This window comes from Roseivirga misakiensis (genome assembly GCF_001747105.1).
Classification (GTDB): Bacteria; Bacteroidota; Bacteroidia; order Cytophagales; family Cyclobacteriaceae; genus Roseivirga; species Roseivirga misakiensis.
The window spans coordinates 1038088-1153430 of the sequence record NZ_MDGQ01000003.1 but is presented as its reverse complement, the minus strand read 5'-3'; the positions used below and the strand labels follow the sequence as shown (position 1 = coordinate 1153430).

Sequence of the window (115343 nt, the reverse complement as noted above, 5' to 3'; positions counted from 1 at the left end):
CCCGTACCACAAAAAATAGGCATGGCCCAACCCTATCAACGCCAAGAAAATAAACCGACGGTTTTGAAGTTCAGTGGACCTCAAATTCTCTTTTCGCGCCTTTTGGGACAACATCATAATGCTAGCACCGAAAAGCATAGAGAATATGCTCATAAACTTTTGATCGGCGAATACGTGACTCAGTACCCAGACCCATAAATCATAACCTTTCAAGTTTTCAAAAGCAGTTGGGTTTGAATAAGCCGCACTCGGCATAGCAAAACTCTGGATATTCATGGCTAAGATGCCCAGAACGGCGACTCCGCGAAGAATATCCATTGGTACGATTCGTTCGGGCGAACCGACAGGTTTGAGAAGATTGGATGATACTGCCACGGAATGGAAATTTATTGATTCTTATGCAATATTAAAACTTAATAAAGTTTAACGAACACGCCTTCGTCGGTCACATCCAACGGATAAATGTCCAATGCTTCACAGCGCTGCGAAACTTCTTGGCCTGTGGTTAAGCTGAACCGATAGGAATGCAGAGGGCAGATGAGCTCGCCAAAGTCATTAAATTCAGCGGTAACCAAGGGGTGTCTTTGGTGCGGGCATAATGCCTCAAAAGCATGGAACCGGCCATTATTATTGGCGATACAAAGCTTTCTGTCTCCGATTTTAACACTTCGAATAGCGTTAGACTCAAAGACTTTTTCCAAGTCTGCCTTACTTTTAAAAATCTTAAAACGGCCTTGTTTCATAGTCTAATAAGCGATATTAGTGTCAAAATTTTAACAGCCAATTTAGTCAATGCGTCAATCAATAATCTGCCTAGTTCTTTTTCTTTGCTTTTCCGCTACCGCACTATTTTCTCAAGACTTAATTATTAAAGACGAGCTTCTGACTCCATTGAATGGCGCTACGGTTCTTTTACTCCCCGACTCCACGGTGCTGACGAGCAATAGCATGGGCGAAGTAATCGTAGAGAATGCCCAGGCCAGTGAAGCGGTCATATCATTTGTGGGATATCAATCTCAGAAAATCACATTGGCTAACGGTATTCGAAAGGTTGTCGTTTTAAAGCGATCGGCGCAGAACTTAAATGATGCCGTAGTGGAGGGTTTTTTGAGAAACGAATCCATCGAAAAGCAGGCAGGGTCTATTGCGAAGCTTTCTTCCAGAAATTTGAAAAGGTTTGATGAACAATCGCTCGTCAATGCGGTCAATACAATTCCAGGGGTCAGGTTTGAACAAAGGGCTTCGGCTAGTTACAGGGTGTCAATTAGGGGTAGTTCGATTCGCTCGCCTTTTGGCGTTCGTAATGTTAAAGTCTACTGGAACGGAATTCCATTTACCGAACCTGGTGGAAATACCTTTCTAAACCTCCTTGATTTAACGAATACATCAAGCCTAGAAATTATAAAAGGCCCAGCTGCGAGCATTTATGGAGCAGGAAATGGAGGTGTAATTAAAATTCAGAGCACCAATCTGGCCGATTTAGCCAATGCGACTACAATCAGTGCAACAGCAGGCTCATATGGACTATTGAGATTAAGTGGAGGGATGAATACTTTGAAAGAAAATAGTAGCCTAACTTTTAAATTTTCAAGGCAGAAAAGCGATGGTTACAGAGAGCATAATGCCATGGATCGGAAAACACTAGAGTTCGATGGCTTATTCTTTCCCGACAGGAAGCGTACAATATCTACCTCACTGTTGTATTCAGATCTTTTTTATGAAATTCCGGGTGGCTTAAATCCAGATCAGCGTGATGAAAACCCGAGACAATCACGGCCTAATAGCATCGAAAGAAACTCGTCAGTGGCCAATGAACTCTTTTTGTTCAAAGTAGGGCAAGAGTATGTGATAAGTAAGACTTGGCAAAACACAACGGACCTGAGTTTAAGCGCTAGTAAATTTGAAAACCCCTTTATTCTTGATTTCAAAAGGGACAATCAACAAGTTTTTTCGGGCAGAACACTTTTTGATAAGGACCTAATGATCGGCGGTAAACCCGCCAATTGGTCTACTGGTTTCGAATATCAGCGATCGTTTTTCGATGGGAAGAACTTTGGGAATGTAGCTGGTCAAGCAGATACCATTCGTTTTGCGGATGAAATAGAGTCAAAACAGAGTATTCTATTTACAAACCTGAGCTACAACGTAAGTGATGGGTTGAACCTAACAGTTGGGCTTAGCCGGAATTCACTTTCTTACGATATAGATCGGACAATAGACAAGATTAATAATAACCCACAAGGTCTGTTGAAAGAATTCGATGCAGTTTGGTCACCAAGATTAGCGATTTCGAAAAATTTGGGTAGTGATTTTTCGGCCCATTTCAGTGTTATGAGTGGATTTTCTCCACCTACAACTACCGAAGTTAGAACTAATGAGGGAAGCTTAAATAGCGCATTACAAGCCGAAAAAGGATTGAATTATGAATTCAATTTTCGCGGAGCCGCACTCAAAAATAAGTTATCATTCGATTTATCATTATTCTATTTTGAGCTACAAGACGCCATTACCACCTTCACTGATATGAATGGAGTTGTCCTCTTTAGAAATTCGGGGGAAACAAGGCAAACAGGGCTTGAGCTTGCCACCAAGATGGATTGGATAAAGGCGAGTAATTCAACTATTGCCGACCTGAATACGACGGTAGCGTACACTTATCATAATTTCGAGTTTGAGGATTATATAGATGATGGTGATGATTTTTCTGGAAATGCTTTGCCTGGAACTGCACCGCATGTCGTGAATATTCAAACAGATTTAAGTTTTAGTAATGGGCTCTATGCTAACCTCACCTATCACTATTCTGACCCAATTCCTTTAAACGATAGCAATACATTTTTTTCAAATGCTTACAATCTATTGAACTTGCGGATTGGATATGAAGGAGGATTCAAAGATGGGTCTCGTTATGAAATTTTTGCGGGAATCGATAACCTTTTAGACGTTTCCTATAGTTTAGGTAATGACCTGAATGCCTTCGGTAGAAGATACTTTCAACCCGCGGCTGATCAGAATTACTATTTTGGAATTAAGTTGAAGCTTAACAACTAATCAATGACACCACTAGACCCACAACAAGTTGCGGACCTTTTGCAGAACAGAAGGTCACTTTACCCTGCCCAGTATACTGGAGAGCCTGTAGCAGAGCATATTATTGAGGAAATGCTAGAAAGCGCCAATTGGGCACCAACACATCGGCTGACTGAGCCATGGAGGTTTGTCGTTTTTTCTGGTGATGGCATCAAGAAATTGGCTGAATTTCAGTCTGAGCTATATAAGAAAGTGAGTACAGCACAGGGTAACTTTGATGAGGCTAAATTTCAAAAACTGGCCACCAAGCCTTTCTTGTGTTCGCATATTATTGCGATCGGTATGGCAAGAGATGTAAAGGAATCGGTTCCCGAGGTTGAGGAAGTTGCATCCGTGGCCATGGCGGTGCAAAACATGTATTTAACGGCGAGCGCACACGAAATTGGCTGTTATTGGGGGTCGGGTGGAGTAACCTATTATGAGGAGGCCAAGCCCTTTTTCAATTTAAAACCAACCGATAAGTTGCTAGGGTTTCTATATATCGGAAATGTGAATATGGACAAGAAGCCTCAAGGCAGAAGGAAGCCTATGGCCGACAAAGTGACTTGGGTGAAAGCTTAAAAAATAAGCTGCCATCGAAAAGCCCACATCCATTTCAAAGAGAATTGGCTAACGCCGGCTTCCGACATAATCTTTTTCAGATCATTTCTTCTAAACGAACGCCGGACTGATAGCGGTGCATCGTATTTCACCATTGGCGATTTTGAAAATAGTTGTGTAAGCAACTTTATGGAGTGATATGCTAACCAATGCCGATGTAGATCGTTAATGACCACGCCTTTTTTGGCCTGTTCTTTAAACTGATGAAAGATTTTTATGAGCTGATTATCCGTAAAATGATGAGTAAAAAGTGTACACAGCACGATATCGTAAGTGTTTTGCTTAAAATCCTCACTAAAAATATCTTCTACGTGGAAGCTTATCTCAGGAAACTCAGCACAGTTCTCTTCTGCGTATTTAATGATGTTTGGGTTGGCATCATAACCATGAAGTTCTACTGGAACCTTGGCCTTTTTTGCCCAAGTGGCCACTAATTTCAAAATATCTCCACCACCACAGCCAAGGTCAGCTATTACTAGTGGTTTTTCAGGAGAATGGCCCTTGAGTAATTGCAAAATTCCGTTGATGGTTACATAATTTCCACCAAGCCATTTGTTAATGGTTTCTAGTTCACGAAGCGTTTGGTCTATGACCTCCCCTCCGGAATCAAGGTCATCCATTAGCTCCTCTTCATATACCCTGTGGTCAAACCGCATTGAAAATTGAATTAGTCTTAAACTTAATGATTAAATTAAGGGATAGTGAGACGATTACCCTTTATATCGATTCTTTTTGCCCTCTGGGTGTTACCAGCAATGGTAAATGCTCAAACCAAAAGTGCCAATGAATTGGCTCAAGATTTTATTCTTAAAGTCATGCGAGAATACAAGAATCCGATGGCCTATTTTCCATTGAGCAAGGATATCTTTTTGCCAACGGAAGAAGAGATTATGAGGGAGGAATTGAAGAATAGCTACCCCGATCGCGCTGTGGTAATGGGGAGTTTTATTTTTCTAAAAAAGGGCTCTAATTATAAAAGAGAGCCATTTGTAGATGCGCAAGGCAATCGCATGTTCGATAATTTTCTAGATCCAAACCGTAGAGGGCTTTCACTAAAAGCCAACCAAGCGTTTTTTCAGAAGAAACAACAGATGCTCAATGGAAACCCCAATGTGGGGAAATTCCTACTTTTCAATGAAGCCTTCAAAAGAGACTAAACCACTTCTAATAGCATAGATTCGACTGTGAGTCCTGGACCAAAAGCTAGAGATAATACTTTTTCACCGGCTTGTTTTTCGTCGAGGTTATCCAGAAGAGTTTTCAGCACGAAAAGAACTGTTGGAGAAGACATATTGCCATAGTTTTTCAGCACTTCTCTACCAGCCCAGCCGTCTGTTTTATCAAGTTGAAGCTCTTTTTCAATCACCTCTAGAATTCTTTTGCCACCGGGGTGAAAAGCATAGTGCTGAATCGTATCAACAGAAACCTTTGCTTTGAGTTTGCCTACAAGCTCAGCGATACCCTTCTCAATTAAGTCGGGAACATAAGCGCTGAGCTTCATTTCATATCCATGATTGCCAATTTCCCAAGCCATTTCAGTAGCACCTTCGGAAAACAATTCATTGTGAAAAGCAAGAGGTTTCAATTTTCTTGTCTTGTGATTATCACCACTGTTACCCACCAAAACAGCTGCCGATCCATCACCAAAAATGGCATTGGCAATTAAAGTCTCCTCATCTGTTTTATTCTGAAAGTGAAGCGTGCAAAGTTCAGTAGCCACTACAAGCACTTTGGCCGAAGGGTTAGCAGCACAAAAAGCATGAGCTGACTTAATGCCCACAAAAGCTGCATAGCAGCCCATAAAGTTGATACTCGTTCTTTCTACATCTTTATTTAACCCCAATTCATTGACTAAATCAATGTCCAAACCAGGTGCATACATTCCAGTACAACTGATGGTAATGAGGTGAGTAATTTCGCTTAGGCTAACCATGGTATTGGCAAGGCAATTTTTGGCACTCCGTACCGATAATTTGATCGCCTCTTGCTTATAAAAATCTGACCTTTCTTTTGTTGTTGGAAAAGGGTCAAGCCGATCGTTTTGGCTATAAAATGTCCTGTTTTCTGGGTTTTTGATGGCATAATCGGCAATAGCGGAATAACGTTGCTCAATTCCAGTGGCACGGTATAGTGCTTTCAGGCGGCTTAAGTCTTTGCCCGACATTCCGTGGGCTTTGGCCATAAATTCACATACGTCAGGCTGAGGTATTTTATGTTCTGGAACGGCGGTGCCGATGGCAATTATGGAAGAACTCACGTCCTATATTAGTGGTTTTTAAACTAAATTGTTTCCGGAAATCTGGTATTATGTTCAAAAAGTCTAATTGGTTACATCTAAGGATTCATTTCTCTTACTTTCTACTGCCTATTTATCTGTTCGCTCTGTCCATAAGCCCCAACTTGAGCGAAGAATCTTTGATTTGGACATTCTTGATATTGCATTTGTTTATTTACCCTGCGAGTAACGCTTTTAATAGTTATTTCGATAAGGACGAAAAGAGTATAGGTGGTTTGAAAAACCCTCCGCCAGTAGATAAGAACCTCTTTTATTTATCCCAGCTTTTTGACTTGCTTGGCTTAGCGCTTTGCCTCTACTTTTTTCCTGGTAATTATACTTTACTCATCATGCTGATCGCTTATATCTTAGCTTCACGTGCATATAGTCACCCTTGGGTAAGGCTCAAAAAGTACGCTGTGATCAGCTGGCTAATCGCTGGCTTTTTTCAGGGGGCGTGGGTGGTTTGGCTAGTTTTTATTGGCCTAAACGACTTTAGTTTTACGCAAATATTTAAACCACATGTAGTTATTCCAGGCCTGCTAGCGTCGGCTATACTTTGGGGCTCCTATCCTATGACGCAAATCTATCAGCACGAGGAAGATGCGAAAAGAGGAGATATTACTATGTCTATAAAATTGGGTCTCAAAGGTACTTTTATGTTTACGGGCGTATTTTTTGGTTTGGCCAGTCTGGGTTACTTTTTCTACTTCAAGTCTTATTTTGATATAAAGTACAGCATCATATTTATAGGGGCTATGTTGCCGGTGGTAACCTATTTTACTTGGTGGTTTTTAAAAACCTTAAAGGATGATAGTCAGGCTAATTACACCAACACGATGAGGCTAAATTGGATTTCGGCCTCCTGTTTAGGAGCCTTTTTCTTATACCTGTTTCTAGATTCTTCGCACGTTTTATCAGTGGCCGGGGTATACTAGAAAGGCTGGCCGTGCGTATTCTTCATGATTTGATAGGCAAAAGCTTTAGAGTTTTTCATTAACCAAACAGCTACTTCAGAGGTGATTGTTGAACCAAAAAGCTTCTGCGTATTACGACCTACCCTCAACCTTTTGCTAAAGGTACTTTGCCACTTTTGAGTGTATTCTTTTTCCAATAAAGCACGATTTAGGTTGTCTCCCTTGAAGTGCTTTTCGATAGCATCAGATAAAATTTTTGCTGAGTGAATGGCCATGGCCATACCATTTCCACAAAGCGGAGTAATTAAACCTGCTGTATCGCCGCTCATGAGTATGTGCTGCTCGACTGTTTTTTTGGGAGCGAAAGAAAAGGCGTTGATCACTTCTGGCTTTTCGAAGAGAAATTCAGAATTCTCATAAATATGCTTTAGGTAAGGGTTCTGTTTTACTAAACCTTCTTCCATCGCCTCGACAGAGCCATATTTTCGGAGCATTTCCCTGCTTCCTAGATAGCATAGATTGAATTTATCTTCTTCGATAGCGCTTATTCCACAGTAGCCGCTTTTGAAATTATGCAAAGCGATCCTGTCTGTTGGGAAGTCGGTTTTAATATGATATTTAACACCAATGAAAGGAGCATTTTTATGGGTAAAACCACGGCTGAGTTTTTTGTCCAGAACCCCTGATTTGCCATAGGCACCAATTACAACCCTGCTTTCAAAAGATTTTTGGCTTGTTTTCAAATGAAATGCATCACCTTCGAATGCTACCTCGTTTACACTAGATTTCGTGTAGACAGAAACACCTGATTCCAGCGCCTGCTGATATAAGAATAAGTCGAGATTGTATCTACTAATGCCAAAACCGCCGAGGTCTAGAGGAAGCTCAAAACTTTTACCTTTTACAGAGGTAAACTGAAAGGTTTTGAGTTGAGAAGGGTTAAATCTGTCGGGGAAAAGACTATTGGCTTCCAGAAAAGGCTTTACTTCGTTGGAAATGTATTCACCACAAACTTTATGATACGGATAAGCTCTTTTTTCAAAGAGGCTTACATCATAGCCTTTTCTAGCTAATAGAATGGAACTAATTAAGCCCGCTAAACCACCACCAATAATTGTAATTTGTTGCAAATCAGATGTTTATAAGGTTTATTTAACCATTTAAATAAAAGGCTAAATGGTGATAGAAAATTGAATTAAGTTTATAGGTCGATAACAACACAAATTTTCCAAAAATCTAACCAAATGAAAATTAGAAATTTAAGATCAACAGCATTTTTTGTCTGTTTATTTTCTGCTTTCATGTTGTTTGCTGCTAACCCAGCGGATGCTCAGAGTAGAAGAAAGAAAAGAGAGGCTGCTGAAAAAGCGGCTCAAGCAGCAAAGGCAGCTCAAGCTGCTAAGAAAAAGCCAGCCCCTAAAAAAGGAGGAATTCAGCCTTTTGACAAGGTAATTACAAAAGAGGCTAAAACGGATGAAGGTTTATTCAACGTTCATAAAATAGATAAGAAGTACTTCTTTGAAATTCCAAACGACATGCTCGGAAGAGATATGTTAATGGTAACGCGTATTGCAAAAACAGCCTCAGGCATCGGTTTCGGTGGAGGAAAAACGAATACGCAAATGTTGAGATGGGAAAGAGTACAAGATAAAATCTTATTAAAAATTATCTCGACTACCGTTACGGCGGCTGACTCTCTTCCAATAAGCGAAGCGGTAAGTAACTCTAACCTCGACCCAATTCTTGCAGCATATGACATTAAGGCTTTATCTAAGGATTCGTCAGGTGTAGTTATTGACGTTTCAACACTCTTAACAAATGACGTTAAGCCATTGGGTTTACCACAGCGAAACAGAACACAGTATAGAGTAACACGCCTTGACAACTCAAGATCATACGTGGTAAGAGCAAGTAGCTACCCTGAAAACATTGAATTAAGACATGTAAAAACATATTTTGCTTCTAATTCTCCTTCGAGCAGAGCAGATGGTTCTATTACTGTCGAAATGAGTAACTCTATGGTTCTTCTTCCTGAAGTGCCAATGCAAAGAAGACTGTTTGACGAAAGAGTTGGATGGTTTGCAAGAGGAACAACGGATTACGGACTAGACGTACAGCAATCAAAAACGATCAGATATCTTGACCGTTGGAGACTTGAAGTTAAAGAGGAAGACGAGGCGAAATTCCGTAGAGGAGAGTTAGTTGTACCGAAGAAACAAATTGTATACTACATCGATAGAGCAACACCTAAGAAATGGGTACAAGCGATCAAAGATGGTATAGAGGATTGGCAAGTGGCATTTGAAGCAGCAGGTTTCAAAGATGCGATTATCGCTAAAGAGGCACCAAGCCCAGAAGAAGATCCGGATTGGAGCCCAGAAGATGTAAGATACTCTACTGTTAGATACTTAGCTTCTCCAATTCCAAATGCTAACGGACCGCACGTAAGTGATCCACGTTCTGGTGAGATTTTGGAAAGTGATATCAACTGGTACCACAACGTAATGACTTTATTAAGAAGATGGTTCTTCGTTCAAACGGCAGCAATCAACCCTTCTGCTCAAAGCCCTGAGTTTGATGATGAAGTAATGTCAAGGTTGATTCGTTTCGTATCCTCTCATGAAGTAGGACACACGCTTGGTTTACCACACAACTTTGCTTCTAGTAATGCTTATCCAGTAGATTCATTAAGATCTGCAGAGTTTACAAAACGTATGGGAACAGCACCTTCAATTATGGATTATGCGCGTTTCAACTACATCGCACAACCTGAAGATGAGGGTGTAGCACTTATGCCAAACGTAGGTATTTATGATAAATATTCGATTGCATGGGGTTACCGACCAATTTTGGACGCTGATAGCCCTGAAGATGAGCTTCCTACTTTGAGAAGGTGGATAGAAGAGAAAAATGGTGATCCGTTATACAGATTTAACCAAGGCGACTATACTTCTCAGACGGAAGATTTAGGTGACGATGCTATGAAGGCAAGTGCTTATGGTATTGCCAACCTAAAGCGTATCGTAACGAACCTTCGGGACTGGACATATACACCGGGTTCTGATTATAGCGAGCTTAGAGAAATGTATGGTGAAGTAGGTTCTCAATTTAACCGATACATGGGCCATGTTGGTAGTTATTTAGGAGGTGTTAAAAAAGAAACTAAAACTGCCGATCAAGACGGTGTGATTTATACGCATGCCCCTAAAGCCAAACAAAAAGAAGCAGTAATGTTTATCGCTGACAACCTTTGGAATACACCTAAATGGATGTTGGACAAAGAGATTCTTGGTAGACTTCAAGAAGTTGGAGCTGTTGAATCTATGAGAGGTCGTCAGGTACGTGCTTTAAATTCAATGCTTGAATGGAGAAAGCTAGGTAGGCTTATCGAAAATGAAGCGTTAAACGGTAACGATGCTTATAAAATGACTGAGCTTTTCACAGATGTGAGAAATGCTATTTGGTCTGAATTAAGAAGAGGCAGTGCTATTGATAACTACAGAAGAAGCTTACAAAGAGCACACATTGAGCGTCTTGAGCTATTAATGACTGGCGAAATGCCACCAGTACCAGCTCAGTTCAGACAGTTCTTTGGCCCAGGTGTAGATGCAAGTCAGTCTGATATTAGACCTGTAGTAAGAGGAGAATTGAAGACCCTTCAATCAAGAGTAAGAGCGGCTATACCGAGAACTTCTGATAGAATGTCTAAGCTTCACTTACAAGATGCATTAGAGAGAATTAACAATATCCTTGACCCGAAATAATCGGTCATGGCATAAAAGAAAAAGGCCTTGCAACAATGCAAGGCCTTTTTTTATATCAGCTTTTTAAGGACCAGATCCTTTTTGTAGAGTTCTCCCTTTCGCTTAATAACGATAGAGAGTTTTGATCCTTCCTCACCCCTCAAAAACCCGTTGATATCAGGGAACGAATAGAAGAAAATGGGTTTTCCTTCAATAGATATTATTTCATCATCAGGTTGTATACCAGCGGCATCGGCAGGAGAATCTGGAATAATTCTGGAAACAAAAAACTGTTTCGACTCCTCACCTTTAGAGATAAACGTAAAACCTGCAGTGTTGAATTTGAAAGGGTTCCTGTACTCTTTTGTCTTCTTCAAGTAAACAACAGAGTTATGGTAATCGAAAATCACAGAGAATCTGGATAAGATATCTGACCCAATAGTACCTGATCTAGTCAATTCTCTTCCTTTCATGCCCACTACACTTTTAACCTGCCAATCGTCTGGGTACGAAGTCACTACGCGTTTAAAGTTAAAATTACGTCCAAATTTAAACCTCTTAATCCGTCCAACTTGCCCTTCCATGATTCCTGAAAGACTACTTCCTAAGGCATGCTCAACTGTTTTTTCAGGAAGGACTATATTCTCATTTCTTTGCTCATCTAGGAAAAGTGCGCTACTCGCACCAGTATCAATAAGTAAGTTGATGTCTAACTTCTTTTGCCCTTTTTGCTTTACGCTCGCGGCGATATAAGGCCTAAAATCTCTGACCTTAATGTCAACCTTTTGATAGCCCTTCGGTGCCTTGAATTTACTCGGTTCGTAGAGGCGTAACTTTTCATTTTTGTAATCGATTTCCACCACAAAACGATTGAAAAGTTCGGAGCCTAAGACACCATGTGCCTGTACCCCGAGGATGTTCTCTATGTTGATACTATTTTTTTCTAAAACCAACATCGACTGTTGTTCACCATTAATACCTTTCATTTGAATGTCGATGTTGTTGGCAACCAATAGGTCGGTTACTTTATTTCCATCTTGAGCGTAAATGGGTACAGTTCGAGCGTTTACCAAGTTATTTTCTGAAATAACAAATCGATCGAAGATCATGCCTGATTCCGAACCGGTATCTAGAATAAAATTGAAGGGGCCTTCGCCGTTAACAAGGATAGGTATGACGATGAGATTACTTTCATCTTTGAAGCTCATTTCGACATATTGCTTACCGTCTTCAAAAGAGAAACCCAGCGGGTTTTGAGCAAACGTTTGAATAGAAAATCCTAATGCGAAAAGAATAAGTAAGTTCCTCATATACCCAGTTTTGATTGACAAATGGCTCAAAGCCATATAATTAACACATACGAAAGCAGAAGACCCTTAGTTTTGCTTGAAAATCCTACGGTAAACAGGTTTTCGATATAAGAACTGCAATAGCAAAAGAGGGTACAATAGAAAACTGATCACTTTATTTCCAGCTTCGTACTCTATATCATCTATAATTTCACAACCTTTTCCTTTTGACACAAGCTTATGGTGATGTTTCCAACTAGAAAAAGGAAATGGAAGGACAACACCCTCGTCGATAAACTCAAAACGTTTGTCCGATTCGTGGTCAAAGGTAATTTCGCTAACCCACTGTTGCTTGGCTACTAGAAAGTTAAGTTCTAGTTCTACAAAATCACCCTTTTTACTGCCATCAAACCTAAGCAATCGGACCTTTGGGAAAGGTGGATTAAGTTGTAAGAACAGGTCTTCATTGAAACCAGCTTTTACATCCATTAAAGGTTTTTCGACTTTGGTGACTACTTGGACATGCATACAGTTTATAACTTCAAATTCATTTTATTGTTAGCCACAGAACGTAGTTTGTATGTTGGATGAATCGTTTGTAACTTCATTACAATTCACCTCTTCGATTAATTGTGCTTACTCATAACCCGTCGACCACACTATTGGTGGTTCTTTTTTTATTATTCTTTAGCCCAGGGAATGAATCCCAAGTACAAGAGCGCAGAATAAAGTCAAAATATGATTTCGGCACACCAGAACTGTCTGCCGCACAGAAACTCTATAGTGCAAAGCGTTATGAGGAGGCGCTCGATGCCTATCAATCCATTTTAGACAAAGCGCTGAAAAAGCCAAACTGGGAAGAAGTGGTTTACACCATGGAAAAAAAGGCCCTCACGTTAAGACGGCTTGGTCAAACAACTGAAATGATCCTTGTCATGGATCAGGCTATTAAACTAGCAATGAACCACCTTCCAAAAGGGCACTTTTTAATATCCAAAATGTATTATACACGGGGAGCCATGGACCATAGGTTGGGTAATTTTTATATTGCTCGATCCTACTTAGATACTGCGCTTACTTATTATAATTCATCCACTAGCTACGACTCTGCTGCATATGCTAAGTTGATTGAGTATAAGTTTTATGCTTACCAATATTCTGAGGGAAATCAAGATACTCTCCTCAAGGCCCTTGAAGAACTAGTACGATTAGAAGAGCTTGCACAAAAGAAAAATCCAGAACCAGATGAAATGTTAATTTGGCTTCAAAGCTACCCAGTTATTTACATTCAAAAGGGTGACTTTGAGCAAGCACTGGCCTATGCAATAAAAGGCTATAAGTACGCAAAGGAAAATAGGCGTTCAGTATCTCCAAGATACTATGCAGAGGCACAATATTATCTAGCACAAGTACTGTACTATAAAAAGGATTTTTTAAGAACAATCGAGATTGGTAATGAGGCAATGCCATTAGTAGAAAGTATCCCTCGTATTAACATGCCTGAATATTATTCATTCAACAACCTTATGGGAATAGCTTATATGGCGGTGGGTAATCCAAATGAAGCGCTTCCCTACCTTCAAAAGGCACTTGAAATACCTGCGAATGTAGGTTCAGCTTTTGAGAAACGGAATAAAAGAAGGTTTAAGGCACAAGTCAAAATTAATGTCGGTTTGTGTTATAAGAATTTGGGAGAACCAGCTAAAGGGAAAAAGTACTTGGATGAATCATTAAACGAGATGAAATCCTTAGTGAAGCTTCCGAGTGCTGAATTACATAGCAATTACCGTTATTTAGGAGACTTCTATTTTCTTAATGAAGACTGGTCAAAGGCCCTAATATCTTATGACTCCGCTCTGAGAAATGGTCTTGTTTCTTATACTACCAACCTATTGAGTTTCCCCAAAGGAGATAATATGGAATTCTCCTACCGAGACTTAGTCGTACTTACAAAGAAAGGAGCAAGCATCGAGAAAGTCGGTCTTTCGAAAAACCAACCGTTAAATCATCTTGACTCTGCTAAGAATTATGTAAAGAAGACAAGCGAACTTTTATTCGATAGACGAGATGACTTTCTTGCCTCAGAGGGAAAACTATTTCTAAGTCAAAATTTCAAAGAGTTGTATGAAATAGGAATCGATATTAGCTATGAGATGTATGCTCAAACTGGTGATAAACGTCATTTCGAAGATGCTTTAAACTTTTCTAAAGCCAGTAAGGCAATTCTATTTTTAGAGCAATCACAAGAATTTGATCTCGTTAATAACAACTTAGTTAGTCAAGAATTAAAGAATCTTTTCTTTCAGTCAAAATCGGATGTGGAAAGACTTCAGGCAAAATTCTATGAGTTAATTGATAACTCTGCAACAAGTGATTCGGTAATAATGGTTAACGAGCAGCTATTGCAAACGAGGGAAGAGAGAGAGGGCCTGAAAGATAGTATTGAGAACTTTTTATCTAGCTTTCAGGATGAGTCTTCGCTTGAAATGATAATAGATGGGAAAGGTGACCTCAGTGTGGATAAAGGAAAAGCATTTATCGAATTTTTCTATGGAGATGAGCATATTTACGTTCTCGGCAAAAGTAAGAGTGATGTATCTTTTGAGAGGGTCGAAATTTCAAATGAATTAACTGTAGCGCTGGAAGAAGTAGTAAGTGCCGCATCTTCACCACCGAATGTAGCCTTGCATGAAACACAATTGAATTTGTTTCAAGAGCAGTCGTTTTTAATATATCGAAAGCTTTTAAAAGCAACATTAGATAAGTTTAAACCTAATTTGAATCATCTAATTCTTGTCCCAGATGAGTTTTTATCACGTTTACCATTTGGACTATTGGTCGAGAAAAAGGAAAGTCAGATAGTTGGGTTTAACGAGTTGCACTATTTGATAAAGTCTTATAGCATCCAGTACCAACTTTCTTCGGAGCTTGTAAATAGTGATAGAGCTGTTTCTAGAGTCAATGATAAAATTTTAGGTATTGGTTATCTGGATGATGGAAATGTGTCGACACTTGGCTCTTTACCTGGGACAGAAATGGAAATTGAACGGCTGGAGGCTATGGTACCAGGTAAATATTTACTGGGTTCAGAGGCTGTTAAATCAGAATTTCTAAGGCAGGCTAGAGATTATGACGTTCTACACCTCGCTATTCATGGTAGGTCTGATAGTACTAATAACTATCAATCTACTTTGATTTTCAATGGTGACGAAACTGAAAATACAATGAATACCAATGATCTATACTTGGCTAGTTTGAAGGCAAGGCTTGCCGTATTAAGTGCTTGTGAGAGTGGTCTTGGCGTTATCAACAAGGGTGAAGGCACATTCAGTATTGCTCGAGGTTTTGCCTTGGTCGGTGTTCCTTCTGTAGTTATGAGCCTTTGGAAAGTTAATGACAGAATTACTTCAGACCAGATGGTCGAAATGTATCAAGGTTTTGTAGACGATGGACAAACAATTAATTCAGCGCTGAGACAGTCAAAATTGAACTATCTCGAAAAAAGCGATTCGTATAATGCGCACCCTTATTATTGGGCTGCGTTTTTGCAATTGGGAAAGGATATTAAGTTTAAGCAAACGGATAGAGGCCCTCTTCCTTGGATTTATATTGGGCTAGCTTTACTTACTTCAATACTTCTAGGCTCTGTTTTTGTAAAAAGAAAAAGGGCTAAATAGCCCTTCCTCTCGCGTGTATATGTGTGTAAAAAAAATTCAGATTACATTACTTTATCCAGAATAAAAGCCCAGCCTTTACCTGACTTCCCTTTAGCCTTTTTAATAACAATATAACTTACCATATCTCCTTCACTTAAACCTCTAATCGGAGATTCATTGTGAAAACGATATCGCAACTTGTCTGTGAGGCCAACTAATTCACCAAATTGGATTTGTCTTTTTCCCATTAGTGAAGTTACTCCATTCGGGCTATCCATTTCATCTTCGGGTCTCATAGTAACAACTACAGGAGTTCCTTCATCCGGGTTTTCAGCAGAGAATTCATAACCCAATGATTTTAAAACATTCTTACTCTTTATTTGATATGAGTTTTTGTTAAGTGCTAAAGATGCCAATGCTGAAACGGCCTCATGTTCCTTGTCGGCGCCCAATAAGGTCATTCCTATGAACCACTTTGCTTGTTCTTTATAAGTAGCAAAATTGTTGAGGGTTGAATTTAAATTCTCAAGAGCCGATTCGTAATTGCCAACTTCTATATTGGCTATACCTGCAAACAGATAGTTTTCTGCAGTTTTTTCAACTTCTAAAAGTGATTCGAATCTTTCAATAGCTAAGGCATAATTGCCCTGATCATAGGCGCTGTAAGCCTGAAAGTTTAGACTTTCCCTATCAACAGCTTCACCCCTCGTTTGGCCGTTCAGGTTAGTATATGGAACATAGTATTCGGTAAAAACATCTTTTGGACTCGGTTGCCCGCTTCCAATTAATAGGTAGCTCGCTGATATCAGTATTATCAAGCTAGCAGCCACGGTAAGCACTCTTTTCATAGCAGTCTGGTTATTAGTAGGTAACTCTTTAGTTAAGGAATCCTCTATGTCAGTAAATAGGGATTTTAATTCTTTTCGAGCCTCAATTTTCACAGCAAGCTTCACAGCTTTTACTTCTTGAAATTCCTGATTGAACTCAGGGTCGTTTGCCAAGCGATCGTTGAAATCCTTTAGCTCATTCTTGTCAAGTTCGTTAGAAAAATATCTGTCAATAAGATCGAAGTTGCTCATGAATATTTTACTCTATATCTGATTCTTAATTCTTTGAAGGCACTTGTACTTCAAATTTTTTACCGTGTTTCCGTTTTTGTATTTCATTACTTCCGCAATCTCATCGTTCGTAAGATTGTTGAAATAAAAAAGCTTTAATATTTCACTGCATGGAAAACCGAGTTCTGAAACGAGTTTCTTGATTTTGGCAACCCTAACCTCTTTGTCCTGACCTTCTTCTTCTTTTTCTATGAGCGACTCTTCTTCGAGTTGCTCTTGATAGGAGATTTTGGAATTTTTTCGACTATCGGCTAGTAGCTTGTTCTTCCCGATAGAATAGAGATAGGTTTTAATCCCTGCATCATTCATTTTTTCAAATGATTCCTCTATAACGTTCTCATAGAAGGACAATATCGAGTATTGATAAATGTCAATCGCCTCGTCTTCCGTGCACTTGTGCGTATAGGTAATCCACTTAATAAAGCTTACTCTATACTCTTTATAAATATCTTCAAGTGCTTTACGATCTCCTTTGCGAAGTCGTAGGACAAGCGAGTTCACACTCATACTGTCATTCTTTAGTGATTAGGTCTGTAAAAGGTCACCCAAAAGAGTGAGTTTTTTTTAAAAAAAAATCATCGCTCATGCCAAATCTCTTTATGTGAGAAGTATAAGATAAAAAAATCTGAGAATATGGACATTGTTAAAATAAAATAGGTTAGGCATGGAAATTTTTTCCAACAGATGGGTGACATTGTAGTTGTACAATCACTAACTATTTACAGAAGACTACAATCATGGGTGCGAAATCGTATTTTCTGGTAGACAACAAAATCCAACCGATGGACGAAGAGTTCACGGAGGAGGTGTCTAATGTGGAAACCATCGCCAACCAAGTGTTGGAGGGGGTAAGCATCCTTATTATTGATGATAACCCTATCAATCTAATTGTAGCCGAAAAAACACTCCGTAAGTTTGGTGCAAAGTCTATTAAAGCACTCTCGGCAAAAGAAGGCGTTCAAAAGTATATGGCTTCTAATCCAAGATTAATCCTCATGGATTTACATATGCCAGGAATTGACGGTTTTCAAGCGACAGCATTAGTCAGAGAAACAGAAAAATTCAAGGCCGCCCCTGTGCCAATCTTAGCCTACACTACATATGGCTATGATGAGGTAAAGGCGAAAATCGAAGAACATAACCTTGATGGGTACATTGGAAAACCGTTCACACAAGGTCAAGTCTTTGAGACAATTATGTCCGTTTTAAGTATCAAGTCTGATTCTAAACAGGCTTAATCAATTCTTTCCTCCAACAATCAAATCTTCGGGTCAAGAGTCATTGTTAATTAGTGGGTCAAAGCGTATTTTTGGCAAAACTTTAGCTAATGCATCAGGACAAAATCATCTACGACCTTATATCGAAAGAAGAAAAGAGACAAACAGAAGGAATCGAGCTAATTGCTTCTGAAAATTACGCTTCTTCCCAAGTCATTGGAGCCATGGGTTCTATTCTTACCAATAAGTATGCTGAAGGGCTTCCAGGTAAACGATATTATGGTGGTTGTGAAGTAGTAGATGAAATAGAAAACATAGCGATTGATCGCGTAAAGGAATTATTTGGTGCTACTTGGGCCAATGTTCAACCACACTCTGGTGCTCAAGCCAATGCCGCTGTTATGTTGGCTTGCTTAAACCCAGGTGATAAAATTTTAGGCTTTGACTTGTCTCATGGAGGCCATTTAACACATGGGTCACCTGTAAACTTCTCCGGTAAGATTTATCAGCCATTCTTTTATGGCGTAGAAAAAGAAACCGGCTTAATTGACTGGAATAAAGTTGCCGATATCGCCAGAAAAGAGAAGCCTCAAATGATCATTTGTGGAGCTTCAGCATACAGTAGAGATTGGGATTATGCAGCGTTGAAAGATGTTGCGGATGAGGTGGGTGCGATCCTACTTGCCGATATTTCTCACCCTTCTGGTTTAATTGCTAGAGGGCTTTTAAATGATCCGCTAGCTCACTGTGATATTGTAACCACTACAACCCACAAGACGCTAAGAGGTCCAAGAGGAGGCCTAATCATGATGGGCGAAGATTTCGAGAACCCTTGGGGTCACAAAACCATGAAAGGTCAAGTGAAAATGATGTCTCAACTATTAGATGGTGGTGTCTTCCCGGGTACTCAAGGAGGGCCATTAGAACATGTAATAGCCGCAAAAGCTGTTGCGTTTGGAGAGGCCTTGACCGATGACTACATGCAATATGTATTGCAAGTGAAGAAGAATGCTTCAGTAATGGCCGATGCTTTCGTGAATAAGGGTTATGATCTAATTTCTGGTGGAACTGATAACCACATGATGTTGATCGATCTAAGGTCTAAAGGGTTGACAGGAAAAATTGCTGAAAAGGCTTTAGGAATCGCAGATATTACTATCAATAAAAATATGGTTCCTTTCGATGATAAGTCACCATTTGTGACCTCTGGAATGAGGGTAGGAACTGCTGCTATTACAACTAGAGGCCTTGTGGAGAGCGATATGGAAAGAATAGTAGGTTTTATCGATAGTGCATTGATGAACCACGACAACGCCGACCATTTGGAAGGTGTGAAGAATGAGATTAACGAATGGATGAACCAATATCCTTTGTTTAAAGCTGAATAGTGGCATTAGATCAAATACCAGAATCGCCTGAAGAGGAAATGGGTTTCCTCGACCACCTGGAAGAACTCCGGTGGCACCTTGTGCGTGCGGTAGCTTCCGTATTGGTATTTACTATCGTTGCCTTTTTGTTTAAAGACTTCATTTTTGATGTCCTTATTTTAGGCCCTACAGAATCGGACTTCTGGACCTATAGAAAGCTATGTGAGTTATCAAGCCTTTTAGATACGCCAGCTTTGTGTTTAGAGCCTTTCGAAATGGATATTCAAAACAGGAATATCACTGGGCAATTCGTTTGGCATATTAAGTCTTCGCTAGTTGTTGGATTAGTAATAGCCTTTCCGTATGCTTTTTGGGAAATATGGCGCTTTGTGAAGCCTGGCTTAAGAAGTAATGAGAAAAAGGCATCACGCGGAGTAGTATTTGTTGTAACGATTCTCTTCCTATCGGGTGTAGTTTTCGGATATTTCATCGTGACCCCGCTAAGCTTTAATTTCTTACAAAATTATACCCTTAGCCCAAAAATTGACAATGATTATGATTTGTCAAATATCATCGGGATGGTCGCCACGTTGGCGTTGGCTTGTGGTGTAATGTTTCAATTGCCGGTGGTCACTTACATTCTGTCAAAAGCAGGAATAGTTACACCGAAGTTAATGCGCAGTTACAGACGTCATTCATTCGTGGTTATTTTGGTTATTTCTGCCATCATTACACCGCCAGATGTAATGAGTCAGGTTTTGATAGCCCTACCGCTGACTTTCCTTTATGAAGTCAGTATCTTAGTATCTAAGAGAATTGAACGGAAAAGAATAAAACGAGAACAAGAAGAAGCTTTATGAAAAAAGTTGGAATAGGTGGCGACCATGCCGGTTTTGAGTACAAAGAAAAGGTGATCGTTTTTCTAAAAGCGCAGGGTTTTGAAGTAACGGATTTTGGTCCAAATACGACTGATTCTGTTGATTATCCAGATTATATCCACCCTATGGCAACCGCCATTGAAGAGGGAGACCTTGATTGTGGCATAGCCATTTGCGGTAGTGGAAATGGTGTTTGTATGACGGCCAATAAACATCAAGATATTAGAGCCGCTTTGGTCTGGAATACCGAATTGGCGGCACTGGCAAGACAGCATAACAACGCGAACGTTGTTTGTATTCCTGCTCGTTTTGTGGATTACGATTTAGCAGAAGATATGGTTAAGACTTTTGTTTCTACCGACTTTGAAGGGGGTAGACATGAAAGGAGAGTGAATAAAATCAGCTGTCAATAAATCAAGAATAAGGTTGCGATAGCGCTTCCTAGAAGTGCTATAAATACTAGTTCGGTCAGTAATTTCTTGTTGATCGATATGAGCATTTTGGTAATAAAGTAGCTCATAGGGATTACTAGAATCATCAAACCGCTCAAATTTGCGTCACCAAAAATCGCAAATAGGACAACCCCAAAAAACCCAAGCCAACTCATAGCCTTTTGTACCATTATTTGGTGATTGGTCATGCCCAAACCAGAAAAACCTTGTATGGCAGCGATCAATGAAAGCGCCAAGCCAAAACCAAATACCATCAAACCGTTATTAAGCCCCTCTCCTAGTACTTGGGCGGAGACAATTTGTTGGAAAATACTAGTGCTAAATTCCGACCCTTGTTCTAGAAATAAATAAACCACCCAAGTCATGATGTAGGGTAACACAAACCCCCAAGTCAATAAGAAATATCGTCTTGTTAAGGTGCTAGAATAAAATATGTAGATGATTACAATCAGAGGGTAAAACCAGAAGTACGGATAGAAGAAAAGGCCCGCAATACCCACACTAAAGCCAGTCCCTAGAATGTTCTCTTCGGACCCTTTATATTTTACATGATAAAAGAGGTTGTTTAAGCTAAAAATGATAAAACTGCTACCGATAAGCGCTGGGCTCAAAAAGAAGAAATTTGGAGAAGCGCTCATTAGGATCGTCATGACGGCCGCAGGCAAAAAGGAAGACTCCTCGAAAGACGCATTCCTAATAAAAATACTGTTCAGTAAAATGCTATTAAATAGAATTAGAACAGTGGCTAAGACTAAGCTCAAGAGTGGTGAGCCTGTAGATTCTAATCCAACAAAAGTTAATTCAGATAGAGGCCCTGAATGAACGAAAAATGCATTTATCGATCCACTAGTACCAGCATTAAAAGCCAAGTAGTCTAGCCCTTCCAACATTGATTGACCCAAATCAGAGAAAACAAAATAACCGACCCTTATACTTATAAGGATAAGTACGAGGCCTATTATTCTGAGTGGATCGTTTTTCTTGAAATAACTAAACAAGGAACCTTATTTTACAGGCTACAAATAAGGTAAAAAATGCGCTGGAAGGAAAATCAATAATTATATCAGATATTTGCATCATGGCAGGTAGCAAAAGGCAACAGCAGTTTTCCAAACTCATTCAAAAAGAAGTAAGTCACATCTTTACACAAGAGTTTTCTGCGGAATTTTTAGGCAAGTTGGTCACAGTAACAGACGTTACCATGAGCCCTGATTTGGGGTTGGCTAGACTGTACATTAGCGTATTTCCAATTAACGCGGCACATAGTGTCATCGACTTCTTAAACAGTGTGAAACCGAGAATTAGAGGAAAACTTGGCCGTTCTATTGGCAAAGATGTAAGAGTAATTCCTGAACTGGCATTTTTCATGGATACTACAGCCGAAACAGGTTCACGAATGGACTCTTTAATCGATTCTCTTGATATTCCTGAAGAAACAGAACCTGAAGAGGATTGAACGTATCAACATTCATAGCGAAGCGATACTTCTCCTCTAAAAAGTCAAAGAACTTTATTCAAATCCTCTCGTGGGTTTCAATGATCGGTGTGGCCATCGGAACTATGGCGCTGATTATTGTACTCTCCGTATTTAACGGGCTTGAAGGTGTTTTGCGATCGGTTTACCAGACTTTTGATCCAGATCTTAAAATTGAATCTGTAAAAGGCAAATCATTTGAAGTTGATGCGGCGTTTTTAGCGAGTTTGGAAAAACTAGAGGGTGTAAAGTCTTTGGCCGAAGTTATTGAAGACAACGCTTTAGTCACCTACAGAGATCAGCAGGTGGTAGTAAGAATTAAAGGTATAGAAGATAGCTATCTGCAAGCCAATAAACTCGACACCTTCCTGATTGATGGAGAATTAAAGCTAACCGAAGGCACAGACAACTTTGCCATTTTAGGTGCGGGCGTTGCTTATGAACTAGGCGTACTGTTGGATAGCGATATGTATGATGTCCAAATTGTTTACCCCAAAAAAGTAAGGCCAGGAACGGTTACAACAGGTAGCCCCGTTCGTAGAGTGCGAGTAAAACCAGCCGCTGCTTTTAGTGTGGAAACTGCCTATGATGAAAGCCTGGTGCTAGTACCGTTACGAGTAGCTAAACGGGTGATGGATTATAAAAATCGAAGAACCTCAATAGAGTTATATTTAGAGGATGACGCGAGCCTTAGAAAAGTCAAATCCGCCTTAAAAGCCCTATTAGGAACTGAATTCAATGTTTTGGACAGTGACGAACAACATGCCGAACTCCTGAGGGCAGTGAAGCTAGAAAAGCTTTTCGTATATATTGGGCTAACATTTATCACGCTGATTGCCTCGTTCAATATCTTCTTTTCACTCTCCATGCTAGCCATAGAAAAACGCCGAGACATTGCTGTCCTTTTTGCAGCAGGCGCTACAAAGCAGATGGTTAAAGGAATCTTCTTAAAACAAGGAGTGATTATAGGTTTTGTGGGCTGCTTAGCTGGTCTATTTCTTGGTTTAACCTTCTGTATTTTGCAGCATGAGTATGGTATCATAGGTTTGGGTATGTCCTCTTCAGTGGTAAATTCATATCCGGTGAAAATTGTCTGGTTAGACTTTTTATGGGTAGGATTGAGCATATTTATCATTACCATTCTTACCGCATATAGACCGGCTGTTTTAGCGTCTAAAGTGAATCCTATAGCGCATCTGGATTAATCAAAATTTACTTGAGGAATAGTGTTTTCGGTTTAGCAGAAATCTTTAATTTGCGAATCGCCCAAGATTCAAATGAAGGTCTCAACAGCTCAACCGTTCCAACTTATCTACTCACTATTTCAGCATGAGTATCTCGGCTATTTGTTCGAGTCTTTTGTGATTCAGCTTGACGAAAAAGGACGGCTCACCTTACAACACCAAAACATTTCCTCTAAAAACGCCAAAGAGTTCGGTAAAGATCTAGACGATGCCGACTACGAGTTAATCAAACTCATGGATGAAATGCAGCAAGAATCCATCGTCTTAAAATTTTACAAACAGAAAGTGAAGCCGGCTGAGTTTTTCTTTAAAGTTTACGATAAAGAGAAAGGTGATAAGGCCCTTCAAGAAACTATCCATCAATACCTAGAGCACCGAAGAGCGAAGATTTTAGACCTACTCGATGGTAAGATGATTTTTGAAATGGGTAGAGATGGCGAGCCTACCTGGAAACAAATACAATGGGAAAAAGAAAAGGCGACAGTTCTATTTCATTTTAGGAGAAATGAAGAGAATACGCACTATTTCCCAACAATGAAGCATCAAGGCGAGAAATTGGAATGGCAATACAATGGGTCCTACCTTATTTGTCATGAACCAGCTTGGCTGATCGTCGGCAATAAGCTGCTGCGCTTTGCCAAAAATGTGGATGGAAAGAAATTGAAGCCATTTCTAAATAAGAAATTCATTGTAGTCCCTAGAAAAGTAGAAGAGACATATTATCAGAAATTCGTGACCCAATTGGTCGCTTCCTTCGATGTTTATGCCAAAGGCTTTGACATTAATACGGAGAGATATCCCGTTAAACCAGTTATTTCTTTTTCAGAACTTGTTCAAACAACTAATGGAGAATTGTTCGATAAAAAAGGACAGTCTAATGATCCGAACACGGATGAAAGTAAGATTCTTTTTAAGATCGGTTTTGACTATGGTCCCTACCAATTTGGGTATGAGCCAGCCCCTAATTCTTCAGTAAAACTCGAAAAACAGGGTGATAACTATGTTTTTCACAAAGTAAGGCGAGATGGTGATCATGAAATTGAAATCGTTAAAAAGCTTCAAGAATCAGGATTGAAGTTTCAGAATGGTAGAGTTTCCATGTCGAGAGGTAAAGCATTTACTTGGCTCAACGAAAACACAGAATTACTCGAAGCATACGATATCAGTGTGCGCCAAACTGATGACGAAAGAAAGAAGTACTTCATCGGAGAGTCCTCACTTGAAATAAAGGTAAATGAAAGTATCGACTGGTTCGATATCCATGCGATTGTCAGGTTCGGGGACTATGAAATTCCATTCAAGGAACTTAGAAAGCTGATTAACAAAAAGACAAAGGAAATCACCCTTCCCAATGGGCAAATTGCCGTAATTCCAGACGCTTGGTTGACTGATTATGCTGAACTATTCGCCTTTATGGAAGAGGATGATAGTAATCAGAACCTACGGCTTAAAAAACACCACCTTTCCTTAATTCAAGACCTCACCAATGGTAAACTGGCCCAGGTTACTATGGATCGAAAACTGCAAAAGCTACATGGTTTTGAAGAGATCGACGATTATGAATTACCTGCAGCTTTCAAAGGAGAACTAAGGCCTTATCAAAAGGCAGGCTATAATTGGATGCGTTTTCTGGCCGATTACAGCTTTGGAGGCTGCTTAGCTGACGACATGGGGCTTGGAAAAACGGTACAGACGCTTGCCCTGCTCCAGTCACAGAAAAAGGAAGGAGTAATTTCTCCATCATTGCTCATTATGCCGACATCCTTGATTTACAATTGGCAAATTGAGGCCTCTAAATTTACCCCAAACCTCAAGACACTCGTTTACACGGGCGTCAATAGAAACAAAGATCCTGAAACCTTTGCTGACTACGACTTGGTGATCACATCCTATGGAATCACAAGAATTGATATCGATATCTTGAATACATTTTACTTCAACTATATCATTTTGGATGAGTCTCAAGCGATTAAGAATCCAGACTCACGCATTGCAAAGTCTGTAGGAAAACTAAAATCAAGGCACCGATTAATTCTAACGGGTACACCTTTAGAAAATAGTACCATGGATTTATGGTCCCAGTTGAGTTTTATTAACCCAGGTCTTTTAGGAAATGAAAAGTACTTTAAAAACGAGTTCCAACTACCGATCGAGAAGAAGCAAGACGTAGAAAAAACTCGAAAACTCAATGTTATCATAAAACCATTCATTCTCCGGCGGCAAAAGTCTCAAGTGGCAAAAGATCTACCAGAGAAAATTGAGCATATAAAGTATAGCGAAATGTCTGCCGAACAAGCAGAAAAGTATGAGGAGGTAAAGTCGTTTTACAGAAACAAAATTCTAGAAACAATCGAGCAAAGTGGTATTAAGAAATCACAACTTCTGCTACTCCAAGGTTTGACCAAACTCAGACAAATAGCGAACCACCCCCAGATGGTGGAGCCCGAATATGAAGGCGAATCAGGTAAGCTTGAAGATATTCAGTATATGATTGAGTCTGCCTTGAGCGAAGGGCATAAAATCCTAATATTCAGTCAGTTTGTTAAGCACCTGAGCATTGTGAAATCCTATTTTGACGAGAAAGGTATGGCTTACGCTTACTTAGATGGAACGACAAAGGATAGGCAAGGGCAGGTAGATAAATTTCAGAATAATAAAGACATCAAGTTGTTCTTGATTTCCTTGAGAGCAGGAGGCTTGGGACTCAATTTAACAGAGGCAGATTACGTTTTTCTGTTAGACCCTTGGTGGAACCCGGCTATCGAAGAGCAGGCAGTTGATAGAGCCCATAGAATAGGGCAAAAGAATACTGTATTTACTTATAAGTTCATTACAAGAAATACGGTAGAAGAAAAGATTCTAGCCCTACAAAAGAACAAACTAAAGTTAGCTTCTGATCTAATTACTACAGAAGAGAGCTTTATTAAAAAACTTACTTCATCAGATATTTCGGAGTTATTAGCCTAGTGCACCAAGCCAATATCAGTTATATTCAAGAGAAATGGCCAAAGTAAAAAGTACATATATCTGCCAGAATTGTGGTGCAAACTCGGCCAAGTGGATTGGTAAATGCCCCTCTTGCAACGAATGGAATACATACGTGGAGGAGGTTATAGAGAAAACCGATCCTGCAAAGACCTCGTGGAGAGATGATGCGGCTCCTACAACGCGACAAAAACCAGTGAACGTCAAGGAAATCGAGAAGGGTTCCGAGCGTCGGTTGGTCACGAAAGACATTGAGTTAAATCGAGTTTTGGGCGGTGGAATTGTTGCAGGTTCACTGGTCCTAATTGGCGGAGAACCTGGCATAGGTAAATCTACGTTGATGCTCCAAGTGGCATTAAGCGCCTCTAATACGAAAGTCCTTTATGTTTCTGGAGAAGAAAGCCAGCAACAAATAAAAATGAGGGCAGAACGCATCGGAGTTGGTACCGACAATTGCTTTATTCTGTCGGAAACGAGCACGCAAAATATTTTCAGTCAGGTGAAGGAAATGTCGCCACAAGTATTGGTGATAGATTCCATCCAAACGCTACACACAAACCGCATAGAATCTGCCGCCGGCTCAGTTTCTCAGGTAAGGGAATGCACGGGTGAACTGATGAAATTTGCCAAAGAAACCAATACCCCGGTTTTTTTAGTGGGCCATATCACTAAGGATGGAAGTATTGCAGGCCCAAAAATCTTGGAGCATATGGTAGATACCGTCCTCCAATTTGAGGGAGATAGACATCTTACCTATCGAATACTTAGAACAATCAAGAATCGATTTGGCTCTACCTCTGAATTAGGGATATATGAGATGCAAGAAACGGGATTGAGACAAGTTTCAAACCCCTCGGAAATTTTAATATCTCAGCGTGCCGAAGATCTACCTGGGGTGGCGATCGGTGCCACTATTGAGGGTAATCGACCCTTAATGATAGAAATTCAGTCGCTGGTTAGTACGGCAGCATATGGAACACCACAGCGAAGTGCCACAGGCTTTGACGCTAAAAGATTGAATATGCTCTTGGCAGTCTTGGAAAAACGGGGAGGATTAAGGTTCAACGCCCAAGATGTCTTTTTAAATGTGGCTGGAGGCATTAGAATTGAGGAACCCGCATTAGACTTAGCCGTATGTGCCTCCTTAGTTAGCTCATATCACGATATACCCATTTCCGAGAAAGTGGCTTTTGCCGCAGAGGTTGGCTTAGGCGGAGAAATTCGTGCTGTCAACAGAATAGAGAGTCGAATTTCCGAGGCAGAAAAACTTGGATTTGAGATCATCTATATATCTAGATACAATACAAAAGGACTGGATCTGAAGAACACCAAAATCACTATAAAGCCCTTCGGAAAACTCAAGGATGTTTTTGAGGACCTAATGGGCTAGCCATTTCATTGGTTTTTACCCAAGGGAACATTAATGCACCCCCTATGTGTTATGGTCTAAATTTTTTAGTCATGAAGATCATTTCAACATTCATATTACTCGTTTCAATTTCTTTTCTGAATATCCAAGAAGTCAAATACCAGGGTGAATGGGATAATTACAGTCGATGGACGACTTTTGAAGGAAGCTGGAAAATCATCAAATCAGATAATGGGCATAAGTTAGTGTTGGGAGATGATTTTGAGGCGAAAAAAGCGCCAGACCTAAAAATATTTTTATCCAAAGCGAAGTTGGACGACATAGAAAGCAAAAATGCGTTGAAAATTGGTGAGCCCGTTTTAGTAGCCAAGCTTACCGCTTACAAGGGAAAAGCAACCTATGATATTCCTGCCTCGATTGATGTTTCGAAATATCAAACCATTATGGTGCACTGCGAAGAGTATAGTAAATTTTGGGGTGGATCGGCACTCAAATAATCAAATTCCAAAGCCAGACCTTCCTTGCAGTCCGCCAGTATGTATGAATAATATTCTGGTACCGCGTCCAAAATAGTCCTTGTTGATAAGTTGATAAAGCCCATAAAGAGATTTACCCGTATAAACTGGGTCTAGCAAAATGCCATGTTGATCCTCAAAGGACTTTATAAATGAAAGAAATTCAGGTTTTATCTTAGCATAGCCCCCAAAGTGAAAATCGTTGTTGATCTGCCAGTTCTTGTACTCACGCCCATTGTAATCGACCAATAGATTTTCGACTTCTTGGGTCAAAAAATCCCCTTTCAGCGACGAAAACCCAATAACTTGGTTTAGGCCTTTAAGTGATGCTATAAGCCCTGAAATAGTACCGCCTGTACCCACACCAAGTGTATAATAGTCATATGTTTCTGATAAGTCTTCAACAATCTCTTCGCATCCTTTGATAGCCAGAGCGTTGGTTCCACCTTCAGGGATAAGATAGAATTTACCGAATGCTGAAAGTAAATTATGCTTTACTTCTAAAGAGTTTTTCAACCGATAGGTAGCACGATCCATGTACCTTAATTCCATACCACAAGACTTAGCGTAGGTAAGCGTATGATTCAGGGGTAGTGTTTCTTCGCCACGAATTATGCCGATCGTTTTAAAGCCGAATGCCTTTCCAGCTCCGGCAACGGCATGAATATGATTAGAGTAAGCCCCGCCGAAAGTGAGAAGAGTATCATGTTGTTGTTCCTTAGCAGCCTGAAGGTTGTATTTAAGCTTTCGCCATTTGTTTCCCGATACCACAGGATGGGTTAAGTCTTCCCTCTTTATAAAGACTTGTACACCCTTTTGCTCAAAAAGTGGCTCATGAATTTGTTGAACAGGAGCAGGACTAATTTCCATGCCATGAAGTTAGTGATATCTTTGTTGGTGAAATAGGTGCGATATGAGCGAAGCGTTCGAGGAAGAAGAATTATTTGAACATCACAGAATTGTCTGCGATGCAGGTCAGGAGCCTTATCGGGTTGATAAGTTTTTGATGGACCGTTTACCGAATGTAACGCGGAATAAGGTTCAACAAGGCATTAAGGACGGTTTTGTAAAAGTCAACGGCAAGGAAATCAAACCAAATTATAAGGTGCACCCAAATGATGAGATTGTAGTTGCCTTGCCAGAGCCTCCTCGAGAAACGGAACTGATTCCAGAAGATATTCCACTAAATATCATTTATGAAGATGCTGATGTACTGATCGTAAATAAGGAGCCAGGCATGGTGGTACATCCTGCATATAATAATTGGTCTGGTACGTTGGTCAACGCATTGGTTCATCATTTTCAGCAATTGCCAACGATGAAGGATAATGAAGGCCGCCCGGGTCTTGTGCACCGAATTGATAAAGATACTTCTGGATTACTGGTGATTGCTAAAACCGAAAATGCGATGAGTTCTTTAGCCAAGCAGTTTTTCGATCATAGTATTGAACGAACCTATTATGCATTGGTGTGGGGTGTTCCAAAAGATGCAGAAGGCACCATTAATGTAAATCTTGGTCGTAGCGAAAAGGATAGAAGAGTTACGGTGGCCATAGAAGATGGGTCTAGAGGAAGAACAGCCATTACACATTATAAGGTTATTAAAGAATTGAGGTATGTGTCCCTGATTAAGTGTAATCTCGAAACGGGTAGAACTCATCAAATAAGAGCACATTTTAAATATTTGGGTCACCCGCTTTTCAATGATGCGACTTATGGTGGCAATGTTTTGCTAAAAGGGACACAGTTTTCAAAGTATAAAGCTTTCGTTGACAATGCTTTTAAACTTATGCCAAGGCAAGCACTTCATGCGAAATCGCTGGGTTTTGTGCATCCAAAAACTGGAAAACATGTACAATTTGAGTCAGATCTGCCAGATGATTTTGTCAGTGTTCTAAATAAATGGGAGCATTACGTTAAATACGAATAACGTGTTTTAAGATAGCCCAGGTGTGAAACCCTGTTCCACAAAGCACAAACAAGTGCCAGATGGCGTGATGATACTTGAGTTTCCTCATCAGATAGAAAATGATGCCAGAAGTATAAAAAATGCCTCCATAAAGCATTAAATCAACTACCTCTCTGCCCAGGTATTGGGTAATATCATCGAACATTAGAAAGCCTAACCAGCCCATTCCAACATAGGAGATTAGAGAAATTGCTTCAAATTTGCCCGTATAGAACACTTTAAAAAGGATCCCTGCCAAAGCGATCAGCCAAACAGCCATGATCATATTTTGGCCAGAAACATCGTTTCCAAGAATTCCCCAAGCAAAAGGCGTAAAGGTCCCCGCGATCAAAATATAGATACCGATATGATCTAGTTGCTTAAACAAGTACTTTATCTTCTTACCACTAACACTATGATAAATTGTGGATGCTGTATAGAGAAAAATAACACTCAAAAAGAAAATTACGCCACTCCAAGTAACATTTACTTCATTGGTACTTCTGTTTGATAAAGTAAGTATTAAGCCAATTAAACCACCTATTATGCCGAAAGCATGCGTGATAGCGTTGGCGAGTTCTTCTTGAGGTGAGTAAAGGTCTAACTTAATTTTCTTACTCATGAAGGAGCTTTTCACCACAAAATTTACAGTGGATGGCATCTTCGGCGTGGCCGGTTTCTTGGCAATTGGAACAAGCTAGTAATGCTTGTTTGTCTTTTTCCTTGCCCAGAGCTACGGTAACAATACCCGTTGGAACGGCAATGATGGCATAGCCAAGGATCATCACAAAAGAGGCAATGCTCTGGCCTAAAACGGTTTGAGGTGCTATATCTCCATACCCGACAGTTGTTAAGGTCACGATCGCCCAATAGATACTCTTAGGAATACTCGTAAAACCGTTTTCACCTCCTTCTACTAGGTACATTACGGTACCCATTATTACAACCAAGGTGATCACTGTACCCATAAAAACTGTGATTTTATGTCGGCTAGAGCGGAGGGCGCGCATCAATTGTTCCCCTTCTCCGACATAACGGCCCAGTTTTAAGATTCTGAATACACGAAGCAGGCGAAGCGCCCGAATAATGAGTAAGTATTGTGTTCCAGTGAAAATTAGACTCAAATAGGTTGGGAGTAAGGACAATAGATCAATCAGTCCGTAGAAACTGAAAATATATTGGCTTTTGCGATCGGTTACGTAAACCCGTGTCAGATATTCAAGGGTGAAAGCGCCAGTTAAAACCCACTCAACAATCCTAAAGATGTGCCCAAACTTTTCTTCTAGGGATTCGACACTTTCCAGCATTACAGCGAAAATGCTGATTAGTATTGCAATCAATAAAGCAATATCGAAGGCTCTACCGGCAGGTGTATCCGTACCGAAGATGATGATAAAAAGTCTTCTTTTAAGCGTATTGGCCATCAGTTAAAAGTAAGCATATTTCCTTGAGACTAGCCAAGAAAATGACCTCAGAAATCCTTTTTCACCCTAAACCATGGGGCTTGGTAATTCTCTGGAAGATGTTCTTGTGGAATTGTACTATGGTTTCCGTCACGTTGGGCACCATAATGAGGAGAAAGAATCTCAATGCCCGCCTCATTACATTTATCCTGGATGTTTTGATGAAGTTTCGAATAGATCAAAGCCATTTTATGGATTTCACGCGTTCGAGCATTGAGCTGATAGCTAACATAAAAATCATCTAGACTGGTTTGAAGAACATATGGCTTTGGTAGTTTTTTAACATGTTCTGTCGCCAACGCCGCTTCAATCAATACTTCGTGCACTGAGCGCCAAGGCACATCATAACCGAGTGTAATCGTAGTATGTAGTATAAGCCCTTCCTCGTCATTTGCCGTAGTATAGTTTATCGTATGGCTATTGAGCATATGAGAATTAGGAATCGTAATGATTTCGTTTTTGATGGTTTTGATTCTTGTGTTTAGCAGAGATTTTTCTTTCACATCACCCATGACTTCTCCAATTCTAACACGATCGCCTATTTTAAACGATCTCATATAGGTGATCACTAAGCCTGCAATAACATTTGAAATAGCACCTGCCCCACCTAAAGCCACCAATAAGCCAATGAAAGTAGAGACTCCTTTAAAAATATCGGAGTCAGACATTGGCAGCAATGGCCAAATAGCAATGAAACTCAAGGCAATCACCAATATCTTAATGATGTTATAGGTCGGTTTTGCCCACTCTTTATAGAACCCAGGAAGTTCAAGTTTTCCCTTGGCCACTTCGTCTTTAAAAAAGGCTAAAAGCTTCAAAACGTATTTTGTAACAAACCAGATAACTGTAATTGTTAGTAGGTCGGGAATAAAAAGTAAGAACTTGTTTCCAATGCTTTTTAGTGGATCTAGGATATACCCGAATAGCGTAGTCGCGATGCCTTGAGTCCATGGGAAAAGTGAAAAAAGGACTGGAAGTAATAGATAGATGATAAAAAGTAATACGGCTATACGCAATCCCTTAGCGATATAGGTGACAAATAGAATCTGCTTTTCTTCTGTTAGGACTTCGTAGGTTTTAACCTTGAAACCCTTGAGCATTTTTCCTTTTTGCCCACGGATTTTCATGTAAACAAGCCGGAATAGCCTATTGTAATAGCGTAAGCCGATAAGGAAGAGAATCACGATGACTACCGCTATTCCTATATTCAGGATTAGTGATTTTACCTCGACTTTGGGTATGTCTTCAGTCTCTCTTAATTGTTGAATTAGATCGGCATAATACTCCGTGGCGGCGTTTCTGCTAAGCCCAATGGCTTTGGCATCAGCGTCATACACAGTCATAATAAGCTTTTCACCACAGAAGATTTCATTGCCATCTTCTGATTTGACTATGATAGGTTTTTCAGACGTAAACCTGTCTTTGGATTGCCTAATGTTCTCTTTGACTTTTTCACCTCTTTCCTCTAAAGAATAAGGCCCAGCACCACGATAGATAAACATGGTGGAATCATTATCAATGGCATAGTTAAGCCTTTTTTGCTCAGCTTTTTGTTGCTCAATCTTAGGGGTGTCTTCATAAGAAACCGAGTCCGGATCTGATGGATTAACGTCTTGAAAAAATAGAAAGACAGATAGTATAAAATAAATCATGACGATAGATAAGTGGTTTACAGTAGGAAATAGTTGATGGTAAACCCCTTGGTTGAGTATTCTATATTAGTTATTCCTTCTGGCATATCAAAAAAAAGCCCATTTCCTTCCCGCGTTTGAACACCTTAGAAAATGGGCTTTCGTATATATACTAGATCGGCCTATAGGCTCATCATTTCTTTGAATCTGGCTGCTTGTCTACGGCTTACCTCTACTTTGTCGCCACCACGAAGTACAACCATTAATCCACCATTAAACCAAGATTCGATACTTTCTACCCAAGTCAGGTTAATGATGTGCTTTCTGCTGGCGCGGAAAAACGATCTATCATCTAGTTTTTCGTCCAAGGCGTTCAATGACTTATGAATCATCGGCTTGAAGTTGTCGAAGTAGATTTTAATGTAATTGCCATCTGATTCGAAGAGCCTAATGTTTTCTAACTTCACAAACCAACATTTATCCCCGTCTTTCACAAAAACACGATCCTGAGGACCTAATTTCTGGTCTGTTTGTGTAACGACCGCCTCTTCTTTTTTAGGTCTATTAATCAGCTTAGTGATCGTTTCTTTTAGTCTGTCTGGCTCGATCGGTTTAAGTAGGTAATCAAGCGCGTTGAAGTCAAAAGCTTGAAGTGCATATTCGTCATATGCTGTCGTAAAGACTACGTCTGGTACGGTATCTAATGTTTCTAAAAGCTCAAAACCTGTTTTTCCAGGCATCTGAATATCTAAGAATAGTAATTCGGGCTGAAGTGTTTTGATTTTTTCTTCGGCATCCTCAGCGTTCACAGCTTCTCCTATGATTTCTATCTCTGGATATTCCTGCAGTAAATTGGTCAATTCTTTTCTTGCCAATCGTTCGTCATCGATTATTAGTGCTCTCATTTATTTAGATTTTGCTTACATACGTTGAGGTATCTTCACTTCAGTCACTACAAACTTATCGTTTTCATTGTAAATTCTAAATGAAGCAGCCTCTCCATATATCAATTTAAGCCTTTCTTTAGTATTTATTAGGCCAACACCCTTTCGGCTACCCGGCCTTTTGGGGCTTAGGCTAATTTGGCCACTGTTTCTAATTTTTAAAATTAAGATCGAGTGTTCTACTAACGACTCAATCTCTATTACACCGCCTTCTATCAGGTTTGAAACCCCGTGTTTAATGGCATTTTCTACTAAGGTTTGAACCATCATTGGCGGTATCTCAAAACCATCAGATTTTGGATCGATTTGATACCTTACTTTTAGCCTTTCTTCAAACCTAATTCCTTCTAGGGCCAGGTAATCTCTGACCGTGTTTAATTCATTTCCAAAGCTAACGACCCGCTTTTTATCGGTAATCAAGGAGTTTCTGAGAATATTTGAAAGCTGAGTAATGGCTGTTTTCGCTTTACTAGGCTCTTCATCTACCAGGGCACGCATGCTGTTCAGGGCGTTGAAAATAAAGTGTGGGTTTAACTGAGACTTCAACTGGTTCAAATGCATTTCATTCATCGCTGCCTCGTACTTCAAAGATCGATTGTTGCTTTCTAAGAAGTGGTATAGGAAATAGATCGTTGACCAAATAATGAACATGATCAAGAAGTTCAGTAAGGCAAAAAGGATATCACTCAAGAGAATTGAAAGTTCATCATCGAGCGAAATAGTCCCAACCATCCAATAAAGTGTCAAGGAGACTATTTGAACCGATAAAGCTGCAATCAAGATTAGGCCTAAAATCCTTGGAATGACTCGGCCAATGTTTATTTGAAGCCAATTGCGTTGAATAATTACTTTACGGATTAGGTAATGGGAAAAGAACAGCATAATTGGTGTATGCAGTAATATCTCGATTCTTGAAATACGAATAATTTCAGGCTGTAAGGCTTGTGGGTTAAGACTTAGCGTAAAAATATTTAGAAGAACGTATGCGCCCCACCCTAATATTTGGAACGCCCAGTACAATCGTTTCTTTCTCATTTCCTTCGTGAAAATAAGGAAAGTTTAATCACACTTGCTTATGCTTTGCGATGAGAGGTAAAGAGCAGATTTTTTCGGGAGCTAGAGGCTATCTCCCGGTTTGTACTGCTTATTCCGAAGAAAAGTTCTAATAATCAGTCGTGTACCCCGATCGTAGGTCATATAATTCCAAACCCAGTTACTAAGAATCACCAATCGGTTTCTAAAACCAACAATAGACATCAAGTGAACAAACATCCAAACCATCCAAGCGAATAGACCACCAAAATGAAACCTTGGCATGTCAACCACCGCCTTATTTCTTCCTACCGTGGCCATTGATCCTTTATCTCTGTATTTAAAAGGAATTGGTTCTTTCTGTTTGAGTTGACGCTTCAAGTTTTTACCCAGATTTTGGGCCTGTTGCATGGCAACTGGAGCTACCATAGGGAATCCACGTGGATTTTCTTCAGAACACATAGCGGCAATATCACCGACAGCATAAACGTCTGGGTGGCCTTCAACTTGGTTATACTGGTCCACTAAAATTCTGCCCTTATCAACAACTGCTTCTGGCAAACCATCGATGGTATTTCCAGTGACACCCGCTGCCCAAATCACCGTTTTGGCAGGTATAACGGTGCCATCGGTAAGCGTGACATTATTTCCATCGTAATCTACTAGCCGAGTACCAAGCCTTACGTCCACCCCAAAGTCTTCTAGGTATTTTAAAGCCCTAGTACCTGCCTTTTCCGACATACCTGCGAGTAATCTCTCTCCGGCATCTACCAAATGAAGCTTCATAATGTCAAAATCGATATCCGGATAGTCTTTCGGCAAGACATGGTTTTTGAGTTCACCAAGTGCACCTGCTACTTCTACACCAGTCGGTCCACCCCCAACTACCACAAAGTTGGTCAGTCGATCTTGCTCCTCAATATCTGGCGACATCACGGTCTGCTCAAAATTCTGAAGCATATGACTTCGAAGGTTCAAAGCCTGCGGAATTTGTTTCATTGGAAACGTGCGTTCGTACATTTCCTGATTGCCAAAATAGTTTGTTTTAGATCCGTTGGCAATGACCAGCATGTCGTAGCTTAAGTCGCCAACTAAGGTCGATATCTTTTTCTCAGCTAGTTCAATTCCTGTCACACGCGCCATTCTAAAATAGAAATCTTTATGCTTCTCAAAAAGGTGCCTGAGTGCTCCTGCAATGGAGTCAGGCTCTAAGCCTGCGGTGGCTACCTGATATAGTAATGGCTGAAATGTGTGATAGTTGTGCCGATCGAGTAGCACGATTTGATATGGCGATTTTCGAAGGGATTTGATAAGCTGAATCCCGGCAAATCCACCGCCGATTATCACAATTCTTTTCTTATCAGATTTAGGAATTTCTAGGTGAAGATGATGCAGGTCTGACATACTTTCTTGGGTTACCTATATTACGATTTCTGATCCGTAAAGTTGGTCTAAAACGCTTTCATATGTTATGCTATCCTCAAAATCTTAATTAATGTTAAAAACAGAGAGATTTTAGCATAATCTATAATACCAACTTGTGTCTTCCGTTCTGAAAGTGAGTTTTAAAATTAGTATTAAAAAGAAATTAAAACCGTGGTTAGATGCTTGCCTAAGGTGAAATGGGCAAGCGCTGAGGAGATCGGTGTGTTGAGCGGTTTTAATGTTTTGGTTGAAGAAGGTGCTGTTCGCGCAAGCGGCAGCATCATTTTTTTTGCCTAGCTAGCCAATTCCTCTTTTAAGAATTTAGCGGTATACCCTTTCTTACTTTTAGACACCTTTTCAGGAGTTCCTTCCGCTACAATAGTACCACCGCCGTCGCCACCTTCAGGCCCTAGGTCGATAATGTGGTCCGAAACCTTTATCACATCCAAATTGTGCTCAATGACGAGCACTGAATTTCCTTTATCCACTAATCGATTGAGTACATCAAGCAGGTGCTGAATATCTTTGAAGTGAAGGCCAGTGGTAGGTTCATCAAGGATGTAAAGTGTTTTGCCCGTATCCTTTTTCGATAATTCGGTGGCTAATTTTACCCGTTGTGCTTCTCCACCAGATAAAGTGGTGGCATGCTGACCTAAAGAAATGTAACCAAGCCCTACGTCGTTTAAGGTCTTAATTTTTCGAAGAATTTTTGGTTGATGCTCAAAGAACTCAACAGCTTGCTCTACCGTCATGTCCAGCACATCGGAAATCGATTTTCCTTTAAAGCGCACCTCCAAGGTTTCTCGGTTATAGCGTTTTCCCTTACAGGTTTCACACGGTACATGGACGTTAGGTAAGAAGTCCATTTCTATCAATTTCATGCCTGCCCCTTCACAAGTCTCGCAGCGACCACCTTTGACATTGAAGGAAAATCTACCTGCTTTATAACCGCGAATTTTCGCCTCAGGTAGCTCTGTAAATAGTGTTCTTATATCGGAAAAGACACCTGTATAAGTTGCTGGGTTCGAACGCGGAGTTCGCCCAATAGGAGATTGATCTACTTCGATTACTTTATCAATATGTTTTAAGCCATCGATTGATTTGTAAGCCAATGGGTTTTTCCGTGCTCTAAAAAAGTGCTGGTTAAGTATTGGGAACAGGGTATCATGAATCAAAGTAGATTTTCCGCTACCAGAAACACCAGTTACACAAACCATTTTACCCAACGGTAATTTTAGCGTTACCTGCTGTAGATTATTCCCCTCAGCGCCTTTCAGTATAATACTATTTCCGTTTCCTTCGCGCCTTTTCTTCGGGACCTCAATATTGACATCTCCTTTGAGGTAATTTGCCGTAATACCACCTTCTTTTAAAAATTTAGAAGGGTCGCCAGCCGCTACAACCTGACCACCGTGTCTTCCTGCTCCTGGGCCAATGTCTATGATGTAATCAGAGGCTAACATCATATCCTTATCATGTTCAACCACAATGATGGTATTGCCGATATCTCGAAGGTTTTTTAGCGCATTGATTAGCTTGACATTATCTCTTTGATGAAGACCAATACTCGGTTCATCCATAATGTAGAGTACGCCTACAAGCTGTGTCCCAATTTGTGTGGCCAATCGAATCCTCTGGGCTTCTCCTCCAGAAAGTGTTCTTAAAGGGCGATTTAGCGTCAAGTAGTCAAGACCTACATCAAGCAAGAATCCAATTCGCTTTCTAATTTCTTTGAGAATTTCTGGAGCAATCAATCGCTGCTTCTCGGTCATTCTATCTTCAACGCCTACAAACCAATTGGAAAGTTGGTTGATGTCCATTCGGGCGAGCTGAGAAATATTCGTATCGGCAATTTTGAAATGGAGAGATTCCATTTTTAGCCTTGCACCATGACAAGTTGGACAAGTCTTTATGTGCATAAAGTCTTCAATCCACCGCTTAGTTTTTTCAGTGCCTTCTTGCTTCTGCTTCTCCAGAAATTTTATGATCCCTTCAAACTTCGTATTCCATTCTGTCCCAGGATATTTTTTGGAACCGACCGCCACAGGCACATCGTCACCAAAAAGGATTACCTCCATTACTTCCTTCGGGATATCTTTGATCGGGGTGGAAAGGTTGACTTTATACCGCTTGAGTATCGCGTCTATCTTTTTGAAGATCCAGATATCACGATAGTCTCCCAACGGTGCTATACCGCCACGACTTATGCTTAAAGAGTCGTCTGGGATGACACTTTCCTCGCTAATTTCTTCAATTTGACCAAGCCCGTTACAAGAAGGGCAAGCACCATAAGGGGAGTTAAATGAAAAGTTATTTGGAGCAGGTTCATCATAAGAGAGCCCTGTTTCAGGGTCCATTAAGTACTTAGAAAAGTGATGAACATTTGCTTCTTCGTCACGCACCATCATCACTCCTTTTCCGTGGGATAGGGCTGTTTTTACACTTTGGGCGATTCTATAGCGATCTTCGGCATCCGCGATAATTCTATCGACAACGATTTCGATATCGTGCGTTTTATACCGATCAACCTGCATTTTAGGGACCATGTCCATCACTACACCGTCTACTCGGACTTTGGTAAAGCCCATCTTTCTAATCTGCACAAAAAGCTCTCGGTAGTGTCCTTTTCGACCCTTTACCACAGGTGCCATCAGTATTAGTTTCTTTTTTTCGAAGTTCTGTACTAAGTGCTCCACAATTTGGTCTTCCGACTGGCGAATCATGGCTTTGCCCGTCAGATAAGAGTAGGCAATGCCCGTTCTGGCAAAAAGTAATCTTAAAAAGTCATAAATCTCAGTGAGTGTCCCCACGGTCGATCGGGGGTTACGTGAGGTAGTTTTTTGTTCTATTGAAATTACTGGGCTAAGGCCATTGATTTTATCAACATCCGGACGCTCCATATCTCCAATAAAAGAGCGTGCGTAAGCCGAAAAACTCTCCATGTATCGGCGTTGCCCTTCGGCATAGATTGTATCGAAAGCCAAGGAAGATTTTCCCGAGCCCGAAATACCAGTAATCACTACCAATTTGTTTCTTGGTATGACTGTATCGATGTTTTTTAGGTTGTGCTCCCTTGCCCCGAAAATTTCTATGTTTTCATGGCCTGAAAGGTCTATTGGGGCTTGGTCGATGGTGGCGTTTGCTTTGAGTTTTTCCATGAATTGGACTGCAAAATGCAGAATTCACAAAGGTCTTGATTTACAGGTGGAATTGCAACAGGCAATTAAAAGAAAGCCAAGCTTCCTAGCCCTGAAATATCAATGGCGGGGAGAAGCTTAGGAACCACTAGTGCATAGCCTATCAATAAAAGAACCAAGCAGTCGAAGAATCGACATAGGTAACGTAATGATTTAGATTTTTTCATGTATCAATTTTTAAGTCCTTTGGTTAAGTCTATCCATTGATAAGCATTTAGTTCAGCGGTGTCAGTCCTTAATGTTAACTGGAAAAACTTGTTAAGTGTTTTCAACTTGTAGGTTTGACCCTCCCGGTGGTGACCATCCCAGTAAGAGGTTCGGTAGACTATTCTGCTTCTTTCATCAAAACGATGTTTGAAAATTTCTCGTTCGCTTCCACGGCTCATATCTATCGAATTTGTAATGAGTATGACCAAGATGAGCGAGAATATTGAGAGCGGAATTCCCAAAATAAAGTTGATGAAGAAAATCCTTTGGGCTGGATTTCTCAGGTAGTCCAAGATCACGAGGAGAAAGACCAATAACGGTGTGGCGAGCATTAGCACCAGTTCATATTCAAACTTCAAATCCACATCCCGAAACTCAATCGGATTTACGTGAGCGATGAACGTGTTGGCTAAAATGAATATCAACAAGGCATAACTTATTTTAGTCATCCATTTTAATGTCTTTTCCCACCGGCTCATCGGTTGCTAATTAAAAAGGTTCCTAAAATGGCTTTATGATCAGAGGTGATCTTGATGGCATCCAGTCCATCACAGCCCAAACCTTCTGAATAGAAGATATAATCGATGGGAATTTGACCAAGAAAAGGGTTCCAAGTGGGATAAGTTGGCGTCAACTTTTTGCGGCTATCCTTCAACCGGGTAGATGCTTTAAAGTTGAGTAACCGCTGATCCCAAGGAACCGTATTAAAATCTCCTAAAACCAGAAACTCACCACCTTTTTCAGCAATGTGCTGTTTGGCCCTTTGTATGTGCTTATTTCTTCCTTCCCAACGGAGTTTTGTAGTAGGAGACATGGTATGCATTGCTAGAAAATTTACTTCTTCATCACCCAAAAGGACTTTTCCAGCAATGTTGGCCGTTCCATGCCATAACAGACGTTCGATTTCTATTAAGGGGTATTTACTAAATACAGCGATGCCTTGACTTTCCAACGGGTGGGTCATCACACGGTAGTAAGGGTAGTGCTCTTTGAGTCCATTTTCTAAATAATCAGCCCAAATTGGTCCCACTTCTTGAAAGGAGATGAAATCAGGGTTTAGTTGAATCACCTTTTCAATTGTATGCTCAAAAGTTCTGTTAATCGCGTGTACATTAAACTGCATTACTTTTAAGGATTCACTTCCTGCGTCTACACCTCGACTTGCGTCCATTGGTGTGTTTATTTTGAACAGCAACAGCAGGTAAATCATGAAATTGATGCCGGCTAATCGATAGTGATGCTTCACGATCCACCAAATACTCAGAATGCCATACACGAGCATGGCCTGAAACAAAAAAGACTGCAACAGAGTGAGCTCGAAAGTATAGGTCGGTACCAGCAGCACTACGGCTGGTATAAGTAGCATAGCGGCAATGAGCCTTTCCTTGTTCTGCTGCTGACGAAAGAAGCAGTAAACTCTGAGGAGGAAAAGCCCTCCTCGGAGTAGAAGTTTGAGTTTAAACCGTTGCATTTTCGACCTTTTGCTTGTTAGAAATATTGTACCAGTCTACTTTTCTCGAGAGGTACATGCAGATGCTTAGGACAAATAAGAGCCCAAAGCTGCCAACCAAAAGAGAGAAGTCTTCCATGCGCAGAATGACAAAAATGAAGGTGTAAATGAGTGTAAAAAAGAAGAGCATAAAGCCCGCTAACTTTTTACTCTTGAGCATGGAAAGTGAGTAAAGCGTAAGCATAGTTATGATGATTCCTGCGGCTATCCAGTAAGCAGAACTAAACCCAACAAGTTCTGACAGAGAGAGCAGCAGGGTATAAAAAATAGTGAGGGTTAAGCCAACGAGAATGTATTGGATAGGATGAATTTTCTTCTTGTTTAAGATTTCGATGAAGAAGAACGAGATAAAAGTGAGAAATAAGATGAGTACCGCGTATTTGGCCGATCGTGTGTTTTGTTGATAATTATCTACAGGCTGGTATAGGTTTACACCAAAATCTGCAGCACTAATGGCATGCGCTTTTCCAACCCATTGTTGTGGGTAATTTCTATTTAAATCAAAGACCGACCAATTCGCAGTAAATCCTTTTTCGGTGATTTCATAGTCGTCTGGTAAAAACTGACCAGTAAAACTTGGGTGAGGCCAGGAAGACTCAATTTTTACATTGGTCGATTTACCAACAGGGTTAAACATCAAAGTTTTTGTACCCCTGATGTCTAAATCAACAGAAAAGTCCATTTTTTCACTTTTCGGGTCGATTTTGATGCGCGCGTTGACACCCGTTTGTTTTTGGCCTTGTCTATCGACATGATAGTCTATGCGTGGCTCGGATTGCGCTAAATTCAATTCTAAATAGGCGGGAATACCTGATTCCATTCGATGTGTTTTTTTGCCTAACTGGAATTGAACATCGGCCTGAATACCCCGCATATCTGGAATACCGATGCTCAATACGGCTTCATCCCAAAGGATATTTTCGGGCTGATTGGTAAACTGTGTTAGGTCTATTTGATCAAAGCTGCCATTTAGCTTTAAATCGGTGGAATAAACAATCACCTCATAAATGCCGCGCTTTCTGGTTTCAGGGCTTAGGGTTCCGTCAATGTTGAGTTCATCGGGCAAGAAGTGAGCATACTTTTTGGTTCTCGTCTTTTTGTCTTGATAGACCTCTACTATTTCAAAGGGGACTGAAATTATGGGGCCAGTCAGCTCTAAGGGAGCAGCCCAACTGTCTGAAACTTCGCTAACCGCCTTAAATTGATTGCTTTGGCGGTCTCGAATCAATGACCTAATCATTGACTGAGGAATGAGTAATATGGCAATGAGGAAGCCTATGCTGAGCAGCTTTACGCTGACAGAGTTTTTAATGGCGTTGTTAATCTTTTCAAATGCTGTTTCTTGTTTTTGATCCATAATTTTAAATTTAAAAGTACTTTGTAATTCAAAGTGAAAGAGTAAAAAAATATATTACCCTCTCCCTGTCTGTTTTTTAATCAAGGCTTCCAGCGCATCAATGTGTGCTGCAAAGGCCTTTTTACCTGCCCTTGTGGCCAAGTATTTTGTATTCGGTTTTCTTCCGACAAATGACTTTTGAACTTCAATAAAGGCCTCTTTCTCTAGAGCCTTCAAGTGACTTGCCAAGTTGCCATCAGTCACATCCAACAACTCTTTGAGCCTGTTAAAGTCCATGGCCTCTCCGGCAATTAATGCCGACATAATGCCTAGCCTCACCCTATTTTCAAAGGCCTTATTAAGCTTATGTATATCTACCTTCAACGCTCGTATTTAAAATACATTAGTGCACCATAAACAATGTGCAATACACCGAAGCCAATCGCCCAAATGAGCAGGCCATAACCGATTACCGCACTTGCAATAAGCCCCAATATTACTTCTGATATTCCCAAAAACCGAATGTCTCGGTAGGTATAATGGCTAGCATTGATCAACCCCATACCATAAAAGATAAGTGTCACAGGAGCGATCATCCCGATTAAGCCTTGTTGGTAGAAAATGATCACTAAAATACCACCCGCTACTAGTGGAATCATCAAATTGATTAAAAGGCGTTCAGTAGTTTTATCCCAACTTTTCACACCGTCCTGTTTGGCCTTTTTCTTGGTAAGATAAATGCCCGTACCGATTGTAAGTACTAAAATGGCTAAAGCAATAATGATTAGATTCACAACATTTCCCCTGACATCACGCACCACTAACTGACTATAAACTACGGTGTCGCTGGTGTATACCAAACGATGGGCAATGGCCGCACCGACAAGCGCATATATACCCGCCATAACACCAGATAACCCACTTAAGGAGATAAACCGAGAAGATTTTTCCATGATGGATCTTATCTCGGAGATGTCTTGTAAATAATCTTTTTCCATTTTTAAAAGTACTTTGAATTACAAAGTAAATGAATGAAAATAATTTTGCAATTGATTCTACAAGAAATTTTGAATTAGATTTGAGGCAAGTGCTCAATCAAGACGAAATAGAACTGCAACAGGAACTGTCACAAGGCAGCGAAAAGGCATTTGAAAATGTCTTTTTGAAGTATTTTAAAGTACTTACTGTATTCGCTAAGAAGTTTGTTGGCGATTTACAGATCGCCGAAGATTTGGTGCAAGAAGTTTTGGTGAAGCTGTATGAAAACCGAAAAACGGCACAATTCCACACTTCGCTAAAGGCCTTTCTGTTTCAATCCGTTCGAAATAAATGCATCGATCATTTAAGATCGGTCAAGTCAAAATCCGAACATCATGAGCAAATCAAGCAGGCCAATTTCGACGATCAGTTTGATTTCAACGACACCATGATTGAGACTGAGCTTGAGGAGCGGATCCATAATGCCATCCAACAATTACCTACTCAGTGCCAACAGGTTTTTAAAATGAGTAGACTGGAAGGAAAAAGAAATCAAGAGATCGCTGATATCTTGAAAATCTCCAAGAGAACGGTCGAAACACAGATTAGCAATGCTCTTAAGCGGTTGAGGATAGATGTTTTTGAATATCTTAAAGCACTGATAATCATATCATTAAGTACTTTTTTATGAAAAATATTATATGCACTTACGTGTATCAAACAACTCGTTCGTCTTATTGATGTAAGCCATGAAAAACGATTCTACCATATCTGACCACCTGCTTCTTGACTATGTCAGGGAGATTGCTTCGCCAGAAGAGAAGACCAAAGTGGAGGCTTGGCTATCTGAGGATAAGGAGAATCAAGTAGAACTAGATAAGCTTCGTAAGGTATGGGAACGCTCCAATACCATTCAGGATTTTGATGCAATAGACCTTAATAAGAATTGGGCAGCGCTTCAATCCAAAACTGATATAGCGTCAACTAAGCAAATGAGCAACACAAGATATATTTGGAAGTATGCGGCGGCAGTGGTGCTCTTAGCAGCGACAGCTTTTCTTTGGCTTAGACCTGAGCGGATAGAAATGCGAGAAATGGTGGCTGACAGCGGTAAAGTAGAAGTGCGCTTGTCGGATGGTACCATCGTGTGGTTGAATGAAGGCGCGAAATTGGATTACCCAGACACCTTTACAGGTGGTAAACGCGAAGTAACGCTTGAAGGAGAAGCGTTTTTTGATGTGGCACATAACCCCGACAAACCTTTTGTGGTGAGTGCTGGGTCTACTAAAACAGAAGTTTTGGGAACTTCTTTTAACATAAATAAAGGCGACGGCGAAGCCTTTGAGCTTAATTTAATTACCGGTAAGGTTAGGTTCACCAAAGGAAAACAGCAGGCAACGCTTACTCCAGGACAAAAAGTTACGGTTGATTCCAAAGGGCTGGTTCAAAAGTCCATGAGCGATAAACCTAATCTGATGTCTTGGAGAACAAATAAGCTGGTTTTCGACAATACACCAATGGAAGAAGTAGTGAGCGACATTTCTGAACATTATAAAGTGGTACTGGAGATCATGCACAAAGATTTTTTAGGCTGTCCAGTCACTACAACCTTTGAAAATGAACCATTAGATGAGGTATTGGCAACGCTCGCCGAAGTTTTTGACATTACAATAAAAAGAGAGGGTCAGCTCTATCAATTAGTAGGTACGGGATGTAAATAATATAGCGCCCAAAGGATTTAAACTCATTATAATGTTACGCAATACGATATTTTTTGCAGCCATGCTGCTGATGGTTTCCTATGGCCTAGCACAAACAGAAAATGCTAAGCTAAATCAACGGTTGAGCCTAGCAATTCAAGATCAACCCATTTCAGAGGTGTTGAAACGCTTAGAAGCGGCAGGCACCTTCAGATTTGCCTATTCTAATCTGGGAATCGACTTAGAAAAGTCAGTTTCCATTCAAGCTCAAAACAAGACACTCTTTGAAATACTTGAGCAAGTGTTTGGAACGGGGGCTTTTACCTATCGAGAAAGGGGTAAAAGAATCATAATTCTGAACACTGAACCGCCGCTACTTTTTCAAACGATCCGCGGCGTCGTGGTAGAGGCGGAAACCAATCAACCGATACCTGGGGCTAATGTCATTATTAAGAATTTGGACCCATTAATTGGTGCTTCTACAGACACCTATGGCCAATTTAAATTAGAAAAAGTACCTGTGGGCAAACAGTCCCTAATGGCTACTTTTAGCGGCTATTGGCCTTCTAATTTGGAGAACCTTACTGTTGATGCTGGCAAAGAATTGGTGTTGAGAATTGCGCTAAGAGAATCTGTCACAGAACTTGAGTCAGTGGTGGTAGTGGCCGAGCTAGATAAAGCTAGACCGCTTAACGAAATGGCTGTGGTTAGCGCTAAGTCTTTTACGGTGGAAGAGACTAGTAAGTATGCTGGCAGCTTCAATGATCCTGCAAGAATGGCCACAACTTATGCCGGTGTAGTAAGTGCCCCTGATGATACGGATAATGGCATTATTATTCGGGGAAACTCTCCGCGTGGCCTTTTATGGCGACTGGAAGGAATAGAAATCGCCAACCCTAATCATTTTGCCTCTGATGGGGCTTCCAGCGGGGCGATCAGCATGCTCAATAGTAATGCTTTAACGAATTCGGACTTTTTAACTGGTGCTTTCCCAGCTGAATATGGTAATGCTTTTTCGGGAGTTTTCGACTTAAAGCTTCGAAACGGAAATAACGAAAAGCGTGAATATGCTTTGCAAGCAGGGTTTTTGGGCCTTGATGCTTCTTTCGAGGGGCCAATTCGAAGACCTGCTGGTCGTGGTGTGCCGAACGCTTCTTATCTGATCAATTATCGTTATTCGACGATCTCTTTGCTCGAAAATCTTGGCTTGAACGCGGCCAACGATGGGGTAAATGTACCAGCATATCAAGATCTTTCATTCAAGATCAACATGCCTACACAATCGGCGGGTACTTTTTCTCTTTATGGCCTTGGGGGTACTTCTGATACTGAAGAGCTTTTTGACGAAACTAGTAATAATCAGGTTTTCTCGCTCAAAGAATCTGAGAAGTATAGGCTAGGGCTCATAGGCTTTTCCCATATCATTAACCTAGGCTACAAATCTTATTTGGAAACAGGCATTTCACATAATGAAACGCAATATGATTTTTTCCTAGAGGGGGTGAGCGATGGGCAAGTGTTCGACGAGGATATTGAGGATTATAGAAATGGGGTTAGCCGCATTAGTACTTCTCTCCAAACAAAATTTAACGCAAAGCATAGTACAAAAATTGGGGCTATTTACTCTGATTTCTCCTATGATATCAATTCAATTGGGAGGGAAGTGACTGGCGAGTTAAAGTACCAAGCCAATGAGACTGGTAGTTTTGGTATGTGGCAATCTTTTGTAAGCCATAAGTTCAATTTGTCCAATAGCTTGACCATGACTGGTGGGGTACATTACATCAGGCTAAACCTTGATGGTCAGGACAATATTGAGCCTCGTTTTGGCCTTAAATGGCAGTTTAAAGCCGATCAGGCCTTAAGTTTCGGGTTTGGTCTACATAGTCGAAAAGAGGAAACATCCCTTTACTTCACGGAGTTGTTTAGAACGGATTTAACAGCCTATCTGCCAAACAGAAACTTAGAATTGGCGAAAGCACGACACTTTGTAGTCGGCTATGACCGAGATTTTAAAGACGATTTCCACTTAAAGCTTGAAGCATATTATCAAGATTTATATGACATTCCGGTCAGTGCCGACCCTAGTGAAAGCTATTCATCTTTAAATCAGGACAATGCTTTCCAAAGATTGCCTTTGGTCAATGAAGGCCGAGGCAGAAATTATGGTATAGAATTGACCTTTGAGAAGTTTTTATCAAAAGGCTATTTTTTCCTTATCACTTCTTCACTATATAACTCCGAGTTCAGGGCGATTGCCGATGACTGGTTTAATTCCAGGTATAACGGAAATTATAACCTAAATGCTGTGGGCGGAAAAACATTTAAAGTAGGGTCAGTTTCCAAAAATAAAACCCTAAGCATAGGGCTAGAGACAGTGATTGGTGGAGGGGCAAGAACGACCGAAATCAACTTACCAGCATCTATCCAGGCACAAGAAACAGTGTTTTTTGATAATAGACCTTTCGGTAGGCAACTTGATGACTACGCTCGAATCGACTTTCAGATTGCTTTAAAAACAAATAAGCGCAAAATCACCCATGAGTGGAAGCTTGATATTCAGAATGTGACTAGCCGATCGAATATTGTCGCAGAGCGTTTTTCACGTGCTGCTGGAGCGGTAGTTCCGTCCTCGTTTGCAGGAGAAATCATTCCAGTACTTAGCTATAAAATCATCTTTTAATCTTTGTTTAAAAAAGTCACCATATCGCTCTTCATCGTCCTTTCCGCAATGTTTTTTACACAGGAGAAAACAGACTATCTATCAAAAGAAGTGACTATCTCTTTTAGCGATATGCCTGTTAAAGATGCTTTAAGAAAACTGGAGGGTGAATTGGAGGGCTTGGTGTTCGTGTATTCGCCAAGTTCTTTTAATTCGGACCGCAAAATCAACCTATCGTTTAAAAAGGTAGCACTGAGAGAGGTTTTAGCTGAAATCTTTAAATCCGACGACCTGATTTTTCAAGCCAGACGACATAAGGTCATATTGAAACCAAAAAATCCAGATCGGTTTTAGCCTTGGTATTGAGCCAAGCGCTCCGATAATTCCTGATGATTTTGGGCGAAACTTTTTGCGCCTGCTTCTTGTAGTGAGGCCTTTAAGCCATCTCTCACATGGCTTCCTCCTAAAAAGCCAATGACTTCAAGACCCGCCGCTGTCGCAGCTTTCACCCCTGCTCGGCTGTCTTCTATAACGATCACTTCGTCAGGTTGGAGTTGTAAAGTTTCAAGTGCTAAAAGGTACACATCTGGACTTGGTTTGCCCTTTTCAACCATATCGGCAGAGAAGATACGTCCTTGGAAATGATCGGTAATTGATAGCTTATCAAGGGCTAACTCCACGTAGTCTTTGGCACTATTAGAAACTACAGAGCGTTGAATCTTCAGTGAATCCAACATATCCCAAACACCAGAAATTGGCCTTTGATTATCCCTAACAGTTGCATCTAACTCGGGTATAACCGTATCTAAGGCTAAATTCTCTCGAATCTCTCCTTTTGACTGCAATGACTTGATAATATCGGTAAAGGTTTTGCCTGTATAGTCACGGATATACGTTTCAAGATCAATTGCCACGCCGATGGATTGTAGCCACGAAGAGACAACTTCTGCAGCTACAATTTCTGTGTCAATCAGTACACCATCACAGTCAAATAGTAGGTGTTTAACCATTAGAAGTTAGGTGTTAATAGGTATTTAGAATAGAATTCGTCAATCACATTTACCGCTTCAGTTGGGGTTTCCACGAGGTTGATCAGGTCGAGGTCTTTTTCGCTAATATTACCGAAGCTAAGCATGGTATTTTTCACCCAGTCCATTAATCCACCCCAGTAATCCTTACCCACCAATACGATCGGGAATCGACCAATTTTGTTAGTTTGAATCAGTGTAATCGCTTCGAAAAGTTCGTCGAGGGTACCGAATCCACCAGGCATCACGATAAATCCCTGAGAGTATTTGACGAACATTACCTTTCTGACGAAGAAATAGTCAAAGGAGATCAGTTTATCTGGGTCTATATATATGTTGTTTCCTTGTTCGAAAGGGAGTTCAATTCCAAGCCCCACAGATTTACCATTTTCACTGTTGGCACCTTTGTTACCAGCTTCCATAATACCAGGTCCACCACCTGTAATTACACCATAACCATGTCTTACCAGTTTGGCGGCAATATCTTCGGCCATTTGATAGTAAGGTTGGTCTGGCTTAGTTCGTGCTGAACCAAAAATAGAGACGCAGGGACCTATTTTCGCTAACTTTTCAAATCCTTCTACCATTTCTGCCATCACTTTAAAGATTACCCAAGAATCGTGGGTTTTAATCTCATTCCAATCTCTATCCTTAAAAGCCTGTTTGATTTTATCTTCGTTACTCATATTTGATATTTTGCTCTTTTTAAACTTTAGCGTTTCCTACAATTTAGGAAACTAGCTTTCCGATAACGTTGGGTTTGGTAAAAAGTTGAGTTGATAGATTTTGATTAAACACTAAGCGCCTAAATCATCTAGCGCCTTATCCAGTTTAGGGTACTTAAACTCAAACCCCTCTCGTTGAATTTTAGCGCTACTCACCCGACTGCCACCAAGTACAATGGTGGACATTTCTCCCAACATTAGTTTAATAACCAGTGCAGGGACAGGGATCGGGAGAAACGTCTTTTTAAAAGCTTTTGCGGCTTTTCGGGTAAGGTTTTTGTTCGTTTCTGGGCTTGGTGCCACAGCATTAAATGCACCTTCCATTGCTGAGTTTTCCACGGCTTCAACAAACATGCGGGATAGATCACCAATGTGAATCCAACTCATGTACTGATCCCCTTTCCCTAAAGGTGCTGCTACTGGTGGTTTTAGCAGCTCTACAAGGGCTCCACCCTTTTTACTTAGGACTATGCCTACGCGTAATTGCACAAGTCGGATGTTTAGGCTTTTTATTTTGTTGGTAGCCGTTTCCCAAGCGTCGGTTACATGGGCTAAGAAACCTGAACCAGTCGCGGAAGTTTCACTCACAATACTGTTACCAGTATCATTTCCGTAGATACCAATCGCAGATGCGGCAATAAAGCTTTTAACCTGATGATTTCCTTTTTCTAGGGTTTTAAAAAGTAGAATTGAGGTTTTGGTTCTGCTATTATAGATTTCGTCTTTTCTCTCTACTGTCCATTTTTCATCGGCCACGCCAGCACCCGCCAAATGAATAATACTATCGACCCCCTCTAGCGCACCTTCTTCTATGTAGTCTTTCTTATAATCCCACTCAAAGACCTCGTAATCGGCATTTCTGCTTTTCTTTCGGCTTAGGACTACGATTTCATGTCCTTGCTTTTTTAGCATAGGAATAAGTGCGCTTCCCACAAGCCCTGTTCCTCCGGTGATTAGTATTTTTTGCCCCATACTTCTAAAAGTCTTTTTGCCCCCTGAATGTTCGGCGAATTTAGTTTTTTAGGGATAAATCGAACATAAAAAAGCCCCGACATAAATGCCGAGGCTTGATTGTAGTGTGTTTATTGGTGTTTTTATCTCAAGAAATTGTAGCTGTATTTCAGTCTAAAAGAAGTTCCCGGGTCTCTTCTAGTTTCAATCTGATTAGCACTTCCAAAAGACTCAAACTCTCTTTCCTGTAAATCGCCAAGAATGTTATTGATTCTTAAGCCGAAAGTGTGCTCACCTTCCATACCAAAACTCTTTTGAAGGTTTACGTTAAGGCTATTGAAAGGCACATTGTAGGTATCAGGTGTACGGTTAACACCAACCACGGCGAGCGTTCTTCCTTGTACATTGTAGCTTACGCTGGCTTCCCAGAAGTTCTCAAAATCTGTATAGGCAAAAGAAGCATTAACAATGTATGGAGGCTGACCTACAAAATCTCTAGTCAGAGAGAAATCTTCGCCAGTTCTGAGACCATTAATTCTACCTATTTGTTCAAGTGGCGTAAGGTTTACAGTAGCGTCAGTAACGGTGATGTTAGAAATGAATGAAAGGTTTTCTAAAGCAGGCGTAATGAATGCTAGGTTCTTTCTGATTTCAAGCTCAACTCCAGTGATTTCTGCATTTCCTACATTTTGCGGACTAAAATCGTTAGCAGCTCTATCGGACCTTACAAGCTCAATTGGGTTGGTAAAGTCCTTATAGAAAGCGCCTATTGAGATCGTCTCTCCTCTGCCAAAGAAGTATTCCCATCTGATATCAAAGTTTTCAATGTTAGTCTCAACTAGGTCGATGTTACCAATAAAAGTTCTACCCGTTAACACGTCTTGGATTTCTGCAGTAGATTTTTCTTTGAAAGAAGGCCTTGCTATTGTTCTGGCATAAGAAGCTCTTAAGTTTGAGTTTTCGAACACATTATAGATGAAGTTTACTGATGGGAAGAACTCAAATGAACTCAACACTTTGTCATCATTGAAAACTCTTCCAGTCGGATCGTTCGGGTTAGCACCAGCTTGGTTTACCCCTGTATACCACTGATCGTACTGCTCAACTCTTAATCCAAGAATTGTTTTCAATTTGCTTGAAAGTGCTAATTCACTCATGGCATAAGCACCAGTAATGTTGATTCTACCTTCATAAGCATTAGAAAGGTTGAAGTTATCCTGAATGTAGACACCGGTTCCTCTGTCTGCAGTCCAAATGTTTTCTTCAGCAAAGAGTCTATCTGGATCGCTATCTAAATTCAATAAACCTTGGTTACCTCTAATTTGAGTTACGTAGTTCTGAATTTCGTAGTCTCTTGTCTTATAAATATTGCTTGCGCCAACCTTAAACTTAGCGTCTCTTCCTCTGAAAGCGTAGTTTTTGGTGTAATCTACTTTCGCTACGTAGTTTTGCTCCGTTAAAAGTCTCCAGATTCTGTTTGGCTCACCACCTTCTTGTGGGTTGATGGCTACAAGACCGTCGTCAATAGTAAATGGTGTGATTCGAATGTCTTTGTCGTTGATGGTTGAAAAAGTAGGAGACACTTTCCATTCCAATTGAGATTCGTTGCCATTGAAGTAATGTTCACCAGCGATCAAGAAGTTTGTTAAGAAACGCTCTGTATACTCCAAGTTGTCAACTATGGCTGTATTGAAGTTGTTGTTTGAACGAACGCGTGTTCTTTGCGCAGCTCTTTCTGTACCATTCTGAATGTGCATAGCTTGGAAACGGTACTTATTTTTGTCGCTCTTTAAAGATAATCCTGCCAAACCGCTGAGTTGTGCATCTCTTATTCCTAAAGCTCCTTGGAATCTTGTGTCAGAAATAAGCGCGAAGTCGTCGTCTTCTGTTGGTTTTACGCTCGCTCCGTCTACCGCTTGCTCGTAGAAAGTAGATGTGTTGTTGTAGTTGATTGCGCCGATATAGCCGAGTTTCTTGCCTTTCCAGTCAATCTGATCACCGATAGAAAAACCAAGACTGATATTAGCAAAGTTAGATTCTTGCTGAGTGGCCATTGTCGGGTTAAAAGACCTTGTAATACTTTCGGTTACAGGGTCACGGAGGATTGGAGATGGTATATCGCCAGTTCTTCCGTCGAACGGTAGGTCTCTTGTACCATCGTCGAAACCTAAAAAGTCTGTGCCACCACCTTGGTAACCTAAAAAGTCATTTCTCAGGTGCATTGAAGGGTTGTATTCCACACTGAAAGATAAGTTCATTGTTTTCTCTTCAGGGAAATCTTTGGTCTCGATGTTCACGGTACCTCCTACAAAATCTGCACTTAAATCAGGAGTGAAGTTTTTGTATACGATGATATTATCGATTAGTGAAGTAGGGAATATGTCGATTTGTATTGCATTTCTGTCAGGGTCTAAACCAGGAACTTCCACGCCATTTAGTATCGTTTTTGTATAACGATCACCAAGACCTCTTACAAAAACATATTGCCCTCCTTGTATTGAAACACCAGGGACTCTTTTAATTGCTCCGGCCACGTCGCTGTCACCAGATCTTTTGATTTGTTGTGACGAAATACCGTCGATTAGGTTCGTAGACTTTCGTTTTGCAGTTAGTAAAGCAATATCCGTTGTTTTGATTGCTTCAGCAGTTACTACAATATCTTCAAGTTCAGAAACAGCAGGCTCCATCCAAATGGCGTCTAGCACGGTAACTTCTCCTGCTTTTACGACGACATTCTCAATTTTAACAGAGACTGTTCCTACAAATTTCGCTTGTATAGTGTAGGTACCAGGAGCTATGGTTAATTCGAACTTCCCATCAAAGTCTGCTGCTGCACCATTTTGCGTGCCTACAACAAATACTTGAACGCCCCACATTGGCTCACCATTGGTACGGTCAAATGTTGTACCTCTAATCTTACCAGTTTGGGCAAAAGCAACTTGCGCAAAAGCTAGCAATGAAGCGATTAAAACTAATCTTACGTTTTTCATTCTTTATCAGTGTTACTATTTCGTCTCAAATAAAATTGCCCGTGAGCGAAATAAACTCACGAGCAAAGTTGTATTAGTAATTAATTTTCAATCATTAAAAATTAGCCAAAAGGCCAAGTTCTGCGGTGTATGACCAGCCTAATACTGATACATCTGCACCTTTAGTTTTTGTACTTACAATGCTATTGTTAGCAGGGAATTTTACGTCTTCGTTGTTGTCTACTTGAGCTGTTCTATCAGGATTAGTCAGGCTTCCGTCAAGTTTATCGTTCAAGATTTTAGTGATGTCTGTGAAAGATGTTGCACCATCTCTGTCAACTCCACTGAACTCAAGACCAGTGAAGGTCACATCGTCTCCTGCGTAGTTATCAGAAATCAATGGATTATCAGATAGTTTCTTAGTTGCATCATTAGGGTCAGTAGTCCCGTCGGCGTCTAATTCTAAGTCAACACCGGCAGCAAATCCAAAGAAGTAGCTGTCTGATATTGTGTATGTAGCACCATCTCTTAAGTCAGCAAAATCTGTTGCACTTCTTCCCCAAGCAGTAGCGTTAGTGAAAGTTCCAATTGCTGCTGTACCTCCAGTATCACCTTCAGGTCCATCAAGCTCGAATGGGTGGTCAGAACCGAAACCTGCATCGACAGCAGCACCGATATATACAAGGTTGCTCGCAGTACCTGTCCAGCCTTGGTCAGCATCGAAACCATCATCATCTGGGTTTAATACGATAAAGTTTGAGATGTTTACAGTTCCACCGAAAATTTCGATGCCATCATCAGCAGAGTTGATTGATTCAACATGACTGATAACCGTTCCATTACCAACACCACCAAGAGTCAAGCCTTGAAGCTCATTTCCTGGGCCTAATTGCTGGCCAGTATATCTGATTGAACAATAGGTGAAAGATCCAGAGTTATCCATTGGGTCACTTCCTCCATAAATACCTTCTGTAACAGAGGTCGGAATTCCTTCAATTTGAACTTCAGAAGCTTCAGCAACAATCGGTGCGTTACCTAGAATCAAAACACCACCCCAAAGACCAAGGTCGTTGTTGATATCTAATGTTGAAGTGAACTCACCTACGTTAATATTATCAAGAACAGAAGTAAATACGATTGGATCATTGGCTGTACCATTTGCAATGATATCCGCTCCTCTTGCTACTAGTAACACAGATGCAGCAGCACCTTGCTCACCTTGTCCTTTTACGATAGTACCGGGCTCAATAGTTAATGTTGCCCCTGCACCTACAATCACTCTTCCAGATAATACCCAAGCCACATCGTTAGTGAAAGTATAATCTCTGTTAATGATTCCTGAAATTCTTGTTTGCTTGAACTCTACATCATTACCACCAACAGATCTTGTTTCAGTAAGATCTGTTACTTGGAAAGTATCAGGGATATCTCCAATCTCCATTACAACAGTTGTAGAACCAGTGTTTCCAGCAGCATCTGTTACTGTTAATGTAAGTGCACCAGCACCATCATCACCAGCAGCATAATCAACGGTGATTGATCCACTTACATCTGCGACAGCTGGTTGAGCTGTGATAGTGGCGGTACCACCTGTAGCCTCCACATTGGCAGAAGAAAAACCACCTGCAACGGTAATATTAAAAGTAACTGTAGTTGTTTCATTTTCAGTAACTGAAACCTCTGCAGGGCCAGATACAATAGGAGCCGCAATCTGCGGGTCGTCGTCCCCACACGCAGAAACAATCATTGCGATTGCTGCCACAAATAGTAGGCTAAAGAGTTGATTAATTGAACGTTTCATGTTTTCGATTAGGTTTTAATTTCTAATGCCAAAACAATAAGATTGAGATCACAAAGCTTTTACCCATTTGTTAAGAATAGTTGTCATATGGTTTATTAAAATGTTAATGATGTTACTGTAATGTTAAGCGATTGGGGAGTGTCAATAATTTAGGATTCTATCTGAGAATTGAATTCACTAGCCACTTAAAGGTGGTTTGAAAAGGGCATAAAAAAACGGGAAGACTATTCAGCCTTCCCGTTTTTTCTTTTGAGCAATTGTTGATTAATTATTAATAGGAATTTTATTCAACAACTTCTCAATGATATGCTCTGTTGTGATGCCATCGGCTTCTGCTTCATAGTTCAGAATAACCCTATGGTTTAGTACGTCAGAGGCAATTTCTTTGATATCCTCAGGTAATACGTAATCTCGCTGGTTAAAAAAAGCGATCGCTTTAGCCGCTAAGTTTAGATTTATACTTGCTCGAGGAGACGCTCCAAACTGCATGTAGTAAGCTTCATCTGTCAGTCCGTAATCTTTCGGGTTTCTTGTCGCGAATACTAATTCAATAATGTATTTCTCAAGCGACTCAGACATGCTGACCTGATTTACCTCATCGCGAATCGCAAAAATGTCTTCTTTGGTCAGTAATGTTTCAATTGTTGGCCTAAAGTCCATGTTGGCCATTCTTCTCATCACTTCTAGCTCGTCTTCTTTTGTCGGATAGCCAACTTTCACCTTTAACATGAAACGATCAATCTGAGCTTCAGGCAAGCTGTAAGTTCCTTCTTGGTCGATTGGGTTTTGCGTAGCCAATACAATAAACGGTCTGTCGAGTTTATAGCTAGTCTCACCGATCGTTACTGTCTTTTCCTGCATGGCCTCCAACAGTGCAGACTGCACTTTTGCTGGTGCACGGTTTACCTCATCTGCTAAAATTACATTACCGAAGATTGGACCTTTCTTCACTTCAAATTCAGCCTTCTTCTGATTGTAAATCATTGTACCTACTAAATCAGCAGGTAATAAGTCTGGAGTAAACTGAATTCTTTGAAAATCTAGGTGAAGCACTTCCGCAAGTGTATTTACGGTAAGTGTTTTCGCGATACCCGGAACACCTTCTAAAAGAATGTGTCCATTAGTAAATAAACCAATCAAAAGACGATTGACCATATACTCTTGGCCAACTACAATCTTGCTTACTTCGGAAGCGACACGATTGATTTTTTCCTGATGTTCTTTTTTTAAGTCGTTTGATACAACCTCTTCCATGATTTCTGTCCTTAAAGCGCGCTAAAATAATCAAATAGATGATACGCTAACCATAATACTTACATGAGCGCAAAAGGTTGACCCATGAGCAGTAAAATGCAAATATGTATGATAGCATAACTTTCTCACAATATGCTCTCTCCATTTAACAAGAATTAACAGCAAAAAAAGTTTCAGATTTTTTTCTAAAGTAAAACACAAAAGAATCTAACGGCCTCCTCATTTTCTTCAATTCGACTGAAATACATGGAATTGTTTTTCACATTTTCATTTCTGAAGAAGACCTGCTGAATATTAGAAAAACACAAAAAGTGTATAATGTACAGCGTTGAGCTTTTTGTACAATTCTAAGTGTCTACGATTTGTCCACTCAGTTGATTTTCTCATATAAAGGCTTGATATTCAGAATGTGATATCCTCTTTGAGTGTCACCACCTAAACAACCATTAAAATGTTATTCACACCTAGCAAAGGGTGTTACCTTAGAATAATTCTATTGTTTACATCCTTTTTCTTGATGGGGAAATCGGGCTATTCCCGTGTTTCCGATGAGGAGGCCGGTCCGGTGATTTCATCAGTGAATATCAACAGTTGTGTAGGTTCTATTACCATCAGTGTTACCTCTGGCGCCCTCCCTTATAGCTATGAATGGAAAGACAATGCAGGCAACGTTTTGCCCTTCACTTCTTTTATTGCTAGTGGATTAGCGGCGGGAAACTATACCGTAGAAGTAACGGATAATAATGGAGATTCTACTGGCCCAGCTACCTATACCGTAACTAACCCACCCGATTTAGTCGGTACAGTGGTGGTTAATGACGTGTCTTGTAGAGGTGACTCAGATGCACAAGTGGTAGTGACGATGGGCAATGGTAACCCTGGGTATGACTGGGAACTATTTAATGGCTCAGGAGCTTCCGTTGGCACTGGATCTATCGCTTTTCCTAATCAAGTAATTACGCTTACAGGTTTGGGAGTAGGGAACTACACGCTATCTACAGAAGATCAGGATGGCTGTACCGGAGATATAACTTTTACCATCACAGAGCCAGCTAACTTCTTGGGCTACTCTATAGGCTCTTCGACCGATGCTACATGTTTTAATTCAACCGACGGGTCAATTTCTGCTACAGGAACAGGAGGTTGGGGTAGTTATACCTATCGGTGGATTCGCGTATCAGATGGTTCTGTGATTGGTTCTTCCGCAACAATCACCGGTTTGGCACCAGGGGATTATCAATTAGAAATTATCGATAGAGGTGGTACAGGTTGTACAATCAACACACCAGTGTTAACAATAGGATCGCCGGACGAAATTATACCAACAGCCACTATTTCAGATGCACTTTGTAATGGGAATGCCGATGGGTCAATTGACTTGTCAGTAACAGGCGGCGTTGCACCTTATACTTATTCATGGTCTAATGGCGCAACAACTCAAGACCTTTCTGGGCTTACAGCAGGGTCATATACGGTGACGATTACCGATAACTCTGGCTGTACAGATGTGGAGACTTTTACCGTATCTGAGCCGACGGTTTTAACCATCAACCCAGTAATCACCGATGTAGACTGTTTTGGAGATAATTCAGGGCGAATTAGAAGTAACGTCAGTGGTGGTACGGGGCCTTATACTTACGCTTGGTCTACAGGAAATACTGGAAGAAACTTGAATAACCGTGTAGCAGGCACTTATTCATTGACAGTTACCGACGCCAACGGCTGTATAGCAACCGCAACTGGGCTTACCATAACTCAACCTACTATGGCGTTATCAAAATTGTCAGATGTACTAACAGACCCGGCTTGTTTTGGTAATAGCGATGGATCCATTAGTTTGACCATGCAGGGTGGTACAGCACCCTATTCTTATGCCTGGTCAAATGGAGACAATACGGCTACGGCCAACAGCTTGCCTGCCGGAATCCATAGCGTAACGGTAACCGATGCGGCTGGTTGTACCTATACGGAAAGTTTTACGCTGAATAACCCTATTCGGATTGCTGTTGCGCCATCTCTGACCCTTCCCACCTGTAACGGAGGAGCTGATGGGTCAATTTCGGTAGTTGCTTCCAACGGAACTGGGCCTTACACCTACAATTGGAATACAGGAGATTCAGGATCGACAATAACTGGTTTAGTAGCAGGGACCTATTCGGTAACTGTTACCGATGCTGGTGGTTGTTCGGTGGTTGAAAGTATTGTTTTGGGCGAACCAGCGGTGCTTTCAGGAAATGCCGTCATCAATAACATATCATGTAATGGGTCAAATGACGGTAGTATTTTCCTTTCCGTGACGGGAGGTACTGGTGCCTATACCTATGCATGGAGTACTGGGGCTACAGGGAGTAGTGTTTCTGGTTTAACCGCCGGTGGTTATTCGGTCACTATCACAGATGCCAGTGGTTGTAGCATTGTTGAGAATTATACGATAATTGATCCTGCACCAATAGGATTGACCTTTACCAAGGATGATGTTGTGTGTAAAGGTGCTTCAACTGGAAATATTGATATCACACCATCAGGAGGTACAGCACCCTATTCTTATCTCTGGTCAAACGGAAGCACTACGCAAGACTTAGCGAATGTAATGGCGGGAACTTATACCGTTACGGTGAAAGACGCCTCCAATTGCTCAGTAATCCTCAATGTTACCATTGATGAACCTGCTTTAGTGTTAAATCTAAGTGGAACCAAAACAGATGTTACTTGCAATGGATCGACAAACGGATCAATTGACCTGTCAGTGACTGGCGGAATGGGGCCTTATACTTATGCTTGGAATACTGGCGCTACCACAGAAGATGTCACAGGGTTAGCGCCGGGAAACTATTCTGTATCAGTTACCGATGCGAACGGCTGTATCAAAGCACTTGGTTTTACGATTGCCGAACCAGCACCACTTTTGGCTTCTGCTGCCCCTACCAATATTAGCTGTTTTGGAGCGGGAGATGGAGAAATAACCCTCACCGTATCTGGTGGTACCGGGCCATATACCTATAGTTGGGCCGATGATGGCAGTATTCTCACGAAAGATAGAAGTGGCCTCGCACAAGGCAACTATACCGTGACGGTGACCGATGCGAATGGTTGTCAAAATGTTGAAAGTGTTACGATTATAGAACCGTTACAATTAGCGTCGACGGATGTCGTATCCAACGTTAATTGTTTTGGTGAAAGTACGGGGGCAATTAATATCTCTGTCTCTGGGGGTGTTTCCCCGTACTCATTTTTATGGTCAAACGGGGCACTTACCGAAGATTTGAGCGGAGTAACCGCAGGTAATTATAGTGTGGTCATTACCGATGCCAATGGTTGTACCTTAAATGATTCTTTCACCATTACACAACCCTCTTCACCTTTAACCAAAACCGAAGCAGTACAACAGATTACTTGTAATGGGGCTGCAGATGGAATTATTAACCTAACCGTTTCAGGAGGAGCTGGTCCGTATACTTTTAACTGGTCCAATGGAAGTACAGCAGAAGATTTAAGTGGTTTAACAGCGGGTAGTTACACCGTGGTAATCACAGATAATAATGGCTGTACCATTACAGATACTTATGCCATTACGGATCCTCCCGTTTTGACCCTGACGAGTTCAGCAACGGATGTTAGTTGTTTTAGTGCAGGTGATGGAGCAATTGATATCACACCTGTAGGTGGCGAAGGTCCATACACATTCGCTTGGTCTAATGGAGCTACTACCGAAGATTTATCAGGGTTGGGCCCAGGAAATTATACGATCAACATTACAGACAGTCGTGGGTGCTCTACGAATCAGAGTTTCGTGATCAACGAACCTTCACAACTTGGCTTGATTTATTCGACAAACAACGTGAGCTGTTTTGGGTCAGCGGATGGCGACATAGACATCACGGTAAGTGGAGGGACAGCACCATACACTTATGCTTGGTCCAATAGTAGCACAGGAGAAGATTTGAATAGTCTAGTTGCTGGTGATTATACCGTTATTGTCACCGATGCAAATGGCTGTACGATCAACGAAACCATCACTGTAACCGAACCAAGCGCACCGCTTAGCAATACGGCAACCGTGATCGATATCAGCTGTTTTGGAGGTAGCGACGGGTCGATCGCCTTGAATCCAGTCGGTGGGACAGCGCCATATACTTACAGTTGGAACACGGGATCTACTAACAAAGACATTTTTGGACTGAGTGATGGCAGTTATCAGGTCACAATTACAGATGCAAACGGCTGCCAAATTGTCGAAAACTACACGATCAGCATGCCGACAGCACTTCTAGTTAGTGGTAGCCAAACAAATGTCTTGTGTAATGGCAACGCTATGGGCACGGTAGATCTTGTGGTCTCTGGGGGAACAGCACCTTATACCTATTCATGGTCAAATGGTGAGACAACGGAAGACATTTCTAGCATTTCAGCAGGAACTTATAACGTTACGGTGACGGACTCGAGAGGCTGTGCCATCAATCGTAATTTTACAATTACAGAACCATTGGCGCTAAATGTTACTAGTAATATCGTTGATGTTGCCTGTTTTGGTGATGCTGATGGAAGTATCGATGTTTCTGTTTCAGGAGGTATAGGTCCTTATACTTATGCGTGGTCCAACGGCGAAACTACCCAAGACCTTTTCAATATTTCAGGCGGTACATATACCCTCACTATAACTGATGGAAATGCATGCCAAGAAACTTTTACCTATACCGTTCAGGAACCATCCGCTCCGCTATCGGTATCTGGAGTGGTGGTCGATGAAACGTGTTTTGGCGATAATCAAGGAGCCATTCAGCTAACCGTTGCTGGTGGTACGGGGCCTTATACCTATGCATGGAACCAAGGCGCTACTACTAAAGACTTGAGTGGCTTGGGCCGAGGAGTTTATCAAGTCACAGTCACAGATAATAATGGATGTACCATTCAAAGTGACTTTACAATAACTGGACCCAACGCCATTACGGTAATTGAAGCTATCACTGATGTTTCCTGTAATGGACAAGCAGATGGCGCCATTGATTTACAGCTTTCTGGAGGAACCGGCCCCTATACATATTTGTGGTCCGACGGCGCTTTAACGGAAGATAGAACTAATCTCACACCGGGAAATTATAGTGTGACCATTACAGATAACAATGGCTGCGCAACGGTGGGTAACTACACAGTGACGGAACCTGCAGCTTTGACTATTGGCCATTCGATTACCGATGTCAGTTGTTTTGGAGAGAGTAATGGTGCTATCGTTGTCAATGTTTCTGGCGGTACATTGCCTTATAGCTATGCATGGAATAACGGAGAAACAACAAAAGACTTAAGTGCCCTTTCTGGAGGTTCTTATGAACTTACTGTGACTGATAACAATGGCTGTATCATCACAGAAACCTTTGTAGTTGATGAACCAGTTGCATTAAATGCTACAGCTACCATCACCGATGAAACCTGTTTTGGGGATAACCAAGGGGCAATTGCTCTCAATGTCACCGGCGGGACTGGACCATATACCTACTCGTGGAACCAAGGGTCTACATCGAAGGATATCTTTGGGCTCAGTCAGGGAACTTATCAAGTGACGATCACCGATGCGCAAGGCTGTAGCATACAATCAGACTTTGCAGTATCCGGCCCTGCTGCACTTACCATGTCCAGTACGGTCGATGTAGTGAGTTGTTTTGGAGCCGATGACGGAGCTATTGATTTGACCATAGCAGGTGGAACTGGTCCATACAACTTTGCTTGGAGTAATGGTGAGTCCACGGAAGACATTTCGAATTTAGCGCCAGCAACCTATGCTGTTGTAGTAACAGACGCCAACGGCTGTTCTACCACCGAAAACTTTACCATTACAGAGCCATTACCACTAGCCATTAACTATCAGGCCAATGATGTGAGTTGTTTTGGAGCGGACGACGGAAGCATTGAGTTGACCGTAACAGGCGGAACACTGCCTTACACCTACAGCTGGGGAAATGGAGAGTCAACAAAAGACTTATCAAACCTCTCAGGAGGTGATTATGAAATCACGGTTCGTGATGCTAGGGGCTGCTTGTTGAGCACCAATATTACTATTGGTGCTCCAACAGCAGCATTATCAGCTACGGCCACTACCACAAATGCCCTTTGTTTCGGGCAACCCGACGGTAAAATAGAACTCAATGTAGTGGGTGGTACAGCACCCTATAATTATACTTGGAGCAATGGGTCCAATCAGAAAGACTTAATCAACGCCTTTGCTGGAACCTATGGGCTTACTATTACCGATGCCAGCGGTTGTGTATTTACACAAACCTATGAGATAGAAGAGCCAGCTGAACTAGCAATCGATTTTGACGCAACAAGCACTTCATGTTTTGGCGATTCGGATGGGTCTGTTCTTGTTACTCCAAGTGGAGGAATAGGTCCATATTCATATATATGGTCTAACGGAAGTACCAGTAAAGACCTGATCAATATTGGAGGAGGTACCTATAACCTGACGATCATAGATGCCAATAATTGTAGTATAACCAGGTCCGTAGTCGTGGGTGACTCGCGAGACCTGACCGTAGAAATCCAAAAGCGCGATGTGTTGTGTAGAGGAGAGTCTAGTGGTTTTATATCCCTAGACGTCACGGGGGGTAGTGGCTCCTACACTTATACCTGGAGCACTGGCGACGCCGAGCGTCAATTGAACGACTTGGCCGCTGGTGTATATGAAGTAGTGATTTCAGATGCAGGAGGGTGTTCGACCACTGCCTCAGTGGTGATTTCAGAACCAGCAGAGGCACTAACAGTTGCTTTAACAGATTTCGAAGATTTGCGCTGTTTTGGCGATGAATCTGCCTTGATAAGAGCTATTCCAAGTGGAGGAATTGCTCCTTATACTTACCTATGGAGCAATGGTGCTCGTACTAACCAAATCACAGGCCTAGGTGCAGGTGAGTACTCTGTAGTGGTTACAGATGCCAACGGGTGCGCAGTACAATCAAGTGTAAACTTAGCACAGCCAGTAGCCCCCATTACCATCAGCACCAGTGGAAAGCTCAACCTTTCCTGTCAATCGGACGATGATGGAGAAATAAACATCGATGTCACAGGCGGAACAGGGCCATATGAGATTCTGTGGAGTACAGGCTCCAATGAAACCTCCATTTCCAATTTGAGTGCAGGCGATTATACAGTTCGGGTTCGCGATGCTATGGATTGTGTGGTAGAACGGGTTTTTACTGTCTCAGAACCAGAACTCTTAAGCCTTGAAGATGCCATTGTAAACGAGAGCCAATGCTATGACGATCGTAATGGCGCCATCGAACTCAATTTAAAGGGAGGAACAGGTCCGTTTACCTACCAATGGAGTACTGGTGCGACGACCAAAAACCTAATTGGTATTAGCTCAGGGGAATATTCCGTGTTAGTTACGGATGCCAATGGTTGTCAAGTGGAGGGTAACTATACGCTAGCCGAGCCAGCACTCTTCCGCTTGAGTTCGGAAGTATCTCCAATAAGCTGTATTGGGTCTAATGATGCATCAATATCACTTAATATCGAAGGTGGAGTCGGTAGATCTACGATTCTTTGGAATACAGGAGCATCTACAGAAACGCTCACCAATTTAGGCCCCGGAAGCTATAACGTATTGGTGGAAGATAAGAATGGCTGTACCATACAGCGCACCTTCAATATCTTCGACCCACTACCACTTACGCTGGATGCTTATATCGAAGACGCCACCCGTTGCAATGATCCGCGAAGTGGCCGAGTAAATGTGATTGTTTCAGGTGGAAACGAGCCTTATCAATACCGATGGAGCAATGGTTCTACAGAATCTACACTTATTGATGTATTGCCAGGCACATATGTAGTAGAAGTTACCGATCGCTTTAATTGTACAGTGCAGGGGACCTACACCGTGCTGCAACCGGAACCCTTGCAAGTTGGATTTAGTACAGAGCCATACATTGATTGTAACAACCGTGTAGCTGGAGTTTTGGTAACAGCCAATGTTAAAGGTGGAGTGGGAAATTACCAATACAATTGGTCTAGAGGTAATAGTGTCAATTCAGAATTATTGGTAACAGAACCAGGCCGATTGACCATAGAAATATTGGATGACAGAAGTTGTTTTCAGCAGAAATCTATTGATATCGATGTGCCTGAACTTGGCTTAGCGGACTTTGAATACAATGCCGAATCCATAGACCTAACCGGCGAGTTAGCCTCTAACGATCCTGTGAGCTTTTTCGACCTATCGATCGGAGAAGTAGTGGATTGGAAATGGGAATTTGGCGATGGTTTTGATTCTGATGAAGTAGATCCGATTCATACCTATGACGCTCCCGGAACGTACATTGTCACCCTTACCATTACGGATCGCACGGGCTGCCAGACGGTGAAAACCACTACCCTAGAAATTACAGAGGGCTATCGGATCATGTTGCCAAACGCTTTTACACCAAACGGAGATGGTAACAATGACTTTTTCAGGCCCAGAATGCTTGGTCTTACCAGTGTAAGGTTCATCGTCTACAATACCTGGGGTGAAGTAATCTTCAGTACCGATGACCTAGAAACCAAAGGCTGGGATGGAATGATTAAAGGCAAGCGTGCCGAAAACGGTAATTACATCTATAAGCTGATTGGAAAAAGCTTTAACGGTTTGAAAGTAGAACGCGAAGGCATCTTTGCCCTAATGAAATAGTATGAAGAGATTTTTACCTTTGATCATATGCTTAAGCTTTGGAATTCACTCAGAATTGAAAGCTCAAGACCCACAATTCTCCCAGTTTTACGCATCGCCCCTTTACTTGAATCCAGCTTTGACTGGCTCTACCGATCGCGCACGAGTTGGGGTAAATTATCGAAACCAATGGCCATCGCTTACCCACTCTTTCACCACTATGTCGGCGTATCTAGACGTGTTTTCTAAAGCCGCGGAAAGTGGAATTGGGGTAATTGTGACCGAACACAGAGAAAGCTTTTTGGATTTTAAGTCCAGTGAAATCGGATTACTCTATTCTTATAAGCTGCAAATATCCAATGACCTGATTATGAGAACAGGTATGCAGCTTTCATATTTCAACAAGAATTTAAACTTCGAAGAACTCATTTTTGGAAACCAGATTGACATTGATAATGGCCAGGTGATAGGGCCGAGCGGAGAAGCCTTTGACCGAGGTGCCAATGTCGATTTTTTAAGTGCTTCGGCCGGTACGCTTATCTATTCTAGCAATACATGGATTGGCTTCTCCGTTCACCATGTCAATCGGCCTAACCAGAGTTTTGTAGGTCAGGAAAGTCGTTTAGCCAGGAAATACTCGATCCATGCAGGTCATAAAATAATGTTTGCAAAAGGAAGGCGTTTGCGTACCGTGTCATATCAGTTTCAGGAAAGATCGGCCACTTTTGCCGTTAACTATAAAGCCCAGGGAGGTTTTAATCAACTTGATGTAGGAGCACAATTGTATTTCCAGCCACTACTAGTCGGCGTTTGGTATAGAGGCATCCCCGTTCAAAGTGTAAATTTCGTTTCTAAAAACGAGTCTATTATTGCTTTGTTTGGACTAGAACTAAACCAAGATTTAGCCTTTGGTTATAGTTATGACTTTACTGTTTCTCAGCTGGCAGGAGCTACTGGTGGAGCACATGAATTCTCCCTGACCCTTTCTTTTGGCAAAATTGTTAAGCGAACACGCCGCGATACAATCCTTCCATGCTTTAAGTACTAAAAGTTTAGTTGAAGAGATGAAATTTGCTATATTCAGGGACTAAATGCCTTGATATGCATAAATACACACTCTTTACCCTGATTTTTTTAGTGAACGGCCTTCATGCGCAAAGAAAGTTTGCGATAGAAGGAACTATCAAAGATTATTATGGCTCCAGTTTGACCCTTGAGCTTGTTAATAACGGTTTCGCGATCGGTGGTAACGACCAGAAAGTGCCCGTGACCGAAAAGAACGATCTAGATTATATCAAGGGTGAATTTGAAATGGACGCAGCGGGTTTTGTTGGGTTCTTTCATTACGGAACCTCAAAATACGTGCGATATTGGGTAAGCCCTGAAGGTACAAATGGCCTCAATATCGATTGGGAGAACCCAAGAGTCGACCCTACTTTTTATGGGGTGACCAAAAACGAAAACACCCTGCTTCAAAAACTCGATTTAGGAAGAGAAAAGTACCAAAAGCCTAAAGTCGGTTACTCGCGCACTACGATTAAAAATTTACGAGAATCGGAAATGACTCTTCTAAAAGAAGCCTTTTCACTTGGAAACCTGTCAAGTGAGTTCTTCAATGTCATGAAAGCCGACATTAAGTACTTTTGGTTGGCACTTTCAGAAGAGAAGGCGATTAAATTCGAAAATGCTCTTGATCAACCTGATTTGGATGACCCAACAGTATGGCGAACTCCTTATTACCTGAAATATCTGTCACTTTACTTTTCTAGGAAGAATAGCGCTTTTGACTTGGTCACTAAGTACGAGAACATAAGCCTATCCCTTAAGGGCAAACAAATTCACGAGGCATTGTGGGTTTATGATCTATTCGAAGAATCATCAAAAGAAGTAGTCGATTATGATATCATACAGGCGCAAGCATTATTCCAAAAATCATTTAAGAACACACCATTTATACCTAAAGCGGCAGAAAACATTGCCTTAATTGAGGACGAGTACAAGGTAAGGAACACCAAGATCACCGATGATATGGTGATTGTAAATGGTACGATGGATTTTCAGTTAATGCTGGATAAATTCAAGGGGAAGGTCATTTACTTAGATATTTGGGCGACTTGGTGTGCGCCTTGCATTGTTGAGATGAGACCTAGGTATAAAGACCCTCTGACGGAATTTATAAAGGACAAAGACATTAAAGTCATTTACTTTTCAGTGGATATTGACCCTTATGCGGAAAAGTGGAAGAAAAAAGTGAAAGACCTTCGGCTTAACTCATTTAATATTCGTTTTCCAGATTATAAATCTTCCAAAGCCTTCGATTTCCTTGGCATGTCAGAAGATGTCAGGTACTATATCCCCAGATATTATATCATTGATAAAAATGGAAAACTTGTCAATGATAATGCGCCACGGCCGAGTGATGGCGAAAAGCTATATGCAGAATTATCTAAGTACCTCTAAAGTTTCTTTTTTTAACTTGCCTGCATGAAGATTCTTTTCATTCAGACAGGTGGGACTATTGACAAGAACTACCCAAAAACCAATGCTGGTTATGCCTTTGAAATTGACGAACCAGCAGTATCAAGAGTTTTAGAAAAGTCATTTATCGGTTTTGAATATGAGGTGGTCAGCCTTTTTCGTAAGGATAGTCTAGATGTCAATGACCAAGATAGATCTGTTTTGAAGGCTTTTTTGGAAAGTACTGAGCACGATAAGATTATCATTTCGCATGGTTCAGATACTATGCCTGAAACGGCTAGTTTTGTTGGGAAAATCCCTGGTAAAACGATCGTCTTCACGGGAGCTTATTTGCCCGAAAGATTCAAAGAATCCGATGCCGATTTCAATATTGGTGTTGCGGTCGGGTCAGTCAACGTTTTGACGGAAGGCACGTTTATTGCCATGAATGGTAAACTAATGTCACCAGAAAGCTGTTTTAAGGACGCTGTGAGTGGCTTATTTGAAACGAAAGAAATATGAGAAGTAGAAAAGTGAAGTTTTTATATACCCTAGTTTTAGGAGCAATTACACTGAGCATGAATGCTCAGGAAGCAGAAAAACCACCAAAGAACTGGTTTAATCTTGACCCTGTTGAAAACAAGATTAATGGAGTGAGTACAAATAAGGCATACGAATACCTGAGCGGCAAAACCTCTAAAACCGTTATTGTGGCTGTAATCGATTCGGGAATAGATATTTTACATGAAGACCTGAAGGATGTTATCTGGGTAAACGAGGATGAAATTCCAGATAACGGTATTGACGATGATAATAATGGTTACGTAGATGATATCTACGGCTGGAATTTTATAGGAGGGAAAGACGGAACCAATGTAGACAAAGACTCTTATGAGTTGACGCGTGAATACAAGCGTTTATCCGAAAAGTATGAAGGCAAAACAGCTGACGACTTCAAAAAGAAAGAAAGAGCAGGTTTCGAGTATTGGCAAAGTGTAAAAGAACAATTTGAGAGCCTCCGAGAAAAAACGATCGGTCAGTTACCGCTTCTAGAAAACATCGACAAACAACTCAAACGATTCAACCAGCTTTTTCAAGCCTACTTTGAAACAGAGCACGTCGATTACACCATGATCGATAAATTGAGCTCTACAGACCAAGTCATATTACAAGGTCAAGCTGTTTTGAGAAGTATTTATACGGTTACAGATAAGGGGCTAACGCTAGACAGCCTAGTTTACTTTTTAGGGGAAGACCTAAAACAGATGAAGAAACAAGCGGAGTTTGATTATAACTTAAACTTTGACCCGAGAAGCATAGTTGGAGACGACCCCAATCGATTAGACGATATTGGTTACGGTAATAACGACGTGATTGGGCAAAACACGAACAATTTTCACGGCACTCATGTAGCAGGAATTATTGCGGCCAAAAGAGGCAATGGAATTGGTATTGATGGTGTGGCGAATAATGTTAGAATTATGGCCTTACGTGCAGTGCCTGATGGCGATGAGCGTGATAAGGACGTGGCCAATGCCATTCGCTATGCGGTAGATAACGGTGCACAAGTCGTAAACATGAGTTTTGGAAAAGGATTTTCTCCAAATCTAGATTATGTATACGAAGCGATAGCTTATGCTGAGTCAAAGGGTGTTTTATTAGTCCACGCTGCTGGAAATAGTGCCGCTAATAATGATGAGTCTGAAAATTACCCTAACGACTACATTGGCAGAAAGAAGAATCTGTCTAACTGGATAGAAGTTGGTGCTTCGTCTTGGGGAGGTACTGAGGATAATTACATCGGTTCATTTTCTAACTACGGAAAGAAAAACGTCGATGTCTTTGCACCAGGAGTGGCCATTAACTCACTAGCACCAGGCGATGAATATGAAGATGCCAACGGAACGAGTATGGCGTCGCCAGTAACAGCAGGTGTTGCGGCTTTATTGCTCTCTTACTTTCCAGATCTTGAAGCCAGCCAATTGAAGGATATCATCATGAAATCGGTAAGGTCTGTGAATGGGCTCAAGGTTTACCAGCCAGGTACAGGAGAAGAGGTAAAATTCTCTAGCCTTTCAGCATCGGGTGGAATCATAAACGCTGCGGAAGCGGTGAAATTGGCCGAGTCCATGACCCTGAAGAAAAAGAAGTAATACTTAGAGATAATTAGAGATCAAGGTTTTTAAAGCCCTGATCCTCGACGGTCGGGGAGCATCATTTTCTACGATGTTCCCTTCCTTATCCACGATCATATACCTAGGAATTCTGAAACTTTTCCTGTTGCCATTGATTTCTGCTATTTCCATCGGAGGGTATTTGTCCACGGGTAAAATGTAGTGGCTTCCTTTGAGGTCATTGGCTTCAATTAACTTTTTCCAATTAGCTACGGCGGAACTTCTGTCTACAGAAACATAGAGCAGCTTAAATCCTTTCTCATCAGCGTAAGCTTTCAAGTCATCTTTATGCTTAAACTCCTCTATACAAGGCTTGCACCAAGTGGCCCAAAAGTCAATATATAAGACCTGATTGGGGTGCATTTTAATGACTTTGTCAAGTGACGATAACTCACTGGATAATTCATTAATAATGATATCGTCCGTTGTTTTTTGTGCTGTTCCAGATTGGCAAGCACTCAACAGAAAACACAAAACCAGAATTTTTAAAGAACCGATTTTCATTTAACTAAGATAGCCAAAGCCATTGAACAACATAATTCAAAAAGAACAAAACCTACTCATACCGCAGTGAATCTACAGGGTTTTTTCGGGCCGTTTTGATGACCAAACTGCTTACTAATACAAAAGTCAGTAGCAAAGCACCAACACAGCCTAAGGCCATAATGCCCACGTCTAGTGCTGTTTGATACTCAAAGTTTTGAAGCCATTGGCTAATGATGTAGTATGAAAGTGGCGCAGCAATAAGCGTGGCGATGATGATTAGCTTAAGCGTACTAGAAAATATCAGCGTAACGATTTTAACCGTCATGGCGCCGAGCACTTTACGGATTCCTATTTCCTTTTTGCGTTGGCTGATATTGAAAGAAGTCAATCCCGTTAAACCGATCAGTGAAATGGCGATACATAAAACAGTCATCGCGCCGATCAATTTGCTTTGAGTTTTGTCGGCTTCATAGAGGGTATTCATTCGATCATTCAGAAAGCTGTATTCAAGCGGATAGTTTGGCAAAGCTTGATCCCAGTTTTCTCTAACCGCTGCTAATGCCTCATCTACCCTATTTTGATTGAAACGAACAATTAAATGTCTACCAGGTTGAGGGTTGAAAACGTAAACTAAGGGTTCAATTGGATTATGTAATGAGAAGTGATTGAAATCTCTCATAACCCCAATAACCTGCCCGGGAACTTCTTGATGAAAGAAACCGAGGTTTTTGCCAACTGGATCATCCCAACCTAACAGTTCAGCAGCTTTTTCATTGATCACGAAATATTGGTTACCACGCGTTTCTTTTCCGCTATATGATCGGCCTGTGACCAACGGGATTTCAAAAGTTTCCAAGTAGTCTTCGTCACCGTGTATGAACTTGAATTCTTGCTGTACTTGTTGCCCATCTCTTTCTACATTAAAGACGATTTGACCAATGTCTGTGCCCGCCACAAAATTTGAGGAAGTCACTTTTTCAATCGCAGTATTGGACTCCAAAGCATCTTTTAATACTTGGTACTTTGATTGAGCAATAGAGTCAGAAGTATTGATTAGTAAGATCTGATCTTTTGAAAATCCCATGTCTTTAGTCTGAAGAAAGTCAATTTGGTCTTTCATCAGCATTGTACTCAATAAAACACTGATCGAAATAACGAATTGAAAAAGCACTAAGCCTTGTCTGAAAAAATTACTGGATTTATTGGCTGTCCAGCTACCTTTCAAAGCACCGATCGTGTTGATTTTGGAAAGGTAAAAGGCTGGGTATAAACCCGAAATTAGCCCTGTAATCGTAACAATTACTAGTGAAGTGAGAAGGAGTACTGGGTTTTCGAAAAGTGTGAAGTCAAAAGAAACGCCTATCCAAGATTGTAACGGAGTTTGCGCGATCATACCCCAAACCACAAAAATCGATAGTATATACGCTATGAATACCTGAACCAGAGATTCTGCGAGGATTGTGGCTTTTAGCCTACTGACATTGGTGCCGAGTACTTTTCTTATAGCGATTTCTTTAGCCCGAGAACCAGCTCGAGCGGTAGAGAGGTTTATGTAGTTTATGCAGGCCAAAAGAAGTATCGCAAAACCCACAATAGAGAAGATGATCAGGTTAGTGGGGTTTCCTTTAGCAAAGTCATCATTGATAGCCTCTTTGTCATAATGAATGCTTGGTAGTTGCTGAAGCCTAAGTGTGTGTGAGCCTTCGATTTTATTCCCAAAAGGCATAAAGTACTTATCATTAAAAGGCCCAAACTTAGCTTTGAAGTTTTCTACATCAGTGCCTGGAGTAAAAAGCACATAGTTGGCACAGTTTGCATTCCAAAGCACTTCAGAATCAAAAACACCGTCGCGCGTTGCCCATTCCCTGCCACTAGCTCCAGAAATTAGGACTTCGAAGGTAAAGTGTGTGTTTTTTGGGAGGTCTTCAAAAACGCCAGTGACAATCATATCATTGCCATCTATCTTAACGGTTTTGTCGAGTGCACTTTCTTGGCCGAAGAGTTTTTCCGAGACAGTTTTGGAGATAATCGCACTGCGGGTATTTGATAGGGCGGTCTCTTGGTTTCCACTCAAAAGATTGACGTTGAAAATGTCGAAAACAGCAGGGTCAGTGTAAAACATTTCTGGTTGCTGCAACAACTGATTGTTGTAGAAAATTTCGGATACTTGTAGGGGTAGAAACCTGGCGAAAGCCTCAATTTCTGGAAACTCTTCTTTGAGCATCGGGCTGAGTTCTGATGCAGAATAGGCAGTATTGAACTCTACTCCGGGGGCTGAAAACACATGGCTCACTCGATATACACGCTCGTGATTTGGGTGATGCAAATCAAATGTAAGTTCGTTTTGAAGGAAAAGGACCAGCCAAATACTAGCAGATAAACCGAAAGTTAAACCGACGATATTCAACAAACTGAAGAATCTGTTTTTCCATAAAACGCGGAAGGCATACTTAATCATGTGCGTTGAGTTAAATTACAACTAAGAGTTTCGTTAAAGATATAAGAAGTAATTGGCTTATCAAACCACTCCCGAACCTTTGGTTTCCGAATTGTTAAGCAAGCTTAACGGTTAATTAAGGTTAAAATAACCTAAAGAGTGAAACATTTCTGCCAGATTTGCATTGTATATATAGAGAATGAACACATGCAATTGGTATGATTATTGAAAGTGCAATCATAAATAATTATCAGAATTACAGTTAGTAATTCTCTTCATATAGTTAGTAGTTTATTTGTTTAGTAACCCGAGGAGTAGTTAACCTCGGGTTTTTTTATGTTAAAGCTACTTTGTGCTGCGTTATTCCTTGGTAGAAATCATGTATTTCCAGTATTTGTTCGTTCCCCATCTTTCTTCCTGCACGAGAAACAAAGTAAAGTAGCACTGCAATGCCGATCATGATGGGAATGGCCCACAGAATCTGGGACGGTTTACCTAGCATTGTCAACGACATACCATAAATCCCTACAAAGAGTGTAAGCAATCCCAATGCTGCATAAGACATGAAGAAAATAGCCCAAACACTCGGTTTTGGTCCATATAGTCCTCGTACTTCAAGTAATTCCTCCCGTTTTTCTTCTATGCTTAAGGTCAATTGAGGCGACCAAAAATGTCTTTTATCAGGGCTAATTTTGATCACACAGTATCGCTGTGAAACCAAGCCACTAAAGCTATCTGTCTGATCGACCATTTTCTGAATCAGCTCTTTATACGCCACTGCGCTCAATTTGAGTTCTTCTTTGAAGCGAGGTCTGATTGTGAGGTTGGACATTGACTGAATTTACCCATTGTTCGAGCAATTCCATAACCGAAAATATAAATCTAGAGGGGTCTATTTCGGTAGTTGATTAAATCCTCTATCAATTCCTATGAGATTGAATTGGGTCAATCAGACACGGACTACTAAAATATATAGGTTTCAGTTTTTATGTATTCTATCTGATTTTTGATGCTCCTTTAGATCGATTTTTATAAAAAAAGCACCCCGAAATACGGGAGTGCTCATTAATCTCCGAAACCTGATTGTAAAAATCCAGCTTCACACGAAGATTTGTAGATACAATTTCTAGTTACTTATTAGTCAGCCATTTTGGTATCCAAACCGATACTTTCCCAGGCTTTCAATTCTGATAATAAGTTTTCGCTATGTTCTTTAATGGCATTAATGGAATCTTCACCTAATTGTAGCCTGAGCGGTGTGTTCTCGGCTGCTAGGGCTTTATCAATTGCAATAGCCGCTTTAGCAGGATCACCCTCCTGCGTTTGGTCCATACCTTGAGCGAATTCACGCGTTCCTCCTACAATTTCTTTATAAGCATCCATTTCTGGCATATGCTTTAGGGCACTGCCGGCAAAGTCAGTTCTGAATGCTCCCGGCTCGACAATCATCACTTTAATCCCAAAGGGAGCCACTTCTTGCGCTAGTGCTTCGGAGGCTCCTTCAAGTGCAAACTTGGAGGCAGAGTAAGGGCCAAAACCTCCAAAAGACATTTGGCCCCCCATACTACTCATATTGACAATAGCACCTGACTTTTGGTCGCGCATGTGTGGGAGAATGGCTTTGGTTACGGCGATCGCTCCAAAGAAATTCGTTTCCATTTGGGCTCGAAGCTCATCCTCAGGTGTTTCTTCAAGTGCCCCTACAGTTCCATATCCTGCATTATTAATAAGGACATCAATTTGGCCAAAGCGTTTCATGCCTTTGTCAACGGCTTCTTCAATTTGAGAATTGTCATTAACATCCATTCGTAGTGCCAGCACCTGTTTTGGCGCTAAACCCTCTAGCTGTGTCAACTTATCTACTCTTCTGGCGGTAACCACCACATTGTAATTTTGGGAGATGGCGTATTCTGCAAATGCTTTTCCAAAACCGGCAGAGGCGCCAGTTATAAACCATACTTTATTCGTTTCTATTTGATTCATTTTCTTAAGTTTTAAAGCTTTCAATTATTGATTTAATGTCTTGTGAAAGAACTCGCTTGCATGATTTGAAGATCGATTGACTTGTTCTTCTTGATCGTAGAAGTCGAAGTGGTTTACTTCCAACCAGATCAATTCTTTTTTACCACTGAGTTGTTCGTAAAAAAGCTTGGCATTATTCGGCAATGCGCTACCATCCGAATGAATGATCATAGCAGGAACATTGATTTCTTTTGCTCTACTGATCGGGTCAAAATCGAGCCAAGTATTCCAGCTCATTACCGAAAATTCATTCTTCCACTCTGGTACACCGCCACCGCGGTTCTTATCCATATAGTATTCCATCGGCCCCACATGAGAAGCTGTTTCGTCTTGATCTGAGTAAGCTGGAATGATTTCATTGACCCCTTTGCTATTGTATACTTCTTTAGCGGCTTCTCCTTTTAATCTCAGTGTTTCTAGAGCTTCTTTTCCACCGTATAGTAACGGTAGTGTTTCATCATTTGGAAGCCAAGCAGCAATAGTAACAAATGCTTCTAGTCTGTCATCTTGGTGTGCCAGATAGGCCATGTTGCCTCCGGCAGTACAAATTCCGAGTCCTCCGACAGACTTAACAAACTCTTGGCCTAACAAATATGAAACTGCTGCTTCAAGATCTTTTAGTTTTAATTCAGGATCTTCATACTGTCTTATTTCCCCTTCACTTTCGCCATAATTTCGGAAGTCAAATGACAGTGCGACAAAACCTTGTTGTGCTAATTTGGCTGCATAGGTATCTGACATTTGCTCTTTAACTGATGTCAGCGATCCAGCTACTACTACTGCGGCGTATTGTTTTTTTGGGCTAAACCCTTCTGGCAGGTGCAGATGTCCTGCAAGGTTCAAGTTGTCGCTTTTGAATTCGATATTATTCATACCTGATTTTAGTGTCTTATTATTCATATGAGTACTTTTTAGATTTTTTACTACTGCCCCAAACAATAGAGTAGAGGCTATCAAAATGAGTGAACTGATATATTTCATGATTTCTTTGTTTTAATTTCTATGACAAAGAACGGGTCAATAACTGGTGCAGAATTGCACTGATTTCCGTAGCTATTGCACGGATTTCGGGGAATACGTAAAAAGGAGAAGTGAAGTGGCTAAGCCTTGCGAAATTCGGCTGGAGAAGTGTTAGTTATCTTCTTAAAAAGCCTGTTAAAGTATGATGGACTAGAGAAGCCTAAGTAATATCCTACCGCTTTCACACTCATATCTGTGGTGAGCAATAGTTTCTGTGCCTCTTCGACCAACACCTGGTTTATATGTTCAATGGGGCTTTGTCCAGTAGATTTTTTGATCGTCTCTGAAAGATGCTTGGAACTTACAGCAAGGTCGTCAGCAAAATTTGAAACGCTTTTATGATCGTTCACTAAACCAGCCCCTACTTCAAGAGCATATGTATTTAATGCCTTCTTAAATCGATCGGGCAAAGAGAGCAAAGCATTTTGTACGCTAGTGTCTTTACTTTCTCTTTCATAAAACCTCAGGCTAAACCCTAAAATTGTGGCTAAATATGACTTTATAATGGCATTGGTATGAATGTCTCTATTCTCATACTCTGCTTTAAGAGATTGAAAAGCCTCTATCATCTTTCCAGCTTCCTCTCTCTTCAGTTTGAAAGCTGGGGTGTAGCGCTGGAAGAAAGGGAAGTCTGGTAATACTTTAAATTGGTCAAGTGCCATGGTATAAAATGACTCCGATAGAGAAACGTAATATCCTTTCCAATTTTTTGGCACTTGCCATTGAATAATCTGGCCGGGTTGAATGAAAAATAAGGTAAAGTTATCCAGGTCAAAGATTTTACCACCTGAACTTACTTTCCCTCCGCCAGATTCAAGGAGTGCAATTTGATAAAACCCATGTCGAAAGGCTGGCATTTCAAGCCTTACTGTAACCATGTTTTCGCTAAAGTCGCGAACATCGAAATCTTCAAATTTGGGCAACGGTATGTTAATGGCCTGATTATAGGCACTAATTGTTTTGTGAAATGGAATGCTAGAAAACATATGCTCGTTACCTTCAAGTTAACCCCTTATGCTATTTACACCTAGCCTATTCAGCCAAATTAGACCTCTAAAACGGTACCAGCATTTTGTGCTTCTTTCTCTTTTTGCATACCGATAGCAATTCCAATAGGCATTCCAATTGGTAAACCAAGTGCGAAAAAGGCAAAGCTACCTAGAGTAAGCCCGAATATTAAGCCCAAAGGAATTCCGAACATGCTCATTCCTAAAACCATCCATAGGTTTTGATAATACCCTTTAGTCGATAGGCCATGTTCTTTAAGCAAAGCCTGTGTTAGACCTGTTTGAAGCTTTGAAATTTGCCCGTATGAAAGTGCATCAGACTTTAGCTCATTGTGGATGGCTGTGGTATGTTGGTTGATGGTGTTGATATCGATCTCCCTTTCTTCTAATTGACGAAATATTTTGATGAGAGTGTCCAGTACTTTTTGGGTAGTACTCTTTTCTTCTTTGGCACTGGCGATCTCCAAATCTTGAATCAAGGTCTGATAATTCATGATGCTAAATTAACGAAGGCATCGGATAAACAGGACTACCTTATGGTTATTCTATGATTTCCAGATGCCTTAATGCTTCTAGGGTAAGGCTTTTCCTGATTTCGGAAAATTCATTCATATCAAACTCAGGTTTTGGCGAAATATTCGTTGCAAAGAAATAGGTCTTATTGGCCTTCTCTACAAAGCCGACAAACCAGCCATTATTAAATCCTTTGTCGATGGACCAACCCGTTTTCCCGCTAAGTTTAAATCGATCGGTTTGAGACATCAACATCATGCGCTTCATAATTCCTTCAGTTCTATCCGCAATTGGTAGCTCACTTTGATAAAGCCTTTTTATGAAGTCTATTTGCGCGATCGGGTTAATCCTTGAGTCACCAATCAGCCAAAAATTATCAATTGTCGTCGAGTCGAAGACGATGTTACCATAGTCAAGTTTATCTAAATAAGAACGCATTCTTTCGGTACCTATTTTCCGAGCGATCTCTTGATAACAGGGTACACAAGAACGCTGGAACGCCTGCTTAAACAGTAAGTCTTCTTCCCACGCTTTCATTGCCCTCGATTCACCATCCCATTTGATTAAAGTGGTATCACTTGCCATTACCCCTGTCTCTAGGGCTATGATGGAGTTGGCAATTTTAAAAGTGGAGGCTGGTAATTGGCCCACACTGGCAAGGGCTTGATTGCTTGTATAATATTTGTCTAATGTTAAATCATACACGACGATGACTCCGTCGAGGAATGCTTCATCTAGACTTTTTTGTAATGTAGGTACTTCTTCCCAAGTCGCACTTTTAGGTATTGACTTTTTATCTGAACATGAAACTAAAAGAATCAGGCTTAGGAAAGTGAGGTAAACTTTCGGCATAAGTGAAAATTAAAAGGCCAGCATAATTTTAGTTAATGCCGACCTATTATGCTATTGAGGAGGTAATTTCCTAGTTGATATTCTCTCGCGTATAAGACTTATTTATAATCTTCCATCCGTCTTTCAGCTTCAAAAGCAGCATGTAATCCGTAAACCTAGTGTTTCCAGAAATTATTTCCACTTTGGCATGTGCAGCATCGTTTACTATGTCTACAGATATGATTTTTCCTTTTCTATCTCTTGCTTGTCCTTCTTTGAAATACCCGATGTAGGTGGCAATAGGAAGGCGTTTTTCTGTCCCATCTGGATTTACAGAATACAAAGCTGCGTTTGGCGTAAAGGCTCTTTTAATTCTCGCAATTTGCCCTTTGGAGGTACCTTCCATGTAGTCGGTCAAAGTGGCCCTAACTGCTTTCAAATCATCTTGAGCGAAGGTTATGCTGTTGGCGAAAAGTAATAGTGCGGCGATTAAAAATGTTTTCTTCATTGTCTTGTTGTTTTTGTGAGTTATGAAGTCACAAATAGCAAATTACACGCATCAGAACAGCCCTTTTAAAGCCAATGGTTCTTCGGATTTATAAACTTGAAGTAAGTTTTCGGAAAGCAGCAGGCGTATGCCCTGTGGCTTTTTTAAAGGAGGTATGAAAGGTAGAAGTAGAATTAAAACCGCAATCAAATCCAATAGCTTCTACAGTGAGGTGTGGAGTTTCTACCAGCATTTTCTTGGCAGCTTCAACGCGATACCCACTTATGAACTGCGAAAAGTTCTGGTTCAACTGATCGTTAATAAAAGAAGAAAACTGATGCGGCGTTTGGCCGACTAATTTAGCCAAGACAGGCATGGTAAGGTTCGGATCTTTGTAGTGTTCTTCATCAAGGAGCACCGCTTTAATCTTATCCTCAAGTTTCCCTTTTTCAACAGTACCCAAGGGTTTGTTCGAGTTGGTTTTTGCTCTTCTTTTGGCGATAACTTGTTTACGCTGTGTTAGGAGTACCCAAGCCAATAGATAAACTAAAAAGGAAAAGGTAAGTGAACCCGTTAAATAGGAAGTGAAGCTTGAGGTGTAATATGCGATCCATATGGCCGATACCCCCAGAACGACACCAATTGTCCATCCATCTTCGTTAAACCTTTGCTTTAGAATAAGTCGTTGGCGTACGATTAAGAAAAGGGAGTAAAGTAGGTATACACCCCAATAATTGTAAATCCCTCGAACAATCTTAGTGCTCCAAAAGGCACGATTTTCACCATAGGATTCGTAGAATATAGCATAACCAGCTAAGAATACCATCGGTACCAAATGCCATAAACTTTTAGGGTCAAAGGTCTTTTCTCCGCTGATCTGTGTTTTGGTAAAGTAGTAGGTCATCGGGCCGATAGCGGCACAACCTAAAAGACCGATTAGTATGTAATTCTCATTTAGTCCGCTATCAAAATAAAAGAATACGGATTTGCCGATTCTAATGACTAGGGCCATGAGCAATAGTCCCAAATAGATATTGGTGTATTCTCTCCCCTTTTTGCTGAACAGAAAGTAACCTGTTAAAAAAAGGCCATTTATAACTCCTATAAGGCTTACTAGAAAGAGGTACTCGCGTGAAATAGCTTTTTGATTTTACTTAAATATAAGAATCCATACGCAATCTTAGGGCTATAGGATATTCGAATCAGCTAAGTTTCGATAGATATACCTTATCAGCCTTCAGAATCAATCATACTGGCTTCGTACAACAAGGCCCTTAGGCGGTCGAAATCAATTTCTTTGGTCGATCTGAAAGTCTTAGTTCTCACGTACTTTCTTTTACCACTGTCCAGATAGCCGTCATCATTTAGTAATAAATGCCCTTTAGCAAATCCGAATTGTACGCCTTCAAATGTACCACCCCAAGGCACCGAACCTGGCCAGATAAAACAGATGGTTTTCTTTGCCCGGAAAAAGGGAACGTTGTAAGAAAGCTTCTCTTTTACCTCAGGGATGCATTCATAGATCAATTGGCGCAAAACCTGAAGAATTTCTAATTCGCTGGACGGAAGAAATGCGAAAAGATCGTCTAAATCTTGAAAATCGACTGGCTGAAATTTATTCATTGAGTACTAACAATTGGCATCATAGGCCTTTTGTATCCACTGCGCTAAGTTAGCGTCCACCTGATCGGCAGCTGTGAGTTTTACACGATGAGTGACCATAGCATTCCAACTTCCCGCAGCTTCAACTGTGCCTTCGGGCGCCACACCTTTTAAATTCAAACCAATATCTACCCTTGTTTTTGTGCTTGGCTGTAGTAAAGCAAACTGCTTTTTAGGTGTTCTTAGACTGATATAGGTATTCTTGTAGGAGAATTCCACATCTCCTTTAACCTCTTTAAATTGGCTTTTTGCCTTTTGAAAGATGTCTACAATGCCGTCTTTTCCTTTGAGCAGCTTCTCATCTGCTTCGTCTCCACTTTCAGCCTTTTTTTCGAGCAATTCTGGTTTTAAATAGAGTTGTGAAATTGTATTGGCAAAGCCATGCGTGACCCCATGTTCACCTTTAAGCAATTTCATAAACTCACCGTGTTTGGCTAAACCCGAGCTTTTCAACACTGCATGCCAGTCATTCAGTGATTTACCTGTTTTTTCAGGCATATTGTTAATCATGGTTTGTAGCATTTCTTCAGGAGTGGCCATAACGAATATTTTTGTGGAGGATGAAAATAACCAAAGCCTTTTAAATCACCATGATTTGAAGCCTTGATCTATTTCCAAGGCGGTTTATGAGGATAAATTCATTTATATTTCACCATGCAAGTGCCTTTTTTGGACTTAAAAGCGATAAATGACCCAATCCGAATGGAGTTGGAGGCGGCCTTTCATGAGTCACTTGATGAATCACACTATTTATTTGGCAAATCAGTCACCGCTTTTGAAAATGCTTTTGCTGACAAAATTGGCGTAGCAAATTGTGTCTCTGTTGGCAACTGTACCGATGCCCTTTTTATTACCTTAAAAATGTTGGGCATTCAGCCTGGCGATGAGGTTATTGTTCCAGCCATGACCTGGATATCTGATGCCTCTGTTGTGAGTCAATTAGGGGCTAAACCAGTGTTTGTAGATGTAGATGAGCATGGATTAATTGATTTAGATCTTATTGAAGGGGCCATTTCACTCAAGACAAAAGCTATTATTCCAGTACATCTCTATGGTCAAATGGTTGCTATGCCAAAGCTGATGAATTTGGCCAACCGCCATGGCTTAAAAGTGATTGAAGACTGCGCACAATCTCATTTTGCGAAGCTACCCTCAGGAATGGCAGGTAGTTTTGGAGATGCTGCTGTTTTTAGCTTTTACCCTTCCAAAAACCTAGGTGCTCTTGGTGATGGAGGCTGTATTTCCGCAAAAGATGATTCACTGGCGTTAGCCTGTAGAAAGTTTGCCAATCATGGAGGAATTGGTAAGGACAGTCATGAATTCATAGGTATAAATAGCCGTATGGATACTATTCAAGCCGCAGTGTTGCTTCGGAAACTAGACCATATCGATGCCTGGACGCTGGCACGAAGGGAATTGGCGGCATATTATCATGAATCATTGAATGGGTTAAGTGAAATAGCATTGCCAAATGCTGAGGCGGGTGAATCGCACGTATTTCACATCTATGAGATTCGTTCACCGCGCCGAAATGATCTCAAAGCTTATTTAGAAGCCAATGGTATTCAGACACAAATTCACTACCCGAAAGCAGTGCCTTTTACCGATGCCTATAAGCAGTTAGAACATCAGCATACAGAATTTCCGAGGGCCTTTCTGCAACAGGAGCAAACTTTATCGCTTCCGTTGTATCCAAGAATGCCGAAAGACCATCAAGATAAGGTTATCGAAGGGATTAAAGCATTCATAAGCATATGAAAAAGAAGAAGATATCTTGGACTAATAGTTTTCTTCATGCTTTTGAAATTGGCTTTGTCTTTTCTATGGCTCTGGCTCATTTTGAGTTAGCGGAGAATTTTCCAGAGCGACTGAATGATAATTTTTGGCAAGATATCCGTGCAATTATTGATTACTGGTTTGGTTGGGTTATTGGGTCAATTTGGATTTACCTATTGGCATTTACCGTAGTTATGGGTGTTATAATTCATGGAATAAAACACCTGTGGAGGCGTGTCTTTGATTTTCCTAAATGAGAAATCGCGACACTAGTTGCCCAATGCCGCGATTCTTAATCTCAAAGTGTATCAGCTAGTTTTATAGATCGTAAACGATACTCAATAGCCAATATCTTTTCTGAATAAAATATTCATAAGTACTAATTAAACTTTCGCTAAATGAATCTCTACGAATTCCTGTGGTATTCAGTAGGTTCATTCCTTCGACTCTGAATTCCCATGGTGACTTGCCTTTTCTGTAGGTCAATTCTACGTCTAGGATTTCAAAGTCACTTTGGATGTCGTTGGCCTTGTTCTGGTAGTTGTTGTATTCATAGTCTACATCTAATCGGAACCCTTTCAAGAACCTCACGTCCATTTTTATGAATGGTTTGTCGTTCTCAAATCGATTTGAAATGTTATTTCCGTCATATCGATTGAAGGTTTTTTCAACCCCAATGTCAATATTAAGTTTCTTAAAGAAAGTAGTCGAAAGCCCTGTAGTATACGTTTGCTGGAACGATACATTTTCGTTTAAGATATCACCGATGAAGTTGTTACTGATACTTCTCGATACTCGGCCACTGAAGTTAATACTGAAACTATCGAAACGCTTATCTGCATTAATATTCCCCGACATCGTCTCATTCGCTACATCAATGTTGATTGGTGTATTTACCCTTTCAAGTCCATTGAATTGAATAATATTAGACACATCATCGAATCGCTTAGAGTAGTTTAGTCCACCATAGAGATTGAAGAAACTGTACATGCTAAAGTTCGAGTAGTTCATCGATAGATTATGGTAAAAGCTGTTCTTCAATATCGGATTTCCACCAAATAGGGAGTTGTAGCTTCTAACGATTAATCCCCTGGCTAAATTCTGAATGTCAGTAAACTCTGCCCTTGGATTGTAATTGAAACTTAGTGAATGTGAAGAACTGAATTTGTAACGAGCGGACACTGACGGTAATAATAACGTTTTGTCAAATCGCTCAGTAGTACCTCTTTGCACATTTTCTATTTGATAATAGTGCAAATTTAAGCTCGGTGTGAAAAGGAGTCTTCCAAACTTGGTTTTAAGGGTAACTCCTGCATAATAATCTTGGAATCGGTAATCTACATCGTTGATAAGGTCGGGATTACCCAAATCGAACTCATTATCATTTACTAGCTGTACCAAGTCTGAGGTCATGCTTTGTTCTGTATAAACATTACCAACACTCAAGTTTATGTGATTGGTCTTATTCAGAATTCGATAATAATTCAATATGGCTTCCTGATTGTTTGTCTTAATTACCCTTGACTGAAGAATGTTAAAAGGGTTGTCATCGCTGAGGGTGATTAAGGAAGCAAATGGTCTTTCTGAAGTTGATAGATCGTATAACGGATCTTGAAACTTGTACTCATAAGAGGCTTCCAATGACAATACGTTCTTATCATCCGCGGCATAGAAAGCACTCAACTGATTTTGAATAGACCAAGGTTGCTGTGCAGTCACTCCACCAATCGCATTATTTATCCCTCCGAATTCTGAATTTTGAGTAGTAATGTTTTCAGAATCAGAAATTCTCACCAAAGCATCATAGCCCACCTGTAACAATGGATTAGGCGTATACTTTGTATTGAACTTGAATAAGCCTGCATTTGATCTTGTATTGGTAGCCGAAGTCAGGATTTCCTGATTATCTCCAGTTTGTAAGATGTAGTTTCGTCGGGAAACTGAACCTAGGGTATTATTTACCTTCGAGCCAATAGCAAAGCCACTGATGTTCCAACTTTTAGAAGGGGTAGAGTTAAAATTGAAGGCAAGTGTTTCATTTTTCAGTTCCTGAGCATTATTTCTTTCAGCCACTGGAAACCCAAGATTGTTAGAGCTTAGCCTTAGACCTGAACCTGATCTACCAGCAAATCCTCCTAAACCACCTGAGAATCTAAAATAGTCGCTCATGGTAAAGGTAAGTTTACCCACATTATTGGCCCCTCCTATAAAGTTTAGACTAGTTTTTGGGCTATAATAAAAGGCGTTTGCATGCCCTAAATACCTGTTTTCAGGTCCAGCCCCTGCGGTAAGATCACCAAAAAGAATGTTCTTTTTGTCTTCCTTTAGCATAATGTTCAAAGCCATTGCTTCGCTTTGGTTCACGCTACTGAGGGGTGCCACGTCATTGAAGTTTTTCAATAGCTGAACTTTGTCTACAACATTGGCAGGTAGGTTTTTGGTCATGAGTTTTGTGTCACCACCAAAGGCTTCTTTTCCATCCACCATCAGTTTGTTGATCGTCTGACCTTCTACTTTGACTTGTCCGTCTTCGTTGACCTCGAAGCCGGGTAGTTCATTCAATACATCCCCTAGTTTTCGCTCATTTCCCTTGGTAAATACGTCCGCCTTGTATGTGATTGTATCACCTTGGATTAAGACAGGCATTTCAGTGACTACTTCCACATCACCTAGTTGTTTTGAGTTTTCTCTTAGGGCTATTGACAATGGAGCACTCGTGTTATCATAGGCTTTTATCATTGATTCAACAGGTAAGAATCCGATAAAGCTGATTTTGATTTTATAAGCTTTACCTTCTTGAAGCGTAAGTCGGAAGTTGCCTCTAGGATCAGTCACACCAAAGGCAGCAATGCTGTTTTTGACCGTATCCATCGCCAGTATATTGGCAAACTGTAAGGGCACGCCCAAGGTATCTGTGATTTGCCCTATGTAAGGTACTTTCTTTTGAGCCTGTGCTTGAAAAGAGAAGCAGAAAAGCGAAACAATGGTGATGAGAATAAACTTTTTCATGAGTTTTTGACCTTTAGTTTAAATTATTGTCCTCCACCTATTCGAATGACACGACTTGCACCTCCGCCGCTATATTTCTCTGACATCTCTTTCATTTTCTCCTGCACAATTTCCTTGTATTCATCTCTAGTTACCTTTTTACCCTTTTTTGGCTTTTTGATTTCTACACCTTCTTCTGGGTTAAGGACAACTTTGGTACAAAGGAAAGTTCTAGATCCATCGTTGAGCTCTAGAATAAGCCCTGGAAGTCCCCAGTAGGCATCAGGTCCGTGAGCCACTGGAATTTCAGATGTAAACCAAGCTTCTACTCTGATGGTATCAGTATAGGTCTTAGTTTCGCCCGAGTTATCTTCGCCATCACCATCATCGAAACTGGTGAAAGACATTTGACTTCTTTCGACAGTTCGTTCAAATACAGCCTTCTGAGCTGTATAGCCACCGATTTCTTTGGTTTCGTCAGTAAGCACCCATTCTTTTCTGCTTGCTTCGTCTTGAATTAAGAATGGTTTTCCAAAGAGGTTTGTCTCTTCTAAATATTTGTTTTCCGCCGTATTTCTATACTTCAGAGATTCTTGACCTGTTCCAACAGACATCACAATAGCGGTAGTACCACCAGCACCAGCAGGGGCATTTCCTAAACTTGCATCTTCTTGCCAACTAGATTCACTCAAATTGAATTTCAGTGTGTATTCTTTCTGACCTTGTTTTTTAAGGGCACTTTCTAATTTCTCCTGCATATCTGGAGTAATGCCTTCACCCTTAAAGGATATCGACCTGCCTTTGGTTGCACTTTGGTAAGTGGCATAACCTTGGAAGTTTTGTGCATTCAATGAAACCATACCAATGGCCATGAGTGCAATAGTGAGTAAAAACTGATTTTTTAACTTTTTCATTTTTTGAACATTTTGAGATTTTACAAATGAATAAAAGGTAGACTTTACTTTGAGTTAACCAGTGTTAACGTGTGTTAAGCATCGAAAATCACTGTTTAAATCGTTTAAAGGCTGTTTCCTGATAGAAGATGCCTTTGCTCAGGGTCTGACATTTTTTATTGGCCCCCACTAAAACCCTTGAGGAATAAGTCTCTTTGCTCCTCTTGAATCTTTTTATACTCTTCTCGACTTACCTTTTTACCGATGGTTGGTATAGTGATTTTCACTGCCTCTTCTGGCTCGATATTTACAGTAACACACTCATACTTCATTTTGCCGTCGTCAAGAGTTAAGACCAAGCCAGGAAGCCCCCAGTAGTGATCGGGTCCATGCTTTATCGGTATTTCTTCGGTATACCAAGCCACTACTTCTCTAGCGTCTGATACTATCTCGGATTGCTGTCCTTTTTTGACTACACGCTGCCAAGTTCTAATGGCTGTGGCCTTTTTTGCCAAGTACGGTCCAATCTGTTTTGTCTCATCACTTAGTTGCCATTCTCCAGATGATAACTCACCCTTGACTAAGTAATTACTATTTAGAATTGCGGATTCTTCTATGAAAAGACCTTTGGCTAAGTCACGATATTTTCTTTTCTCGTCAGGGTTTTTCGAGTCTATCCAATTGGCCTCTTCTCCGTTAAAATAGAGTATGAAAGTCTTTTGAGCTCGGGCTTTCATCATAGCTGCTATCTGCTGTTTCATCTCTTCTGACATGCCATCGGTTTTAACTCCAGCTTTGCCATAATCTCGAACCGTATTATAGGTAGCGATTCCTTGAATTTGTTGGCCGAAAGATGCCGAAACTCCTAGAACAAGAAGCCCAAGGAGGAGTATAGATTTAAATAGTGTGCTTTTCATTGACGTGTTATTTATTGGATGTAAATCAAGAAAAGCCCAGTTGCATTTTGAGTTAACCACTGTTAACGTGTGTTAAGCCATTATCCGTACCCCCTGCAAACTCCGTATATTTGAATTGTGAAAGCCTTGAGGTTCAAACGTATTATCTATATGATTTCCGCCACGGTGATAATTACCGTGGGAATTCAGGTGTACCGAAATATTCAGAATTATCAGCTGAATAAAGAGCAATTCATGAATGAGGTACAGCAGGCACTGGATATTAGTGTAGAGGCTTACTATGCCAATCAAGTAAAAGGAGAAATCATTGTTTTGAACTCATTTGGGGATAAAGGATCAAGTTTTATTCCAGATGATTCCCCAGTCACTGGTAGTGTTATTGCTTCAAAGAGGCAAACCACGATTTTTGATGGGCTCACTATAACACAGGAAACTAGTAAAAATGGTTTTTCTAGTAAACTGAGGGATTCCTTGCTTTCTATTGCTTTGAACGATAATCCTACGATTAGAACTACGTTGGAATTAGATTCTATATTAAAGAATACGAATAGATCGGTCGAAAGCGTGAAGTTCAATAGATCTATTAATCTATCTGATTCACTGAACGATCTTAAAGGGTTCACCAATCGACTCTTCTTTGCCTTGACTCAGGACTTGGACTTTGTTAAAATGGACTCTTTCCTTACGCAAGAACTAGGCAGGAAGAACATGAAAATTGATTATGCGCTTTTACATAGTGTGCGTGATTCAGTTAGAAAAAGTAGTGATAAAGAGTATCCTTTATTTACGGTCTCTAAGTCTACTTATTTGCCTGATGGTCAGGAGCTTGAAATGAATTTTGAAAACGCTTCCATGGTCATTCTAAAGCGTGGAGCTGTTGATTTACTGATATCACTGCTTATATCTGCCGTTGTGATTGGTTCACTATTGTATCTATATCGTGTAATCGCGGAGCAGAAAGAACTCGCAGATATCAAGAATGACTTGATTAGCAATATTACGCACGAATTTAAAACACCGATCGCTACCGTTTCCACTGCTATTGAGGCTATTTCTAATTTCAACGAAACGAACGATAGGGAGAAAACGGCCAAGTACTTAGACATTTCAAATAACCAGCTACAAAAGCTAAACGGTATGGTTGAAAAGCTTTTGGAAACAGCATCGCTGGATTCTGATGATCTTGATTTGAATTTGGAGACTGTGGAGGTGGTAAAATTCACTCAACAGATTTTCGAAAGTTTTCAAGTGACAAAAGGGGATAAAAAGCTCCTTTTCCAAACGGAGGTTGCCACCTTAATGAAAGAAGTAGACCCTTTCCATTTAGAAAATGCGCTCTCCAATTTGGTGGATAATGCGATTAAATATGGTGGTGACGAAATTACGTTAAGGCTAAGTCAAGTCGGCGAACAGGTGGTTTGGCATGTTACTGATACAGGCAATAGCTTAGATGACGTGCAACAAAAACGAATTTTCGATCAGTTTTATCGCGTTCCGAAAGGGAATGTCCACGACGTGAAAGGGTTCGGTATCGGACTTTACTATACCAAAAAGATCGTTGAAAAACACGGTGGCACTATCTCTTTAAAGGTGGCTTCAGATACCCAGTTTACAATTTCCATTTAACATGTCAGAACAAACAACTATCCTATTGGCTGAAGATGAAGTGGCCCTCGGCACTATTGTAAAAGAGAGCTTAGAAACGCGTGGTTTCGAAGTTATTTATGCCGAAGATGGCGACATGGCCATGAAGCTTTATGAATCTAAAAAGCCAGAACTTTTGGTGTTGGACGTAATGATGCCCAAAAAAGATGGTTTTACGTTGGTGAAGGAAATTCGAAAAATGAACGACCGGATTCCAATCATCTTTCTAACTGCTAAATCTAGAACAGAAGATGTAGTGGAGGGTTTTGGCTATGGTGCAAATGATTACCTAAAAAAGCCTTTTAGTATGGAAGAACTAATTGTGCGGATTAAGGCACTTTTGGATCGTAAACAAGGGTCATCGGCATCGGAAACTGTGAATATTGGTAAATATGCGTTCAATTTCTCGAAGCAGTTGCTCTCTTATGAGGGTAGCGAAATTATGTTAACACATCGTGAGGCTCAATTGCTAAACGAATTGTATCGACATAAAAACGAATTAACCGAACGCACACTTATCCTGAATACACTCTGGGGAAACGATGATTTTTTCAGTGCCCGAAGTATGGATGTATTTATTACCAAGCTTAGAAAGAAGCTTACTCTTGATGAAGAAATTCAAATTATGAATGTGCGCGGGTTTGGCTACAAGCTCGTCTGTTAATGACTAACCTTTCCCGAGTTGTGCTTAACTTTGATCATGCACAATTTCCAAGCGCGTAAACCTAAAAAGCCGCTCGATTTAAAAACCGCTAAACTAAAGGCGGCGGATTTCTGTGCTTATCAAGAACGTTCTCAACAAGAAGTACGCGACAAACTGTATGCCTATGGCTTGCACGAAGCTGAGGTAGAAGATATCATTGTGGATCTTATTGTAGACGGTTTTATCAATGAAGAACGCTTCGCGAAGGCCTATGCGGGGGGTAAATTTCGCGTAAAAGGCTGGGGCCGAAGAAAAATAATGCAGGGCCTAAAGCAACACCGAATTTCTGAATACTGCATAAACAAGGGCTTAGCTGAAATTGATGCGTCGGACTACTACAATACTTTACTGAAGCATGCCGAGAAGAAATTACCCTCAGTTAAAGGCGACTCTGACTATATAGTAAAAGGGAAGCTTATGCAGTTTCTAGTCACCAAAGGATTTGAAATGGACCTTATTCGTGATGCCGTCGAAGAGGCTTTTTTAAATCAAGGCCATTAAGCCCGTTTGAAAACTAGCCCACGCTGCCATAGGAAACCGTACCTAATGGCAAATAAAATTACCAATGGAATCATCGCCGTGTTAAAAACCTGAATTTTGGCGAACCAAATCATAGTCATGGCCATCAAAAGGATAAAGAGAAAACGAACATAAACCCGTACCCATTTTGGCGGCTGTCGCTTAAGTATGTAAAATGCGACAACAGCATTTGGAGCGAACGCCCAGAGGATATTTAAATTTTTGACTGCTGTAGCATGGCCAGTTCCAAACCATAAGAACAAAAGAAAAGCACCCAATAGACCGGTGATCAACATCAAGGTGAAATCGAAATAGCGGTATCGGACGTTCCTTTGGTATTCTCTATAAGTGATAAAAACGAGTATCAGGGCTACAATGGACAAGACCAAAGTAGGAGAAACGGATGACACTTTTCTTTCATAATAATCAGACTCGAAGAGTTTTGTCTTGCGTTTCACGGCTTTCACAGGAGCGCTTCCTCGCCGAATGATGGCATTATCATAAGCCGCCAATACGTAGTCTGGTAAGTACATATATTCTTCCGGTGTCGCCTCTTTATCCAAAATGGCGCCCAAGGCCACGTCTATTCCGAAATCTACCCAAGGGTGGTTGAAAGAGTTTTCATCTACTAGGGTTCTAAGCGTATTTCTTTCTGTTAAGTGATCATTGTTGTAAACGATGGCCGAACCGAGTACATCTTTCACAATGTCTCGCATTCTGGTGGCACAATTATCAAAGAATGGATCGTATCGATAGGACTTGTTTTGAGGCAGTGCATTAGTTTCGAGGGCGTCGAATATGGCTTGTTTTTCTTCTAGGGTTAAGTTTAGAACTTGCTCGGTAATCCAGCGATTTTCAGCTACATAACTATTGTAAAAATTGGGAAACGGTCGTTTCGCTAATTCATATTGAGCAATCCCCATGGTGAATTTCCCTACAAAATTTCCCTCAGAGAAGTTATAGGTACCGTAATTATAGGCATCGTTGATCCCTAAGGTTGGGTCTACTACTCTAAATGCACTATGACCGAAACAGTCGTATAAATTAGCACCAGGGCCAATTGTTATGATACTAATTTCGGACTTGTCAGAAAGTGTAGGGAACTGAGCCTCAGCTTGAAGCGAGAAAAGCAGTGCAAGAGAAAAAATTAAGTACTTCACGGGTTAAAGCTATTTCTTTTGAAACGATTTGGTGCAAAAATACGCATCAATTTTGATGCCTAATTCATGCCATGTAACTTGACTGAATGAATAGGAACTGGCGAGACGGTTTGAATTATGTATCCAAATTGACGCCACTGCGGCTTTGGAACATGGTACAGCTTGTATCGAGTTACTATTTATCAAAAGCTACGGGGAAACCTATTCATTATGGTATGCCGACCAGTATTTCATTGGAACCTACTACGGCATGTAACCTCAGGTGCCCGGAGTGCCCAAGTGGTCTAAGAAGTTTTACACGCCCGACAGGAACACTCACGAACGAAACCTACCAGAAAGTAATTGACGAACTAGCGCCAAGGTTATCCTATTTGATTTTTTATTTCCAAGGGGAGCCTTATTTGAATCCAAAGTTTCTAGACCAAGTAAGATATGCAAGCCAGAAACGCGTCTATACGGCTACTTCAACCAATGCGCATTACCTAAATGATGAGCAAGCCAAAGCGACCGTCGAGTCAGGCTTGGACCGATTGATTATCTCTATTGATGGGATCACTCAAGAGACATATGAGCAATATCGGGTGGGTGGGAAGTTGGAAAAGGTAATTGCTGGTACAAAAAACATAATCAAATGGAAGCGACTGCTTAAGTCCAAAAAGCCACACGTTATCTTCCAATACTTGGTGGTGAAACCCAATGAGCATCAGTTGGATGAAGTAAGGGATTTGGCCAATTCATTGGGGGTTGATGAAGTTGCTTTTAAAACCGCCCAAATTTATGATTATGAGAATGGATCGGAGCTGATTCCTACCATTGAAAAGTACGCACGCTACAAGCAGGTAGGCAATGGACAATGGGCCATAAAAAACAAATTGATTAATCATTGTTGGAAAATGTGGCATTCCTGTGTTATAACATGGGATGGTAAAGTCGTGCCTTGTTGCTTTGATAAGGATGCACACTATCAACTTGGTAGTATGGAGGCAGATGGCTTTAAATCCATATGGAGAGGCGAATCATACCGCGCTTTCCGTCAGTCCTTGATTAATTCCCGAAGTGAAATTGAAATGTGTAAAAACTGCTCAGAAGGCACAAAGGTTTGGGCCAATAGTTAGACTCGAATTACTTACTTTTTTAGGGAGATCTTAATTATTTGATTTGGCTCGTCGGTGACCTTGATGGTTCGAACGATTAACCGGCTCATTTGAGAATTGGCTTTTTTAGCATTTATTCCTAGCGTGTATTCTCCAGGGCCTGCATTGAATCCTCTTTGTAGCGTATTTGAATCTTTATCTAATTGATAGAATGTGACTTTGTCGTCTATGAACTCTGACTCTATTTCTATTGAAAAATATTCATCGTTTTCTATTGAAATGATTACGTTGCCTTGATTCAATCTTTTCTGGACGACTTCAGCGGATAGACCAAAGACTTCAATGAGGTTTGTTATAAGTTTTGGTCCCCTCAATTCAGTGTCCTTCATGATTATTTTATTCTCTTCGGATAATAAAAAAGTAGATGGGTAGCCAGAGACTTTAAAGTCTTTCACAACGTTACCTGCATCAGACTCCATCATGTGCGTCCAATTCATTCCCCTCTTTTTGATAAAGGGAGTAACTTTTTGCTTGGTATCTGATGCGATACTTACAATCTCGAAGTTCTCGGCACCAAAAAGAAGTTGGGCATCTTTTAAATAAGGAATCTCAGAAATGCAGGGAGCACACCATGTACCCCAAAAATCTAAGAGCTTTACTTTTTTGTTATTCAGAGTATATAATGCATCAGTCAATGTCCAACCCTTTATGTCGGGTGCAATTAGTCCAATCTGTGTACCGACTGTTACTTCTGATAAGGGAAGTTTTTCTAAAGTGAGTTGTGTGCCATTTTCATCGATATCCATCAAGCGATATGCATGTTTAGCAGTTCTAAAAATATCTTCTTCTTCTAGTTTCTGTCCGTTAAGAAGACCTCGTTGTTCAATGGAACCATCGAAGGGAGTATCTGTGACAATAGCTTCAATTAGCTCTTTTCGGTATTGAATCCCATAAAAGCCATTGTTTAAGTAGATGTATTTCTCCTCTCCATCCAATGAGATTTTTCCATAGCGATGCTCACTTGTACCAATACCAACCATTACTGGTAATTTTAATATTACAAAATAAGCGGAATCCTGAACAATTTGTCGATTAATGAGCTTTTCAACACTTGCAGCATAAATAGTAGGCTCGATTAAGCTACTATAATCACCTTTCGGTACTGGAACATCAATAATTTTTTCCCCTAAAAAGCTCTCATCATTATCACTGTCTATTATGAGATAGGATTTACCTTCTATTTCGCCAAATGCAAGAGAAACTTCAGTATCTACATAATTCGAAGTCATTCTAGATAACTGTTTTGGCGTATCATCAGAGAACCAACCAGCATAATACTTTACTGAATCGAGTACACCTCTTTTAATGGCAGAGAAAGCCATTTGTGGAAAGTCAGTTGTTAGTGTACCTATGGTTAGTGATTCAAAACCAGTTGGCAAATCATTTTTGGCTTGTTCATGAAGTCCATAAAATCTTTCTGTTGAGTCTGTTGGTATAGGCTTAAATGGGCTTATACTCTGAGATAATGGCCCGGGGCCAGTCAATCTTTTAAGGCTAACAATAATTGTGTTGTTAGAAGGTGACTGTGCATGGAGCGTACTAACGACGACCAATAAGGTGTATAATACAGATAATGATCTTTTCATATAGAAAAGATAAGGTCTCTTTCCCTTAAATAAAAATATTTAGTAAAAATAGGACTTAAAGTGCTCAGGAAGCTTTACGGACTTTTTAGTAGGGGCGCAAGCGTCACAACCTGCCGAGGCACATCCGCTTGGGGCTTTATACTTCATATAAATCTTCCTACCCATAAATATGGCGGCGGTTATAAAGAGTATGACAACTAAAATTTCTTGCATTGCGATGAGTTAACGATCCGAATTAGCGGTTAGTTCTCAAAAGTCAGACAAATCTATCACAACCAGTCGACTAAGCAAACCCACTGCCGCTTTGGAACCATCATTTGATACATCTAATGATAGTGGGAAGCTACCTAACTGACCAAAGTCTTTTACTAGGGTTCCGTCTTTCTTGAATAGTTTTACATGGCCACCAGAGTGTGTTGATATAACAAGGTTTTTGTTTGGTATCTTTTGGGCAAGCAAAAATTTTGCATCGTCGGTAAAGTTGGTTTCCTCGCCCGTCTTTTTGTTTAAAAACCTTACGTAGGGTTCATCCGATTTAAAAATGTAATAGTCAACGATCATTAATTCATTAGGTGAAAGGTAGTTTAGCTGCTTTGCCAAACCCTCTAGCTCGCTTCGTTCGATAGACTGATCATTTGTATTTATAATCATCATTTCATCCAACACTGTGGCAATGACCAGCTCATCAGCATTTGGTGAAATTGCTCCTGTTGAATAGATTTCATCGAGCTCTACCTCAAATTTCTTCACCATTTCGCTATCTAATACATAAGCCTTTTTATCACAGGCAATTGCATATAGTTTTCCTTCTGGGTGAGCGATCAATTCACCTTCATAGTCACATGCACCAAAATCGTAAAGCTCGTAGGAGTCTGTACCAGACCATATTTTTAAGGAGTCTTTTCCGGAAGTATAGAATTTTCCTTCAGTCGGGAGCCAATTGGCAAAAGCTATTCCACCTTCTTGTCGGCCAATGGTAGCAACTCTTTCCTCTTTTTCTACATCGAAAATGTGCATAGTTAATTCACGAGCACCACTACCGATCAAGAGTTTTGCTCCATCGGGAGAAAAGGCCACGATGTGCACGCCTAAAGGATAACCTTCATAAGTTTTGACCTGACTGAAGCTGTAAGTTGAGAATGATAGTACGACTAGGCTTAAAAAGAGTCTCATTTATTTCCAGTGTTTTTGAATGGTGTTGAGCATTTCTGGTTGGGTAATATTGCCGGCCACTATTTCTCTGCCAAATAGAAAATCATCATTGCCTTTGAAATCAGTGACAATCCCTCCTGCTTCTTGTACTATAAGTGCGCCAGCGGCTACATCCCATGCATTCAAATTATATTCAAAGAAACCTTCGAACCTACCGCATGCCGTATAAGCCAAATCCACAGCGGCACTGCCCATCCTTCTTAATCCATGCGTGGTTTGCATAAATTCGTTGATGATGGTCAGGTACTGCCGCATTTGATCGAAATTATAGTATGGAAAACCAGTGGCTAGTAACGATTTCTCAAGCGTTTTTACCTCCGAAACTTTGATAGGCGCGTGGTTTAGAAAAGCGCCTTCGCCTTTGAGTGCGTGGAAACATTCATCCCTATTAATTTCGTAGACGATACCCATCGCCAATTGGCCGCGCTTTAATAAGGCAACAGAAATGGAATATATCGGCAAGCCATGGGTGAAATTGGTGGTACCATCTAGGGGGTCAATGATCCAATTATAGATATCTGATTGATGTTTGGAAGTTCCTTCTTCCGCAATAAAACCACTTCCAGGAAGTACTTCAGACAAACCTTTTACCAATCGCTTTTCGGCCTCTTTATCCACATAAGAGACCAAATCATTCTTCCCTTTATATTCGATTTTTGATTCGTCGAACTTTCTAGATTCTTGCCTAATAAACTCGCCAGTTTCCTTTACGAGCACTATTACGTCTTGGAGCAACTTCTGCATATCCCAAAATTACATGAATGGCTGGAAGAACGGCCAGTATTATCACCACCTTTTTAATTATTCTGTAACTTGAATCACCCAATCCTTTGTTATGCAAAAGCTATTTTATCTTTTGGCCTTCGTTCTCGTCGCTTTTTCTTCTTGTGAAAAGGAAAAGCCTAAAAACGAAGTGATCGTTATGGGCATGATCCATAGGGGGCACAGAACTAACCCCAATTATGATATTGAGGTCGTTAAAAACTTGGTTCGCGAGATTAATCCAGATTATATTCTTACTGAAATTCCACCCGATAGATATCCAATTGCAAGAAGGGAGTTTGATGAACTAGATACTATTTTGGAATCTAGAGTCCGCGTTTTTCCAGAATATGTAGATGCTATCTTCCCACTCACTAAAGAGTTAGACTTCGAGATTATCCCGACGGCGGGTTGGACCAAACCAATGAATGATTATCGGAACCAACGGCTTAGAGAGATTAGACAAGATACCGCTTGGGCCGAGAGGTGGGCAGCGTATGAAGCCGCAGGTCGAAGATCAAATGCTGCTATGGAAGCTGCTGGTGACCGAAATGACCCTTATTTTATTAATTCTGATGCTTATGATCAAGCAGCAGAAATTCGCTACGAAGCCTATAATCGAATTCTGAATGAAACGCTTTTACTCGGTGGTTGGGATAATATTAACATTGCCCACTACTGGCATATCGAGAAGGCGCTTGAAAAACATCGTTATGAAGGAAAGCGGTTTTTAATCACCTATGGTGCAGGTCACAAGGGTTGGTTTTTGCGCGAGCTTCGGAAACGAGACGACATCGTAATTAAAGAAATGAAACCATTTTTGGATAAAGTATTGAAGTGATATGGATCGGAGAGACCTTTTAAAATATAGCTTTTCTGGACTGACTGCGACTGCATTGATGGGGTCAGGTTTGAGAGAAGCATATCTTGAGAAAATAGAGAAAGTAGGCTTTAAACTAACTTCGAAAGCTAACGATGAGGACTATTGGAAACTGGTAAAAAGTGAATTTACCATGCACGAGGGTCTTTATTATTTCAATAATGCATCGCTAGGCCCGTGCCCCAAATTAGTGGTAGACGCTACCAATGAATTTAGGGCCTTGTTAGATGGTTTTCCATCGAGGTATATGTGGGGAGGTTGGCAAGACGAAAAAGAGGCCGTTCGCCAAAAGGTGGCTGATATGTTTTCTGCTGATAAAGAGGAAATCGCTTTAATTCATAATACCACTGAGGGCATGAACATTATGGCTCATTCTATGGAGTTAGGGCCTGGTGATGAAGTAATTCTTGCCGATCATGAACATCCTAGTGGTACCGTTCCTTGGGTGCATTGGCAAGAAATAAGAGGCTTTAAAATTGTCCGGCCAAAACTACCTATTCTACCTCAGTCTAAGGAAGAAATAGTAGAAGTCTATCGGAAAGCGATTACGCCAAAGACCAAGGTTATTTCTATGGTTCATGGAACCAACACTAATGGTATGATTTTGCCCGTTAAAGAGGTGAGTCAAATGGCTCATGAGCGAGGGATTTTAGTGGGAGTAGATGCAGCGCAAACCGCTGGTACTTTTGAAATAGACTTACACGATCTGGAATGTGATTTCTATGCTGGAAGTGCTCATAAGTTTATGTTTGCGCCGAAAGGAACGGGCATTTTGTATGCTAAAAAGGACTCACAGAAGTATTTGAAGCCGTTAATTGTGTCTCGCGCACACTTCAGAGATCCTTCTATCAGGCGATTGGAGAATTATAATACGAGAAACTACCCTGAAATGCTTGGTATGGGTACAGCAGTTGATTATTACAACTTAATCGGTGGAGAAAAGCGTGAAGCTCGATTGAGAGAATTGAAGGCTTATTTTAGAGGACAAATTGAATCGGATGATCGATTTAAGTTGAAAACCCCTGGTGCCAATGATTTATCGTGTGCGATTCAAAATGTTGAAGTTGTTGGTAAGAAGGCTACTGATGTAAAAAAAGTGCTTTTTGATCAATTTATGATCGATTGCCGACCGATTAGTGGATTTGATATTAACGGTATAAGGATTTCTCTGTCTGTTTTTACAACTAAAGCCGATGTAGATTATTTGGTAGAATCCTTAAAGTCGGTCTAGGACTACTACTCTTTTCCCGCTATCACTATAACGAACTCACCTTTTACCCCTTTTTCGGAGAAATGGGAGATGATTTCTGATATTGAGCCACGTACCGTTTCTTCAAACATCTTGGTGAGTTCTCTTGAAACTGATGCTTGCCGATCGCCCAAGAACTCTTTTAGTTGCTCTAAACTCTTAATCAATCGATGTGGAGATTCGTAGAGGATGATTGTTCTTTCCTCCTCAGCCAGTTTTTTCAGTCGTGTTTGACGACCTTTCTTATGAGGTAAAAAGCCTTCAAATGTAAATTTATCTGAAGGTAAGCCTGAATTGACTAAGGCAGGAACAAAAGCCGTGGCGCCAGGGAGGCAATTGACAATTAAATCTGCTTTAATAGCTTCTCGAACTAGTAAGAATCCCGGGTCAGATATGGCAGGCGTACCAGCATCGGAGATTAAGGCAAATGTTTCGCCAGCGGTCATGCGTTCTACTAGCTTTTCGGCCGCTTTGTGTTCATTGAAGATGTGGTAACTCTGTAGTGGCTTACTAATTTCGTGGTGCTTCAAGAGTTTTCCTGAGGTACGAGTATCCTCAGCCAGAATTACGTCCACTTCTTTGAGCACATTCAGCGAACGAATGGTAATATCTTCTAAGTTGCCAATAGGGGTTGGTACAAGAAATAGATTTGTCTTTTCAGCCATTAAACCAAGCCATCGATGATCTTAGCTAATTTACGATCATTATCGGTAACAATATTTCCCGCGTCATGTGTGGTTAACTCTATAACGACCTTGTTGTAAACATTCGACCAATTGGGGTGATGGTCTATTTTTTCTGCTGCAATAGCCACTCTAGTCATAAAACCGAATGCAGTTACAAAATCACTGAATTCGAATGTTCTCGTCAGTTTGTTGTCTTTTTCTTCCCACATAGTTTATCGTTTTTCAGCACTTATAATGTATTGATATTTGAGGTTTTTCTCGTTGATATCAATTCCTTTAAACTTGGCCTTTCTCAAAGCCGCTCTTACATCTTTTGGTGCAGTTTTAAATTCATTTGCAGGACCTACTGGTATATCTTCAACTTTAAAGTCGACGATGATCAGCTTACCACCTGGTTTTATACCCTCTAGAAGGCGCGGAAAGTAGGTTTCTTTGTTTGGGATATAGCTGTAAGTGTTAACGATGAGCACTAGGTCTACCTCCTCATTTAGAAGGTTTGGCACATCGGGTGGCGTTAATCTAGCCTCTATATTACTTGACCAATCTCCAACGATTTCTTTTTGGCTCTCAATATATTCAAGTGCCTTTGGGTCTATATCTAAAGCGATTACCTTTTCGGCAGTTCGTGCCAATTTAAAGGTGAAGTAGCCTGCGCCGGCCCCAACATCAGCTACGGTTTTACTTTCTAAATCACCAATAAAGTTTAAAATCAACTCTGGGTTTTGCCATTCTGTTCTTTCAACATCTTCGATTTTAGGCTCTAGTTGATTGGCTATTGACTCAGGTTTGGGTCCTTCGTTAAGTTTAATGACAGGCTCCTTCTGCTCCTCAGTTTTCGATTCATTGGACCCACATGACCAACATAATAAGGCGATGGATAATATGGTAAGCGCTGCCCTTTGCATTAAAGTGCAATAATCCCTTCTATCTTTTTGGCCTCTTTATAAATCTCTATCACACGATCGCTTGAAGGCATCATCACGCTTGCCGTTACGCTTACGTACTTTCCTTTGCTAGACGGTTTATAGTTAAGGCTGCTATTTGGAAAGAGCTTATCTACCGCTTCTGTTTTGTCTTCTGTGACAATAAACTTAAACATATACACGGTAGGGAAGTCGTGTATATCGTCTAGTTTCTTTTTGAATTCCGATGTTGTATAGTCGTTCATAGATCAGGCTAACACTGGATGATCAGAAAAAGTTACACAAAAAAAAATCGGCCAATCGGCCGATTTAAAAATTAATAGTATTTGTAACGTTCATCGACCACTTCAACTTTATCAATCACCGATTCTCTCAGTAAAGTTTTAATAGCGTTGTAAGCGTCTTGAATGATTTGATTTTCGTAAGAGGTATAATCACCGATTTCTGAAGCTTCAGACATTGATTTCAGTTCAATGATGACAACACCTTGGTTATCTACCTTGTGAGGGGCTGTTTTTTCTCCTGGATTCTTAAGCGCAAATGCAGCACCGATCGCTTCAGGAGCAATACCTGCATTTGGAAGGCTGTTGTCTGCCAATTTAAGTGTTGGGTTGTTTAATACAATAGCCTCATTTCCATAAGATTTTGCCATTTCAGAGATAGAGCCTGAAAGACCATTGAGCTTGGCCATGATATATTCGGCCTTTTTCTCTTTTCTTAAAATATCTGTGATCTCAGATCTAGCAGCATCAAGAGATTTAGTGCCTTCTTCAGTTTTATTTCTGTATACAGCTACTACATACTCATTATCAAGATCAAAGTTTTTAACGTCTCCAACTGATGCTTCTCCGTATAACCAAGAAACAATTTGTCTGGCGTTGTTCATACGGCCGATTGAAATCGCATCTCTGTTGATTTCAACACCACTAAATCTTGTGTATCCTTTTTCACTTACATAATCATCGAATGCGCTAATGCTTTTTGCATTGCTAGCAAACAAACCAGATTCTCTGTAAACCTTGTCGATAGTCGCTTGAGATGGCGTAAGCTCTACTATGATTTGAGCAACTTTGTATCTGTTCTGAATTTTAGTCTCCGTTACGTTTACTATGTAAATGTTGTTATCAGTTTCTACTAACCTTCTAACAATGCCTTTTCTTCTTGCACTGAATACTGCTGATTCGATGTCGGCTGATTTTGTATCACCTTTCTTGATCCAGCCCATGTCGCCACCTACATTGTTGTAAGCACCTTGGCTAAATTCTCTAGCTAAATCTCCGAAAGATTCACCGTTTCTTGCTCTTCTTAAAACGTCATTGGCTGTTTTTCTAACACCCGCTTTGTCAGAGGCAGATAGGCCGCCAGTATTGAATACAATCTGACTTGCTCTTGCGAATTCGCTATCGGTAGGTACTACTCCTGAAAGCTTGTGCAATGTGTAAATACCATTGCTTAGCTCAGGGCCAACTACATCTCCAACTTTTAAAGACGATAAGTTATCAGCTATTTGTAGTGGTAAAGCGGTCGGGTCGTAAGTTGCAAACCCAACACCTTGCTCCGTAATACTAGTTGCATAAGTAGAATCGTTTTGGCTTGATTCTAATTGTCTTTTGTAGCTTTCCATGTCTGCCATGTAATCAGCAGAGTCAGAAGAAGAAGGAATAACTGGGAATGAAACGTAGTCGATATCTCGTGTTTCCTCTACTTTAAAATCATCTTTATTCGCTGAAAGGTATTCACGGATTTCCGCGTCTGTTACCTGTCCTATTTGAGTATCCGTTACTGTTGCGTAAGGCACGTATAGGTAATCTACATCGGCAAAAGCTAGCTGTTCTTGATAAGCTTTTTTGGCATCTGCCAGCGTAGCGTACTCTGTTTTTGCCAACATGTTTTCGAACTTCTCGATAGTTCTTTCGAACATGGCTTGCTGCTCTGCATTGGCAAAAGCCGCTTGAACACGTGGGTCATAAAGGTTTAGCTGGCTTAAGAATGTTTTGATAGAGGGTACATCATTAGCCCCAAGGTTTCGTAGGAAGAAGTCGTTCATGCTCTGAGAAATATTCTTTCCCTGAACCATGTCAACTCTTTCGTTATTTCCAATTTCTAATCCTAGTTCGTTTAGCTTATTAGAGTACGCGGTATTTGCAACCATGCTGTTCCAAATATTATCTCTAATTAGCTGCGTAAATTGAGGAGTAGTAGCACCGTAACCAGCAGTTGCGTTTTGAACGTACGTTGCGAATACTTCTTGTGAAACTTCTTCTCCGTCAATCACACCTACATTTCTACTATTACCAAACAAGCTAGAATTTTGGCTTAAAAAGTCGGTTAGTACAAAGGCTAAGATTGAGAACCCAACTACTACTACGAGTAGTTTTCCCATTTTCTCACGAAGCGTATTAATTATTGCCATCAGTTAATTTTTAAACAGGCGCAAACATAACGGATTTATGGCCTAAAATCAAAGGAAACTGAGGACAAAACTCCCTAAAAATCAGGAGTCTCCGTGTTATTTGAGTCGGAAGAGAACATTATCGATCCTCGCATCTTCCATACTGATAATTTTAATGTCGAAAGTCTCGAAGTCGATCACATCGTCGACGGTTGGAATATCTTCGGTAATGGAGAGTATAAATCCACCGAGTGTATCATAATCACCTTCAGGAATATACCAGTGGAATTTGTCGTTGAGGTAGTCTATTTCATGCCGCGCACTAAGAATATATTTGTCGTCATCGAGCTTTTGTTCTACCCAGTCTTCATCATCGTCGTGCTCATCTTGGATTTCGCCAAAAATCTCTTCGATTACATCTTCCAAGCTTACAATTCCAGACGTACCACCGAACTCATCTACCACCAAGGCTAAGCTTTTTCTTTCTTGGATGAATTGAATCATCAATTCGTTGGCCAGCATTGTTTCTGGAACAATAATAATTGGGGTGAGAATGCTCTCGATATCTTGCGGCTTTTTAAATAGCTCTAGGACATGGCAGTAACCAATGATTTCATCAATATTTCCCTTGTGCACCAAGACTTTTGTGTGGCTACTTTCCAAGAACTCTTGTTTCAATTCCTCAATGTTATCTTCAATATCTACCGCTGAAATCTCCGTTCTAGGAATCATGCACTCCCGAACGCGCACGGTTTTGAATTCTAGGGCATTATTAAAAATCTTGGTGTCTACTTCAACATTGACCTGTTTTACATCTTCATGTGTATTTCTCTTGATGTAATTACCGAGATCTGTTAAACCAAAAACTTGTCTGTCTTCAGCGTATGTTTGTCTGAGTACATAAATGATTATGAATTTGGACATTTGCTCAATGATCCAAACGGGAATGAGCATTAGGCAGAAAATGATGAATAATGGGACAGCCAATATGTTCAAAAGGCTGTTTGGGTTAATGAGGAAAATACTTTTAGGCGTAAACTCGGCCGTGAACAAGACGATGATTGTGGATGCGATGGTTTGCAGAATTACCACTGAACTTGTTGTGTTTATGCTTTCTGGTAATAGATCGGCAATGATAGGTTCAAGCACAGCGGCCATGTAAATACCATAAATAACTAGCGCGACGGTATTTCCCACTAGTGCAGTATTGATTAACCTAGAGGGTCTCTGTGTAAAGAATGAAAGGATTTTGCCGCTTAATTTGCCTTGCTGGTTTTGTAGTTCTATTTGCAGTTTGCTGGCACTAACAAAGGCGATTTCCGTTCCTGAAAAGAAAGCGGAAAAAATCAAACAGATCGCTATGATGGATAATTGATAGGGGTCCATCAACGGCGTTTGGTCTTCTTAGATCGCGGCTTTTTCTTGGTATCCATCTCTTCTTTTTCCTTTTCTTTTCGGCGTGTTTGTCGATATCTATATAAAAATAGCAATCCCAATGAAAGCATAAAACATTCGTAGGCGTATCTTATACCCCATGTCATGGTTAAATGCACACCGATGATGAATAGCACAACGGTTAATGAGAAAATGATGGTATCACCTAAATTTTTCAATTGTCTTCAAATTGGAATTCGCCGTTTTTCGGCTTAATGAATTGATAGGTAGAAAAATCTTGTGGGGCTGTAAGCCCTTCAGCTGGTATAATGTCTGTGAGTGTTTGGACTGTTACGAACTTATCTGTGAAGATTTTCTTCGTTTCTGGGTTCCAAAATAGTTCTTCTGTTCTGAGCGTTTCTTCTTTAATTAGATTTCTAACAACTACATCACCATTGGCCCGATACAAGTTGTCTGTTGCTGATTTAAACCCTTTTTGAGCGGTTAGGATGGTTGTTTTTTCTCCGTTTTCGTCAAAGAAAGTCACTTCAAGACCTTCCGGAAATTCTATATCTCCATTTTGGAATTGAAGTTGTTTTTTGCCCTTCATGATGACCTTAACTACTGTAGCTTCAGTTAGCTTAATCACTACATTCTCTGATTCGAATGAAGGGCCTGTGTACTCTTCCATTTCGCTAAGTTTAGCGTCATCTTGAGAGCATCCAGCTACTAATGTGAATACAATAGCTATAAAGCAATATGTAATAAGTCGTTTCATAAAAAAACGGTCTTCCTCAGTATTGAAGAAGACCGTTAGATATTCGTTTTGTTATCTTATTGTTCTGGTCTTCTTACCAGTTTAACGCTTGTTTGAATCCAGCAACCAACTTTTAGGTTATCTCCTTCTTTCTTTCCTTCCGTAAATATATCACTAATCGTAGGGAAATATTCTCGTGCTTGTCCTGCTTTAAGGTTGTTCTTTCCTTGAATGTAATAGTTGTGTGCAGCAATAAATCTTGCTCTGTCAGTTACTTGACTCTCTTTTTTATCACATTCATCGCTACCCATAATCATGTCTCCAATCAATGTATACATGTCCTCTTTTAAAGTAGGATCAACTTCTGCTGCTTGAAGTGCGAACTTCTTGGCTTCAGCTTTGTTGCCTTGGATTCTTTCAGTCGCCGCTACTTGCTTTAGTGCTTTTGCTTTGTCTGTATTATCATCAGTTAGTTCGGCAGCTTGTGTAAAATAGCTCTTAGACTTGTCGTAATCTTTTTCAGAACCAAATTTCACTCCTAATAAGTATCCAACACCATACTGTGGATTACTTGCGAATACTTTTTCTGCTGCTTTAACAAACCAATCGGCATCGGTACATCCACCTTCAAAAGCGAATGCAAAAATCTTGTTGGCTAATTCAGCATTATCAGGATCTTGCTCGAATTCAGGTACTAGTTTCTCAACTACAAAATCACAGTCTACTAGCTTAAGGTCTGCTAGTTTTTTGTCTATGAATTCTTTTATTGCTACTTGGCGATTTGTGCTTTTTCCGGCGTTTTTCGACTTTGCTATTTGGTAGTCAATGTGTTCTGTACAACGATCGTAAATTCTTAAAACTTCGTCATCATCAGTGATCACTTTTCTCACATAGGCAAATGTTGCCATGTTCATGTAGTATCTACCCAATGGATAGTAAGCGTCGTTGCCTTTTAACTCATAAGCTTCTTCAAAAAGGTCTAGCAATTCCTGAGTCTTGCTAGCGTCTTTATAGTAGTATTGAAAAGCATCCATAGCCTTACGGTCTATCGCTTTCTTCTTTTCACCGTCGAAATTATCAAATCGCTTTTCATAAAGCGTCATGATTTTGTCAGCTGTTTCTTTCTTCACAGCTGCATCTTTGGAGTTCTTATAAGTATCCTTCCATACTTTCAGTCCATTGATGTAAACAGCTGTACTCAAGCCTGGAAATTTTTCTATGATTTGATCTAAATAAGGTTTCGCAGCTTCGTAGTCACCCTGTCCATAAACATCATCGAATAGGGTCCATAATGTTTCTGCTTCCGATCTCTCTTCTGGGTTTTCTGGCCAAAAGAACTGTGCTTGTAGTGAAGAGCACAATACCAAAAAGGCAGTCAATAGTAGTGCTTTCAGTTTCATATGTAATTTGTTTAGTTAAATTTTTGTCTCGTAAACCACGTTGCGTCTTGTAAGCTAAAGCCTAAATGAATCTTAACATAGTTTTCTCTTACTAATCCATTGGAAACGTTTCCTCGGCGACCGAATGTCGTTCCAAAGTTTAAGTAAGCTTGCCCCCAAAAGGCGTTTAGCGGTAACGAAGCTCCAATACTGATGCCAATATCGTCAATGGTTTCGTTATTCACTAAAAAAGGTGTTTGTTCATAATGTACACCAAACCTATAGCTAGTTACACTAAACAACTTTTGGGCTTGATAGTTTGGTATAAATTCTCCCCCTAAAGCAACACGATAAGCGCTACCATAACCACTTTCTGCAAGACCATTCTCGTCTTTGTAGCTAGCCCAGTCTTGAGAGAGGAAGTCAAGGCCAATGGTTAATTTTTGAAATTTTTCATAAGAAAGCCCAAATCCAAACTTCGCGGGGATGGAAATGGTTTTTTTATCTGAACGGTCATTTACTAATGTGTCTCCAGAAATAAAGGCACCTCCAGAGGTTTGATTTTCTAGGGTAGCCAAAATGTTTTGTCTCATGGTGAATTCAGGACTGTAAGTAGCACCGATATTCAAACGAGAGTCTGGGGTTAGTAAAAGTTTATATAGTCCTCCTACCCCAAAAGTAACGCTATGATAACTTTTAGTTTGATTTACCACGGCATCTCCAAAATTTGTAGTGGTCAAACCTGTAAGGGAAAATTTATCTTCTTTTTGGATAGAACCGAATAGGAAGGAGGTTTTAATACCAAGTTGAAAATTTTTGATTCTAAAGGAGTTGACGACCGAAAGCTCCTCTATACCCCCTCTTCCTTCAACTTCTACCACAGGTGTAGAGCCTTCTGGGCCGGCGCCATCGTTACTATCGATAAAGCCATAATTTACATTTGAGTATGGGTTTAGGCTTATCCCTAGATTCCATTTGGAATATTTAATAGGTAAGTTCAGGCCAAAATCTTTCACGCCCCCGGCAATGGAATTGTAGCTGTTTCCATCTTGTGTAAATGATCGGATGTCGAAAGATGACCCCAGTTGGAAGATCGCTTCTTGGTTAGAAGCCAAAAGTGCGGGGTTTAGGTTGTTGAGAAATAGTCTAGAGCCATAAGAAACACCCACGCCACCCATGAGGGCGTTTTGGCTGTAACCTCCCCAATTCGGGTTTCCAATACCAATAATGGAATAGCTGGTCTGATCGTACTGAGCAGCAGCTTGATTAAATAAAAAGAAGCTCCAAAAAAGAGCTAATATAATTCTTGTTTTACTCCACATTATATTCCAAAACACGATTCAACCCAACGAGCACAATTTCGAGGGAGACAAAGATGTCAGATTTTATTTTAGATTCAAACGTTTTGGAGCCTCCACCCGTCATAATCACCTTTAAATCAGCATTATTTAACAATAATTGTGAGATATGAGACTGAATTTCGGCGGCTATTCCATTGATCACGCCACTGGTCATACTACTGCGTGTAGACTTACCGATAAATGATTCGCTGTCAAGGTCGTGGAGGAGCGGTAGGTTTTTTGTGTAGTCGTTCATGGACTTGTACCTCAACTCAATTCCGGGACTAATAATGCCACCCTCATATGTTCCCGTGGCACTTACGTAGTCATAAGTAATACACGTGCCGATGTCGATAATCATTAATGGAGTGTCTGGAAACAGCGCTTGTCCACCAACAGCGGCAGCCAGCCTATCCATACCCAATGTGTTGGGCGTATTGTAATTTATTTGAAGTGGTGTCTTTGTCTTATGATTTAGGAATAAGGCGTTTTCTAACTCAGGAATTTTTGCCTTGATGGTCGCGGGGTCATGACTTACGCTGCAAACTCCAATCTGATAGTATATATGGTCGTTGATGTAAGCTCGAACATCCGATATCTCCTTAAAAGTTTGAGTATCGCGCAGGTGATCGGTGTCAAAAACTGCACACTTTATATTGGTGTTTCCAAAATCGATTACGAGATTCATAATAATTGAACCGCTATAATAACGAAAAGATTAGTTTTATAAATGCTTTCTCAAAAACAATCTAGTTTTCTAATCATAGGCGTAATGTCTGGTACTTCGTTAGATGGTCTCGATCTAGTGGCGTCACGTTTTACAAAAAATGGTGATTCTTGGTCTTATCAAATCGAATTGGCTGAAACCATTGCATACCCCGATCAATTAATTGATGACCTAAAAGAGGCCTTTAAGTTTAAAAAAGAGGATTTATCAGGTTTAGATAAGGAATTGGGAGAATTCATTGGAAACTCGATTCGTGTTTTTTCGAAATCATTGGCCAAGGAAGTTGATTTTGTAGCCTCACACGGTCACACGATTCATCATGATCCAGCTAATGGCTACACGTTGCAAATTGGAAGTGGAAATGCTATTGCCGAAATGTGCGGTTATCCTGTGATCAACAATTTTAGGGTCAACGATGTGAGTCTGGGTGGCCAAGGAGCACCTTTGGTGCCTATTGGCGATAGAGACTTATTTTCAGAATATCAGTATTGCTTAAACTTAGGCGGTATTGCCAATATCACTGTGATTCGAGGAAATGATCAAGTGTTAGCTTTTGATATTTGCCCCTTTAATATGGCATTAAATTTTTTGGCCAATCAACTGGATTTGAAATTTGATGAAGGTGGGGTTTTGGCAAACGAAGGACAGGTGAATGAAACACTACTCGAACAATTGAATCAAATCGACTTCTTACAGAAAGAAGCACCGAAGTCGCTTGGCTTTGAAGATTTTAGTGCGCTTTGGCTACCATTTTTGGCCAACAGTTCTTTCTCTACTCATGATTTAATGCGAACCTATATTGAGCACGCTGCGATCCAAATAAGTAAAGCCATCGGTAGTAATGAGAGCAAGGAACGCGTTCTTGTCACGGGAGGTGGGGCTTTTCATCAAACATTTGTGAATAGGCTAAAAGCGCTTTCCAAAAGGGAAGTTGTCGTGCCTAGTGACGCTCTAATAAATTATAAAGAAGCGCTTGTTTTTGCCTATCTAGGGCTTTTGAGATTTTTGAAGAAGCCAAATTGCTTGGCCTCTGTTACTGGGGCGAAAAGAGATAATATGGGCGGCGATCTTTATTTTTTCCCCTAAGACTGAAGAGAAAAGATCGGCTGTGATGCTTATTTAGCGGCTATGTGCTGTGCTTATTAACGTAGGATTCACACCATTGGATTTTAAATATTGAATATCTCGTCTATCTTAGCAAATCACGTCAACCTTGAATGAAGAAACGCATTACTTTCGTAATATTCCTCCTTATGCTGGGCTTTACTTTGCCCAATGTAAGTTTGGTTGCGGCCAATAGTACCCCTCTTCATTCAACGGAAATATTGCAAGACGATCACGGGAAAAATGGTCAAAATGGTCATGCACAAAATGACCATGGAGACAGTGCCTCCGATGATCATGCTTCCAGCGATGACGGCCATCACGGGCCTCCTCCGGGATGGACAGTTATTCCATTCGTGTTGCTACTTGGCATGATTGCCACAGGGCCGCTTTTCTATGAGCACTTTTGGCATAAAAATTACCCGCTAATTGCAGTATCACTGGCCTCACTGGTGGTTTTGTATTATTTGTTTGCATTGCACGATACCCACGCACCGGTTCATGCATTGGCAGAATATGTACAGTTTATAGCCCTATTATCCTCTTTATACATCGCCTCCGGAGGGATCATGATTAATGTGGATAAGAAAGCAACGCCGATGGCGAATGTCGGATTATTGATCGTTGGAGCGGTTATTTCTAACCTGATTGGAACTACCGGTGCTTCTATGCTTTTGATCAGACCTTTTATTCGATTGAATAAAGGCCGAATAAGACCTTATCATATCATCTTCTTCATTTTTATGGTGAGTAATATTGGTGGCGCATTGACACCGATCGGTGATCCACCGCTTTTCCTAGGCTTTCTAAAAGGGGTTCCATTTATGTGGACGCTTACGCATAACGTACTGCCTTGGGCTGTAGCACTGGTCATTCTAGCTGTTACTTTCTATTTCTTCGATAGACGCAATAAGGATACGGATTTAGACTTGGAACCAGAAGTAGCATTCACCAATAAGACGACGATAGTTGGAGGGAAGAACTTTTTATGGTTAACTGTTATTATTGCCGCTGTTTTTATCGACCCTAATGTGATCGACGGTGTACCTGCGATTGTCTATGATGGACAGAAATTCTCTTTTATCCGTGAGATTATTATGCTCAGCGTCGGGTATTTGTCTTTCAAATTCGCTAACAAGAAAGCTATCGATGGAAATGAATTTAATTTCGAGCCGATTCGTGAGGTAGCCTTCATTTTCGTTGGAATATTTGGCACTATGATGCCTGCTTTGGCGCTTGTGAGTGAATTTGCACAGTCTGAATCAGGGGCGGCACTTATCGGCCCTAACTCTTTATATTGGGGCACAGGCTTCTTATCAGGCTTTTTGGACAATGCTCCAACATACCTCAACTTTTTAGCGGCTGCATTGGCATCAGAAGGTGGAGATATTAGCGTGATTGAAAATGTACAAGCTTACGCTGCTGGTGGCACTTATGACAATTCAGTGGTCAATTTAACGGCTATAGCTGTTGGTGCGGTTTTCTTCGGTGCTATGACTTACATCGGTAATGGCCCTAACTTTATGGTGAAGTCAATTGCTGAGCAAACGGGTATTCACATGCCGTCGTTTTTCGGTTATATACTTAGGTATTCTATCCCGATCTTATTGCCAATCTTTTTTGTGATTTGGCTCATCTTCTTCGTTTTGTAGCGAAAGTTTTAAACCTAAATCATCGTATTTTAGTATATAAGAGGTAACAGTTCAATGGACACTTTCTTCTACGATATCTTATGGAGCGGCATCACTTATGTGATCCTCACTTACTTGGCCTTTCGACTTATGAAAAGCAAGGGCACAAAACGTGGAAATGATGAAGGTGGCGATCAAGAAATGTATACTCCTCCAAAGATAGATCTTCCTCCTGGTGTGGTCTGGCCTAAAGACTTAAAAAGCGTTCCAGACGAAGAGATTTTAGTCTAAGCGCATTTGGCGCAGGTACCTGTAATCAAAAAGTTACTTTCTGTTACTTGGAAACCCTCTGGTAGGGTTACACTTGGAATATTCACGTCATCTAGACATGTAGTTTCATTACAAGTCTGACATTTAAAATGTATATGGTTATGCTGGTGTTTGGCTTCGCTACAACTATCACTGCAAATGGCATATCGAGTGGCCCCAACGTCGTCTAGCACTTTGTGGATGAGTCCCTTGTCCAAAAAGGATTTCAGTGTTCTGTAAATAGTTACACGATCATACTTTCCGTCCATAGCGGTTTCAATGTCGCTATGAGAGATGGCTACATTCCTATCTAAGAAGGTTGTGAGTACATCTTTTCTTCCTTGCGTAAGCCTTAGAGAGTGATTTTTAAGTAAACTTTTTACCTGCGATTCCACGGTTAAATATAACGAAATTTGATTTTTGAAGTGGGGTTCAATGTTTCTGAAGATATAAAACGAGCGTTATTTTTTCCTCCTCGTTATTCTCCCAAACATTTTTTTCTCCCATGCCCAAAAGAACGCGAACTGACCGAAAATAAATCCATAGATCAGAATTAATATCTGATAAAGAGGAAAGACCAATATAATATAGAGTAAAATGCCTTTGGTTCCTTCAATGCTTTCTAGGCCAACTAATTGGAACAAATAGGGCTTAATAAAGAGAACAGTAGACCCTGTGAAAGCAAAAACGATTAATACCATGACGGTCTGGAAGAGTGATTTTAGGCCCCACTTACCTTGCAGTCTTTTTAAATAGCTCATTTATGCCTCAGTTTGTTCAATGCAACTGCAAATGTAAACAAGGAGGCTTGTTATCCCGAATAGCCGCGAAGTTTCATCTAAAAAAAACAGCTATGGCTGGAAAGGGGATGATTTATTCAATAAATTACCATACAAACTCAACCAAGAACTATGCAAGATCTTAGCAAGTTTCAGCGAATGATGGTCACGCTTGACCTAACCGAGATGGATGTGTATTTAATTAAATATGCTTCTATGATTGCGAAGGCATTTGAAATAGATGCTGTTTATTTTTTGCATGTTACCACCTCGCTCGAATTACCTGAGGAAATTCAAGAGAAGTATGGCAATATGATGGCTCCTGTTGACGAGACATTGGAAAGAGAAATGCAAACTGTTATAGATGAGCATTTCGAAAAACCAGAAAATTGCGATATGCATGTGAAGGTCCAAGCGGGTGCTATCACAGATGAGATTCTCAAATTTGCCAAAGTTAAAGTCGTTGACCTAATCATTCTAGGCAGGAAAGAAAAGCTTACGGGTTCTGGACTCCACTCTAAGAAAATTGCCAAAGGAAGCGCTTCTTCAGTCATATTTGTGCCAGAGGAACCTAACTTGGAGCTTAACAAGATTTTGGTTTCCATTGATTACTCTGAGCACTCGGAAATGGCCTTCGAAATAGCCATAGATATTCAGAAAAAGACAGGGGCTAAGCTATTGTCTAATAATGTTTATCGAGTGCCAGTCGGTTTTGCCAAGTCTGGTAAGAGTTATGAAGAGTTTGCTGAAATCATGCTGGAAAACACCAAAGAACAGTGCGATAAGTTCTTCAGGAAGATGAATTTAGAAGGCGTTGACTATGACCATACTTATGCCTTGGACGATGACCCACATCCGGCAGATAAGATTTATAGAACAGGAGTAGAAATGGGCGTTGATATGATCATCTTAGGATCTAAAGGTCGCTCAAGTGCTGCTGCTTTTTTAATAGGAAGCGTTGCGGAAAAGCTCTTAATGGAGGATAACGATATTCCAATGTTCTTGGTTAAGAAAGGGAATGAGAACATGAGTTTCCTTGAGGCACTTTTCAGGCTCTAATAGAGAATCGTGCCGACGATCGAGTAGTTTAAGTCTTCTTTTACGGCCATCGATTCGCCACCTTTTATGTTGAAACCGATCAAGTGTTCTTCGGCATTAAAATGAAGGCTCATCTCTTTGGTCATTTCGTAAACCGTATTCGACTCTTTGATGGACACTCTTACTTCCTTTAGGTTTTCACCCTCATAAGTACATTCCAAAACTTTGACGGGATGTTTTTGATTCTTGGCGGCAAAGATTTTCTTCGACAGCCCATTAATGACCGGAAGTTGCTCTTGATAGTACTCGCCATCGTACCCTATCTTATTAATATCGGCTTCGAAGAAGAGCTTCAGCTGCCTTTCCCAACCTTTCACAGAATCTGGGTCAATCGTTAAAGTCTCATTTGCACCCTGAGCGGTGAGTTCTTTTTGCAACTTGGCATCTGTTTGTGTCAAGTATTTGATCTGGTCGTTCAGTAGGCTTGCCAGGTCAAAGTAATCACTGTCTCCAGTGCTGATTTTTGACCTTTCTCCAGAACAGGCAACAATAACCAATAGGGTAAGCAGTAATACTGAGGACTTTATTCTATTCATATCAACAAATCACCGGTCATATCGGCTGGCGGATTTATTCCCATCAGTTTTAAAATAGTAGGAGCTAAATCACCGAGTTTACCGTCTTTTATTTCAGGTTGTACCTCTTTATCAACTAGAATACAGGGTACAAGGTTTGTTGTATGCGCAGTATTTGGCGATCCGTCAGGATTTATCATGATGTCAGAGTTCCCATGATCGGCTATTACTATCGTGGTATAATCATTGGCCAAAGCGGTTTCAATTACCTCTCCTGCACAAGTATCCACGGTTTCGCATGCTTTTACGGCCGCATTGAAATCGCCAGTATGGCCAACCATATCAGCATTGGCAAAATTTAAGCAGACAAAATCTACTTCCTGTAATTGAAGCTCAGTATTAATAGCGTTTTTAATGTCATGAGCACTCATTTCGGGCTGTAGATCATATGTTGCCACCTTTGGCGATGCACATAAGATTCTCTTTTCGCCATCGAATTCTTCTTCACGACCACCGCTGAAAAAGAAGGTAACATGTGGATACTTCTCCGTTTCAGCTATTCTAATTTGTTTTTTGTTGGCTTTTGAAAGTACCTCGCCCAAGGTATTGTTCAGGTTATCTTTATTAAAGATTACTTCAACACCATCGAAAGAGTCATCATAATTTGTCATAGTGACGTAGCGAAAAGCTTTCTTCTCCATTCCAAATTCAGGGAAATCTGATTGTGTTAGTGCCTGCGTAATTTGGCGACCGCGATCGGTACGGAAATTAAAGCAAATAACAACGTCTCCAGATTCCATCGTTGCTCCTTGGGCTCCATTTTGCGTAAAAACAATCGGTTCGATGAATTCGTCGGTTACACCACTTTCGTATGATGCTTCAATGGAGGCAACCAAGTCCGTTGATAGTTTTCCAATTCCTTTGACCATGGCATCATAGGCCAATTTCACCCTTTCCCATCGGTTATCGCGGTCCATGGCATAGTAACGGCCTGTAATAGACGCAATGGTGCCAGTTGTGGCTTCTGAATGGTCGATGATTTCTTGAATGTATGCCTTTCCACCTTTGGGGTCTGTATCACGACCATCAGTAAAAGCATGAATAAATACATTATCAATCGCCATTTCGTGGCAAATGCTCATCAAACCTTTCAAATGATTTAAATGTGAGTGAACACCACCATCTGATACAAGGCCCATGAGGTGTACCTTTTTGTCATTTTCTTTAGCAAAAGTCAATGCCGCTTTGAGCGTTTCATTTTGACCCAAGGTATTTTCTTCAACCGCTTTATTGATCTTGACGAGGTCTTGGTATACCACTCGACCAGCACCGATATTCATATGGCCAACTTCAGAGTTACCCATTTGCCCTTCAGGTAGGCCTACCGCTAAACCTGAGGCTTCTAGCGTACTATGTTTGTAGGTTTTGAAGAGGCTGTCAATAACTGGTGTATTGGCCTTATCTATAGCTGAAACGGACTTGTCTTGGGCTATGCCCCAACCGTCCAGAATCATCAATAAAACGCGTTTGTTCATACCACAAATATAAATATTAAAGGCTGGTTTGTTTGTGCAGGCACATTGTATTACTTTAATAATTGTTAATTATTCAATGAAACAATTGGCATTATTTTCGTTATCAAGAGGACAGACTTCTTAGGCATGAATAAACTACGCACGAATATTCTAATCATACTCGCATTATGTGTTTCGCTCAGCGTTGTTGCGCAAGAAAGTGATGACATCATGGAGCGTGTGGAAGAGGCGCTAAAGTCCAGCAGCTCCAAGGAATTGACGAAACATTTACATACCAAACTGGAGATCAGGCTTGATGGTGAAAGGAAGGAATACAGTAAGAATCAGGCCGAGATCATGCTCAAGCAATTCTTCCAGCAAAACCCCGCTTCTGGTTTTGAATTTATACACGAGGGCGACAACGATACTGGTGGCATTTTGTATGCTATCGGCACATATACCTCATCTTCAGGCAAACATCGTGTGGTTGTCAGGGCTAAGCAATACAACAAAAAGTACAAGGTATACCGCTTAGAGTTTTCCAAAGAGCGCTAATCCCAAAATTCTAGCCGTCTACTTGTCTCTTTTCCCTATTTTTGGGTATGAGACCTGCATACGTTACTGATGAAGCTTTAGACAACTTTATTGACTTGGCACTCGCAGAAGACCTCGGCGATGGCGATCATTC

Annotated in this window: 102 protein-coding genes (2 of these 102 only partly in view); 39 read left to right on the top strand and 63 right to left on the bottom strand. The window is 40.7% G+C overall.

Annotated features, from left to right (window positions below; all coding sequences use genetic code 11):
• Positions 1-375, bottom strand: the start of a protein-coding gene (locus BFP71_RS05275) for a DUF418 domain-containing protein (protein ID WP_069834381.1). Its footprint begins 861 nt before the window's first position; the window shows 375 of its 1236 coding nt (coding positions 1-375); its start codon is at positions 373-375; its stop codon lies beyond the left edge, outside the window.
• Positions 376-413: 38 nt separating this feature from the next.
• Entirely contained in the window at positions 414-743 is a 330-nt protein-coding gene (locus BFP71_RS05270) for a Rieske (2Fe-2S) protein (RefSeq protein WP_069834380.1), read from the bottom strand.
• A 49-nt stretch (positions 744-792) separates the two neighbouring features.
• Between BFP71_RS05270 and BFP71_RS05265 the strand changes: the two genes are divergently transcribed.
• Both BFP71_RS05265 and BFP71_RS05260 read left to right on the top strand, forming a co-directional pair.
• Positions 793-3051, top strand: a complete 2259-nt coding sequence (locus tag BFP71_RS05265) for a TonB-dependent receptor (protein WP_069834379.1) — start codon at positions 793-795, stop codon at positions 3049-3051.
• Between the two features lie 3 nt (positions 3052-3054).
• Positions 3055-3651 carry a nitroreductase family protein gene (locus tag BFP71_RS05260; RefSeq protein WP_069834378.1) on the top strand — a complete coding sequence of 199 codons (597 nt, stop codon included), beginning with the start codon at positions 3055-3057 and terminating at the stop codon, positions 3649-3651.
• Here the strand turns inward: BFP71_RS05260 and BFP71_RS05255 are convergent.
• Positions 3648-4346: a methyltransferase domain-containing protein gene (locus BFP71_RS05255; protein WP_069834377.1), complete on the bottom strand. Its 699-nt coding sequence runs from the start codon at positions 4344-4346 to the stop codon at positions 3648-3650. The genes BFP71_RS05260 and BFP71_RS05255 overlap by 4 nt on opposite strands.
• A gap of 45 nt (positions 4347-4391) precedes the next feature.
• Between BFP71_RS05255 and BFP71_RS05250 the strand changes: the two genes are divergently transcribed.
• A complete protein-coding gene (locus tag BFP71_RS05250) occupies positions 4392-4847 on the top strand; it encodes a hypothetical protein (RefSeq protein WP_141719679.1) in 456 nt (151 codons plus the stop codon).
• On the opposite strand, the gene BFP71_RS05245 is transcribed toward BFP71_RS05250, so the two are convergent.
• Positions 4844-5947, bottom strand: coding sequence for a type III polyketide synthase (locus BFP71_RS05245; protein WP_069834375.1), 1104 nt, complete (start codon positions 5945-5947; stop codon positions 4844-4846). The two genes, BFP71_RS05250 and BFP71_RS05245, sit on opposite strands and share 4 nt — an antisense overlap.
• Positions 5948-5997: 50 nt before the next feature.
• Between BFP71_RS05245 and BFP71_RS05240 the strand changes: the two genes are divergently transcribed.
• Positions 5998-6903 carry a UbiA family prenyltransferase gene (locus tag BFP71_RS05240; RefSeq protein ID WP_069834374.1) on the top strand — a complete coding sequence of 302 codons (906 nt, stop codon included), beginning with the start codon at positions 5998-6000 and terminating at the stop codon, positions 6901-6903.
• Here the strand turns inward: BFP71_RS05240 and BFP71_RS05235 are convergent.
• On the bottom strand, positions 6900-8012 hold the full coding sequence (locus BFP71_RS05235; RefSeq protein ID WP_069834373.1) for an NAD(P)/FAD-dependent oxidoreductase: 1113 nt from the start codon (positions 8010-8012) through the stop codon (positions 6900-6902). The genes BFP71_RS05240 and BFP71_RS05235 overlap by 4 nt on opposite strands.
• A 114-nt stretch (positions 8013-8126) precedes the next feature.
• On the opposite strand from BFP71_RS05235, the gene BFP71_RS05230 reads away from it, so the two are divergent.
• On the top strand, positions 8127-10646 hold the full coding sequence (locus BFP71_RS05230) for a zinc-dependent metalloprotease (RefSeq protein ID WP_069834372.1): 2520 nt from the start codon (positions 8127-8129) through the stop codon (positions 10644-10646).
• A gap of 50 nt (positions 10647-10696) precedes the next feature.
• Here the strand turns inward: BFP71_RS05230 and BFP71_RS05225 are convergent, their stop codons facing one another.
• Together BFP71_RS05225 and BFP71_RS05220 are read right to left on the bottom strand one after the other, a co-directional pair.
• A complete protein-coding gene (locus tag BFP71_RS05225; RefSeq protein WP_069834371.1) occupies positions 10697-11935 on the bottom strand; it encodes an aspartyl protease family protein in 1239 nt (412 codons plus the stop codon).
• A 66-nt stretch (positions 11936-12001) separates the two neighbouring features.
• On the bottom strand, positions 12002-12442 hold the full coding sequence (locus BFP71_RS05220; RefSeq protein ID WP_069834370.1) for an SRPBCC family protein: 441 nt from the start codon (positions 12440-12442) through the stop codon (positions 12002-12004).
• A 104-nt stretch (positions 12443-12546) separates the two neighbouring features.
• Here BFP71_RS05220 and BFP71_RS05215 point away from each other — a divergent pair, with 104 nt between their 5' ends.
• A complete protein-coding gene (locus BFP71_RS05215) occupies positions 12547-15591 on the top strand; it encodes a CHAT domain-containing protein (protein ID WP_141719678.1) in 3045 nt (1014 codons plus the stop codon).
• Positions 15592-15632: 41 nt separating this feature from the next.
• Here BFP71_RS05215 and BFP71_RS05210 read toward each other — a convergent pair whose 3' ends face one another.
• Together BFP71_RS05210 and BFP71_RS05205 are read right to left on the bottom strand one after the other, a co-directional pair.
• A complete protein-coding gene (locus BFP71_RS05210; RefSeq protein WP_069834368.1) occupies positions 15633-16649 on the bottom strand; it encodes a tetratricopeptide repeat protein in 1017 nt (338 codons plus the stop codon).
• 12 nt (positions 16650-16661) lie between these two features.
• Positions 16662-17195 (bottom strand): RNA polymerase sigma factor, encoded by a 534-nt coding sequence (locus BFP71_RS05205; protein ID WP_069834367.1) that lies wholly within the window; start codon positions 17193-17195, stop codon positions 16662-16664.
• Between the two features lie 230 nt (positions 17196-17425).
• Here BFP71_RS05205 and BFP71_RS05200 point away from each other — a divergent pair, with 230 nt between their 5' ends.
• From BFP71_RS05200 to rpiB, 4 genes are all read left to right on the top strand, one after another.
• Positions 17426-17926 (top strand): response regulator, encoded by a 501-nt coding sequence (locus BFP71_RS05200; protein WP_069834366.1) that lies wholly within the window; start codon positions 17426-17428, stop codon positions 17924-17926.
• An 89-nt stretch (positions 17927-18015) separates the two neighbouring features.
• Entirely contained in the window at positions 18016-19293 is a 1278-nt protein-coding gene (locus BFP71_RS05195; protein ID WP_069834365.1) for a serine hydroxymethyltransferase, read from the top strand.
• On the top strand, positions 19293-20132 hold the full coding sequence (gene tatC / locus BFP71_RS05190; protein WP_069834364.1) for a twin-arginine translocase subunit TatC: 840 nt from the start codon (positions 19293-19295) through the stop codon (positions 20130-20132). Before BFP71_RS05195 ends, tatC begins: the two co-directional genes overlap by 1 nt.
• Entirely contained in the window at positions 20129-20563 is a 435-nt protein-coding gene (gene rpiB, locus BFP71_RS05185) for a ribose 5-phosphate isomerase B (RefSeq protein WP_069834363.1), read from the top strand. The genes tatC and rpiB overlap by 4 nt, the downstream gene beginning before the upstream one ends.
• Here the strand turns inward: rpiB and BFP71_RS05180 are convergent.
• Positions 20557-21492: a hypothetical protein gene (locus BFP71_RS05180; RefSeq protein ID WP_069834362.1), complete on the bottom strand. Its 936-nt coding sequence runs from the start codon at positions 21490-21492 to the stop codon at positions 20557-20559. The two genes, rpiB and BFP71_RS05180, sit on opposite strands and share 7 nt — an antisense overlap.
• Before the next feature lie 188 nt (positions 21493-21680).
• Between BFP71_RS05180 and rbfA the strand changes: the two genes are divergently transcribed.
• The 5 genes from rbfA (at position 21681) to BFP71_RS05155 (ending at position 28171) form a co-directional block, all read left to right on the top strand.
• A complete protein-coding gene (gene rbfA / locus BFP71_RS05175) occupies positions 21681-22058 on the top strand; it encodes a 30S ribosome-binding factor RbfA (protein ID WP_069834361.1) in 378 nt (125 codons plus the stop codon).
• Positions 22055-23281, top strand: a complete 1227-nt coding sequence (locus BFP71_RS05170; RefSeq protein ID WP_069834360.1) for an FtsX-like permease family protein — start codon at positions 22055-22057, stop codon at positions 23279-23281. The genes rbfA and BFP71_RS05170 overlap by 4 nt, the downstream gene beginning before the upstream one ends.
• Positions 23282-23353: 72 nt before the next feature.
• Positions 23354-26287, top strand: a complete 2934-nt coding sequence (locus BFP71_RS05165) for a DEAD/DEAH box helicase (RefSeq protein WP_069834359.1) — start codon at positions 23354-23356, stop codon at positions 26285-26287.
• Between the two features lie 34 nt (positions 26288-26321).
• Complete coding sequence (gene radA, locus BFP71_RS05160; RefSeq protein ID WP_069834358.1) at positions 26322-27695, top strand: DNA repair protein RadA; 1374 nt, start codon at positions 26322-26324, stop codon at positions 27693-27695.
• A gap of 71 nt (positions 27696-27766) precedes the next feature.
• The gene (locus BFP71_RS05155) at positions 27767-28171 is read left to right on the top strand and encodes a DM13 domain-containing protein (RefSeq protein ID WP_176723324.1); all 405 of its coding nucleotides are present in this window, start codon (positions 27767-27769) and stop codon (positions 28169-28171) included.
• Here BFP71_RS05155 and BFP71_RS05150 read toward each other — a convergent pair whose 3' ends face one another.
• Positions 28172-29059, bottom strand: a complete 888-nt coding sequence (locus BFP71_RS05150; protein ID WP_069834356.1) for a 1-aminocyclopropane-1-carboxylate deaminase/D-cysteine desulfhydrase — start codon at positions 29057-29059, stop codon at positions 28172-28174.
• Between the two features lie 43 nt (positions 29060-29102).
• Between BFP71_RS05150 and BFP71_RS05145 the strand changes: the two genes are divergently transcribed.
• Positions 29103-30119, top strand: coding sequence for an RluA family pseudouridine synthase (locus tag BFP71_RS05145; protein WP_069834355.1), 1017 nt, complete (start codon positions 29103-29105; stop codon positions 30117-30119).
• Here BFP71_RS05145 and trhA read toward each other — a convergent pair.
• The 12 genes from trhA to BFP71_RS05085 form a co-directional block, all read right to left on the bottom strand.
• A complete protein-coding gene (trhA, locus tag BFP71_RS05140) occupies positions 30106-30759 on the bottom strand; it encodes a PAQR family membrane homeostasis protein TrhA (protein WP_069834354.1) in 654 nt (217 codons plus the stop codon). The genes BFP71_RS05145 and trhA overlap by 14 nt on opposite strands.
• Entirely contained in the window at positions 30752-31561 is an 810-nt protein-coding gene (locus BFP71_RS05135) for an ion transporter (RefSeq protein WP_069834353.1), read from the bottom strand. The genes trhA and BFP71_RS05135 overlap by 8 nt, the downstream gene beginning before the upstream one ends.
• A 47-nt stretch (positions 31562-31608) precedes the next feature.
• Positions 31609-33252, bottom strand: coding sequence for a mechanosensitive ion channel family protein (locus BFP71_RS05130; protein WP_069834352.1), 1644 nt, complete (start codon positions 33250-33252; stop codon positions 31609-31611).
• 161 nt (positions 33253-33413) lie between these two features.
• Entirely contained in the window at positions 33414-34136 is a 723-nt protein-coding gene (locus tag BFP71_RS05125; protein ID WP_069834351.1) for a LytR/AlgR family response regulator transcription factor, read from the bottom strand.
• A gap of 15 nt (positions 34137-34151) precedes the next feature.
• Complete coding sequence (locus BFP71_RS05120; protein WP_069834350.1) at positions 34152-35210, bottom strand: sensor histidine kinase; 1059 nt, start codon at positions 35208-35210, stop codon at positions 34152-34154.
• Between the two features lie 81 nt (positions 35211-35291).
• Positions 35292-36611, bottom strand: coding sequence for an NAD(P)/FAD-dependent oxidoreductase (locus tag BFP71_RS05115; RefSeq protein WP_069834349.1), 1320 nt, complete (start codon positions 36609-36611; stop codon positions 35292-35294).
• A 314-nt stretch (positions 36612-36925) separates the two neighbouring features.
• A complete protein-coding gene (gene uvrA / locus BFP71_RS05110) occupies positions 36926-39790 on the bottom strand; it encodes an excinuclease ABC subunit UvrA (protein WP_069834348.1) in 2865 nt (954 codons plus the stop codon).
• A 209-nt stretch (positions 39791-39999) separates the two neighbouring features.
• Complete coding sequence (locus BFP71_RS05105) at positions 40000-40485, bottom strand: hypothetical protein (RefSeq protein ID WP_141719677.1); 486 nt, start codon at positions 40483-40485, stop codon at positions 40000-40002.
• A gap of 26 nt (positions 40486-40511) precedes the next feature.
• On the bottom strand, positions 40512-41507 hold the full coding sequence (locus BFP71_RS05100) for an endonuclease/exonuclease/phosphatase family protein (protein WP_069834346.1): 996 nt from the start codon (positions 41505-41507) through the stop codon (positions 40512-40514).
• Positions 41494-42903, bottom strand: coding sequence for a cell envelope integrity protein CreD (gene creD / locus BFP71_RS05095; protein WP_069834345.1), 1410 nt, complete (start codon positions 42901-42903; stop codon positions 41494-41496). Before creD ends, BFP71_RS05100 begins: the two co-directional genes overlap by 14 nt.
• A gap of 54 nt (positions 42904-42957) precedes the next feature.
• A complete protein-coding gene (locus BFP71_RS05090) occupies positions 42958-43266 on the bottom strand; it encodes a winged helix-turn-helix domain-containing protein (protein ID WP_069834344.1) in 309 nt (102 codons plus the stop codon).
• Complete coding sequence (locus tag BFP71_RS05085) at positions 43263-43880, bottom strand: hypothetical protein (protein WP_069834343.1); 618 nt, start codon at positions 43878-43880, stop codon at positions 43263-43265. Before BFP71_RS05085 ends, BFP71_RS05090 begins: the two co-directional genes overlap by 4 nt.
• 29 nt (positions 43881-43909) lie before the next feature.
• Between BFP71_RS05085 and BFP71_RS05080 the strand changes: the two genes are divergently transcribed.
• From BFP71_RS05080 to BFP71_RS05065, 4 genes are read left to right on the top strand one after another with little or no spacing between them, the layout of a single operon-like run.
• Complete coding sequence (locus BFP71_RS05080; protein ID WP_088124878.1) at positions 43910-44551, top strand: RNA polymerase sigma-70 factor; 642 nt, start codon at positions 43910-43912, stop codon at positions 44549-44551.
• Positions 44552-44609: 58 nt separating this feature from the next.
• Entirely contained in the window at positions 44610-45581 is a 972-nt protein-coding gene (locus tag BFP71_RS05075; RefSeq protein WP_069834342.1) for a FecR family protein, read from the top strand.
• Between the two features lie 31 nt (positions 45582-45612).
• Complete coding sequence (locus BFP71_RS05070) at positions 45613-48243, top strand: carboxypeptidase-like regulatory domain-containing protein (protein ID WP_088124877.1); 2631 nt, start codon at positions 45613-45615, stop codon at positions 48241-48243.
• A gap of 48 nt (positions 48244-48291) precedes the next feature.
• Positions 48292-48576, top strand: a complete 285-nt coding sequence (locus tag BFP71_RS05065) for an STN domain-containing protein (protein WP_069834341.1) — start codon at positions 48292-48294, stop codon at positions 48574-48576.
• Here BFP71_RS05065 and BFP71_RS05060 read toward each other — a convergent pair.
• From BFP71_RS05060 to BFP71_RS05035, 6 genes are all read right to left on the bottom strand, one after another.
• The gene (locus tag BFP71_RS05060; RefSeq protein ID WP_069834340.1) at positions 48573-49232 is read right to left on the bottom strand and encodes an HAD family hydrolase; all 660 of its coding nucleotides are present in this window, start codon (positions 49230-49232) and stop codon (positions 48573-48575) included. The genes BFP71_RS05065 and BFP71_RS05060 overlap by 4 nt on opposite strands.
• Positions 49232-49936: an LOG family protein gene (locus BFP71_RS05055; RefSeq protein WP_069834339.1), complete on the bottom strand. Its 705-nt coding sequence runs from the start codon at positions 49934-49936 to the stop codon at positions 49232-49234. Before BFP71_RS05055 ends, BFP71_RS05060 begins: the two co-directional genes overlap by 1 nt.
• Before the next feature lie 111 nt (positions 49937-50047).
• Positions 50048-50947 carry a TIGR01777 family oxidoreductase gene (locus tag BFP71_RS05050; RefSeq protein ID WP_069834338.1) on the bottom strand — a complete coding sequence of 300 codons (900 nt, stop codon included), beginning with the start codon at positions 50945-50947 and terminating at the stop codon, positions 50048-50050.
• Between the two features lie 122 nt (positions 50948-51069).
• Complete coding sequence (locus BFP71_RS05045; protein ID WP_069834337.1) at positions 51070-53916, bottom strand: TonB-dependent receptor; 2847 nt, start codon at positions 53914-53916, stop codon at positions 51070-51072.
• A 94-nt stretch (positions 53917-54010) separates the two neighbouring features.
• On the bottom strand, positions 54011-55696 hold the full coding sequence (locus tag BFP71_RS05040) for an autotransporter outer membrane beta-barrel domain-containing protein (protein WP_069834336.1): 1686 nt from the start codon (positions 55694-55696) through the stop codon (positions 54011-54013).
• Between the two features lie 264 nt (positions 55697-55960).
• The gene (locus tag BFP71_RS05035; protein ID WP_069834335.1) at positions 55961-56950 is read right to left on the bottom strand and encodes an AAA family ATPase; all 990 of its coding nucleotides are present in this window, start codon (positions 56948-56950) and stop codon (positions 55961-55963) included.
• A gap of 451 nt (positions 56951-57401) precedes the next feature.
• Here BFP71_RS05035 and BFP71_RS05030 point away from each other — a divergent pair, with 451 nt between their 5' ends.
• The 5 genes from BFP71_RS05030 to BFP71_RS05010 are packed head-to-tail and all read left to right on the top strand — an operon-like array spanning position 57402 to position 70198.
• Positions 57402-65609 carry a PKD domain-containing protein gene (locus tag BFP71_RS05030; RefSeq protein ID WP_088124876.1) on the top strand — a complete coding sequence of 2736 codons (8208 nt, stop codon included), beginning with the start codon at positions 57402-57404 and terminating at the stop codon, positions 65607-65609.
• Position 65610: 1 nt separating this feature from the next.
• Positions 65611-66636, top strand: a complete 1026-nt coding sequence (locus tag BFP71_RS05025) for a PorP/SprF family type IX secretion system membrane protein (protein WP_069834333.1) — start codon at positions 65611-65613, stop codon at positions 66634-66636.
• A gap of 53 nt (positions 66637-66689) precedes the next feature.
• Positions 66690-68048, top strand: a complete 1359-nt coding sequence (locus BFP71_RS05020; RefSeq protein WP_069834332.1) for a TlpA family protein disulfide reductase — start codon at positions 66690-66692, stop codon at positions 68046-68048.
• Between the two features lie 24 nt (positions 68049-68072).
• Positions 68073-68567 carry an asparaginase domain-containing protein gene (locus BFP71_RS05015; RefSeq protein WP_069834331.1) on the top strand — a complete coding sequence of 165 codons (495 nt, stop codon included), beginning with the start codon at positions 68073-68075 and terminating at the stop codon, positions 68565-68567.
• On the top strand, positions 68564-70198 hold the full coding sequence (locus BFP71_RS05010) for a S8 family peptidase (RefSeq protein WP_088124875.1): 1635 nt from the start codon (positions 68564-68566) through the stop codon (positions 70196-70198). Before BFP71_RS05015 ends, BFP71_RS05010 begins: the two co-directional genes overlap by 4 nt.
• Positions 70199-70201: 3 nt before the next feature.
• Here BFP71_RS05010 and BFP71_RS05005 read toward each other — a convergent pair whose 3' ends face one another.
• The 12 genes from BFP71_RS05005 to BFP71_RS04950 form a co-directional block, all read right to left on the bottom strand.
• The gene (locus BFP71_RS05005) at positions 70202-70723 is read right to left on the bottom strand and encodes a redoxin family protein (protein WP_069834330.1); all 522 of its coding nucleotides are present in this window, start codon (positions 70721-70723) and stop codon (positions 70202-70204) included.
• A 52-nt stretch (positions 70724-70775) separates the two neighbouring features.
• Complete coding sequence (locus BFP71_RS05000; RefSeq protein ID WP_069834329.1) at positions 70776-73163, bottom strand: ABC transporter permease; 2388 nt, start codon at positions 73161-73163, stop codon at positions 70776-70778.
• A 313-nt stretch (positions 73164-73476) separates the two neighbouring features.
• Positions 73477-73974 carry a hypothetical protein gene (locus tag BFP71_RS04995; protein WP_069834328.1) on the bottom strand — a complete coding sequence of 166 codons (498 nt, stop codon included), beginning with the start codon at positions 73972-73974 and terminating at the stop codon, positions 73477-73479.
• 305 nt (positions 73975-74279) lie between these two features.
• Positions 74280-75125 carry an oxidoreductase gene (locus BFP71_RS04990; RefSeq protein ID WP_069834576.1) on the bottom strand — a complete coding sequence of 282 codons (846 nt, stop codon included), beginning with the start codon at positions 75123-75125 and terminating at the stop codon, positions 74280-74282.
• 24 nt (positions 75126-75149) lie between these two features.
• The gene (locus tag BFP71_RS04985; RefSeq protein WP_176723323.1) at positions 75150-76064 is read right to left on the bottom strand and encodes an alpha/beta hydrolase; all 915 of its coding nucleotides are present in this window, start codon (positions 76062-76064) and stop codon (positions 75150-75152) included.
• A 200-nt stretch (positions 76065-76264) separates the two neighbouring features.
• Positions 76265-77170: a helix-turn-helix domain-containing protein gene (locus tag BFP71_RS04980; protein WP_069834327.1), complete on the bottom strand. Its 906-nt coding sequence runs from the start codon at positions 77168-77170 to the stop codon at positions 76265-76267.
• A 59-nt stretch (positions 77171-77229) separates the two neighbouring features.
• Positions 77230-77685, bottom strand: coding sequence for a hypothetical protein (locus tag BFP71_RS04975; RefSeq protein ID WP_069834326.1), 456 nt, complete (start codon positions 77683-77685; stop codon positions 77230-77232).
• A gap of 46 nt (positions 77686-77731) precedes the next feature.
• The gene (blaOXA, locus tag BFP71_RS04970; RefSeq protein WP_069834325.1) at positions 77732-78556 is read right to left on the bottom strand and encodes a class D beta-lactamase; all 825 of its coding nucleotides are present in this window, start codon (positions 78554-78556) and stop codon (positions 77732-77734) included.
• A gap of 70 nt (positions 78557-78626) precedes the next feature.
• Complete coding sequence (locus tag BFP71_RS04965) at positions 78627-79043, bottom strand: nuclear transport factor 2 family protein (protein ID WP_069834324.1); 417 nt, start codon at positions 79041-79043, stop codon at positions 78627-78629.
• Between the two features lie 88 nt (positions 79044-79131).
• The gene (locus tag BFP71_RS04960) at positions 79132-80034 is read right to left on the bottom strand and encodes a helix-turn-helix domain-containing protein (RefSeq protein ID WP_069834323.1); all 903 of its coding nucleotides are present in this window, start codon (positions 80032-80034) and stop codon (positions 79132-79134) included.
• 218 nt (positions 80035-80252) lie between these two features.
• A complete protein-coding gene (locus BFP71_RS04955; protein WP_069834322.1) occupies positions 80253-80645 on the bottom strand; it encodes a DUF1801 domain-containing protein in 393 nt (130 codons plus the stop codon).
• Between the two features lie 6 nt (positions 80646-80651).
• Positions 80652-81224 (bottom strand): DUF4287 domain-containing protein, encoded by a 573-nt coding sequence (locus BFP71_RS04950; RefSeq protein ID WP_069834321.1) that lies wholly within the window; start codon positions 81222-81224, stop codon positions 80652-80654.
• Positions 81225-81338: 114 nt separating this feature from the next.
• Between BFP71_RS04950 and BFP71_RS04945 the strand changes: the two genes are divergently transcribed.
• Positions 81339-82442 (top strand): DegT/DnrJ/EryC1/StrS family aminotransferase, encoded by a 1104-nt coding sequence (locus tag BFP71_RS04945; protein ID WP_069834320.1) that lies wholly within the window; start codon positions 81339-81341, stop codon positions 82440-82442.
• Entirely contained in the window at positions 82439-82717 is a 279-nt protein-coding gene (locus tag BFP71_RS04940) for a hypothetical protein (RefSeq protein WP_069834319.1), read from the top strand. Before BFP71_RS04945 ends, BFP71_RS04940 begins: the two co-directional genes overlap by 4 nt.
• Positions 82718-82778: 61 nt before the next feature.
• On the opposite strand, the gene BFP71_RS04935 is transcribed toward BFP71_RS04940, so the two are convergent.
• From BFP71_RS04935 to BFP71_RS04925, 3 genes are all read right to left on the bottom strand, one after another.
• Positions 82779-85469, bottom strand: coding sequence for an outer membrane beta-barrel protein (locus BFP71_RS04935; protein ID WP_069834318.1), 2691 nt, complete (start codon positions 85467-85469; stop codon positions 82779-82781).
• A gap of 23 nt (positions 85470-85492) precedes the next feature.
• Entirely contained in the window at positions 85493-86362 is an 870-nt protein-coding gene (locus tag BFP71_RS04930; protein WP_069834317.1) for a GLPGLI family protein, read from the bottom strand.
• Between the two features lie 155 nt (positions 86363-86517).
• Positions 86518-87258 carry a GLPGLI family protein gene (locus tag BFP71_RS04925; protein ID WP_069834316.1) on the bottom strand — a complete coding sequence of 247 codons (741 nt, stop codon included), beginning with the start codon at positions 87256-87258 and terminating at the stop codon, positions 86518-86520.
• A gap of 150 nt (positions 87259-87408) precedes the next feature.
• On the opposite strand from BFP71_RS04925, the gene BFP71_RS04920 reads away from it, so the two are divergent.
• From BFP71_RS04920 to BFP71_RS04910, 3 genes are read left to right on the top strand one after another with little or no spacing between them, the layout of a single operon-like run.
• On the top strand, positions 87409-88884 hold the full coding sequence (locus BFP71_RS04920; RefSeq protein ID WP_069834315.1) for a sensor histidine kinase: 1476 nt from the start codon (positions 87409-87411) through the stop codon (positions 88882-88884).
• Position 88885: 1 nt separating this feature from the next.
• The gene (locus BFP71_RS04915; protein ID WP_069834314.1) at positions 88886-89566 is read left to right on the top strand and encodes a response regulator transcription factor; all 681 of its coding nucleotides are present in this window, start codon (positions 88886-88888) and stop codon (positions 89564-89566) included.
• A 36-nt stretch (positions 89567-89602) separates the two neighbouring features.
• Complete coding sequence (locus BFP71_RS04910; RefSeq protein WP_069834313.1) at positions 89603-90106, top strand: regulatory protein RecX; 504 nt, start codon at positions 89603-89605, stop codon at positions 90104-90106.
• Here the strand turns inward: BFP71_RS04910 and BFP71_RS04905 are convergent.
• Positions 90103-91284: a lipoprotein N-acyltransferase Lnb domain-containing protein gene (locus BFP71_RS04905; RefSeq protein ID WP_069834312.1), complete on the bottom strand. Its 1182-nt coding sequence runs from the start codon at positions 91282-91284 to the stop codon at positions 90103-90105. The genes BFP71_RS04910 and BFP71_RS04905 overlap by 4 nt on opposite strands.
• A gap of 86 nt (positions 91285-91370) precedes the next feature.
• Here BFP71_RS04905 and BFP71_RS04900 point away from each other — a divergent pair, with 86 nt between their 5' ends.
• Complete coding sequence (locus tag BFP71_RS04900; protein ID WP_069834311.1) at positions 91371-92399, top strand: SPASM domain-containing protein; 1029 nt, start codon at positions 91371-91373, stop codon at positions 92397-92399.
• Positions 92400-92410: 11 nt separating this feature from the next.
• Here the strand turns inward: BFP71_RS04900 and BFP71_RS04895 are convergent, their stop codons facing one another.
• From BFP71_RS04895 to BFP71_RS04885, 4 genes are read right to left on the bottom strand one after another with little or no spacing between them, the layout of a single operon-like run.
• Positions 92411-94024, bottom strand: a complete 1614-nt coding sequence (locus tag BFP71_RS04895; RefSeq protein WP_069834310.1) for a TlpA family protein disulfide reductase — start codon at positions 94022-94024, stop codon at positions 92411-92413.
• A gap of 39 nt (positions 94025-94063) precedes the next feature.
• A complete protein-coding gene (locus tag BFP71_RS19355) occupies positions 94064-94237 on the bottom strand; it encodes a FeoB-associated Cys-rich membrane protein (protein ID WP_176723322.1) in 174 nt (57 codons plus the stop codon).
• Positions 94238-94273: 36 nt separating this feature from the next.
• Entirely contained in the window at positions 94274-95197 is a 924-nt protein-coding gene (locus BFP71_RS04890; protein WP_069834309.1) for a WD40 repeat domain-containing protein, read from the bottom strand.
• The gene (locus BFP71_RS04885) at positions 95198-95980 is read right to left on the bottom strand and encodes an inositol monophosphatase family protein (RefSeq protein WP_069834308.1); all 783 of its coding nucleotides are present in this window, start codon (positions 95978-95980) and stop codon (positions 95198-95200) included.
• A 91-nt stretch (positions 95981-96071) separates the two neighbouring features.
• On the opposite strand from BFP71_RS04885, the gene BFP71_RS04880 reads away from it, so the two are divergent.
• On the top strand, positions 96072-96839 hold the full coding sequence (locus tag BFP71_RS04880; RefSeq protein ID WP_069834307.1) for a hypothetical protein: 768 nt from the start codon (positions 96072-96074) through the stop codon (positions 96837-96839).
• Position 96840: 1 nt separating this feature from the next.
• Positions 96841-98109: an aminotransferase class V-fold PLP-dependent enzyme gene (locus BFP71_RS04875; RefSeq protein ID WP_069834306.1), complete on the top strand. Its 1269-nt coding sequence runs from the start codon at positions 96841-96843 to the stop codon at positions 98107-98109.
• Positions 98110-98114: 5 nt separating this feature from the next.
• Here the strand turns inward: BFP71_RS04875 and rsmI are convergent, their stop codons facing one another.
• The 10 genes from rsmI to BFP71_RS04820 form a co-directional block, all read right to left on the bottom strand.
• A complete protein-coding gene (rsmI, locus tag BFP71_RS04870) occupies positions 98115-98792 on the bottom strand; it encodes a 16S rRNA (cytidine(1402)-2'-O)-methyltransferase (protein ID WP_069834305.1) in 678 nt (225 codons plus the stop codon).
• Positions 98792-99022, bottom strand: a complete 231-nt coding sequence (locus BFP71_RS04865) for a 4a-hydroxytetrahydrobiopterin dehydratase (RefSeq protein WP_069834304.1) — start codon at positions 99020-99022, stop codon at positions 98792-98794. The genes rsmI and BFP71_RS04865 overlap by 1 nt, the downstream gene beginning before the upstream one ends.
• A gap of 3 nt (positions 99023-99025) precedes the next feature.
• Positions 99026-99718: a class I SAM-dependent methyltransferase gene (locus tag BFP71_RS04860; protein WP_069834303.1), complete on the bottom strand. Its 693-nt coding sequence runs from the start codon at positions 99716-99718 to the stop codon at positions 99026-99028.
• Positions 99718-99981 carry a DUF493 domain-containing protein gene (locus BFP71_RS04855; protein ID WP_069834302.1) on the bottom strand — a complete coding sequence of 88 codons (264 nt, stop codon included), beginning with the start codon at positions 99979-99981 and terminating at the stop codon, positions 99718-99720. The genes BFP71_RS04860 and BFP71_RS04855 overlap by 1 nt, the downstream gene beginning before the upstream one ends.
• A 71-nt stretch (positions 99982-100052) precedes the next feature.
• Positions 100053-102149, bottom strand: a complete 2097-nt coding sequence (locus BFP71_RS04850) for a peptidylprolyl isomerase (RefSeq protein WP_069834301.1) — start codon at positions 102147-102149, stop codon at positions 100053-100055.
• Positions 102150-102245: 96 nt separating this feature from the next.
• Positions 102246-103514: a hemolysin family protein gene (locus tag BFP71_RS04845; protein WP_069834300.1), complete on the bottom strand. Its 1269-nt coding sequence runs from the start codon at positions 103512-103514 to the stop codon at positions 102246-102248.
• Between the two features lie 223 nt (positions 103515-103737).
• Positions 103738-104280 carry an LPS export ABC transporter periplasmic protein LptC gene (gene lptC, locus BFP71_RS04835; RefSeq protein ID WP_069834298.1) on the bottom strand — a complete coding sequence of 181 codons (543 nt, stop codon included), beginning with the start codon at positions 104278-104280 and terminating at the stop codon, positions 103738-103740.
• Positions 104281-104336: 56 nt separating this feature from the next.
• Positions 104337-105659: a tetratricopeptide repeat protein gene (locus BFP71_RS04830; protein WP_069834297.1), complete on the bottom strand. Its 1323-nt coding sequence runs from the start codon at positions 105657-105659 to the stop codon at positions 104337-104339.
• Between the two features lie 11 nt (positions 105660-105670).
• Positions 105671-106975 (bottom strand): porin family protein, encoded by a 1305-nt coding sequence (locus tag BFP71_RS04825; RefSeq protein ID WP_141719675.1) that lies wholly within the window; start codon positions 106973-106975, stop codon positions 105671-105673.
• Positions 106950-107666 carry a type III pantothenate kinase gene (locus tag BFP71_RS04820; protein WP_069834295.1) on the bottom strand — a complete coding sequence of 239 codons (717 nt, stop codon included), beginning with the start codon at positions 107664-107666 and terminating at the stop codon, positions 106950-106952. The genes BFP71_RS04825 and BFP71_RS04820 overlap by 26 nt, the downstream gene beginning before the upstream one ends.
• Before the next feature lie 42 nt (positions 107667-107708).
• Between BFP71_RS04820 and BFP71_RS04815 the strand changes: the two genes are divergently transcribed.
• The 3 genes from BFP71_RS04815 to BFP71_RS04805 all read left to right on the top strand — a co-directional run bounded on the left by BFP71_RS04815 (position 107709) and on the right by BFP71_RS04805 (position 110731).
• Complete coding sequence (locus BFP71_RS04815; RefSeq protein WP_069834294.1) at positions 107709-108791, top strand: anhydro-N-acetylmuramic acid kinase; 1083 nt, start codon at positions 107709-107711, stop codon at positions 108789-108791.
• Between the two features lie 131 nt (positions 108792-108922).
• The gene (locus BFP71_RS04810) at positions 108923-110461 is read left to right on the top strand and encodes a sodium:proton antiporter (RefSeq protein WP_069834293.1); all 1539 of its coding nucleotides are present in this window, start codon (positions 108923-108925) and stop codon (positions 110459-110461) included.
• A 54-nt stretch (positions 110462-110515) separates the two neighbouring features.
• Positions 110516-110731, top strand: a complete 216-nt coding sequence (locus tag BFP71_RS04805) for a hypothetical protein (RefSeq protein ID WP_069834292.1) — start codon at positions 110516-110518, stop codon at positions 110729-110731.
• Here BFP71_RS04805 and BFP71_RS04800 read toward each other — a convergent pair.
• Positions 110728-111144, bottom strand: a complete 417-nt coding sequence (locus tag BFP71_RS04800; protein ID WP_069834291.1) for a Fur family transcriptional regulator — start codon at positions 111142-111144, stop codon at positions 110728-110730. The genes BFP71_RS04805 and BFP71_RS04800 overlap by 4 nt on opposite strands.
• Before the next feature lie 66 nt (positions 111145-111210).
• Entirely contained in the window at positions 111211-111510 is a 300-nt protein-coding gene (locus BFP71_RS04795) for a DUF6787 family protein (RefSeq protein ID WP_069834290.1), read from the bottom strand.
• Positions 111511-111660: 150 nt separating this feature from the next.
• On the opposite strand from BFP71_RS04795, the gene BFP71_RS04790 reads away from it, so the two are divergent.
• The gene (locus BFP71_RS04790) at positions 111661-112587 is read left to right on the top strand and encodes a universal stress protein (RefSeq protein ID WP_069834289.1); all 927 of its coding nucleotides are present in this window, start codon (positions 111661-111663) and stop codon (positions 112585-112587) included.
• Here BFP71_RS04790 and BFP71_RS04785 read toward each other — a convergent pair.
• The gene (locus BFP71_RS04785) at positions 112584-113162 is read right to left on the bottom strand and encodes a hypothetical protein (RefSeq protein ID WP_069834288.1); all 579 of its coding nucleotides are present in this window, start codon (positions 113160-113162) and stop codon (positions 112584-112586) included. The two genes, BFP71_RS04790 and BFP71_RS04785, sit on opposite strands and share 4 nt — an antisense overlap.
• Positions 113159-114676: a 2,3-bisphosphoglycerate-independent phosphoglycerate mutase gene (gene gpmI, locus BFP71_RS04780; RefSeq protein ID WP_069834287.1), complete on the bottom strand. Its 1518-nt coding sequence runs from the start codon at positions 114674-114676 to the stop codon at positions 113159-113161. The genes BFP71_RS04785 and gpmI overlap by 4 nt, the downstream gene beginning before the upstream one ends.
• Positions 114677-114802: 126 nt before the next feature.
• Between gpmI and BFP71_RS04775 the strand changes: the two genes are divergently transcribed.
• Together BFP71_RS04775 and nadC are read left to right on the top strand one after the other, a co-directional pair.
• The gene (locus tag BFP71_RS04775) at positions 114803-115210 is read left to right on the top strand and encodes a DUF4783 domain-containing protein (protein WP_069834286.1); all 408 of its coding nucleotides are present in this window, start codon (positions 114803-114805) and stop codon (positions 115208-115210) included.
• A gap of 47 nt (positions 115211-115257) precedes the next feature.
• Positions 115258-115343, top strand: the beginning of a protein-coding gene (gene nadC, locus BFP71_RS04770; RefSeq protein ID WP_069834285.1) for a carboxylating nicotinate-nucleotide diphosphorylase. Its footprint extends 772 nt past the window's final position; 86 of the gene's 858 nt are visible here — the first part of the coding sequence; its start codon is at positions 115258-115260; its stop codon lies beyond the right edge, outside the window.

Excerpts from the sequence above, each read along its gene's own strand:
- BFP71_RS05270 (WP_069834380.1), bottom strand. The coding sequence starts at position 743 with ATGAAACAAGGCCGTTTTAAGATTTTTAAAAGTAAGGCAGACTTGGAA.
- BFP71_RS05265 (WP_069834379.1), top strand. The coding sequence starts at position 793 with ATGCGTCAATCAATAATCTGCCTAGTTCTTTTTCTTTGCTTTTCCGCT.
- BFP71_RS05260 (WP_069834378.1), top strand. The coding sequence starts at position 3,055 with ATGACACCACTAGACCCACAACAAGTTGCGGACCTTTTGCAGAACAGA.
- BFP71_RS05255 (WP_069834377.1), bottom strand. The coding sequence starts at position 4,346 with ATGCGGTTTGACCACAGGGTATATGAAGAGGAGCTAATGGATGACCTT.
- BFP71_RS05240 (WP_069834374.1), top strand. The coding sequence starts at position 5,998 with ATGTTCAAAAAGTCTAATTGGTTACATCTAAGGATTCATTTCTCTTAC.
- BFP71_RS05230 (WP_069834372.1), top strand. The coding sequence starts at position 8,127 with ATGAAAATTAGAAATTTAAGATCAACAGCATTTTTTGTCTGTTTATTT.
- BFP71_RS05225 (WP_069834371.1), bottom strand. The coding sequence starts at position 11,935 with ATGAGGAACTTACTTATTCTTTTCGCATTAGGATTTTCTATTCAAACG.
- BFP71_RS05220 (WP_069834370.1), bottom strand. The coding sequence starts at position 12,442 with ATGCATGTCCAAGTAGTCACCAAAGTCGAAAAACCTTTAATGGATGTA.
- BFP71_RS05210 (WP_069834368.1), bottom strand. The coding sequence starts at position 16,649 with ATGAGCAACTTCGATCTTATTGACAGATATTTTTCTAACGAACTTGAC.
- BFP71_RS05205 (WP_069834367.1), bottom strand. The coding sequence starts at position 17,195 with ATGAGTGTGAACTCGCTTGTCCTACGACTTCGCAAAGGAGATCGTAAA.
- BFP71_RS05200 (WP_069834366.1), top strand. The coding sequence starts at position 17,426 with ATGGGTGCGAAATCGTATTTTCTGGTAGACAACAAAATCCAACCGATG.
- BFP71_RS05195 (WP_069834365.1), top strand. The coding sequence starts at position 18,016 with ATGCATCAGGACAAAATCATCTACGACCTTATATCGAAAGAAGAAAAG.
- rpiB (WP_069834363.1), top strand. The coding sequence starts at position 20,129 with ATGAAAAAAGTTGGAATAGGTGGCGACCATGCCGGTTTTGAGTACAAA.
- BFP71_RS05180 (WP_069834362.1), bottom strand. The coding sequence starts at position 21,492 with ATGTTGGAAGGGCTAGACTACTTGGCTTTTAATGCTGGTACTAGTGGA.
- rbfA (WP_069834361.1), top strand. The coding sequence starts at position 21,681 with ATGGCAGGTAGCAAAAGGCAACAGCAGTTTTCCAAACTCATTCAAAAA.
- BFP71_RS05165 (WP_069834359.1), top strand. The coding sequence starts at position 23,354 with ATGAAGGTCTCAACAGCTCAACCGTTCCAACTTATCTACTCACTATTT.
- radA (WP_069834358.1), top strand. The coding sequence starts at position 26,322 with ATGGCCAAAGTAAAAAGTACATATATCTGCCAGAATTGTGGTGCAAAC.
- BFP71_RS05155 (WP_176723324.1), top strand. The coding sequence starts at position 27,767 with ATGAAGATCATTTCAACATTCATATTACTCGTTTCAATTTCTTTTCTG.
- BFP71_RS05150 (WP_069834356.1), bottom strand. The coding sequence starts at position 29,059 with ATGGAAATTAGTCCTGCTCCTGTTCAACAAATTCATGAGCCACTTTTT.
- BFP71_RS05145 (WP_069834355.1), top strand. The coding sequence starts at position 29,103 with ATGAGCGAAGCGTTCGAGGAAGAAGAATTATTTGAACATCACAGAATT.
- trhA (WP_069834354.1), bottom strand. The coding sequence starts at position 30,759 with ATGAGTAAGAAAATTAAGTTAGACCTTTACTCACCTCAAGAAGAACTC.
- BFP71_RS05135 (WP_069834353.1), bottom strand. The coding sequence starts at position 31,561 with ATGGCCAATACGCTTAAAAGAAGACTTTTTATCATCATCTTCGGTACG.
- BFP71_RS05130 (WP_069834352.1), bottom strand. The coding sequence starts at position 33,252 with ATGATTTATTTTATACTATCTGTCTTTCTATTTTTTCAAGACGTTAAT.
- BFP71_RS05125 (WP_069834351.1), bottom strand. The coding sequence starts at position 34,136 with ATGAGAGCACTAATAATCGATGACGAACGATTGGCAAGAAAAGAATTG.
- BFP71_RS05120 (WP_069834350.1), bottom strand. The coding sequence starts at position 35,210 with ATGAGAAAGAAACGATTGTACTGGGCGTTCCAAATATTAGGGTGGGGC.
- BFP71_RS05115 (WP_069834349.1), bottom strand. The coding sequence starts at position 36,611 with ATGTCAGACCTGCATCATCTTCACCTAGAAATTCCTAAATCTGATAAG.
- uvrA (WP_069834348.1), bottom strand. The coding sequence starts at position 39,790 with ATGGAAAAACTCAAAGCAAACGCCACCATCGACCAAGCCCCAATAGAC.
- BFP71_RS05105 (WP_141719677.1), bottom strand. The coding sequence starts at position 40,485 with ATGACTAAAATAAGTTATGCCTTGTTGATATTCATTTTAGCCAACACG.
- BFP71_RS05100 (WP_069834346.1), bottom strand. The coding sequence starts at position 41,507 with ATGCAACGGTTTAAACTCAAACTTCTACTCCGAGGAGGGCTTTTCCTC.
- creD (WP_069834345.1), bottom strand. The coding sequence starts at position 42,903 with ATGGATCAAAAACAAGAAACAGCATTTGAAAAGATTAACAACGCCATT.
- BFP71_RS05085 (WP_069834343.1), bottom strand. The coding sequence starts at position 43,880 with ATGGAAAAAGATTATTTACAAGACATCTCCGAGATAAGATCCATCATG.
- BFP71_RS05080 (WP_088124878.1), top strand. The coding sequence starts at position 43,910 with ATGAATGAAAATAATTTTGCAATTGATTCTACAAGAAATTTTGAATTA.
- BFP71_RS05075 (WP_069834342.1), top strand. The coding sequence starts at position 44,610 with ATGAAAAACGATTCTACCATATCTGACCACCTGCTTCTTGACTATGTC.
- BFP71_RS05070 (WP_088124877.1), top strand. The coding sequence starts at position 45,613 with ATGTTACGCAATACGATATTTTTTGCAGCCATGCTGCTGATGGTTTCC.
- BFP71_RS05065 (WP_069834341.1), top strand. The coding sequence starts at position 48,292 with ATGTTTTTTACACAGGAGAAAACAGACTATCTATCAAAAGAAGTGACT.
- BFP71_RS05060 (WP_069834340.1), bottom strand. The coding sequence starts at position 49,232 with ATGGTTAAACACCTACTATTTGACTGTGATGGTGTACTGATTGACACA.
- BFP71_RS05055 (WP_069834339.1), bottom strand. The coding sequence starts at position 49,936 with ATGAGTAACGAAGATAAAATCAAACAGGCTTTTAAGGATAGAGATTGG.
- BFP71_RS05050 (WP_069834338.1), bottom strand. The coding sequence starts at position 50,947 with ATGGGGCAAAAAATACTAATCACCGGAGGAACAGGGCTTGTGGGAAGC.
- BFP71_RS05045 (WP_069834337.1), bottom strand. The coding sequence starts at position 53,916 with ATGAAAAACGTAAGATTAGTTTTAATCGCTTCATTGCTAGCTTTTGCG.
- BFP71_RS05040 (WP_069834336.1), bottom strand. The coding sequence starts at position 55,696 with ATGAAACGTTCAATTAATCAACTCTTTAGCCTACTATTTGTGGCAGCA.
- BFP71_RS05035 (WP_069834335.1), bottom strand. The coding sequence starts at position 56,950 with ATGGAAGAGGTTGTATCAAACGACTTAAAAAAAGAACATCAGGAAAAA.
- BFP71_RS05030 (WP_088124876.1), top strand. The coding sequence starts at position 57,402 with ATGTTATTCACACCTAGCAAAGGGTGTTACCTTAGAATAATTCTATTG.
- BFP71_RS05025 (WP_069834333.1), top strand. The coding sequence starts at position 65,611 with ATGAAGAGATTTTTACCTTTGATCATATGCTTAAGCTTTGGAATTCAC.
- BFP71_RS05020 (WP_069834332.1), top strand. The coding sequence starts at position 66,690 with ATGCATAAATACACACTCTTTACCCTGATTTTTTTAGTGAACGGCCTT.
- BFP71_RS05015 (WP_069834331.1), top strand. The coding sequence starts at position 68,073 with ATGAAGATTCTTTTCATTCAGACAGGTGGGACTATTGACAAGAACTAC.
- BFP71_RS05010 (WP_088124875.1), top strand. The coding sequence starts at position 68,564 with ATGAGAAGTAGAAAAGTGAAGTTTTTATATACCCTAGTTTTAGGAGCA.
- BFP71_RS05005 (WP_069834330.1), bottom strand. The coding sequence starts at position 70,723 with ATGAAAATCGGTTCTTTAAAAATTCTGGTTTTGTGTTTTCTGTTGAGT.
- BFP71_RS05000 (WP_069834329.1), bottom strand. The coding sequence starts at position 73,163 with ATGATTAAGTATGCCTTCCGCGTTTTATGGAAAAACAGATTCTTCAGT.
- BFP71_RS04995 (WP_069834328.1), bottom strand. The coding sequence starts at position 73,974 with ATGTCCAACCTCACAATCAGACCTCGCTTCAAAGAAGAACTCAAATTG.
- BFP71_RS04990 (WP_069834576.1), bottom strand. The coding sequence starts at position 75,125 with ATGAATCAAATAGAAACGAATAAAGTATGGTTTATAACTGGCGCCTCT.
- BFP71_RS04985 (WP_176723323.1), bottom strand. The coding sequence starts at position 76,064 with ATGAATAATAAGACACTAAAATCAGGTATGAATAATATCGAATTCAAA.
- BFP71_RS04980 (WP_069834327.1), bottom strand. The coding sequence starts at position 77,170 with ATGTTTTCTAGCATTCCATTTCACAAAACAATTAGTGCCTATAATCAG.
- BFP71_RS04975 (WP_069834326.1), bottom strand. The coding sequence starts at position 77,685 with ATGAATTATCAGACCTTGATTCAAGATTTGGAGATCGCCAGTGCCAAA.
- blaOXA (WP_069834325.1), bottom strand. The coding sequence starts at position 78,556 with ATGCCGAAAGTTTACCTCACTTTCCTAAGCCTGATTCTTTTAGTTTCA.
- BFP71_RS04965 (WP_069834324.1), bottom strand. The coding sequence starts at position 79,043 with ATGAAGAAAACATTTTTAATCGCCGCACTATTACTTTTCGCCAACAGC.
- BFP71_RS04960 (WP_069834323.1), bottom strand. The coding sequence starts at position 80,034 with ATGGCCCTAGTCATTAGAATCGGCAAATCCGTATTCTTTTATTTTGAT.
- BFP71_RS04955 (WP_069834322.1), bottom strand. The coding sequence starts at position 80,645 with ATGAATAAATTTCAGCCAGTCGATTTTCAAGATTTAGACGATCTTTTC.
- BFP71_RS04950 (WP_069834321.1), bottom strand. The coding sequence starts at position 81,224 with ATGGCCACTCCTGAAGAAATGCTACAAACCATGATTAACAATATGCCT.
- BFP71_RS04945 (WP_069834320.1), top strand. The coding sequence starts at position 81,339 with ATGCAAGTGCCTTTTTTGGACTTAAAAGCGATAAATGACCCAATCCGA.
- BFP71_RS04940 (WP_069834319.1), top strand. The coding sequence starts at position 82,439 with ATGAAAAAGAAGAAGATATCTTGGACTAATAGTTTTCTTCATGCTTTT.
- BFP71_RS04935 (WP_069834318.1), bottom strand. The coding sequence starts at position 85,469 with ATGAAAAAGTTTATTCTCATCACCATTGTTTCGCTTTTCTGCTTCTCT.
- BFP71_RS04930 (WP_069834317.1), bottom strand. The coding sequence starts at position 86,362 with ATGAAAAAGTTAAAAAATCAGTTTTTACTCACTATTGCACTCATGGCC.
- BFP71_RS04925 (WP_069834316.1), bottom strand. The coding sequence starts at position 87,258 with ATGAAAAGCACACTATTTAAATCTATACTCCTCCTTGGGCTTCTTGTT.
- BFP71_RS04920 (WP_069834315.1), top strand. The coding sequence starts at position 87,409 with ATGATTTCCGCCACGGTGATAATTACCGTGGGAATTCAGGTGTACCGA.
- BFP71_RS04915 (WP_069834314.1), top strand. The coding sequence starts at position 88,886 with ATGTCAGAACAAACAACTATCCTATTGGCTGAAGATGAAGTGGCCCTC.
- BFP71_RS04910 (WP_069834313.1), top strand. The coding sequence starts at position 89,603 with ATGCACAATTTCCAAGCGCGTAAACCTAAAAAGCCGCTCGATTTAAAA.
- BFP71_RS04900 (WP_069834311.1), top strand. The coding sequence starts at position 91,371 with ATGAATAGGAACTGGCGAGACGGTTTGAATTATGTATCCAAATTGACG.
- BFP71_RS04895 (WP_069834310.1), bottom strand. The coding sequence starts at position 94,024 with ATGAAAAGATCATTATCTGTATTATACACCTTATTGGTCGTCGTTAGT.
- BFP71_RS19355 (WP_176723322.1), bottom strand. The coding sequence starts at position 94,237 with ATGCAAGAAATTTTAGTTGTCATACTCTTTATAACCGCCGCCATATTT.
- BFP71_RS04890 (WP_069834309.1), bottom strand. The coding sequence starts at position 95,197 with ATGAGACTCTTTTTAAGCCTAGTCGTACTATCATTCTCAACTTACAGC.
- BFP71_RS04885 (WP_069834308.1), bottom strand. The coding sequence starts at position 95,980 with ATGCAGAAGTTGCTCCAAGACGTAATAGTGCTCGTAAAGGAAACTGGC.
- BFP71_RS04880 (WP_069834307.1), top strand. The coding sequence starts at position 96,072 with ATGCAAAAGCTATTTTATCTTTTGGCCTTCGTTCTCGTCGCTTTTTCT.
- BFP71_RS04875 (WP_069834306.1), top strand. The coding sequence starts at position 96,841 with ATGGATCGGAGAGACCTTTTAAAATATAGCTTTTCTGGACTGACTGCG.
- rsmI (WP_069834305.1), bottom strand. The coding sequence starts at position 98,792 with ATGGCTGAAAAGACAAATCTATTTCTTGTACCAACCCCTATTGGCAAC.
- BFP71_RS04865 (WP_069834304.1), bottom strand. The coding sequence starts at position 99,022 with ATGTGGGAAGAAAAAGACAACAAACTGACGAGAACATTCGAATTCAGT.
- BFP71_RS04860 (WP_069834303.1), bottom strand. The coding sequence starts at position 99,718 with ATGCAAAGGGCAGCGCTTACCATATTATCCATCGCCTTATTATGTTGG.
- BFP71_RS04855 (WP_069834302.1), bottom strand. The coding sequence starts at position 99,981 with ATGAACGACTATACAACATCGGAATTCAAAAAGAAACTAGACGATATA.
- BFP71_RS04850 (WP_069834301.1), bottom strand. The coding sequence starts at position 102,149 with ATGGCAATAATTAATACGCTTCGTGAGAAAATGGGAAAACTACTCGTA.
- BFP71_RS04845 (WP_069834300.1), bottom strand. The coding sequence starts at position 103,514 with ATGGACCCCTATCAATTATCCATCATAGCGATCTGTTTGATTTTTTCC.
- lptC (WP_069834298.1), bottom strand. The coding sequence starts at position 104,280 with ATGAAACGACTTATTACATATTGCTTTATAGCTATTGTATTCACATTA.
- BFP71_RS04830 (WP_069834297.1), bottom strand. The coding sequence starts at position 105,659 with ATGAAACTGAAAGCACTACTATTGACTGCCTTTTTGGTATTGTGCTCT.
- BFP71_RS04820 (WP_069834295.1), bottom strand. The coding sequence starts at position 107,666 with ATGAATCTCGTAATCGATTTTGGAAACACCAATATAAAGTGTGCAGTT.
- BFP71_RS04815 (WP_069834294.1), top strand. The coding sequence starts at position 107,709 with ATGCTTTCTCAAAAACAATCTAGTTTTCTAATCATAGGCGTAATGTCT.
- BFP71_RS04810 (WP_069834293.1), top strand. The coding sequence starts at position 108,923 with ATGAAGAAACGCATTACTTTCGTAATATTCCTCCTTATGCTGGGCTTT.
- BFP71_RS04805 (WP_069834292.1), top strand. The coding sequence starts at position 110,516 with ATGGACACTTTCTTCTACGATATCTTATGGAGCGGCATCACTTATGTG.
- BFP71_RS04795 (WP_069834290.1), bottom strand. The coding sequence starts at position 111,510 with ATGAGCTATTTAAAAAGACTGCAAGGTAAGTGGGGCCTAAAATCACTC.
- BFP71_RS04790 (WP_069834289.1), top strand. The coding sequence starts at position 111,661 with ATGCAAGATCTTAGCAAGTTTCAGCGAATGATGGTCACGCTTGACCTA.
- BFP71_RS04785 (WP_069834288.1), bottom strand. The coding sequence starts at position 113,162 with ATGAATAGAATAAAGTCCTCAGTATTACTGCTTACCCTATTGGTTATT.
- gpmI (WP_069834287.1), bottom strand. The coding sequence starts at position 114,676 with ATGAACAAACGCGTTTTATTGATGATTCTGGACGGTTGGGGCATAGCC.
- BFP71_RS04775 (WP_069834286.1), top strand. The coding sequence starts at position 114,803 with ATGAATAAACTACGCACGAATATTCTAATCATACTCGCATTATGTGTT.